Source organism: Bartonella sp. AP9QHHD (assembly GCF_042195625.1).
Lineage (GTDB): Bacteria > Pseudomonadota > Alphaproteobacteria > Rhizobiales > Rhizobiaceae > Bartonella.
On the sequence record NZ_JBHIOP010000086.1, the window covers coordinates 56,571 to 159,186 of the forward strand.

General features: G+C 37.3%; 83 protein-coding genes, 2 tRNA genes and 2 other RNA genes. 36 read left to right on the forward strand and 51 right to left on the reverse strand.

Going from position 1 to position 102,616, the window contains the following annotated elements:
* The first annotated feature begins 62 nt into the window (after positions 1-62).
* From ACFIK4_RS07065 to ACFIK4_RS07085, 5 genes are all read left to right on the forward strand, one after another.
* Positions 63-989: a D-2-hydroxyacid dehydrogenase family protein gene (locus tag ACFIK4_RS07065; RefSeq protein WP_375675595.1), complete on the forward strand. Its 927-nt coding sequence runs from the start codon at positions 63-65 to the stop codon at positions 987-989.
* 231 nt (positions 990-1,220) lie between these two features.
* The gene (locus ACFIK4_RS07070) at positions 1,221-1,649 is read left to right on the forward strand and encodes an MFS transporter (RefSeq protein WP_375646564.1); all 429 of its coding nucleotides are present in this window, start codon (positions 1,221-1,223) and stop codon (positions 1,647-1,649) included.
* 121 nt (positions 1,650-1,770) lie between these two features.
* A complete protein-coding gene (locus ACFIK4_RS07075) occupies positions 1,771-2,247 on the forward strand; it encodes a hypothetical protein (RefSeq protein WP_375675598.1) in 477 nt (158 codons plus the stop codon).
* 375 nt (positions 2,248-2,622) lie between these two features.
* Positions 2,623-2,907, forward strand: a complete 285-nt coding sequence (locus tag ACFIK4_RS07080; protein ID WP_375675600.1) for a hypothetical protein — start codon at positions 2,623-2,625, stop codon at positions 2,905-2,907.
* An 84-nt stretch (positions 2,908-2,991) separates the two neighbouring features.
* Entirely contained in the window at positions 2,992-3,450 is a 459-nt protein-coding gene (locus tag ACFIK4_RS07085; protein ID WP_375675653.1) for a TauD/TfdA family dioxygenase, read from the forward strand.
* A gap of 659 nt (positions 3,451-4,109) precedes the next feature.
* On the opposite strand, the gene ACFIK4_RS07090 is transcribed toward ACFIK4_RS07085, so the two are convergent.
* The 7 genes from ACFIK4_RS07090 to ACFIK4_RS07120 form a co-directional block, all read right to left on the reverse strand.
* Positions 4,110-5,909 carry an acetolactate synthase 3 large subunit gene (locus tag ACFIK4_RS07090; RefSeq protein ID WP_375613385.1) on the reverse strand — a complete coding sequence of 600 codons (1,800 nt, stop codon included), beginning with the start codon at positions 5,907-5,909 and terminating at the stop codon, positions 4,110-4,112.
* A 270-nt stretch (positions 5,910-6,179) separates the two neighbouring features.
* The gene (gene miaA, locus ACFIK4_RS07095; RefSeq protein WP_375671896.1) at positions 6,180-7,052 is read right to left on the reverse strand and encodes a tRNA (adenosine(37)-N6)-dimethylallyltransferase MiaA; all 873 of its coding nucleotides are present in this window, start codon (positions 7,050-7,052) and stop codon (positions 6,180-6,182) included.
* A 705-nt stretch (positions 7,053-7,757) separates the two neighbouring features.
* Entirely contained in the window at positions 7,758-9,281 is a 1,524-nt protein-coding gene (locus ACFIK4_RS07100) for a Do family serine endopeptidase (protein ID WP_375638325.1), read from the reverse strand.
* 151 nt (positions 9,282-9,432) lie between these two features.
* Positions 9,433-10,371, reverse strand: coding sequence for a protease modulator HflC (gene hflC / locus ACFIK4_RS07105; RefSeq protein WP_375638326.1), 939 nt, complete (start codon positions 10,369-10,371; stop codon positions 9,433-9,435).
* A gap of 2 nt (positions 10,372-10,373) precedes the next feature.
* Positions 10,374-11,501, reverse strand: coding sequence for an FtsH protease activity modulator HflK (hflK, locus tag ACFIK4_RS07110; protein ID WP_375613382.1), 1,128 nt, complete (start codon positions 11,499-11,501; stop codon positions 10,374-10,376).
* 119 nt (positions 11,502-11,620) lie between these two features.
* Positions 11,621-12,130 (reverse strand): dihydrofolate reductase, encoded by a 510-nt coding sequence (locus tag ACFIK4_RS07115; protein WP_375628859.1) that lies wholly within the window; start codon positions 12,128-12,130, stop codon positions 11,621-11,623.
* On the reverse strand, positions 12,127-12,921 hold the full coding sequence (locus ACFIK4_RS07120) for a thymidylate synthase (protein WP_273722957.1): 795 nt from the start codon (positions 12,919-12,921) through the stop codon (positions 12,127-12,129). Before ACFIK4_RS07120 ends, ACFIK4_RS07115 begins: the two co-directional genes overlap by 4 nt.
* 213 nt (positions 12,922-13,134) lie before the next feature.
* On the opposite strand from ACFIK4_RS07120, the gene ACFIK4_RS07125 reads away from it, so the two are divergent.
* The 3 genes from ACFIK4_RS07125 (at position 13,135) to ACFIK4_RS07135 (ending at position 18,671) form a co-directional block, all read left to right on the forward strand.
* Positions 13,135-14,442, forward strand: a complete 1,308-nt coding sequence (locus ACFIK4_RS07125) for an MFS family transporter (RefSeq protein WP_375675605.1) — start codon at positions 13,135-13,137, stop codon at positions 14,440-14,442.
* 956 nt (positions 14,443-15,398) lie between these two features.
* Positions 15,399-16,709: an MFS family transporter gene (locus ACFIK4_RS07130; RefSeq protein WP_375668345.1), complete on the forward strand. Its 1,311-nt coding sequence runs from the start codon at positions 15,399-15,401 to the stop codon at positions 16,707-16,709.
* 654 nt (positions 16,710-17,363) lie between these two features.
* Positions 17,364-18,671 carry an MFS transporter gene (locus tag ACFIK4_RS07135; protein WP_375612014.1) on the forward strand — a complete coding sequence of 436 codons (1,308 nt, stop codon included), beginning with the start codon at positions 17,364-17,366 and terminating at the stop codon, positions 18,669-18,671.
* Positions 18,672-18,739: 68 nt separating this feature from the next.
* Here the strand turns inward: ACFIK4_RS07135 and ACFIK4_RS07140 are convergent, their stop codons facing one another.
* Positions 18,740-19,045: a DUF2853 family protein gene (locus ACFIK4_RS07140; protein ID WP_375668344.1), complete on the reverse strand. Its 306-nt coding sequence runs from the start codon at positions 19,043-19,045 to the stop codon at positions 18,740-18,742.
* Between the two features lie 97 nt (positions 19,046-19,142).
* Here ACFIK4_RS07140 and ssrA point away from each other — a divergent pair.
* From ssrA to ACFIK4_RS07165, 5 genes are all read left to right on the forward strand, one after another.
* Positions 19,143-19,499: a transfer-messenger RNA gene (ssrA, locus tag ACFIK4_RS07145) on the forward strand.
* A gap of 179 nt (positions 19,500-19,678) precedes the next feature.
* Positions 19,679-20,230: an SspB family protein gene (locus tag ACFIK4_RS07150; protein ID WP_375612012.1), complete on the forward strand. Its 552-nt coding sequence runs from the start codon at positions 19,679-19,681 to the stop codon at positions 20,228-20,230.
* Positions 20,231-20,238: 8 nt separating this feature from the next.
* Positions 20,239-20,421: a DUF4169 family protein gene (locus ACFIK4_RS07155; protein WP_375612011.1), complete on the forward strand. Its 183-nt coding sequence runs from the start codon at positions 20,239-20,241 to the stop codon at positions 20,419-20,421.
* Between the two features lie 10 nt (positions 20,422-20,431).
* Positions 20,432-20,683: a ribbon-helix-helix domain-containing protein gene (locus tag ACFIK4_RS07160; protein WP_375612010.1), complete on the forward strand. Its 252-nt coding sequence runs from the start codon at positions 20,432-20,434 to the stop codon at positions 20,681-20,683.
* Positions 20,684-20,803: 120 nt separating this feature from the next.
* Positions 20,804-23,143, forward strand: a complete 2,340-nt coding sequence (locus tag ACFIK4_RS07165; protein WP_375675609.1) for an ATP-dependent helicase — start codon at positions 20,804-20,806, stop codon at positions 23,141-23,143.
* Positions 23,144-23,199: 56 nt separating this feature from the next.
* Here ACFIK4_RS07165 and ACFIK4_RS07170 read toward each other — a convergent pair whose 3' ends face one another.
* Entirely contained in the window at positions 23,200-23,829 is a 630-nt protein-coding gene (locus tag ACFIK4_RS07170; protein ID WP_375668342.1) for a DapH/DapD/GlmU-related protein, read from the reverse strand.
* Between the two features lie 136 nt (positions 23,830-23,965).
* Between ACFIK4_RS07170 and ACFIK4_RS07175 the strand changes: the two genes are divergently transcribed.
* The 4 genes from ACFIK4_RS07175 to ACFIK4_RS07190 all read left to right on the forward strand — a co-directional run bounded on the left by ACFIK4_RS07175 (position 23,966) and on the right by ACFIK4_RS07190 (position 28,607).
* Positions 23,966-24,547 carry an SCO family protein gene (locus ACFIK4_RS07175; RefSeq protein ID WP_375628847.1) on the forward strand — a complete coding sequence of 194 codons (582 nt, stop codon included), beginning with the start codon at positions 23,966-23,968 and terminating at the stop codon, positions 24,545-24,547.
* Positions 24,548-24,574: 27 nt separating this feature from the next.
* Positions 24,575-25,444, forward strand: a complete 870-nt coding sequence (locus tag ACFIK4_RS07180) for a 50S ribosomal protein L11 methyltransferase (RefSeq protein WP_375668341.1) — start codon at positions 24,575-24,577, stop codon at positions 25,442-25,444.
* 22 nt (positions 25,445-25,466) lie between these two features.
* Positions 25,467-27,293, forward strand: coding sequence for an aminopeptidase P family protein (locus tag ACFIK4_RS07185; protein WP_375675612.1), 1,827 nt, complete (start codon positions 25,467-25,469; stop codon positions 27,291-27,293).
* Positions 27,294-28,265: 972 nt separating this feature from the next.
* On the forward strand, positions 28,266-28,607 hold the full coding sequence (locus tag ACFIK4_RS07190; protein ID WP_375675614.1) for a hypothetical protein: 342 nt from the start codon (positions 28,266-28,268) through the stop codon (positions 28,605-28,607).
* A 712-nt stretch (positions 28,608-29,319) separates the two neighbouring features.
* On the opposite strand, the gene ligA is transcribed toward ACFIK4_RS07190, so the two are convergent.
* The 24 genes from ligA to ettA form a co-directional block, all read right to left on the reverse strand.
* On the reverse strand, positions 29,320-31,479 hold the full coding sequence (ligA, locus tag ACFIK4_RS07195) for an NAD-dependent DNA ligase LigA (RefSeq protein WP_375638330.1): 2,160 nt from the start codon (positions 31,477-31,479) through the stop codon (positions 29,320-29,322).
* A 111-nt stretch (positions 31,480-31,590) separates the two neighbouring features.
* Positions 31,591-33,252 (reverse strand): DNA repair protein RecN, encoded by a 1,662-nt coding sequence (gene recN / locus ACFIK4_RS07200; RefSeq protein WP_375675617.1) that lies wholly within the window; start codon positions 33,250-33,252, stop codon positions 31,591-31,593.
* A 6-nt stretch (positions 33,253-33,258) separates the two neighbouring features.
* Positions 33,259-34,152, reverse strand: a complete 894-nt coding sequence (locus tag ACFIK4_RS07205; RefSeq protein ID WP_375675619.1) for an outer membrane protein assembly factor BamD — start codon at positions 34,150-34,152, stop codon at positions 33,259-33,261.
* Between the two features lie 158 nt (positions 34,153-34,310).
* Positions 34,311-35,195 carry a UDP-3-O-acyl-N-acetylglucosamine deacetylase gene (gene lpxC, locus ACFIK4_RS07210; protein ID WP_375638332.1) on the reverse strand — a complete coding sequence of 295 codons (885 nt, stop codon included), beginning with the start codon at positions 35,193-35,195 and terminating at the stop codon, positions 34,311-34,313.
* A 215-nt stretch (positions 35,196-35,410) separates the two neighbouring features.
* Positions 35,411-37,183: a cell division protein FtsZ gene (gene ftsZ / locus ACFIK4_RS07215; RefSeq protein ID WP_375675622.1), complete on the reverse strand. Its 1,773-nt coding sequence runs from the start codon at positions 37,181-37,183 to the stop codon at positions 35,411-35,413.
* A gap of 63 nt (positions 37,184-37,246) precedes the next feature.
* A complete protein-coding gene (ftsA, locus tag ACFIK4_RS07220; RefSeq protein WP_375613372.1) occupies positions 37,247-38,548 on the reverse strand; it encodes a cell division protein FtsA in 1,302 nt (433 codons plus the stop codon).
* On the reverse strand, positions 38,545-39,456 hold the full coding sequence (locus ACFIK4_RS07225; protein WP_375675624.1) for a cell division protein FtsQ/DivIB: 912 nt from the start codon (positions 39,454-39,456) through the stop codon (positions 38,545-38,547). The genes ftsA and ACFIK4_RS07225 overlap by 4 nt, the downstream gene beginning before the upstream one ends.
* Entirely contained in the window at positions 39,444-40,364 is a 921-nt protein-coding gene (locus tag ACFIK4_RS07230) for a D-alanine--D-alanine ligase (RefSeq protein WP_375611998.1), read from the reverse strand. Before ACFIK4_RS07230 ends, ACFIK4_RS07225 begins: the two co-directional genes overlap by 13 nt.
* A gap of 237 nt (positions 40,365-40,601) precedes the next feature.
* Positions 40,602-41,579 carry a UDP-N-acetylmuramate dehydrogenase gene (gene murB, locus ACFIK4_RS07235; RefSeq protein WP_375638334.1) on the reverse strand — a complete coding sequence of 326 codons (978 nt, stop codon included), beginning with the start codon at positions 41,577-41,579 and terminating at the stop codon, positions 40,602-40,604.
* A complete protein-coding gene (murC, locus tag ACFIK4_RS07240) occupies positions 41,557-42,984 on the reverse strand; it encodes a UDP-N-acetylmuramate--L-alanine ligase (RefSeq protein WP_375632331.1) in 1,428 nt (475 codons plus the stop codon). The genes murB and murC overlap by 23 nt, the downstream gene beginning before the upstream one ends.
* Positions 42,968-44,104 carry an undecaprenyldiphospho-muramoylpentapeptide beta-N-acetylglucosaminyltransferase gene (gene murG, locus ACFIK4_RS07245; RefSeq protein WP_375638335.1) on the reverse strand — a complete coding sequence of 379 codons (1,137 nt, stop codon included), beginning with the start codon at positions 44,102-44,104 and terminating at the stop codon, positions 42,968-42,970. The genes murC and murG overlap by 17 nt, the downstream gene beginning before the upstream one ends.
* Positions 44,097-45,251 (reverse strand): FtsW/RodA/SpoVE family cell cycle protein, encoded by a 1,155-nt coding sequence (locus tag ACFIK4_RS07250; RefSeq protein WP_375638336.1) that lies wholly within the window; start codon positions 45,249-45,251, stop codon positions 44,097-44,099. Before ACFIK4_RS07250 ends, murG begins: the two co-directional genes overlap by 8 nt.
* A 143-nt stretch (positions 45,252-45,394) precedes the next feature.
* The gene (gene murD / locus ACFIK4_RS07255; protein WP_375613367.1) at positions 45,395-46,789 is read right to left on the reverse strand and encodes a UDP-N-acetylmuramoyl-L-alanine--D-glutamate ligase; all 1,395 of its coding nucleotides are present in this window, start codon (positions 46,787-46,789) and stop codon (positions 45,395-45,397) included.
* 4 nt (positions 46,790-46,793) lie between these two features.
* On the reverse strand, positions 46,794-47,864 hold the full coding sequence (mraY, locus tag ACFIK4_RS07260; protein ID WP_375611992.1) for a phospho-N-acetylmuramoyl-pentapeptide-transferase: 1,071 nt from the start codon (positions 47,862-47,864) through the stop codon (positions 46,794-46,796).
* A 22-nt stretch (positions 47,865-47,886) separates the two neighbouring features.
* Positions 47,887-49,308 carry a UDP-N-acetylmuramoyl-tripeptide--D-alanyl-D-alanine ligase gene (gene murF / locus ACFIK4_RS07265; RefSeq protein ID WP_375675626.1) on the reverse strand — a complete coding sequence of 474 codons (1,422 nt, stop codon included), beginning with the start codon at positions 49,306-49,308 and terminating at the stop codon, positions 47,887-47,889.
* Positions 49,305-50,756 carry a UDP-N-acetylmuramoyl-L-alanyl-D-glutamate--2,6-diaminopimelate ligase gene (locus ACFIK4_RS07270; RefSeq protein ID WP_375611990.1) on the reverse strand — a complete coding sequence of 484 codons (1,452 nt, stop codon included), beginning with the start codon at positions 50,754-50,756 and terminating at the stop codon, positions 49,305-49,307. Before ACFIK4_RS07270 ends, murF begins: the two co-directional genes overlap by 4 nt.
* A gap of 23 nt (positions 50,757-50,779) precedes the next feature.
* Positions 50,780-52,522, reverse strand: coding sequence for a peptidoglycan D,D-transpeptidase FtsI family protein (locus tag ACFIK4_RS07275; RefSeq protein WP_375613364.1), 1,743 nt, complete (start codon positions 52,520-52,522; stop codon positions 50,780-50,782).
* On the reverse strand, positions 52,522-52,926 hold the full coding sequence (locus ACFIK4_RS07280) for a hypothetical protein (protein WP_375638339.1): 405 nt from the start codon (positions 52,924-52,926) through the stop codon (positions 52,522-52,524). The genes ACFIK4_RS07275 and ACFIK4_RS07280 overlap by 1 nt, the downstream gene beginning before the upstream one ends.
* A complete protein-coding gene (gene rsmH / locus ACFIK4_RS07285) occupies positions 52,923-53,921 on the reverse strand; it encodes a 16S rRNA (cytosine(1402)-N(4))-methyltransferase RsmH (protein ID WP_375621372.1) in 999 nt (332 codons plus the stop codon). The genes ACFIK4_RS07280 and rsmH overlap by 4 nt, the downstream gene beginning before the upstream one ends.
* 264 nt (positions 53,922-54,185) lie before the next feature.
* Positions 54,186-54,576, reverse strand: an RNA gene (rnpB, locus tag ACFIK4_RS07290) — RNase P RNA component class A.
* Between the two features lie 83 nt (positions 54,577-54,659).
* On the reverse strand, positions 54,660-55,169 hold the full coding sequence (locus tag ACFIK4_RS07295; protein WP_375613362.1) for a lytic transglycosylase domain-containing protein: 510 nt from the start codon (positions 55,167-55,169) through the stop codon (positions 54,660-54,662).
* Positions 55,170-56,531: 1,362 nt separating this feature from the next.
* Positions 56,532-56,909 (reverse strand): hypothetical protein, encoded by a 378-nt coding sequence (locus ACFIK4_RS07300; RefSeq protein WP_375611985.1) that lies wholly within the window; start codon positions 56,907-56,909, stop codon positions 56,532-56,534.
* Between the two features lie 2,160 nt (positions 56,910-59,069).
* Positions 59,070-60,008: an ArsR/SmtB family transcription factor gene (locus tag ACFIK4_RS07305; protein WP_375675630.1), complete on the reverse strand. Its 939-nt coding sequence runs from the start codon at positions 60,006-60,008 to the stop codon at positions 59,070-59,072.
* 666 nt (positions 60,009-60,674) lie between these two features.
* Positions 60,675-62,324, reverse strand: coding sequence for an energy-dependent translational throttle protein EttA (ettA, locus tag ACFIK4_RS07310; protein ID WP_375611983.1), 1,650 nt, complete (start codon positions 62,322-62,324; stop codon positions 60,675-60,677).
* Positions 62,325-62,484: 160 nt separating this feature from the next.
* Here ettA and ACFIK4_RS07315 point away from each other — a divergent pair, with 160 nt between their 5' ends.
* Together ACFIK4_RS07315 and pncA are read left to right on the forward strand one after the other, a co-directional pair.
* The gene (locus tag ACFIK4_RS07315; RefSeq protein WP_375611982.1) at positions 62,485-63,021 is read left to right on the forward strand and encodes a hypothetical protein; all 537 of its coding nucleotides are present in this window, start codon (positions 62,485-62,487) and stop codon (positions 63,019-63,021) included.
* A 46-nt stretch (positions 63,022-63,067) separates the two neighbouring features.
* The gene (pncA, locus tag ACFIK4_RS07320; protein WP_375628806.1) at positions 63,068-63,676 is read left to right on the forward strand and encodes a bifunctional nicotinamidase/pyrazinamidase; all 609 of its coding nucleotides are present in this window, start codon (positions 63,068-63,070) and stop codon (positions 63,674-63,676) included.
* Positions 63,677-64,147: 471 nt separating this feature from the next.
* Here pncA and ACFIK4_RS07325 read toward each other — a convergent pair whose 3' ends face one another.
* Positions 64,148-65,200: a DUF475 domain-containing protein gene (locus tag ACFIK4_RS07325; RefSeq protein WP_375628804.1), complete on the reverse strand. Its 1,053-nt coding sequence runs from the start codon at positions 65,198-65,200 to the stop codon at positions 64,148-64,150.
* A gap of 358 nt (positions 65,201-65,558) precedes the next feature.
* On the opposite strand from ACFIK4_RS07325, the gene ACFIK4_RS07330 reads away from it, so the two are divergent.
* Positions 65,559-66,098 (forward strand): helix-turn-helix domain-containing protein, encoded by a 540-nt coding sequence (locus ACFIK4_RS07330; protein ID WP_375628802.1) that lies wholly within the window; start codon positions 65,559-65,561, stop codon positions 66,096-66,098.
* A gap of 389 nt (positions 66,099-66,487) precedes the next feature.
* Positions 66,488-66,667 (forward strand): DUF1508 domain-containing protein, encoded by a 180-nt coding sequence (locus ACFIK4_RS07335; protein ID WP_142416545.1) that lies wholly within the window; start codon positions 66,488-66,490, stop codon positions 66,665-66,667.
* Positions 66,668-67,197: 530 nt separating this feature from the next.
* Here the strand turns inward: ACFIK4_RS07335 and ACFIK4_RS07340 are convergent.
* From ACFIK4_RS07340 to ACFIK4_RS07355, 4 genes are all read right to left on the reverse strand, one after another.
* On the reverse strand, positions 67,198-67,368 hold the full coding sequence (locus tag ACFIK4_RS07340) for a hypothetical protein (protein WP_375613355.1): 171 nt from the start codon (positions 67,366-67,368) through the stop codon (positions 67,198-67,200).
* Between the two features lie 52 nt (positions 67,369-67,420).
* A complete protein-coding gene (locus ACFIK4_RS07345) occupies positions 67,421-67,732 on the reverse strand; it encodes a hypothetical protein (protein WP_375613354.1) in 312 nt (103 codons plus the stop codon).
* 306 nt (positions 67,733-68,038) lie between these two features.
* Positions 68,039-68,299, reverse strand: a complete 261-nt coding sequence (locus tag ACFIK4_RS07350) for a hypothetical protein (RefSeq protein ID WP_375675635.1) — start codon at positions 68,297-68,299, stop codon at positions 68,039-68,041.
* Positions 68,300-68,314: 15 nt separating this feature from the next.
* Positions 68,315-68,440: a hypothetical protein gene (locus ACFIK4_RS07355; protein ID WP_375613352.1), complete on the reverse strand. Its 126-nt coding sequence runs from the start codon at positions 68,438-68,440 to the stop codon at positions 68,315-68,317.
* 610 nt (positions 68,441-69,050) lie between these two features.
* Between ACFIK4_RS07355 and ACFIK4_RS07360 the strand changes: the two genes are divergently transcribed.
* On the forward strand, positions 69,051-69,365 hold the full coding sequence (locus ACFIK4_RS07360; protein ID WP_007347852.1) for a helix-turn-helix domain-containing protein: 315 nt from the start codon (positions 69,051-69,053) through the stop codon (positions 69,363-69,365).
* Here the strand turns inward: ACFIK4_RS07360 and ACFIK4_RS07365 are convergent.
* Both ACFIK4_RS07365 and ACFIK4_RS07370 read right to left on the reverse strand, forming a co-directional pair.
* Positions 69,289-69,471 (reverse strand): hypothetical protein, encoded by a 183-nt coding sequence (locus tag ACFIK4_RS07365; RefSeq protein ID WP_375611974.1) that lies wholly within the window; start codon positions 69,469-69,471, stop codon positions 69,289-69,291. The two genes, ACFIK4_RS07360 and ACFIK4_RS07365, sit on opposite strands and share 77 nt — an antisense overlap.
* Before the next feature lie 1,698 nt (positions 69,472-71,169).
* A tRNA-Ile gene (locus ACFIK4_RS07370) sits at positions 71,170-71,246 on the reverse strand.
* 170 nt (positions 71,247-71,416) lie between these two features.
* Between ACFIK4_RS07370 and ACFIK4_RS07375 the strand changes: the two genes are divergently transcribed.
* A complete protein-coding gene (locus tag ACFIK4_RS07375; protein WP_375613351.1) occupies positions 71,417-72,160 on the forward strand; it encodes an SIMPL domain-containing protein in 744 nt (247 codons plus the stop codon).
* A gap of 29 nt (positions 72,161-72,189) precedes the next feature.
* On the opposite strand, the gene ACFIK4_RS07380 is transcribed toward ACFIK4_RS07375, so the two are convergent.
* The 3 genes from ACFIK4_RS07380 to dnaG form a co-directional block, all read right to left on the reverse strand.
* Positions 72,190-72,651, reverse strand: coding sequence for a YcgN family cysteine cluster protein (locus ACFIK4_RS07380; RefSeq protein WP_375628795.1), 462 nt, complete (start codon positions 72,649-72,651; stop codon positions 72,190-72,192).
* 610 nt (positions 72,652-73,261) lie between these two features.
* Positions 73,262-75,277, reverse strand: coding sequence for an RNA polymerase sigma factor RpoD (rpoD, locus tag ACFIK4_RS07385; protein WP_375613401.1), 2,016 nt, complete (start codon positions 75,275-75,277; stop codon positions 73,262-73,264).
* Between the two features lie 391 nt (positions 75,278-75,668).
* Complete coding sequence (gene dnaG / locus ACFIK4_RS07390; protein WP_375613349.1) at positions 75,669-77,606, reverse strand: DNA primase; 1,938 nt, start codon at positions 77,604-77,606, stop codon at positions 75,669-75,671.
* Positions 77,607-77,740: 134 nt separating this feature from the next.
* Between dnaG and ACFIK4_RS07395 the strand changes: the two genes are divergently transcribed.
* The 4 genes from ACFIK4_RS07395 to ubiC all read left to right on the forward strand — a co-directional run bounded on the left by ACFIK4_RS07395 (position 77,741) and on the right by ubiC (position 83,481).
* Positions 77,741-78,958 (forward strand): mechanosensitive ion channel family protein, encoded by a 1,218-nt coding sequence (locus tag ACFIK4_RS07395; protein ID WP_375638344.1) that lies wholly within the window; start codon positions 77,741-77,743, stop codon positions 78,956-78,958.
* 69 nt (positions 78,959-79,027) lie between these two features.
* A complete protein-coding gene (locus tag ACFIK4_RS07400) occupies positions 79,028-80,719 on the forward strand; it encodes a Na/Pi cotransporter family protein (protein WP_375613347.1) in 1,692 nt (563 codons plus the stop codon).
* Positions 80,720-81,573: 854 nt separating this feature from the next.
* A complete protein-coding gene (locus ACFIK4_RS07405) occupies positions 81,574-81,825 on the forward strand; it encodes a GlsB/YeaQ/YmgE family stress response membrane protein (RefSeq protein ID WP_375611967.1) in 252 nt (83 codons plus the stop codon).
* A gap of 1,149 nt (positions 81,826-82,974) precedes the next feature.
* Entirely contained in the window at positions 82,975-83,481 is a 507-nt protein-coding gene (ubiC, locus tag ACFIK4_RS07410; protein ID WP_375611966.1) for a chorismate lyase, read from the forward strand.
* A 678-nt stretch (positions 83,482-84,159) separates the two neighbouring features.
* Here the strand turns inward: ubiC and ACFIK4_RS07415 are convergent.
* Positions 84,160-84,657: a GatB/YqeY domain-containing protein gene (locus ACFIK4_RS07415; RefSeq protein ID WP_375611965.1), complete on the reverse strand. Its 498-nt coding sequence runs from the start codon at positions 84,655-84,657 to the stop codon at positions 84,160-84,162.
* A gap of 213 nt (positions 84,658-84,870) precedes the next feature.
* Here ACFIK4_RS07415 and carA point away from each other — a divergent pair, with 213 nt between their 5' ends.
* A complete protein-coding gene (carA, locus tag ACFIK4_RS07420) occupies positions 84,871-86,067 on the forward strand; it encodes a glutamine-hydrolyzing carbamoyl-phosphate synthase small subunit (protein WP_375628787.1) in 1,197 nt (398 codons plus the stop codon).
* 870 nt (positions 86,068-86,937) lie between these two features.
* Here the strand turns inward: carA and ACFIK4_RS07425 are convergent.
* The gene (locus ACFIK4_RS07425) at positions 86,938-88,158 is read right to left on the reverse strand and encodes an MFS transporter (RefSeq protein ID WP_375628786.1); all 1,221 of its coding nucleotides are present in this window, start codon (positions 88,156-88,158) and stop codon (positions 86,938-86,940) included.
* 758 nt (positions 88,159-88,916) lie between these two features.
* Between ACFIK4_RS07425 and ACFIK4_RS07430 the strand changes: the two genes are divergently transcribed.
* Complete coding sequence (locus tag ACFIK4_RS07430) at positions 88,917-89,756, forward strand: DUF1460 domain-containing protein (protein ID WP_375613345.1); 840 nt, start codon at positions 88,917-88,919, stop codon at positions 89,754-89,756.
* A 1,292-nt stretch (positions 89,757-91,048) separates the two neighbouring features.
* Here ACFIK4_RS07430 and ACFIK4_RS07435 read toward each other — a convergent pair.
* Positions 91,049-91,957, reverse strand: a complete 909-nt coding sequence (locus ACFIK4_RS07435; RefSeq protein ID WP_375628783.1) for a cation diffusion facilitator family transporter — start codon at positions 91,955-91,957, stop codon at positions 91,049-91,051.
* A gap of 765 nt (positions 91,958-92,722) precedes the next feature.
* On the opposite strand from ACFIK4_RS07435, the gene ACFIK4_RS07440 reads away from it, so the two are divergent.
* On the forward strand, positions 92,723-93,532 hold the full coding sequence (locus ACFIK4_RS07440; protein ID WP_375675641.1) for a TrmH family RNA methyltransferase: 810 nt from the start codon (positions 92,723-92,725) through the stop codon (positions 93,530-93,532).
* Between the two features lie 277 nt (positions 93,533-93,809).
* On the opposite strand, the gene mnmA is transcribed toward ACFIK4_RS07440, so the two are convergent.
* On the reverse strand, positions 93,810-95,033 hold the full coding sequence (mnmA, locus tag ACFIK4_RS07445; RefSeq protein WP_375628779.1) for a tRNA 2-thiouridine(34) synthase MnmA: 1,224 nt from the start codon (positions 95,031-95,033) through the stop codon (positions 93,810-93,812).
* 390 nt (positions 95,034-95,423) lie between these two features.
* Between mnmA and ACFIK4_RS07450 the strand changes: the two genes are divergently transcribed.
* Complete coding sequence (locus tag ACFIK4_RS07450) at positions 95,424-95,699, forward strand: DUF1153 domain-containing protein (RefSeq protein ID WP_273790817.1); 276 nt, start codon at positions 95,424-95,426, stop codon at positions 95,697-95,699.
* A 139-nt stretch (positions 95,700-95,838) separates the two neighbouring features.
* On the opposite strand, the gene ACFIK4_RS07455 is transcribed toward ACFIK4_RS07450, so the two are convergent.
* Positions 95,839-96,225, reverse strand: coding sequence for a flagellar export protein FliJ (locus tag ACFIK4_RS07455; protein WP_375606932.1), 387 nt, complete (start codon positions 96,223-96,225; stop codon positions 95,839-95,841).
* Positions 96,226-96,788: 563 nt separating this feature from the next.
* On the opposite strand from ACFIK4_RS07455, the gene ctrA reads away from it, so the two are divergent.
* Positions 96,789-97,490, forward strand: a complete 702-nt coding sequence (ctrA, locus tag ACFIK4_RS07460; protein ID WP_273790819.1) for a response regulator transcription factor CtrA — start codon at positions 96,789-96,791, stop codon at positions 97,488-97,490.
* Positions 97,491-97,713: 223 nt separating this feature from the next.
* Here the strand turns inward: ctrA and chpT are convergent, their stop codons facing one another.
* Positions 97,714-98,352, reverse strand: a complete 639-nt coding sequence (gene chpT, locus ACFIK4_RS07465; protein WP_375675644.1) for a histidine phosphotransferase ChpT — start codon at positions 98,350-98,352, stop codon at positions 97,714-97,716.
* A gap of 214 nt (positions 98,353-98,566) precedes the next feature.
* Here chpT and ACFIK4_RS07470 point away from each other — a divergent pair, with 214 nt between their 5' ends.
* From ACFIK4_RS07470 to ACFIK4_RS07480, 3 genes are read left to right on the forward strand one after another with little or no spacing between them, the layout of a single operon-like run.
* Positions 98,567-99,163: a DUF1134 domain-containing protein gene (locus tag ACFIK4_RS07470; RefSeq protein WP_375613340.1), complete on the forward strand. Its 597-nt coding sequence runs from the start codon at positions 98,567-98,569 to the stop codon at positions 99,161-99,163.
* Positions 99,164-99,190: 27 nt separating this feature from the next.
* Positions 99,191-99,577 (forward strand): hypothetical protein, encoded by a 387-nt coding sequence (locus ACFIK4_RS07475; RefSeq protein ID WP_375628774.1) that lies wholly within the window; start codon positions 99,191-99,193, stop codon positions 99,575-99,577.
* Positions 99,567-99,833 carry a hypothetical protein gene (locus ACFIK4_RS07480; RefSeq protein ID WP_375611955.1) on the forward strand — a complete coding sequence of 89 codons (267 nt, stop codon included), beginning with the start codon at positions 99,567-99,569 and terminating at the stop codon, positions 99,831-99,833. Before ACFIK4_RS07475 ends, ACFIK4_RS07480 begins: the two co-directional genes overlap by 11 nt.
* Before the next feature lie 324 nt (positions 99,834-100,157).
* On the opposite strand, the gene ACFIK4_RS07485 is transcribed toward ACFIK4_RS07480, so the two are convergent.
* Positions 100,158-101,276, reverse strand: a complete 1,119-nt coding sequence (locus tag ACFIK4_RS07485; protein ID WP_375675647.1) for a DegT/DnrJ/EryC1/StrS family aminotransferase — start codon at positions 101,274-101,276, stop codon at positions 100,158-100,160.
* Between the two features lie 49 nt (positions 101,277-101,325).
* Complete coding sequence (locus tag ACFIK4_RS07490; protein WP_375675649.1) at positions 101,326-102,282, reverse strand: Gfo/Idh/MocA family protein; 957 nt, start codon at positions 102,280-102,282, stop codon at positions 101,326-101,328.
* A gap of 164 nt (positions 102,283-102,446) precedes the next feature.
* Here ACFIK4_RS07490 and ACFIK4_RS07495 point away from each other — a divergent pair.
* A tRNA-Met gene (locus ACFIK4_RS07495) sits at positions 102,447-102,523 on the forward strand.
* Positions 102,524-102,616: the final 93 nt, after the last annotated feature.

A 102,616-nucleotide genomic window follows, 5' to 3' on the forward strand; every position in this document is an offset into this window, starting at 1 on the left:
TTGGTTGTTTTAGAAATGAAATAATGAGCTCAAATATTGATGAATGAAACGGAAGGTTTAAATTGAAAATATTAATTCCAGATGACTATCAAAAAGCCACTCTAATATTACAGTCTATTACAAAATTAATGAAATCGCATGAAGTGCTGGTTATAAATAATTTAGCTAAAGAATATGATTTAGAAGATAGGCTCAAAGAGATAGATATTCTGATCTTAATCAGAGAGCGGACTATAGTTGATAGAAATCTTCTCCTGAAACTGCCAAATTTAAAATTAATCTGCCAAACAGGCCCTATAGGTTCACATATTGATATAGAAGCTTGTAGAGACTTAGGAATTGAAATATTAGACGGTGGTGGAGATCCAACTTCTGCTGCTGAATTTGCGTGGCTCTTAATTATGTCTGCGCGTAGAAAACTCTGTAAATCTGTATCTGATATGAAAAAAGGACGATGGCAAACAACATTTGGCAACCAAATGAAAGGGGCTACTCTTGGAATATTCGGGTTTGGCCGTATTGGTAAAATGGTTGCTCAATATGCTCAAGCTTTTGGCATGTCCATTTTGGTTTATGGGAGCGAGCGTTCGACGCAAGAAGCAAAAAATTTAGGTTATCATTTTACGCATTCAAAAGATGAATTTTTTACACGTCCTGACGTTATATCCGTCCATTTACGTTTAAGCGATAAAACCAGAGAAATCATAAAATTAGATGATCTATTGAGCATGAAACCTCATGCTATTTTTGTCAACACAGCGCGTTCAGCTTTGGTTGAAAAAGGGGCGATAGAAAAAATACTAAGTTTGGAAAATTCAATTTACTTTGCACTGGATGTTTATGACAGCGAGCCAGTATATGAGAGCAAATTATTGCAATCAGATAGAGTTCTTTGCACACCGCATCTGGGCTATGTGACTGAAGAAAGCTTTGAGAATTATATTGAAAAAGCTTGCCAAAATATAGCGTCTTTTATAAAGAGCACTTAATGCCGGCTGAGCCAATGTTTGTAAAATTTATCTTATATCGCTAGCGTATCAAATTTGCACTACACATAATAGCTTATTTCCTTAAATGAAGCATATTCCTTAGCTTTCATATTAATACCAATAGTATGGACAGATTTTTATGTAATCAGCATAAAATACCTAATTTATTGTTGCAAGCATTATTAAAAAAGGCTACTTCATTGGAATACACTTTAATTGGAGGGGGGCGGAGTGAGCAATAATAAATTTATAGGAAAAAATTATTATAGATGGATTATATTGCTTGTTGCCACTATCGCTCAAGCATCAGCCTGCTTCTTTGTTCAAGGGATTGGTCCTTTAGCTGAATTTTTTAAGAAGGATTTCTCGCTTAGTGATTCTCAGATAGGTTTACTATCTTCAGCAGCGCAGTTCCTACCTATTATTGGATTACTTGTAGCTGGTGAATTACTAGACAAGTTTAACGAGCACTATATTATTGGAGTTGGCGCGATCGGCGTTTCTGTCGCTCTTTTGTTGGAAGCAATCGCAGATAACTATATTTCCCTTTTGGTTTGTTTGCTAATTGTAGGGGGATTTATAGTTCTGCTCAACTCGGTAGTGCTAAATCCGTTTCTTCATGGTTTCCACAATCGCAACGCGGATTTGCAATGGGAATAAGGCAGGCGGGGCTACCATTAGGTAGAGGGCATTAGCTGGGTATAGTTATTCCTGCGAGTGCCCTTGTCTATGGCATACAAGGTGCGTTTTTGGTCGGTACCATAGTTTCTTTTTTAGGTGGATGTATATTTATTATTTTTATCACTCACCAGCAAAAGTTATCACTATCGTTCCAGAAAGCAAGGCAAGAATTTCGTTCTATGCAAATGTAAGATCTCGTCTTGCAATGTTGGCTGCGCCTCATATGAAGAATATTATTTTTCCAAGCGTTTCACTTGTGATCGTTCAATATGTTTTAACTATTTTTATAACGATCTATTTTTATAGAATTTATCACCTGTCTCTAGATAAAAGTGCTTATTTATTTTTTGTTTCACAGGCTTCTGGTGCCTTAGGAAGAATTATTTTAGCAGCGTGGCGTGATCATTGTAAAAAAGGACAATTTTTTCCTGTCTTGTTTTGCATGATTGCAATCGTTTTTGGATTTTTAATATTAATTTTGGGCATAAGTGGATCCATAATTTATTTAACTATTTTATCTGCTTGGTTAGTTTTTTGGGAATGGAATGGTATGGCCCTTGGGCTGCTTATATTGTAGACTCTTAAGCCGAAAGAAAGCGTTGTGTTTTCTCTGGGTTTAGCAATATCTGTAAATCAAATCGCAATTATTACTACTCCACCATTATTTGGATTAATCCAAGATTTTACAGACACTTATTTACTAACATGGCTGATTTTAATTATTGTTTTTTCACTTTTTTAATAAAAAAGTAGGGAAATATAATTGGGGAAATTATAATGATAAATGGAAAATACTTTTTAGTTGAGCAATGTCGAAAGAGACAAACTTTGAGAGGCTTTAGACCATGTTATTTATGATCCATACGGTGGTATTGAATATTCGGTTAAGCTAAAAAAAATAGCATTTTCGCTGCTACCCCATAGAATATTGACAATTCTTATGAATCAAAAGATGTCTATTACCCCTAGACCATATTTAATCTTTGAAAACCTTCCTATTGATAGACAAATTAATATGTCACCTAATCCTTACAATTTAGATGCGTCTTGTAAAAGTGGCTATATTAGCGAAAATTTAATTATGATGTTTTCTTTATTGATCGGAGAGCCTTATTCAATTAAGTTTGAAGGCGAACATATAGTAAATAACCTAGTTCCTTTAGAGGATAATAAAAAAGATTATACAGGATTAGGATCTGAAGTTGAGTTAGATTTTCATATGAAAATGCTGCACTAAAATTTATAACGGATTTAAATTTATCTCCTAAAGGGGATACTTTTATCTGGTGTTCGCAATGGTGTTGATGGTCCGTTAACGAGAATATCTGATGCACGTCTAGCTTTAAAACTTTTAAGTGAGGAGGATTTGAGGAGCTTAAGGGATAATTTATATATAATTAATGTTCCCTATAGATGGAGAAAAAATGGGGTAACTTCTACAAGTAAAGTGCCCCTCGTTCAAGGGGACGGTGAATTCCCAGATATCAGCGCTGTTTTTTATCCAGGCATGTTAGAGCCACAGTCAAAAAAAGCCAAGGAAGCTTTAGATCATTTTTATGAAGCTATTAAGGCTATATCTTTTGGAATTGATGTACAACCAGGAAGATTATTATACATTGATAATAGAATGGCCCTACACTCTAGAGATAAATTTTTTGGATCATTTGATAGTTATGAAAATCCAATGCGATGGATTCAAAGAGTGTTTGTGTCTGCAGATTTATGGAATCATAGATATATAGAACAAATAAAAGAAAGAATATTTAATTTTCAATGTTAATATCCTGATAATGATATGATGTTGAGTATTATTCTGGTTTATATATTGACGATACATCTCATATGTATAGGCTTCTCCCGCATAATCATACCTGATTATAAGCTATGGTGACCTATTGGTTTTCTATGGCTGCATTTGATTTTTGTTATTTTTTCCCTTCCTTTCAAACCGCTAGGGGGATTTTCCTATCAAGCCCCTGAAAGAGCTATTTGGAGTAATTTCATAATGCAAAACCAAAACATAGTAACAAACTTTTCTATTGTTTTCATAGGCATAATGGCTTGCATGGTTGCACCCTTCAAGCAGTGTGGCTTTTTTTCTTGCACGATGAAATCATTCATATATGAGACAACATAATTAATTTATAACAGATAATTCAATGTATTATCTAAAAAATGCAACGAAATAGCTATTAATGTGAACATATGAATTAAAAAAACAAACATCGCGTACAAATAAATTCAAACATAATTGTGCACACGACTTATAACATTTTTTAGATGAACAAATAATAATACACCCCATGTCTTTAAACAAAGAATGAAAATCATAAAATGAGCTCTAAGGATAATAGAAACTCTCCACAAAGAAGAGACAGAGATGAAGACTCCAAAGACTTCATCATCACCATCCTTCACCATTTTGTTAACATATTCATTTTATACAAGAATCTTTCCCTCGGAAGAAATAGCATTTGCAATAGCTTCTTCGCTTGCCTCATCGGGTAATAACATCTCATTATGAGCACATCCCGATGGGATCATAGGAAAACAGTTTTCTAAATGATAAACACGACAATCAAAAAGAACAGGCTTATCACAGTCAATCATCTGCTGAATTTTATCATCAAGTTCATCGGGTTTTGAACAATGAATTCCCACGGCTCCATAAGCTTGTGCCAATTTCACAAAGTCAGGCATAGATTCCGTATAAGAATGAGAAAGACGATTACCATGCAGCAATTGCTGCCACTGGCGGACCATTCCCATATACTGATTATTTAAAATGAAAATTTTCACCGGTGTGTCATGCTGAATAGCTGTTGCAAGCTCTTGAATATTCATCTGAATGGAGGCATCACCAGAAATACACACAACAAGCGCATCAGGATGCGCTATTTGAACACCTATAGCAGCAGGTAAACCATACCCCATCGTTCCAAGACCACCAGAAGTCATCCAATGTTTTGGTTCATCAAAATGATAATACTGCGCTGCCCACATCTGATGCTGCCCGACATCCGTTGTAATATAAGCATTCGCATCTTTGGTAAAAGCATACAGCCGTTCAAGAGCATATTGCGGCATAATGACATCTTTTTTCTCCGCATATGCCAATGAATTACGAGCCTTCCAACGGTTAATTTGCGTCCACCACGCCTCACGGACTTCACTGTTAAACGCTGGTTGCTGTATCTTTAAGAGTTGCGTCATATCTCCTAAAACACAAGCCACATCACCAATAATTGGAACTTCTGCTTTTACAATTTTATTGATAGAAGAAGGGTCAATATCAATATGAATAATACGCGCATGAGGTGCAAATGCATCAAGGCGCCCGGTGATACGATCATCAAATCGTGCTCCAACAGCTAACATGACATCACAATCATGCATGGCCATATTAGCCTCATAGGTTCCATGCATTCCAAGCATTCCAAGCCAATTTTTACCGGAAGCAGGATAAGCACCAAGTCCCATTAATGTTGAAGTAATCGGAAAATCCCCCAATTGAACCAAATTACGTAAAAGCTGTATAGCTTTCATCCCCGATGAAATAACACCACCACCAGAATAAATAATAGGGCGTTTTGCCTCAACTAAAAGAGAAACGGCAGATTCAATAGCCTTAGTATTCCCTTTCAACGATGGAAAAGAATGTAAAGACTCCTGAACTTGAGGTGCTCTATAAAATCCTGAAGCAAATTGAACATCCTTAGGAATATCAATCAAAACCGGCCCAGGACGACCTGATTGAGCAAGAAAAAAAGCTTCATGAATAATAGCCGCAAGATCATTGACATTTTTAACCAGCCAATTACGCTTCGTACAAGGCTTTGTAATTCCAACTGTATCAGCCTCTTGAAAAGCATTTGTTCCAATCACCGTTGTTGACACCTGCCCAGAAAAACAAATAAGAGGTATCGAATCCATAAGAGCATCTTGCAAAGGTGTAACAGCATTCGTTGCCCCTGGACCAGAAGTCACAAGCATAACCCCTACCTTCCCTGTGCTGCGTGCATAGCCTTCAGCTGCATGCCCTGCGGCTTGTTCATGGCGCACCAAAATATGCTGGAGTGTATCTTGGTGATAAAGAACATCAAAAATAGGCAAAACAGCCCCACCAGGATAACCAAAAATATGTTCAACGCCTTGATCTATAAGAGCTTGAACCACTATTTCAGCGCCCGACATTATTTTTCCATCTGCACTCTCTTGCTTTCTTGGATCATTTCTCATTTTTCCCACTCACCTACTTTATAGGACAATAAAAAAGCCCCTAACGGAGCCCATAAAAAAAGCCCCCAAAGGAGCCCATTACACAACACATACTGTATGATTACCCCCATTATTCCAACGTATAAAATATATAAAAAATTCCTTGTAGAGAGATTTCTAATTCCATTGATACCATTCGTCAATAAAAAATTATATTTTCTAAAAAATTTCTTTTTCACGAATTATCTTTTATCTTTCGATAAGTTTCTTTGCAAAGCTCTAACTCTTTTATCAAAAAGTAAGCATCCATTCTTCATCAAATTGATTACGAAACCATGTCATTTGTCTTTTTGCATATCTCCTCGTTTGTATTTTCACCGCTTCAAGAGCACTCTCAAAGCTTCTATATCCATCCAAATAAGCCATAAACTCAGGTATACCAATAGCCTTCATTGCTGGTAATGAAGGGGAAAGTTTAAGTTTTTTCATAGCCACCACTTCTTCTAAAGCTCCTCTTTCAATCATAGAATCCAAGCGTTTATGAATACGTTCATAAAGCAGAGGACGTGGTGGCATGAGAAGAATTTTTTCGGTCAAATTTGGCGCAATGAGAGGTGTTGTTTTTTGTTTCTGCCACCAACTGAGCGACTTACCGGTTGCATCATAAACTTCCAAAGCACGTACAATACGCTGTCTATCGTGCGAAGAAATTTTTTCAGCAACAACAGCATCAATCTGCAACAACTGGCGATAAAGACTTTCAGGTCCCTCTTTATCAAGCAGCAAACGCCACTTCTGCCGCACAACATCTGGAACATGAGGGATTTCCGAAATCCCCTCTAAAAGAGCACGAAAATAAAGTCCTGTTCCACCAACAAAAATAACTGATCTTAAAGAAAAAGTAGCCAATAGCTTCTCGACATCACACAACCATTGCCCTACTGAATAGTTCAAAGTAGGACTCACATGACCATAAAGATAATGGGGAACAATCGCGGTGTCAGCCTCCCTCGGCCGTGCCGTTAAAATATTTAAAACATCATAAACCTGCATTGAATCAGTATTAATAATGAGAGCATTTTTTTCTTGAGCCATTTGCAAGGCAAGTTCTGACTTCCCACTTGCCGTTGGCCCTGCTATTAATGTAACTGTTCTCTGTGTCATGAATAGCAATTTCTCCCAATCAATAACTTATTGCAACATGCAGACACCCCCAAAGCCTTCCTGTATTTTCTCTCCATTATCATAGAGTAAATACTTCAAACAAAAATACGAACACAAATTCCCCTTAAGACAAAGCCCCTTATGAAACTTATAAAAAAGAAAAAATGGACTTAATAACAACACCAAAGGAATTTCCAAGCATTTTTTGCTATCATAATTCAATAACAAACCACAGCTATAATAATTCTGTCCGTTAAGGCCATTAAAAATATACTCTTTGTCATCATTTATGAAAATAATACTAAGTTTAATCTATACAATCAAATAGCTTTATTTTTTCCTATAAAAATAGCATGCTACGCCGGTTTATAATAAGAGCCTCATAAAGTATCATATCAATACCATTTACTTGCGCATCACAAGCAGAGATAAAAATGGACTTAAGAAAGGTGTACCAATATCTCTTATGCAGCATTTCAAAGTCTAGGCTGTTACAATATTGAGAACTGAAAAATACTATGATGACACCAATTTATACTTTGATATTCAGCATAAAGATATAATAATTTCCAATGGATTTTATATTGCACACCCCATACTCTCTATCGTGAAATGAGCTTGAGAAATATTGGACATCACATGGCTGACTTGCAAAATATCCCACACACTAAGGCTGATAAAAAACAAAAAATAATTTTTTAAGGATCAATCCATTAGGAGCGTTACGAACCGTAACTCTCCATCTGGACGCGCTACAATAAATAGAGCATTTTTGCGTCCAGCTTCACGTAATTTATGAATACGTTTTTTAGCCTCATCAATTGTTGTGATAGAACTCTGATTGATATCAACAATCACTTCACCAACGCGAATACGCTTTTTATCCGCGGCACTATTTTGTGCAACAGATGTCACCACTAGTCCTCGAAGTTTATCTGAAATTGAATAACGATGACGCAAATCCTCTGTCAGTTCAGATAACGTCATTCCCATAAATTGCATTGTCACGTTTTTCGACAGATCTTGATTTTTTTTATCATCAACTTCTTCTGTATCTTCATTTGGATCTGTTTCAATCAAACGTCCAAGCTTAACTTTTACTGTTGCTTCTTGCCCATTGCGTAAAATAGTAACGTCCACCACTTTTCCTTCTGAACTTTCTGCAACTAAACGCGGCAAATCACGTGCATGCTTAATTTTGGAATTACCAAAGGAAAGAATAACATCTCCAGTTTGTAACTGGCTATTATCTACATTATTTTCTTCCGTCTGTTCTATTTTACCAGCCACCAATGCTCCCACAGCATTGTCCAATTTTAAACTTTTTGCAATATCCTCTGTTACCGGCTGAATACGAATAGCCAACCAACCACGCCTTATTTCTCCAAAATCACGCAATTGATTGATAACAGAAAGAGCCATATCCGATGGAATAGCAAATCCAATACCGATAGATCCTCCCGAAGGTGAAACAATTGCTGTATTAATGCCAATGACTTCACCATTTCTATCAAATAACGGCCCACCAGAATTTCCCCGATTAATTGCTGCATCTGTTTGAATAAAATTATCATAGGGACCAGCATTAAGATCACGGTTACGTGCAGAAATAATACCAACCGTCACACTTCCACCAAAACCATAAGGATTACCAATAGCCATAACCCAGTCACCAATACGTGCTTTTTCTGAGTCACCAAAACGCACAGCTTTTAATTTTTTACTTCCTGCATCGACTTGAAGCAACGCCAAATCAGTTTTGCTATCCTTTCCAAGAAGCTTTGCCTTTAGTTTTGTACCATCCGTAAAATTAACTTCAATATCATCAGCATCTACAATAACATGATAATTTGTAACAATAATCCCTTTTTGCGCATCAATCACAAAACCAGAGCCTAAAGAACGCACCTTTTGAAATTGACTATCTTTTTGACCATCCTTGGGTGTAAAAAAATCACTGAAATATTCCTCCAGCAATGAATCTTTTGGGATAACGGGTACCGAGGTGTTTGCATCCTGTTCTGTTCCTTCAACAGTCTGCGCCGTGGAAATATTCACAACTGTTTCCAAAAGCTCAGAAGCTAAATCAGGAATAGAAAGCAATGCCTTGCTTGTCTCGGCTCCCCAAGACAAACTCACTGATCCTGATAGAAACAAAGTCACACAAAAAACAACTCTTGTGATAAAAAACTTTAAAAACGTATTTTTACTCACGATACTTCTATCCATGACATGCCTTTAATCAAAGATGCAAAGAGCCCCACTAAATTTATCTACGTAAAACCAGCACGGCTCGATACTCTCTACCACTTTTACCATAAAAGAAAATGGTCACAGATCATTCTTTTCATGCAAAATCTCGTATCTGCAATCCATTATTTTATCTATTCTCTCCCGATTTTGGATCAGTTTTACTGAGGCCAGTATTCATTGTCGGTAAGAATGCTTTATTTGCCTGCGGCGGATTACGAAAATAGAAAAAGAAATCCTCATTTGGAGAAATCACCATCGGTGTTTTCTCTAAATTCTTGTATTGTTCCATCGCCAACCAAAAATCGTAAAAAGACGGATTAGCCTCCCTCGCATTCAATAGAAGACGAATACTTTCAGCTTGACCTTCACCACGGGTAATTTCAGCATCACGCTTTGCAGCTGCTACAATTTCTTCATATTCACGATTAGCTTCTGCCACAATACGATCTCGCTCCTGCTGACCACGAGCCCGGATATTTTCCGCAGCAGCTTCACGTTCAGCTGCCATTTGCCGATAGACATCTTCTGAAACAGCATCAGTCAAATCGGTTTTACGAATACGCACATCAACAATGGTAATACCCAACGAGCCTGCATCTACAGAAAATTGCTTCTGTACTTCAGCCATCATCGCGCCTCGTTCATCCGATAAGGCTGCTTTAAATTCTCGCTTACCATAAACAGCACGCAAAGCGTCAATAAACCGTGGTGCAAGGTTTTCACGTGCCGCAATTTGTGGACGCCCAGAAGCAATGCGCTGTAAAAACAACTTAGGATCTGTAATACGGTAAATAAAGAACGCATCCACCTCATAATACGCACCACCACGAACCTGTACAGATTGTGTAGGAACATCGTAACGCAATAACCGATTATCAACAATGATCATCTTATCGATAAAGGGCACCTTGAAATAGATTCCAGGATTAGATTCTACCTGAACAATTTGTCCAAAACGCTTAATTGCTACTTGTTGACGAGGATAGACGATAAATACGGACATCCACAAAATCATCAAAACAAACACTATAGCACTAAAAACAAACAAAAAGCGAGATTGCTGCATAATTAATCTCCTCCAGAAATACGAGAATCTAAGAGTAACGCAGGACGCGCTGCTGTTGCCTTTACTTTTTCCGATGACTTGCTACGCAACAATTCATTCAAAGGTAAATAAGGCACCGCTGGAGAATTTGCCTGATCAAGAACCAGCTTATTTGGTGAAGAAAGAATCCGCCCCATCGTCTCCATATAGAGACGGTAGCGAGCAGCTTCTGGTGAAATCGCAGCCTCTCGAGCTATCGCCTGAAAACGTTCAGCACGCCCTGTTGCCTCTTCAACCATTTGTGCCTTTTCACCTTTTGCGATTTCCCGTGTGCGTGAAGCTTCACCATTTGCTAAACCAATTTTCGTAAAACGCACACGATTCCCCTCTTCAATCATTCTTCCACGTTCCTGCTCCGCCTGCTGAACAGAATTAAACGCAGCAGCAACCTTTGTCGGAGGAGCAGCTTCACTGATAGAAACACGGCTTATTTCGACACCAAGTTGATATTTATCCACAGTCAACTGGATAATCTTTCTAACGTCATTAGCAACTTCTTCTTTCTTGTCACGTAAAACATCATCAACCGGCCGCGAACCAATGACCTCACGCATTGCACTCTCAGCAACTTGGCGGACAGTTCCCTCTTGATCATTCACATTGAATAAAAACTGACTAGGGTATGAAATCCGATAATAAACGGAAAAATTAACATTAACGATATTTTGATCACTCGAAAGCATTAAACCATCACTTTGTTGCGCCTGACCGGGCTTCCCACCAATCGCGATTGTTTTTTCCGTTAAAGGTACTTTCATATAGGTCTCAATTGGCCAAAAATGAAAATGCAACCCATCACCAATAATGCCTTCTTTAGGGATGCCAAAGCGCAACTCTACCGCTTGTTCATTTTGCTGAACAATATAAATTGACTGGTATAGCCAAAAAAACACAATAAGCAGAAGGAATAAAACAGAAAAACTGCTTCTCCCGAATTGTTTAAACTGATCCTGCCCTTTGCGCAAAATTTCATTAAGATTAGGACCATTTTCGCCACCAGAACCAAAGAGATTCTTAGCTGGTGTCTTTTTGTCACCACTGTTTTTATCGCCACTCCACGGGCCACCACCATTTTGATTTGTCCAGGGCATTATCACCTCTTTAACTGATTACCACTACTCGAACACCAACCATTTGCTTGATCTTATAGGGTGTCTCTTACCTCATTACAATACAACTGATAAACCCTTTCACTTCATATTACAAAAAATTATTTCCGCTCATAAACAACAAAACGTGTCGGATGACTATCTTTATCCCCTTTTGGAATATCTTGTGTTTGCACAATAGTCCACTTTTCTTTATCAAAAACAGGAAAAAAACTATCACCTTCTATAGAAGCTAAAACTTCTGTAAGGAATATTTTATCAGCCATATGCAACCCTTGTTGAAAAATTTCACCCCCACCAATAATAAAAATTTCCTCTACATCATTTTGAGAAGCAACATTTGTTGCAAGAGAACAAGCTTGCGATAAAGAGTGAGCAACATCAGCCCCTTCAGCACAAAAGGTACAATCACGCGTAATGACGATATTTGTACGCCCTGGTAAAGGTCTCCCAATAGAATCCCAAGTTTTTCTTCCCATAATAATGGGCTTACGCAACGTCAAAGCTTTAAAGCGTTGCAAATCCGTCGATAAATGCCACGGCATGGCACCTTCACGACCGATAACACCATTTTCTGCAACAGCAGCAATTAAACAAATGGAAATCGTCATATTGCTACCGGCGCTTTAATATGGGGTTGTGCTTCATAATTAAGCAACTCAAAATCCTCAAATTGAAAAGAAAAAAGATCTGTTACCGCTGGGTTTATGCGCATACATGGCAAAGCATTTGGTATACGAGACAATTGATATTTTGCCTGTTCAAAATGATTAGAATAAAGATGAGCATCTCCCAGAGTATGAATAAAATCGCCTACTTTAAGACCGCTTACTTGCGCAATCATCATCGTTAGCAATGCGTAGGATGCAATATTGAATGGAACACCTAAGAAAATATCCGCCGAACGCTGATAAAGTTGACAAGATAATTTCCCCTCCGCAATGTAAAATTGAAAAAGACAATGACACGGAGGCAACGCCATTTCCTCTATTAATGCAGGATTCCAAGCTGATACAATCAAGCGACGAGAATCTGGCGTCTCCTTAATCATCGTTAAAAGATTGTTAATTTGATCAATATGGCGTCCATCAGGAGCGGGCCAAGAACGCCACTGATAACCATAAACAGGACCAAGATTTCCCTTTTCATCAGCCCACTCGTCCCAAATTGACACACCATGCTCTTTCAACCAAGCGATATTTGTATCGCCTTTAAGAAACCACAAAAGTTCATAAATAATTGAACGTAAGTGTAGTTTCTTTGTTGTCAACAACGGAAATCCTGCTTGTAAATCAAAACGCATCTGATACCCAAAGATAGATCGCGTTCCAACACCCGTTCGATCTGTCCGATCAATACCCTGATTTAAAACATGAGATAAAAGAGCAAGATATGATTTCATGAGGGTATTATGTCCGATTCTTCTTATTATAGAAAATAAAAACTGTAAAATCCGTACAAACATAATTCAAATCTTTTTCCAAAAACATCTTACACAAGAAATTATCATGATCTAACTAAATTTTTGATGCAAAAGATAAAATACTATAGACAGCTTCTAAAAAAATGACATAAATGAACAAAGATGGATGAACATCAAATAAAGGGATCGACTATGGAAAAACAAGAAGCTTTAAAACCACATGATACAAGAAAACGTATCTGGGCTATCGTGTCCAGTGCATCAGGTAATCTAGTAGAATGGTATGACTTTTATGTTTATTCCTTTACATCTATTTATTTTGCATCACAATTCTTTCCCTCAGATGGCAATGACGTTACGCAACTTTTAAAAGCGGCGGGTGTTTTTGCTATTGGTTTTCTTATGCGCCCAATCGGCGGATGGCTTTTTGGCTTCATTGCCGATCGTTACGGACGCAAACGCTCAATGCTTATCTCTGTTTTTATGATGTGTGGTGGTTCGTTCTTAATCGCCCTACTTCCTACCTATGAAACCATTGGAATAGCAGCAGGAATTCTTTTACTTTTACTCAGAATGCTTCAGGGGCTTTCTGTCGGTGGTGAATATGGTACAACAGCAACTTATATGAGCGAAATCGCCCTCAAAAATCGCCGCGGATTTTTTAGCTCTTTCCAATATACCACACTGATTGGTGGTCAACTTCTAGCCAGTCTCGTTATATTCATTTTAGCGCTTTATCTCACCGAAGATCAGCTAAAAGCGTGGGGCTGGCGTATTCCATTTGCCATTGGTGGATGCGGTGCAATTGTTGCGATTTATCTACGCCGCACACTCCATGAGACAACGACCAAAGAAAGTCGTTCTAGTGCACAAGCTGGTAGTATTAGGGGACTTCTGAGCAACCACCGAAAAGCTTTCTTTCTGGTTATTGGCTTTACAGCTGGAGGATCGCTCACATTCTACACCTATACGACTTACATGCAGAAATATCTGATCACAACCACTGGCTTTGATAAACATACAGCCACAACAATCATGACAGCTGCTCTCTTTGTTTTCATGTTACTCCAACCCCTCTTTGGTGCTCTTGCAGATAAAATTGGAACAAGAACTTCACTCCTTATTTGGAGTGTCTTATCTATTATCTTTACCATTCCTGGACTTAATATGATTGGTAGTACTGATAGTACATGGATTGCTTTATCAGTCATTACTGGAATGCTCTGCATTATGAGCTTTTATACATCTATCTCTGGCATTGTAAAATCAGAAATGTTTCCTGCTTCAGTACGAGCAATAGGAGTTGGGCTCTCTTATGCTATTGCCAACGCACTGTTTGGCGGTTCTGCTGAATATGTCGCACTTGGATTAAAAGATCTTGGATATGAATCTGTCTTCTATTTTTATATAACCGGCATGATGATTATTGCATTCATTGCTGTTCTCTTAATGCCAGATGCTCGCAAAAAAGGGTATTTACAAGGAGACGATATTCATTAACCTTTAATGTTAACAAACAAGGATTTTAACAAAAAAGCCCAGAGTACTGGGCTTTTTTTTATATTCTTTCCGATAGAAGTTTAAAGCTCACAATTTTTTATCCCTTCAAACACTCTAAAGAAGCAATGTTCCCTCCTGCACACGCCGCTTATAAAAATAAATGGCTTCATATTATTATGTAATAAATACTTCTTTAGCTGAATTTAATTCACTGAAGATAAAAAACGTTTGATTTATTTTAATATTCCCATGCCCACTCAAAATCGAAGAAAAGTGATTATCTTTCAAGATAATTTTATCAATAATAAAGATTACACTCATGATTTTGTTTAATACGTTCTTAATAGTACCCCCTCATGCAAAACAAATCCTTTCATGAAAAATAGAAAATACCATTATATTATGAATTCGCACACTTTTTTGAGAAACATTTCTCAATGCACCCAACTCCATTTCACAACGGCACCCGTGAATGACATAACGTAAAAGCCCCGTAAAGTATAAACATGGGCATCACTCTCTTTACACTTAATAAAAGTGCAAGCCGCTATCATTATACTATTGAGGAACTCTTAATATTGTACTCCCCCTTAACACTTAAGATCATTCCTAAAAATTATTTTAACTGATACACCAACCTCGCATGAAATAGTCAATAACATCATTTTACGAAACAACATCCAGCATATAAACTAAAGAGTATCATATCTTCATAAACACTCTGCATATGCAAATAATTCACAATCAAACAAAAAATAATATTTCCTTAAGGATAGTAAAAAGCGTATGATTTACGCAATGTAACAACACCATGAGCCCAAAACACCACTGATAGCTCTAGAAAAAATCTTTATGTTTCCCTAAAAAATTATCATGATACAATGGCGTTTTTATAATGCACATCGTAAATAGCTTTAAAAAGAAGAAAAGTTATAAATCTAAAAGGGGAATACTTCATGAATAATCAAACAACTTTAGATCCACATGATACAAGGAAACGTATTTTTGCTATCATATCCAGCGCATCAGGAAATCTGGTAGAATGGTACGACTTTTATGCTTACTCCTTTGCATCGGTTTATTTTGCATCACAATTTTTTCCTGAAGATGAAGATATTGTTACACAACTGTTAAAAACGGCAGGAATCTTTTTTATTGGCTTTCTTATGCGTCCAATTGGAGCATGGCTCTTTGGATACATTGCGGATCGTTATGGACGTAAACGCTCAATGCTTATTTCTGTTTTTATGATGTGTGGTGGCTCTTTTCTCATTGCCATACTTCCCACTTATAAAACCTTGGGAATAACAGCAGCATTTCTTCTCCTTTTAGTCCGTATGTTTCAAGGGCTTTCCGTTGGCGGTGAATATGGTACAGCAGCAACGTATATGAGTGAAGTTGCGCCCAAAAATCGTCGTGGTCTCTTTGCTTCTTTTCAATATGCAACAACGATCTCAGGTCAACTTCTGGCAAGTTTTATAATATTTATTTTAGCCATTTACCTTAACGAGGATCAGTTAAAAGCATGGGGATGGCGTATTCCCTTTGTCATTGGTGGCTTTGGAGCAATCGTTGCAATTTATCTGCGTAGCTTGCTTCATGAAACAACAACCCTCAAAAGCCGCTCTGAACAACACGCTGGTAGTCTTAAAGAACTTTTTCGTAATCATAAAAAAGCTTTCTTTTTGGTTGTTGGCTTTACAGCTGGTGGATCTCTCACATTTTATACATACACCACTTATATGCAAAAATATCTGATCACAACCACTGGTTTTGATAAACAAACCGCAACAACGATAATGACTGCCGCCCTCTTTGTTTTTGTGCTACTCCAACCCCTTTTTGGTTCCCTAGCCGATAAAATTGGAGCAAGAGCTTCACTCATTAGTTGGGGGGCATTATCCATTATCTGCACCATTCCTGTACTTAAAATGATCGGTAATGCCCATAATCCATGGACAGCACTCTTAATTATTATTGGAATACTCTGTGTTATGAGTTTTTATACGTCCATTGCTGGTATCATAAAAGCAGAATTGTTCCCTGCTTCAATCCGAGCAATTGGTGTTGGATTTGCTTTTGCCATTGGCAACGCACTCTTTGGCGGTTCTGCTGAATATGTAGCGCTTGGATTAAAAAATATGGGATACGAATCTGTTTTCTTTTTTTACATCGTTGGTATGATGGTCATTGCACTCATCTCTATTCTTCTTATGCCCGATATAGATAAAGGAGGATATCTCGATAAAGACGATAAACTTCATTAAACTTATTTTCTGGATAAAAAAAGCCCACGAAATTGGGCTTTTTTTGATCTCCTCTCCACCCTAGTAAAGAACGAAAAGCCCGCCCCGCATTCATCTTACAAACAACTCAGTTTCTTTTAAATTGTCTATAGTTACTGCCCTCTTTATGTAATTTACTTGATAAGATTCTATGGGCAGCCCTACCCTAAATATTTATCACGATATCTAAAAAACACCTCATACGGAAAACCTTATCTGAGACTTACCTCACCCTCCTAAATGATGATGTGTTATGATACAATAAGATAATTAAGGACACAAAATCCCCTTTTACATTAACTTAAGCTTTATGAAATGTCTTCAGTTTTTGGGCTTTCTGCTCATAAAGACCATCTCTTCTATAATCTTCCGGTATGATGCCAATATTGCATTCTTCTCATCAAGTTTAAAGGTATCTTGATCTACTTTTCAATGTTCTCTCCCTTTAAATGCAATGTGATAACTTTTTATTCTACAACACAAGTAAAAATCTTAAAACGAATGACAACATAACTCTAATAAATCATCTTAAAGAGTTTCCCTAAGAAATTGTTATAATACCATTGAATTTTTCTGGAAATCATAAACAATTATGTTTAGAAAATATGAACTATAAATCCAAAAGGGGAACAATTCATGAAAAATGAAACAACTTCAGCATCACAGGATGCAAGAAAACGTGTTTTTGCTATTATAGCAAGCGCATCAGGAAATCTCGTAGAATGGTATGATTTTTACGTGTACTCATTTGCATCAATTTATTTTGCATCACAATTCTTTCCCTCCGATGGTGATACGATTACGCCACTGTTAAAAACCGCAGGTGTGTTTTTTATTGGCTTTCTTATGCGCCCTATTGGAGCTTGGTTTTTAGGGTTTGTCGCCGATCGTTATGGACGTAAACGCTCGATGCTTATATCCATTTTTATGATGTGTGGTGGCTCTTTTTTCATCGCCATACTTCCCACCTATGAAACCTTAGGAGTAACATCAGCAATCCTTTTACTTTTAGCTCGGATGATGCAAGGACTTTCAGCAGGTGGTGAATATGGTACAGCAGCCACTTATATGAGCGAAGTTGCCCTCAAAAAACATCGTGGGCTTTTTGCTTCTTTCCAATCAGCCACCCTTATTACAGGTCAACTTCTTGCCAGCTTCATTATATTTATTCTAGCATCTTATCTCTCTGAAGATCAGTTAAAAGCATGGGGATGGCGCATTCCTTTTGTGATTGGTGGTTTCGGGGCAGTGATTGCGATTTATCTGCGTCGTTCTCTCCACGAAACAACCACGAAAGAAAGCCGCTCTCACAAACACTCTGGCAGTCTTAAGGAACTTCTCACCAAGCATACAAAAGCCGTTGTCGTAATTGCATGCTTTGCATCAGGAGGATCACTCACATTTTACACCTTTACGACTTATATGCAAAAATATCTGATCACAACCACCGGCTTTGATAAACATACCGCAACAACGATTATGACAGCTGTACTATTTATTTTCATCCTATTCCAACCCATAGCTGGTATCATAGCCGATAAAATTGGAACAAAAACTTTACTTATCATTTGGAGTATACTCTCTGTCATCTTTACATTTCCTGGACTCTGGATAATCGGTAATACGCATAGTATATGGGTTGCCTTTTCCGTCATTATTGGCTTGCTCTTCATTATGAGCATGTATACATCCATCTCTGGTGTCGTCAAATCAGCAATGTTTCCCTCTTCAATACGCGCATTAGGCGTTAGCATCTCTCATGCCATTGGCAACGCCTTATTTGGTGGTTCTGCTGAATACGTTGCGCTTGGATTAAAAAAGTACGGTCATGAATCACTCTTTTATTTTTATATAACCGTCGTGATGATCATGGCATTCATTGCTCTTCTCTTTGTCCCGAGTATGCGTAAAGGAGGCTACCTCCAAGAGGATGAAAAACATTAACCCTTTTTATCAACGAAAAAGCCCAAGAAATTGGGCTTTTTTTATCATTATCACAAATTTAATATTGTTTAAATTTTATGAAGTGCATTAAGTTGCTTAGCAACTAGATAATAAAAAGTCAGTCGACTTTTTCTACGCTCTCCAGACATCATCTCAGCCACTTTTGAAACAGCCGTTTTAGCACTCTTCTCATCAGCTTCTAAAACATCTTGAACCCATTTTTCAACACGTTCTAACTCTTTTGGATCCGATGTAGCAACAAGCGCTGCATCCTGCTTTTTCATCACCAAAGCTAAACGATGGCTAAGTCGTTCTACTGCTGCTTCATCGGGATTTGAATCATATAGTTTAATATCTGCTAAATTATTTGTCATTTTGCATCATCTCCTCTCCAAAAATGAGCGGTCTATACTTTATAGCCGCCTCATATAGCTCCATAAATAATTAGAGGATTAAAAATATTAACAACCCCCCCTTTTCCTAAGACTGTTCTTCATCTATATTTAGAGGGCTGGTTTACCAGCTATGGTAATAAATGGACGGTGAAATAAACCTATTGGACCCGGGGGCGGTACCCGGCGCCTCCACCAAAATATAAAAAATCAAAATTATATTTTGGTGGGGGCGAAATAGGATCGACAAGGGTGTAAAGATCGCTCTTTTACTCGGCATTGTACCACCGTTATCGGGCTAAATGAGTAGTTGCAAATGACAACTATGCGGAAGCACGTCTCGCCGCTTAAGGTGGTGTGAATGTTTCAATTTAAGTCTTAAACCGTCGCAGGTTTAAGCGGGGTTCGGAGGCACCTGGCAACAGAAGCCTTCACTTTTTTAAATGTTGTTGATTGATCTTTCAGACATTATCAGACATTATTTACCATAGAGTTTCGTATTTATTCGATTTATTGAGGTGCATCGTAGAAAAAATCTGCTAATTTAAAATATATTCTGTCACACAATATCAATACGCCCCATTCTGCTACGTGAAATAAAAGGAATAAACTTCGATGGTTAAAGATCAAATCCGTTACGATATTCTCGTTCAGGATGCGCTTCGTGGAGTTATCCGTAAAGTTTTATCGGAAGTTGCCAAAGCAGGTCTTCCGGGAAATCATCATTTTTTTATAACTTTTTTGACAAATGCCCCAGGCGTTAAAATTTCTCCTCGGCTAAAAAATCGCTATCCCGAGCAAATGACAATCGTCTTACAACATCAATTTAGAGATCTCAGTGTTTCAGAAACAGCTTTCGAAGTAACCCTCTCTTTCAGGGAAATAACCGAAAAGCTCGTGATTCCTTTTACTTCCATTCAGGTCTTTTATGATCCTGTAGCAGCATTTGAAGCAGCATTTGATCTGCCCTCAAATCTGACCTCTGGAGAAAGTGAAAATTCAGAAAATACCTCAACTACGCCTATTACCTTATCAAACAAACAAAAAAAAGAAAATACGCTTACAAAAGAACAAAATCTCAGTACAAATAAAGAACCTTCAAATAACGATGCAAAACAAAATCAAAGTGCTGATGTTGTCTCTTTAGATTCCTTTCGGAAAAAATAATTTTTCTCATGACTGAATTGATTAATCTTCGCCAATTTCGAAAACAAAAAAAACGTACAGAAAAATCTCTTTGTGCTGAGCAAAATCGTTATCGTTTTGGACGAACAAAAACTGAAAAAAATTTTGAGCAGCAAAAATCTTTAAAAATGCAAAAATTTCTTGATCAAAATCGTTTGCGAAACGACGAATAAAGGTGGAAAAATGCACGAAAATAATTCTATCGATTGGTCAAAAGTCATTCCACGAAAGATATCTGTTCGCGTTGATGGACACGCAACAAGCGTCTCTTTAGAACCACCATTTTTAGATATTCTAAAAGATATAGCCCGCAAAAAAGGACAATCTTTAGCCTTTATTATTACCGATATTGATAGCAAAAGACCACAACAAGTAAATCTTTCGGCTTCGTTACGCGTTTATGCCCTTCAAAGCGTTCTCACCCAAAGCCTTTAATGTTTGTGCTTATTTTTTTACGTTCTCTTTCTGTCTGTTCAACTGAAACTGTTGTGACTTTTTAAGAGAAGTTTTTTTAATCTAGAACTTCAATAAAAAAAAGACTACAAAAGAGAGATAATGAGTAATTTTTCTGATCATACCATACCTTTCTTTGAAGAAGATTCCCCTCCAGACCATGATAAGAAGAGCTCTGGTTTTTTCTCCCATACTCTAAAAGAACAAAAATCATATAACACAGACTATTTAGAACAACTCAATCCAGAACAGCAACAAGCTGTTATGAATACTGAGGGACCTCTTTTAGTTCTTGCAGGTGCTGGTACAGGAAAAACACGCGTTTTAACAACCCGTATTTCTCACATTTTACGCTCTGGACTTGCCTCTCCTCAGCAAATACTTGCTGTCACTTTCACCAACAAAGCAGCACGTGAAATGAAAATACGTATTGGTGAACTTATTGGAGAAGTTGTTGAAGGTATGCCTTGGCTTGGAACCTTTCATTCCACTGGAGCTAAAATTTTACGCCGTCACGCAGAGCTTGTTGATTTAAAAAGAAACTTTACAATTCTCGATAGCGATGATGTTCTTCGACTTTTAAAACAACTTATTCAAGCTGAAGGATTAGACGATAAGCGTTGGCCCGCACGAAACCTTGCCATGATGATTGATTCTTGGAAAAATCAAGGACTCTCACCAACACATATCTCAAAAAGTGATGCTCATTCCTTTGGTAATGGCATGGGACGTGAACTTTATCACAGTTATCAAAATCGATTAAAAGATCTTAATGCTTGTGATTTTGGTGACCTTCTACTTCATTCTATCTCTATCTTCCAACATAATCCAGATATCCTTCGCGAATATCATTCTCAATTTCGTTATATTCTCGTCGATGAATATCAGGATACAAATACAGCACAATATCTTTGGCTTCGCCTTTTGGCCCAACATCCTCAAGGTCAACATGTTAATCTTTGTTGTGTTGGCGATGATGATCAATCCATTTATGGATGGCGTGGTGCAAAAGTCGAAAACATATTACGTTTTGAAAAAGATTTTCCTTCTGCTAAAATTATTCGTCTAGAACGCAATTATCGCTCAACATCTCATATTCTCAAAACCGCCTCCCATCTCATTGCGCATAATGAAGAAAGACTGGGAAAAGTCCTTTTTTCTGCTCAAATAAAGAGCGAGGAAGAAAAGGTAAAAATTCATTCAGCATGGGATTCGGCAGAAGAAGCACGAGCAATTGGAGAAGAAATCGAACGCGCACAACAAACCGGTCATGCATTAAATCATATGGCTATATTGGTACGCGCATCATTTCAAATGCGTGAATTTGAAGATCGCTTTGTAACGCTTGGCCTTAATTATCGCGTTATTGGTGGTCCTCGTTTTTATGAGCGGATGGAAATACGTGATGCCATGGCTTATTTACGCGTTGTTGTCCAACCCACTGATGATTTAGCTTTTGAGCGTGTTATTAATACACCGAAACGCGGCATAGGAGATGCAACCCTGCGCATTCTTTATGAGAGTGCACGTGCACGTGCTGTTCCTCTCTTTTCTGCTGCCGCTGACATCATTGAAACAGATGAATTAAAGCCTAAGGCACGCAGTGCGTTACGAAGCCTCATTGAAAACTTCCGCCGCTGGCAAAATATGCTTCAAGACACTCCTCATAGAGAACTTGCCGAGATCGTCCTTGATGATTCTGGTTATACAACCATGTGGTTAGAAGATCGTTCACCAGAGGCTCCTACAAGACTAGAAAATCTTAAAGAAATGATTCGTTCCATGGAACAATTTGAAAATCTTCAAAGTTTTTTGGAACATGTTGCACTCGTTATGGAAACGGAAAATAATGAAAATATGGATGCAGTCAACATCATGACACTTCATTCAGCCAAAGGGCTTGAATTTGAAACAATTTTTCTTCCAGGTTGGGAAGAAGGACTCTTTCCCCACCAGCGCTCATTAGATGAAGGTGGACGTTCAGGATTAGAAGAAGAACGGCGTCTTGCTTACGTAGGTCTAACAAGAGCAAAAAAACATTTGCATATATGGTTTGTATCGAATCGAAGAATTCATGGACTTTGGCAACCTGCTCTTCCCTCCCGTTTTCTAGATGAATTACCAGCAGAACATATAGAAGTTGTAGAAATGGAAACATCCTATGGTGGTTATGGAAAATCTTCCTTTCAATATCACGATTCTTTTTATAATGACTATGCAACACCAAGACAAAAGCGTGCACAAAAAAACAAGAATATTGAAGGAAAAATTATCACGCAATCAATCTCTCATACACCATCAGATTTTTCTGTCAATGATCGGATTTTTCACATAAAATTTGGTTATGGTCATATTACAGCAATAGACGATCATAAATTGACAATAATGTTCGAAAAAGCCGGAGAAAAGCGTGTACTAGACAATTTTGTAAACAAAGCTTAATTACAAGTAAACCACGATCAGTTTTTTCAAGAAACCACTTTGTTTTATTCTGACTATCATTTCCATTTGCGAACAAAGGCTTCAATGGGCAAATTTTGCATATCAGGCAATGCGTCGTGAATTTTATTAAGTGGCCAATCCCACCAAGCCATATCTAAAAGGCATTCTATCACATGATTGGGAAAACGCATCCGCAATCGCTTAGCAGGCACCCCAACGACAATCGTATAAGGCATAACATCTTTCGTTATAACAGCGTTCGCGCCAATGATAGCGCCATGACCAATTGTCACCCCAGGCATAATAACCGCACCATGTCCAATCCACACATCATGCCCAATAATAACACGTTTTGCACAACGCCTTTCACGAAAACCACTATCTAATGCCATATAACGAAAATATTCGTTTGGACGATAGGTTATTTTATGCGTTGAAACGCGCTCCATAGGATGCTCCAACGCATTCATCCGTACATGAGATGCAATAGAACAAAAACGCCCAATATCGCTATAAATAGCCTCACTATTACGCTCTAAATAAGAAAAATCTCCAACGGTTACATCCCGTAAAATCACCCGCTCATTAATTTCCACATAGCGCCCTAATTTACAACCATGCAGCCGCGCTGTCGTATGGATACGAGGTTCACTTTCATGAAATCGAAGATCTTTCTCAATATTCATACATCTTTCACCAATGTTTTATCAATAGATATGGAAAGACATACCAATCAAGCCAATAAAATCAACCATGAAACAAACATTGCAAAACAAACCTGCCGATGTTACAATTTCTCGATCTATCTAAGAGAGTCAAACTATGAAAAATGTAATACGCATCTTGGGGCTGACAATCATATTTCTTGCAGGTGTTTTTATTTATGATACGCTGACAAATAAGCCTTTAGGTGATAACTTTACGCTCACTGATTCTAATGGAAAAAATATTACTGAGGCTGATGTTCGAAGCAAGCCTTCAATAATTTTTTTCGGCTTCACTATGTGTCCTGAAAGCTGCCCTACCACACTGATGAATCTTGATCGATGGCTTACAGCCCTTGGGCCTGAAGCTGATAAATTAGGTATATGGTTTGTGACTGTTGATCCTGAACGTGACACACCAAAAGTACTCCATGATTATCTCAGTAATTTTAACAATAAAATTGTTGGCATTAGTGGAGATCCTGATAAAGTTCATAAAATGGTCAATTCTTTCAACATCGTTGCTGAAAAAGTCCCTGAAACAGATGGAAACTATACATATAACCATACAGCAGCAATTTTTTTACTCAAAAAAGGTGGAAAATTAGCTGGCGTTATTCGTTATGACACGAAAGAAAGCGATAGCGAATTAAAAGATGAAATCGCCATTGAACGGTTAAAAAAACTCATCTTAAACTAAAAAAAGCCGATCAAAAGAAAGAACAGCATGTCGCAACAAATTCGCCTCTATTATACTGCTTCTAAAAATGAAGCAGAACGGTTCTATACCCTTATAGAAACAGCCTTTGACGAAGAAGGTTATCCTCTTGCTCTTACAGAGATAGATGAACAAAATGCTGTATATGAGCTTTCTCTATATGTCGATCAAGACAATCAAGAGAACGCATTAAAACATTTTGCAAGCGTTCTCTCTATAGATTTTGATAAAATTAATATGGAAGTTTTACCCAACATTGATTGGGTACAAAAAAGCCTAGAAGGACTAAAACCTGTGCAAGCCGGTCCTTTTTTCCTTCATGGAAGTCACAACCGAAACGCCATTCCAGCAAATGTTCTCCCTATTGAAATTGAAGCTAATCAAGCTTTTGGCACCGGACATCATGGAACAACAGCCGGTTGTTTAGAAATGATTGCCAAAGTCATGAAACACGAAAATCCCCAAAATGCCCTTGATCTTGGTACTGGGAGCGGTGTACTAGCCATTGGCATAGCAATGCTCAAACCAATTACTGTGCTTGCATCCGATATTGACCCAATTGCTATTCAAGTTGCACAACACAATATCGAATTCAATGGTGTCAATGAATATGTTACAGCTATTACAGCAACAGGTTTTGCCCATGATGCAATTGCATCACGAGCTCCTTTTGATCTCATTGTTGCCAATATCCTTGCTAATCCGCTTATTGAACTTGTGCAAGAAGTGGTAACGGCACTTCAAAAAGGGGGATCACTTATACTCTCTGGAATTCTTGAAGAACAACATGCCCATGTTTTGGAGACTTATATAAAACAAGGACTGAAGCATATCGAAACATACCACCGGCAAGGATGGGTTACGATACACCTGAAATAAAATAAAAGAAAAGGACGTCGTTATGTATCAATCTTTTGAGGCGACAACAAATCCTGCTTATGCAGCAGAACGCATTTCTTGCCTTCGTAAAGAACTCGATCACCTTGGACTCGATGGTTTTCTTGTTCCGCGGTGCGATGAACACCAAGGAGAGTATGTCCCTCCTCATGCTCAACGCCTTAGCTGGTTAACCGGCTTTACTGGATCAGCTGGGATTGCACTGATTTTAAAAAACAAAGCCATCATATTTACAGATGGGCGATATAAGCTCCAAGTTCGCCAACAAACTGATCCTGATATTTTTAATTATGAAGATCTCATAACTTGTCCTCCCTCACAATGGCTTGAAAAAAATGGTCAAAAACTTTCTATTGGCTTTGATCCATGGCTCCACACGATTGCTGCCACCGATGCATTAAAAAACGCATTAGAAATGAAAGCAGGTGGAAAACTTGTAGAAGTTCAACATAATCCCATTGATCTGCTCTGGCATGATCAACCAAAATTACCACAATCTGCCTTATCAATTCACCCTCTCAAATATGCTGGGTGCGATACAGATGAAAAACTCGCTTTGATTTACAAAGATATACAGCAAACTCATGCAAATGCTTTTATTTTTACAGACCCCTCTTCCATTGCATGGACATTCAATATACGGGGCAATGATGTTTCCAACACGCCTTTTTCCCTTTGTTTTGCTCTCATTCCACTTAACAAAACACCAGCTTTATTCATTGACAGCAAAAAACTTGGTGTAGAACAGAAACAATATCTAGAACGTTATGCAAAATTATATGAACCAGAACAGCTTATTCCCAAGATCAAAGAGTATGTTCAAAAAGGGACAGTGTTTGCCTTAGATCCACAGCTAACATGCGAAAAATTACGAACTGTTATTGAAGAAAAAAATAGCTTTTTTATCACACTTACCGATCCTGCTGCTCTACCACGTGCCATTAAAAATGACACAGAACTCAATGGCGCACGCAAAGCGCATCTACGCGATGGTGTTGCCCTAACCCGTTTTTTTTCTTGGTTAGATAAACAAATACCAGGGTCAATAAGTGAAATTTCTGCTGCTCAAAAATTAGAAGAATTTCGCATAAATACAGCAAAAGAAATGGGAGAAAAACTTGAAGATCTTTCTTTTGATACAATCTCCGCAACAGGAGAAAATGGTGCCATTATTCATTATCGTGTAACAACGCAAACAAATAAACAACTCAAAGCCGGTGAACTTTACCTCGTTGATTCAGGTGGACAATATCGTGATGGCACGACTGATGTCACACGTACAGTAGCAATTGGGAATATTGGAGAAGAAGAAAAACGCTGTTTCACTCTTGTTCTCAAGGGCATGATTACTCTTTCAACTGCTTGCTTTCCCAAAAGAACCCGTGGACAAGACCTTGATGCTCTTGCACGCATTGCATTGTGGAAAGCTGGTTTTGATTATGCCCATGGCACCGGTCATGGTGTTGGATCTTATCTTTCTGTCCATGAAGGACCGCAAAATATTTCTCGTAAAGGGTGCCAAGAACTCATCTCCGGTATGATTCTTTCAAACGAGCCAGGCTATTACCGCGAAAGCGCTTTTGGTATCCGTCTTGAAAATTTGATGATTGTGAAGCCAGCACAAAAAATTGATGGTGGAGATATAGAAATGCTCTCGTTCGAAACACTTACACATTGCCCCATTGATCGACGGTTAATCCTTCCAGAGCTTTTGACACAAGAAGAACGACAATGGCTCAATGATTACCATGCGCGCGTTTATCAGATGAATGCACCTTACTTAAATGAAGAAGATAAAAAATGGGCAAAAGAAGCAACAATGCCCCTTTAAATGAAGCAACCTATAACTTTTACCCTTTCTACAAAACACTACACCCTTCTCTTTTAAAGAGAGAAGTGCGAATTTACCATCAGCAAACACAAAAAATATTTCTACAAGATACTTCAAGTTTTTTGCTGGTACGGTAAACGCTAACCTCGGTGAAGCAAGATGAGATACACCTATACGCGGTAATACTTATCTTGGCGATCTCCATCTAGACACTCTCATATCCCTAGTTTCTTTATATGGAAACTTTCGTTATATTTTGTAACCCTCCGCATCGTATTTCTAAAACACCTATTATAACCAGCTTATTACGCTGTTTGGATTCAAAAATTCTGCATATTTATTCGAATAAATTTTACCTTTTTGTTTGCTTCACAATGATAATTTATATTATTTTAATTCTTGAATCATTTACAATAGCTGTAATTCATTATAATACATATTGCTACAATGAAATAGAATCTGCCATGAAATAAAATTAAGTATTTAGAATTAAAAGAAGGAGCATGATGATAACATCAGCGTTAAGATTTTTTATTTATTTGCATAGTTAACAATACAATATTATTTTCTAGACTATTACTTACTGTTGAAAAAACGTTATCCACAATATAGATAGTTTCCAACTGCACAGTATAAAAACAACATATATGGAGGCATGTGTTTTTACCTGAATGTGTTATTCAGCTAAAAATTAACGACAATAACAGAGGATATAAAAACTAGATAACACAAAAACAGTCACGTAAATAAAGAAGATTCAAACTCTCTACAGAATTTTACAAATGCTCTGAAAAATACACAATAAAACGTGTGTCTTATAGCTTGTTAGTTAACAAAATCTTAAGCACAGATCTTAGTAATCTATATCCTTTCCTTATCCAGTATTTTAGAAATAAAGTGACTATCTTAATGCGTATAATTTTATTTTATTCCGTAATATTATTATTTGGATACTATATTGGGCCTTCTGTATTGAAGGAAATTACTAAATTTAAGCGAGTTCCTATTGCTTTATTTTCTGAAAATCAAGTCATTACTCAAAATCAGTACGATAAATTATACGAAGAGTACGTAAAGACACAATATCCTGATAATATATACGAAGAGCGCCTAGAAATTGCAAAAAAATATCTGGATAATAAGAGTTATGGTGTATATCATGTTCTAAGCCCTGGGATGATAGTACTAATTCCTGAAAATATAAATCTTATCCATGCGAAAGTTGTTTGGTGTGCATGCCTTGTGGACTTATTACAGGGAGAGTACAATAAAAAATTTCCAGCATTATCCCTCCCTACCTACCTACATACATAAGCTACATTCTCAATATAATTGGAAAGAAAACGATTTCATTTGGGCAAAAAATTTAGTCATGAACTCGACAGATCCAATGTTTAGATACGCAGGAATGGTATTTAATTCTGAAATATTCTCAATCCAAATACTAGCTCTAATAAACGAAATTTCCTATGCTGAGAAATTTGAGAGAGATGAAGGAAGTCAGGAAAAAAATTATGCTGCTAGACGCATTAGCGAATATCCGAAATTTTGTAATGAAATTGGACAAGTGTACCATCTAATAATGCCTGATAAGTATAGGTACCAGTAATCTTTTATAAATTCAACATAATAAACAACTCGCATTTATATCCCTTATTCATTTATAGCGGAATGTTTTATTATATTTTGTAATCTTCCGCGTTACATTTCTATTACGTCATTATAATCGGTTTATTACGGCATTTTGGATTAAACTCTACATATTTGTTCAAAAATTTTACCTTTCTTCACAGTAATAATTTATATCTTTTACTAATAATAACCTTGCATATTCTTCATCATAATAGTTTAAGTTTAATATTTAAGCTCAGCGTTAATCATTTTTAATAACTTAATAAATATCAAAATATATTGGCATTCTATGTTTACAAAAAATAGCCCCTTTATCTCCTTTTTGATTCCAGCTCCCCCAAATGTAAGAGAGATAACCACACAAACAGCATACGCATCTTCTAGAAAACATCCTCTAAACATTATGTTTCTCAATCAGCTGTAGCCAAGCCTCTTCATCGATAACCTCAACACCTAATTCTTCAGCTTTAGCCAATTTGGAGCCCGCTCCAGGTCCTGCAACAAGAAGATCTGTTTTTTTAGAAAGTGAACCAGATGTTTTAGCCCCTAATCGCTCTGCCAATGCTTTTGCTTCATCGCGTGACATATGCGCCAAAGTTCCTGTAAAAACAATGATCTTCTCCGCTATTGGTGAAGAATCTGCTATGATAGGCTCCTCATCAAGAGGAGTTACTTCTTCAAGCAAAACAGATAAAATCTCACGGTTATGCGCTTCTCTATAAAAATCAACAATTGCGCCCCCTACCTGTGGTCCAATTCCTTCAATATTGGTAAGTTCCATCCAAGCCTCATTTCCTTCTTCATTTTCCTTATCACATGGCATAAATGCTTCCATAGCCGCAGTTTCAAAAGCTGTATAATTTTTATAAGCACGTGCAAGGCGGCGTGCATTCACTTCGCCAACATGACGAATCCCCAATGCAAACAAAAAACGGCTCAAAGGAATTTCTCGGCGCGCATTAATAGCATCATACAGTTTCCGAACTGAAACAATACCAAAACCTTCCATATTTTCCAAACGTATCAAAGACTTTTCTTGGCGCCGTTGTAAAGTAAAAATATCGGCTGGTGTATGAATACAAAGCGCCTCATCTTGAGCATAGAAAAAAAACTCTACCTGTTTTTTACCCAAGCCTTCAATATCAAAAGCATTGCGTGAAACAAAATGACGAATACGTTCAATTGCTTGTGCAGGACAAATAAGCCCCCCTGTACAGCGACGCACGGCTTCTCCCACTTCACGAACAGCATGACTCCCACAAGCTGGACACAAATGAGGAAAAATAAAAACAGCAGCATCTTTCGGGCGTTTTTCAATGATAACATCAATAACTTGAGGGATCACATCACCAGCACGTTGTACAATCACGCTATCACCTACACGGATATCACGTCCTTCACGAATGGGCTCTCCTTTATGACCAATTCCCTTAATATAATCCTCATTATGCAAACTAGCATTGGTCACCACCACTCCACCAACAGTAATAGGCGTAAGACGTGCAACAGGTGTCAAAGCTCCCGTGCGACCAACTTGAATGTCAATATCTTCCAAAAGCGCTATCGCTTTTTCTGCTGGAAATTTATGGGCGATAGCCCAACGCGGCGAACGAGAAACAAACCCCAAGCGCTTTTGGAGCATCAAATCATTAACCTTATAAACAATGCCATCAATATCATAGCTTAAAGAATGACGGCATTCTTCGATATCGTGATAATAGCAAATAATATCTTCTACTGTCTTAAAGACTTTTGTTAATGGATTGATAACAAAGCCATACTCTTTTAGCTTTTTCATCATCTCCATTTGACTTTCTGCCAATATTTCACTCACCTCACCACAAGCATAAGCAAAAAATTGAAGTTTTCTGCTAGCGGTTATCCGTGAATCAAGCTGACGGAGAGAACCAGCCGCCGCATTTCGAGGATTGGCAAAGGTTAACTTGCCCTTCTCTTGTTGGCTGATATTTAGTGCTTGGAAATCTTCCCGCCCCATATAAACTTCACCACGCACCTCAATGATATCAGGAAAATCACCTTGCAAAACTTGTGGAATATCAGCAATTGTTCGGGCATTTGCCGTCACATTTTCACCGACAGTTCCATCCCCACGCGTTGCCGCACGCACAAGCTGCCCCTTTTCGTAGCGCAAAGACAAAGATAAACCATCAATTTTTGGCTCCGCTGTTATTTCCAACACTTGTGTTTCTGGAAGCCGTAAAAAACGACGAATACGCTCAACAAATTCAGTAACATCTTCAGAGCTAAACGCATTATCAAGTGAAAGCATAGGCTGTGCATGAACAGATTTTTCAAATTTTTCAGAAATTGGTGCTCCAATTTTATGTGAAGGAGAATCAATACGTATAAGCTCTGGAAAAAGAGCTTCAATTTCTGCATTACGACGACGTAAAGCATCATATTCTGCATCAGAAATTTCAGGCTGATCATCACGATTATAAAGCACATCATGACGTGCAATCTCTTTTGCCAACCACTCTAATTCACGTTCTGCTTCAACAGCTGTGAGATTTTTATATGCATCTTTGTTCATAAAATCTATTCCAAATTACAAGCGCTGCCACAAGGGCCTCCCACGCCTCCTCATCAAGTGAATCTCAATAAATATAAGCTTTCTAGTATTTTTATCGCTGACTAATTACCTTTATGCGAGAAGCTTTTGAGCCGCTGCACGCGCTTCTTCAGTAATCTGTTCTCCAGCCAACATACGGGCAATTTCTTCTGCACGCTCATGTTCTTTCATTTTATGAATCGCAGTAACAAAGCGTCCTTTATCATGACTCTCAATTTTTGAAATAAGAAAATGACCATGCGCTTTCGATGCAACCTGTGGAGCATGCGTAATAGCGAAAACTTGGACATGTTCTGATAAGCGTTGCAACCGTTGCCCAATAGCCGCTGCAACAGCCCCCCCAACGCCTGTATCAATTTCATCAAAAATCAGCGTCGGTGCTGATCCTCGATCAGATAAAACAACTTTTAATGCCAGCAAAAAACGAGATAATTCACCGCCAGAAGCCACACTAAGCATCGGCCCAGCACGTGTTCCAGGATTTGTCCGCACCCAATATTCAATACGATCACATCCCTCTGCACTCCGCTTTTCCATATCACTTTGCATTTCAACAATAAATTCAGCCCTCTCTAACTTCAATGCCGGCAACTCAGCCATAACACTTTCAGATAAATGCCTTGCTGTCTCCCGACGCTTTATTGTTAAGGCTTGCGCCAATGTATCATAATTTTTCTTTGCCTGCTCTGCCTCATCTTCAAAACGTGTCAATATGGTCTGAGCCTCTTCAAAATCAGCCAGTTCAGCATCCATTTTATCGCGTAACTGAACCAATTCATCCGCAGAAACTTGATATTTACGAGCAAAACCCCGAAGAGCAAAAAGACGTTCTTCTATCCGTTCCAATTCATCAGGTTCAAAGTCCAATGCTCGTATTGCCACCTCAATACCTTCTTGTGCTGTTGCAAGTGCATGCAATGCCTCATCAATAGATTTCACCACTGGTGCAATAAGTTCTTGCGCCTCAGGAATTTTCCGCTCCAAACGCCTCACCAAATTGGAAAGCACTGGGATTGGTGATTTTTGACCCGTTAAAAGATCATCCGCTTCTTTTATATCCGTTGCTATTTTTTCTAATTTAAGCATATCTGCACGGCGAAGAGAAAGAGCATCTTCTTCACCAACTTGAAAATCAAGCTTTTCAAGCTCTTCTACACACGCACGAAGATAATCAACCTCACGTACAGCGCTCTCTACTTTAAGACGCTGCTGTTGCAAACGCTCCTCACATTCACGCCATGTGTGATAACACTGGCGTAAATTTTCCACTTCATTCTCAAGTCCACCAAAGGCATCTAATAATTGGCGATGTGTAGCAACATCAACAAGTGCACGATCATCATGTTGTCCATGGATTTCAACCAGCAAACGGCCAACACTTCGCATCAATGCAACACTAGACACCTGATCATTGATAAAGACACGGCTACGTCCATCACTTGATTGTACCCGCCGTAAAATAATATCACCCTCGTCATCAAGACCATTCTCACGAATAAGTTGACGTGCAGGATGTGAAACAGACACATCAAAAACAGCCGTAACCTGCCCGCGGTCAGCACCATGACGCACAAGCGAAGCATCACCCCGCCCCCCTAAAGCAAGTGATAAAGCATCAAGGAGAATAGACTTCCCCGCACCCGTTTCTCCAGTTAAAACCGTCAACCCCGCTGTAAAATGAATATCGAGCGTTTCGATCAAAACAATATTATGAATCGAAAGCTGTACCAACATAGAGAATCAACGTACCCTCTTCTTGTCACCACCTAAAGCATTTGAGATCCAAGAAGATTTATGCTCATGTGGTGATATTTTATTCTTCTGCAAGAGATTATAAGAAAATTTATACCACTCACTTTTGGGATAATTACGTCCTAAAATAGCTGCTGCTGTTTGCGCTTCCGCCGTTAAGCCGAGAGCTAAATTAACTTCCGTTAAGCGGAAAAGTGCTTCTTCAATTTGATTTGTATCAGAATACTCTTCAACTACGGTACGAAACCGTCTACTTGCCGCAAGGTAGCGCCGCCCCTCTTCATAATAACGGCCGATCTGCATTTCTTTACCAGCCAGCTGTTCGCGCCCAAAACGGATTTTATCCTTAGCATCCTTGACATACTCAGAATTAGGATAGCGCTCTATAAGAAGCTGCATAGCAGCAATAGCGCGTTTCGTATCACGTTGATCACGCGTAACATCGGGAATCCGACGGAAAGAAGAAAGACCAATAATATAGTACGCATAAGCCGAGTCAGTTGACCCTGGATAAAGCGTAATATAGCGTTGAGCCATACTAATTGAATCATCATACTTTCCGAGTCGATAATTAGTAAAAGCACCCATGACCAAAGATTTACGCCCCCAGTCTGTATAAGCGTACTGTTTTTCAATCTTCAAAAACTTCTTCGATGCATCCCCAAGCCGCCCACTTTCAAGGCTAGCAAGCGCCTGATTATAGAGAACATCTGGTGGCTCTATTTTCAAAACATAAGCAGATGGATCAAGGGTATTTTTCTCTTTAAAGAGACATCCCGCTAACATACAGGTGCTTCCTAAAAGTACCACCCCCAATATCTTGCGTACAATGTTAGATTTTCTATATGTCATATTTCCAATGCACACATGAGATTTTTTCATAGTTTTTCCGGCCTCCAGAGAATATCACCTTGTAGCAAAAACAATTTATCAAAGGTTTTATACCATATCACTTTAAAATCCACATAACCAATTTAACAGTTTAGGTCAATCATCCCCTTAAAAATCAAATAAACGATAAAAAAATCTTGCCAATTTTTTTACTTTTTCTCTAAAAAGCTTTTTTCATAATATGATTCGTCTGCCAAAACAGCCTTCACCAATTGCGCATTAATTCTATGCCCACTACAATAAGAACGAAATAATCCAATAAAAGGTGCCCCAAGCAAAGCAGTATCACCAATCGCATCAAGCATCTTGTGCCGAACACATTCATTCTCCCAATAAGGACCATCGGGATTTAAAATTTTATCATTAAGGTCGATAACAAGAGAATTTTCCAAAGAAGCGCCTCTCGCCTTTCCAGAAAGCCTTAATTCTTCCACGTCTTTGATAAAACCAAAAGTGCGCGCACGTGACAAATCATCCCTAAACCCTCGTGTGGTAAGATCAAAACTGAAATGTTGCTTACCAATAGCAGAAGAAGGAAAAGAGATCGTTATATCAAAACGACGTCCATCGAATGGCAAAAGCTCTGCAACACCATGAGCTCCTTCAACCCGCACCGGCTTTTTTATAATGAAATAAGAACGCAACGCATTTTGCTGTACAATACCAACATCTTCAAAAGCTTGGCAATATAGCCACGCTGAACCATCCAAAATAGGAATCTCATTATGTGACACTTCAATAACAAGATTATCCAAATTATAAGCAGCAATTGCCGCCATCAAATGTTCAATTGTTTCAACCCTTACATCTCCATCTCCAAGTACTGTTGATAATTCAGTTTCTCCTGTTTGCGATGCATGGGCTTGAAATATTTTCTCTGTTCCGTCTAATCCACAACGCTTAAAAACAATACCACACCCAACATCCGCTGGACAAACCTTTACCACTGACAAACAGCCACTATGAACGCCAATCCCCTTAAATGTTACTGCTTTTTTAAGAGTAGACTGATATTTTGGTACTAAATTCATCATATCATTTTATTAAATTGCTTGTACATCTTTTAACAAAATTTATAAAACTATAAAAAATATTCATAGTAAATAATACAAAAAAACCGCTTATTGTAAGCGGTTTTTTTTAAAACAAAGTATTTTATCCAAAATACAGTAATATATTTTACTGTATAATTTTTGTCTGATCATTAAAGAAATAATAAAATTTCTTACTTTACCTCATTTTTCATCAATTAATTTGCCTGACGACGTAAAAATGCTGGTATTTCCAACTGATCTTCTTCACTTATAAAAGTACACTGATCTTGTGGTACCTGAGGATGCAGCTCACCAGAACGACGTGGAACATAAACAGAAGCATCTTGAGAAAGCGCCTGAGAGTTTTTATTGTAAACATGAGACTCTTTCTGCTGAGACGATCTAACAGCAGGCTCCAGCCTCGCTTCTGGCTCAGCTTCTTCACGATGTGTCAAGCTCTGTTTCAAACGCTGCCAAAGATTACGAGGACCCTGATCCGTCACAAATGTTCTTTGGCTTTGTCCATGCGCAACAGGAGGAAAATCCTTTAACTCAGGCATACGCATTGGAGCGCGCGCTTGCATTTGTTGCATTTGTTTTGGTTGCACTGGCTTTTCTTTTTGCTTCACAAGCCCTGTCATCTCATCAAGAACATGCGCTGTTGCCTCCATACTCACAGGAGCCGTCATCGCCTGTTGAGAACCACGGCTTACTTGCATACGAGGCACATTTGATCTCTGTTCCTGAACAGCATTTGAACCATACGCAACAGCATTCGTTGCACTTCGTGTCGTCATTGCTTCTGCAGGTTGTGCAAAAATTTGACTTTTGGGACGGAACTGTTCTCCGGTTGATTTACCCTTCTCTATTTCAAGTGATTCGATCACTTCTACCATTGACTCAGAACGCAGAGGCGATGATTGAACATGAAAAGAACTATGTGACGTTCCAGGATCGCTCTTGCGTATTGAAGAAGCAGGCCTTTGAATCTGAGGATGAGAGGACTGAACCACATCACTAACTTCACGATCAATACCGGTGGCAACCACAGAAACACGAATAACACCTTCCAATGACTCATCATCAATAGCGCCAAAGATCACATTCGCATCAGCATCTACTTCTTCACGAATACGATTAGCAGCTTCATCAACCTCAAAGAGAGTCATATCACGACCACCCGTAATAGAAATCAATAAACCACGCGCCCCACGCATAGAGGTATCATCCAACAATGGATTTGCAATAGCAGCTTCAGCCGCAGCCAAAGCACGCCCATCACCAGATGCCTCACCCGTTCCCATCATGGCTCGACCCATTTCGTGCATAACAGAACGAACATCAGCAAAATCAAGGTTAATCAAACCCTCTTTAATCATCAAATCCGTAATGGAAGCAACACCAGAATAAAGCACTTGGTCAGCCATAGCAAAAGCATCAGCAAACGTTGTCTTATCATTTGCAATACGGAAAAGATTTTGATTGGGAATAACAATCAATGTATCGACAGACTTTTGTAATTCTTCAATACCAGCCTCTGCCGTTTTCATACGACGTGCGCCTTCAAACTGAAACGGCTTTGTCACAACACCAACAGTCAAAATACCTTTTTCACGCGCTGCGCGAGCAACAACGGGAGCAGCCCCTGTTCCAGTTCCTCCCCCCATACCAGCAGTAATGAAAACCATATGAGAGTCTGCAAGATGATCAATAATTTCATCAATACATTCCTCCGCCGCCGCTTGTCCAACTTCAGGCAAAGCCCCAGCACCCAAACCTTCTGTCACAGCTGCCCCAAGTTGGATAACACGTTCAGCCTTTGACATAGCCAAAGCCTGTGCATCCGTATTTGCAACAACAAAGTCAACTCCCTGAAGACCAGCATTTATCATATTATTCACGGCATTCCCGCCACCACCTCCAACACCAAAAACGGTAATGCGTGGCTTCAATTCCGCGATATCTGGCCGATGCAGATTAATCGTCATTTTCTTTTCCTTCTCATAAGACACCGCAAGCCAAAGCGATGAAATTTATCCAACTAGACTTAACTAAAAACTCTCACGCAACCACTGACCAACACGCTGAAAATATCCACGCGTGCCCATCGATAAATGATTTCCTGCCGCCTGCATTGTTTTTTCTTCAAAACCCACCAATTGCGGATAAATTAACAACCCAACAGCAGATGTAAACGCCGCCCCTTTTGCAAGAGAAGGAAGCCTCGAAATACCTAAAGGCCGCCCGATACGAACATTTCTTCCTAATATAGTACGTGCCATTTCTGGCAATCCTGTTAACTGGCTTGCTCCCCCAGTCAAAATAACACGTTTACCAATGATGTGACCAAAACCAGAACGATTTAAACAATCACGGACCATTTCTAAAATTTCTTCAACACGCGCACGAATGATACGCCCAAGAACCGCGCGAGGATATTGAGTTTCACGCTGTTCACTCCCAATTTCTGCTACATTAATCATTTGCCGCTCATCAGCACTTGTTAAAAGTGCTGAACCATAAACAACTTTTAAACGTTCCGCCTCTGTTAAAGACATAGAAAATCCGCGCGCAACATCAAGAGTGACATGATGCCCCCCAACAGCAAGAGCATCTGCATGAATAAATTTCCCCTCAAAAAACACTGAAAATGTTGTTGTTCCACCACCAAAATCAATACATGCAGCCCCTAAACGCGCCTCATCATTCATCAAGACAGCAAGACCACTTGCAAAGGGAGTAGCAACCATTGCTTCAACACTCAAATGTGCACGATTAATACAAGTTTCCAAATTACGCAAAGAGGCTGTTTCTGCTGTTACCACATGCACGTCGACACCAAATGTTTCCCCTGCCATGCCAATAGGATCAAAAATTCCTTTATCTCCATCCAATACATAAGAAACTGGAACTGAGTGCATAACATGACGTTCAGCATCAAAGGCTTTACGCGAAACATCTGAAAAGGCCATACGCATATCACGCTTGGTGACTTCACGACCATTCAAATGAACCTTTCCATTAATCAAAGCACTTTGTAATCGACTTGAGGAAAAATTCACAATCACTGAATCCACCACCAAACCCGCCATTTTTTCTGCCGCATCAACAGCCAATCTTATTGATTGTTCTGCTGCAAACATATCCATGACAACACCGGATTTAATACCACGTGAACGCTGCACTCCAAAGCCTAGAATTTCCGTAGAATGTGTACGACCATGTAAATAGTGTGCATGCTTCAAAGGACGCAAACAAGCAATAAGACAAACAATCTTACTTGAACCGACATCAAGTACCGTTAAAAAACGTGTTTTACGCCCCTTCAAATGATGTGATCTGAGTAGCATCATAGGCTTCCTGCCTTTCGCGCTTTTAAAATACGTTCTTCTTCTGCTACAGTAGTATGATAACGCTCCAACGTTTCATCTGATAAAGAAACAGTAATTCGATCAGCAAGACGTAAATCAACACTGAGAATATCGCGAGATAAAAGATCTTGCATTGTACCGGACGAAGAAAGAGAAGAAAGCCTTTCAAGAGCACCATTTTCAGGCAACATAACGCGCATTCCATTATTCAAAACAAGATCCCAACGTCGATCACCTACCCGCACAAAAGCACGAATACGATCATATACTTCCGGATAGACTGACAGCGCTTGAATAAACACTTTAGCAGCATTTTGTGCACCCTGCCCAACCACAAGAGGTAAATCCCGAACAATTTCTCCTTTAAAAGGCACAATGACACGACCTGTATTATCAACAATATCCATTATGCCATCATGTTGCCAAATGGCATAGGGTTCACGCTCCACGATGGAAATGCGCATTCTATTGGGATAAATTTTCTGAACATTAGCCGATTGCACCCAAGCCTGTTTTTCCAACAGAGAACGCGCTCTTTCAACATCAAAAGTGAATATAGAAGGCGCAACATCAAGTTTTAAAATTTTAAAAATATCCTGCTTTGCCAAGCGCTTATTACCGCTTATATCGACATGAGTGACCACAAAACTACTATCCAATATGATCGTATTTACGACCACAGCCATCTGACCACTTGATGAAAGTCCATAAAAAGCCGTAACAAAGAAAAACCACACAACAGCAAAAGAGCCAAAATGGCGTGGAATATGAATATTGACAAAAACAAACTCAAACATAAACCGAAGAAAACGACGATAAAGACGTGGCAAAGCCGGCACTGAAAGCACCTCCATCGGAACATTTGTTTTATTAACATTCAACGCATACATGATGCGTCCTCCACCATCCATTGAACAATATCGCCGTAAGTACGGCCGCTCGCTTTTGCAATATCAGGAAGAAGAGACGTCGAGGTCATACCTGGTTGCGTATTAATTTCAAGCCAAACCAATTCTCCCGTTTTTTCATCAAAACGAAAATCAGAACGGCTAACACCTCGACACCCTATCGCCTGATGGGCTGCTAAAGACATTCTTTGCACACTTTGGTAAATATTTAGTGAAAGTTGTGCAGGACAAATGTGAAGAGAACCACCCGTTTTATATTTTGAGTCATAATCGTAGAATGGAAAGTGTTTATCGGGAAGAATTTCACACACATCCAGCACTTCGTTCCCCAAAACAGCACAAGTCAATTCACGACCAGGAATATATTTTTCAATCATCACCTCATCGGCATACCCCCACTCAGCTCCCCCAATATTATGCGGCGGTGCAGCTTCATTTCCTTGAACAATGACAACACCAAAACTTGATCCTTCACACACAGGTTTAATTACATAAGGAGGCTCCATGGGATGCGTTCGGCCCAAAGCAAAGCGGCTCATGATACGAGAAGGAGCAACACAAACCCCAACATTTGCAACGATAATTTTTGCACGTCCCTTATCCATTGCCAAAGCAGATGCCATCACGCCAGAATGAGTATAAGGAATTTTTAAATATTCAAGAATCCCCTGAATCCGGCCATCTTCACCAAATGGACCATGCAATGCATTGAAGGCAATATCGGGCTGCAACTGTTCAAGAACAGAAGCAATATGAGCATCAACATCCACGCGGCTCACGCGATACCCCTGCACCTCTAAAACATCAGCACACGCCGCCCCTGAAGATAAACTTATAGACCGTTCAGAAGAAAAACCTCCCATTAACACAGCTATATGTTTATCTTTCATAATAAATCACCCTCTTTCGCATACTATATGTAGTCTATATAGAATACATCAGCACTACATACAGGAAAAACAAAGTTTATCCTTGCGAATCAATAACCTAGCATTTTGCATAATGAATCAGACTCAAAAGCCGGATGCAAGAGATTCTTTGTTAATTTATTGATTCTTAATAGAAATTTTTTATTATCTCTTTGAAATGACTCAATTTTTTATTTTCACTTTTTAGTGAACAATAAATCAATGAAATGGATCAAAAGGAGAAACACTTCGACCACGCTCAAATTGACCAATACGCTCTATTTCCCATTGTAAAAGGTGGGCTGAATTTGCAAAAACACGCGCACGCACTGTTTCTCCCAATACTTCAAGATCATATCCTGTTGCTTGCCCTGTATTAATCATAAAATTACAGTGCATTTCACTCATTTGAGCGCCACCAATCCGTAAACCACGACACCCTGCTTCATCAATCACGCGCCACGCAGATCCATTCTCAGGATTTTTGAAAGTTGATCCCCCTGTCTTTTCACGAATAGGTTGCACAGTTTCTCTGTGGAGGGCAACTTCATCCATAGCAGCACGAATATCATCTTTATTGCCGAGTTTTCCTTCTAATAAAGCAGCCGTAAAAATAAAATCTTTAGGAATATCACAATGGCGATAGGAATAATGCATATCTTCCACACTCAAGATATGACGTTGCCCTTTACGATCCAGCGCATAGACCTCGACAACACGCGCTGCGGTTTCAACACCATTCGCACCTGCGTTCATTTTGAGAGCTCCTCCAAGACCTCCAGGAATACCATGATAAAAATGAAAACCTGCAATCTCAGCTTCTAAAGCGGCAGCAGCTAAATGTTTATCCGCCGTACCAGCACCAACTAAAAAGCCTTTTGGAGAAACTTGCTTCACTTGCCCAAATTTTTTTGGCGAAAGACGAATCACAACACCAGGAACCCCCCCATCACGCACCAGAAGATTAGAACCAATACCGACAATTGTTACAGGAACAAATTCAGGCAAATTTTGAAGAAAGAGAGCCAAATCTTCTTCATCGACAGGCTGATAAAAAAGCTCTGCCAACCCGCCCGTGCGAAACCACGTTACCTTACGCATCTCAACATTAGGTGTAAGCTTTCCTCTCACGCCACCTAACAGTGGTTGCAATTGCGCCAATAGCGCCTCACCATCAATGTGCTGAAAATTTATCATGACCATCCAATACCGCTAACTGATGAGGCAAAGCACAAGCCCATTGTGTGATATTGCCAGCACCAAGAAAAACAACATAATCCTCTGCCTGAGCAAATTTTGAGACAAGAGACACAACATCTTCCAAACCATGTATCAAGCGCACATCACGATGACCCGCCATTTTAATATGCTCTACCAATTCTTGAGAACCAAATCCTACAATAGGCTCTTCACCAGCCGCATAAACGGGCGTAATCAACACTGTATCTGCATCATTAAAACAAGCAGCAAAATCATCAAATAAATGATACAAACGCGAATACCGATGGGGTTGTGCAATCGCAATAACACGCCCTTTTGCACTCTCACGTGCAGCACGCAAAACAGCCTTTATTTCAACAGGATGATGTCCATAATCATCAAATATTTCAATGCCACGCCAACTTCCTGTTCGCGTAAAACGCCGTTTTACTCCGCCAAATTCTGCTAAGCCCCTTTTTATAGCTTCATTTGAAATGCCAAGTTCATGCGCAATAGCAATCGCCGCCGTTGCATTGGCAACATTATGCTGCCCTGCCATGGGCAAAAGCAAATTTTTCAACTCAATCTTTCTTCCTGTTTTGCGTGAGCGAACAAGAACATCAAAATGCGTTTTTTGACCATCCATCGAAAGATTAAGAAAACGAACATCCGCTTGTGGATTTGCACCATAAGTGATCACCCAACGATCATCAATACGGCCCGCCAATGACTGAACCTCTGGATGATCAAGACACAAAACAGCAAAACCATAAAAAGGAACATTTTCTACGAATTGCCGAAAAGCCTCACGCACAGCATCAAAACTTCCATAATGATCCAAATGCTCAGCGTCAATATTAGTAATAACAGCAATATCAGCAGGCAGCTTTAAAAATGTACCATCACTTTCATCAGCTTCAACAATCATCCAATCGCCATCTCCCGTACGAGAATTCGTACCATAAGCATTAATAATACCGCCATTAATCACCACTGGATCAAAATGACCAGCATCAAGAAGGGCTGCGACCATTGATGTGGTTGTTGTTTTACCATGTGTACCACCCACTGCAATTGCACGCCGAAATCGCATCAGCTCCGCCAGCATTTCTGCACGTCTGACAAGCGGCAAATGTCTTTCCTTTGCAGCAATATACTCAGGATTTGTTTTTTTAACGGCAGTAGAAAAAACAACAACCTCTGCATTCCCTAAGTTTTCAGCACAATGACCTATATGAACGTTAATTCCTTTTTTCCGCAAACGTTCAACATTTGCACTTTCAACTTGATCTGACCCTTGAACTTTATAGCCAAGATTATAAAAAACCTCCGCAATTCCACTCATACCGATCCCCCCGATTCCGATAAAATGGATAACGCCTATATCAAGTGGCATTTTCATTAAAAAGCTCCTCTTTTATATCTGACAACAATCGCCCTGCAGTTAAGGATTCAGCCATATCAGCAAGGCGACGGGTTGCATGAGGTTGTCCAACTTTTTTTGCAGCAAGCGCTTGTTTTTCCAATAAATGGGGCGCACAACAAGCGTGCATTAAAAGAGAAGAAAGCTTTTGTGCATTTAAATCTTTTTCTGATATAATTTGTGCTCCCCCCACACGAGCAAGCAAAGCTGCATTGGCAGCCTGATCATGATCTAAAGCATGGGGATAGGGAACAAGCAGAGCAGGTCTACCAATCACCGCTATCTCACAAACGGACGAAGCCCCAGCGCGCGACAAAATAAAATGAGCATGTGCCATACGTTCAGCCATATCATCAAAGAAAGGAGCAACTTCTGCTTGTACCCCCATATCACGATAGATTTTGATCAACCTTCCTGCTTCACCGCGGACTTGCTGTACAATTCGTAAACGTTTACGGTTCTTATCATCAAATAAAGCAATAGCTTCTGGAACAATATGTGAAAAAGCAGAAGCCCCTTGACTACCTCCAAAAATCAAAAAATTAAATGGCTTTTCTCCCTCTGAAGAATGATAAGGAATTTTGGCCGCCTTCAACACAGCCTCACGGACAGGATTCCCCGTCAAAAGTATTTTATGAGCATAAGCGCCATTTGGCGACAACAAACCACCAGCGATTGCACGCACAAAAATTGCCAACACCCGATTGGCACGCCCCATAACAGCATTTTGTTCATGAATAAATGTCACACGCCTCGTTAAAGCCGCAATAAAAAGAGGAGGAAAGCTCGGATACCCCCCAAATCCTCCAACAAGAACAGGACGTAATTTATAAAACAACGCCAACGATTGCCCCATACCCCTTAGCAAAGACCAAAACGTCTTTATCAGAGCAAAAGGATGGCGTCGTGTAAATGTTGCCGATGAAACGATATGAATATGCTCTTCATCAAAACACCGAACAAAAGGGCGTGCTCTTTCATCTGTTATTAAATGAACATCATATCCACGCTGCCTTAATTCAACAGAAAGGGCTTCAGCAGGAAAAAGATGTCCACCTGTACCACCAGCCACCAAAATAATAACTTTTTTATCATTCATAAGGGGTATCCAAGACAGAAGAGGAAGAAAAAGCTGAAAGGCGCGCTTCTGGCCAACGACGTGTTAAACTAAGCAAAATGCCCATTGAAAACGCAATCGCCACCATCGAAGAACCACCATAAGAAATAAAAGGCAATGTCATACCTTTTGGAGGAATTAAGTGAAGATTAACGGCCATATTAATAGCTGATTGAAAGCCAATCATCATTGCTATGCCAGTAATACCAAGACGTATAAAGGAATCACGTGTATTCATGGCTATATACAATGAACGCATAACGATAAAGCCAAACAGCATCATAATTAATAAACAAAGAATAATACCATATTCTTCAGCAGCAACGGAAAATACAAAATCTGTATGGCTATCAGGAATGATACGTTTTACTGTGCCCTCCCCAGGACCTTGCCCAAACCAACCACCATTCAAAATAGCCTCACGTCCCACATCCACTTGAAACGTATCCCCTTCACCTGTCAAAAAACCATTGATCCGCTCGCGCACATGATGCAGAAAAAGATAAGCTAAAATAATTCCTACAACGCCTAAAATGAGAAAGAGAAAAATAATAGTAAGAGGGACACCAGCAATAAAAAACAGCCCCCCCCATGTTGCACTTATTAAAACTGTTTGTCCAATATCAGGCTGCAAAACCAGAAGCACACAACAAATGGCATAAAGTAGAATCGCTAACGTATAACCCAGAATGCCCCTCTTGCGTATCTGTTCCGAAAAAAGCCAAGCGGACATAACCACAAAAGCTGGCTTCATAAACTCTGAAGCCTGTACAGAAAAACCAAATAGTAGAATCCACCTCCGTGCTCCCTTTAATTCTGGACCCCAAAATAAGGTTGCAACCATAAGAGCAAGCGTTACAATGAGCAAAAGAGCACATAAACGACGAATATTAGAAAGCGAAAAAAAGGAAATGGTAACCATCGTAAAAAATGCTGAAATGCTAAAAATGATATGCCACCGAACAAAATAAAAACTATCAGCAATTCCGATTTTTTTTGCAATAATAGGGCTGGCAGCAAAAGACAGCATAATGCCAATTCCCATTAAAATTAAACAAGCTGCAAAGATAGAGCGATCAATCGTCCACCACCAATTAGCAATTGGATCTCTATCTGCACGCGTCACCATGGTATCCACCTTATCCATTTTATAAATTATCTCAAAGTAATATGGTTCCCCAGCCTGTTTAACAAACACTTTAAAAACTAAATTACACAAAAAAAGATTCTGGAGTCTTAACGCAAAAATATTTTTTTATAACTGATGCTTTTTTATTGTAACTGCATCACAAAAGAGACAAATGCTTCGCCTCGCATTTCATAATTTTTAAATTGGTCATAACTTGCACAAGCAGGTGACAAAAGAACCGTCACCTCTTTTTCCTTACAACCCATTGCGTCAACAGCTGCTTCACGCACCGCATTTTTCAAAGTTAAGCTCATAGAAAAGGGAAAAGCAGATCCAATAGTGCGAGCAAATTCTTCCGCCGCGCTCCCAATCAAATAAGCTTTACGAATTTTAGGAAAAAATTCTCTAAGAGACTCTATCCCTCCCTTTTTTGCCTGTCCTCCAACAATCCAAAAAATATCATTAAAGGTGGAAAGCGCAGGAGCTGTTGCATCTGCATTAGTAGCCTTGCTGTCATTGATAAACAAAACCGCCCCCATTTTACGCACCTGCTGCATACGATGATCCAACCCTTTATAACTTGCCAAATGCTTGTTCACAGAAGGATCGGTTATTTTTAAAGCCTGCAATGTTGCTAATGCCATAAGGGCATTTTGCGCATTATGACTCCCACGTAACCCCGCCATAGGAGCAAGATCTGCAAGCATATGACTCTGTCCTTGACGAACAGAAAAGAGCTTGGTCCCATCTGCATAAAAACCATTTTCAACAAAATGATCCTTGGAAATTGCCTCAATTTGCTTCCCATCATGAAGTAACTGTTGATATAAAACCCGACAAGCTGCATCATCAACTGAAATGAAAGCCTGAGAAGCCTGAGCAATCAGATGCCTTTTGGTTTGCACATAACAGGCAAAACTCCCATGTCGATCAATATGATCAGGTGTTAAATTCAATAAAAGTCCAATGGTCGGCTGAAGAGAGGGAGTAAGATCAATTTGAAATGATGAACATTCAATCACATAGATACGTTTTTTAACAAATGGCTTAAGCGTCAATATTGCTTTTCCGATATTTCCCCCCATCTGCACATCATAGCCCATTTTTTCCAACAAATGCGCAAGTAAAGCCGTTGTGGTTGACTTGCCATTCGTCCCCGTAATCGCAATGAAAGGAACATCTTGGTCACACAAACCATAATGTTGTAAAAAATGCTGGCGCGCACGAACAAATAATTCAATATCACCGATAATTTCTATATTTTTTTTTCGTGCTTTTTCAACAATCCAATGGGGCTGAGGATAACTTAAAGGAACTCCAGGAGCTACAATCAATGCAACAAATTCTGACCAATCTTCATAACGGAGATCTCGTGTTGGAATATTGTGCCGAAAAGCCATTTGCACGCTTGAAGAACTATCATCCCACGCCACCACTTCTGCGCCACCGCACATCAATGCTTGTGCCGTTGCTAGTCCAGACTGTCCCAATCCAAACAGAGCAACTTTTTGACCTTTATAACACGTAACAGAAATCACATTCTCACCGCAATTTAAGTGTTGAAAGACCTATGAGAGCGAGAACAATCGAAATAATCCAAAAGCGTATCACGACTTGGCTTTCAGTCCAGCCTTTTTTCTCAAAATGATGATGTATCGGTGCCATAAGAAACACGCGTTTTCTTGTTAATTTGAAATAACCAACCTGAATAACGACTGAAAAAGCTTCCACAACAAAAAGCCCACCAATAAGAACCAAAACAATTTCGTGTTTCGTAGCAACAGCAACAGTCCCTAAGAGTCCTCCAAGAGCCAATGAACCAGTATCTCCCATAAAAATAGCTGCAGGTGGTGCATTAAACCATAAAAAACCAAGCCCTGCCCCAACAACAGCTCCCAATAAAACAGCCAATTCACCTGTTCCCGATACATAATGGATTTGGAGATAATCAGCAAAATTCATATTACCAGAAAGATAAGCAATCAGAGCAAAAGATAAAGCTGCAACCATCACAGGAACAATAGCAAGCCCATCGAGTCCATCCGTTAAATTAACCGCATTACCCGTCGCAACAATGACGAAAGCAGAAAAAGGAATAAAAAACCAGCCCAAATTGATAAGATAATCTTTTAAAAAAGGCAAAGCTAATCCAGATGAGCCAATTTTCAAGATGGCAAAAGCCGCAATTGCCGCAACAAAAAACTCCAAGCTTAATCGTGCTTTCCCAGAAAATCCTTTGTCTGTTTGTTTTGTGACCTTAAGATAATCGTCATAAAATCCAATTCCCCCAAAAGAAAGCATAACCAATAGCGATACCCAAAAATAAATATTCGATAAATTACCCCATAAAAATGCCGATACCACAATGCCGATTAAAATCATCAATCCACCCATTGTAGGTGTTCCAGCCTTTTTAAAATGTGTTTGAGGACCATCAGCACGAATCGGTTGCCCCTTACCCTGCCGCAATTTAAGAGAAGCAATGATGCTAGGTCCAAACAAAAAGACGATAAGCCCCGAAGTAAGCATAGCCGCTATCGTGCGAAAAGTAATATAACGAAATACATTCACACCTGGAAGCCAATCACTAAACGAAGAAAAAAATAGCATCATGGAATAAAAAAACCTCTTAAAACTATGAAGAAACCGCTTTATAGCGATCAAGCAATGCAGTCACAATATTTGATGAACAAAGGCTATTGGATGATTTAACCATAAGCAGATCCCCAGAAGAAATTTCTGCTAAAAGAAGCGATAAAATTTTCTCAATATTTTCAGCATAATGAACCTTAACACCAGCAGACAAATCACTGACTAAAGATTTCATCGCCTCACCAAATAGAAAAACCGGATTAGCACCAGAAAGACGTATTGGTTTTATTAAATCACGATGAAGCTTTTCACTATACTCCCCTAACTCTAGCATATCTCCTAAAATAGCAATTCGCCGCCCCCCTTTCCCTACAGGCCCTGTAGCAAGAAGCTCAAGTGCAGCACGCATAGAAGCAGGATTTGCATTATAGCTTTCATCAATGAGATAAAATTCACCCCCATTTGATAAAGACAGTCGATAACGAACACCTCGCCCCTTTTGAGAAGAAAAATGGCGAAAAGAAAGCAAAACAGGCTCTAGCTCAACCCCCATAGCATCACAAGCAGCAATAACCCCTAAACTATTTTGCACAATATGGCGCCCAGGAGCACCAATTTGGACCTCCCTATCCCGCCCCCCCATACGCACAATCATAGAAGAACTATCGGTTAGAAGACGTATATCATGCGCTTGATAATCAGCATCTTTAGTCTCACCAAAGCTTAAGATCTTTTTTACACCGCATTTCTTTGCTTTTTGAACGAGATAAGAAAAAAAATCACTATCCGCATTTAAAATGGCAATGCCTTCCTCATCCAATCCTTCAAAAATTTCAGCTTTTGCCTTTGCTATTTCTTCAAGATCCTTGAAAAAACCCATATGTCCTGCACAAATATGCGTAATGAGAGCAACATGCGGACAAACCAGTTTGACCAGAGGGCGAATTTCATCTCTGTGATTCATGCCAATTTCAAAGATACCATAATCACTCTCCACAGGCATCCGCGCTAAAGTGAGTGGAACCCCCCAGCAATTGTTTAAAGAAGCGAGATTCGCATGAACATTCCCAGCCGTTGCAAGTGCTTGTTTCAAAGCTTCTTTTGTCGTTGTTTTTCCCACTGATCCTGTTATCGCGATAATCTTAGCTCTTGAACGTTTGCGTGCAGCTTGTGCAAGTTGTTCTAAGGCTTGCAAAACATCAGGAACGACAATGAGTGGAGCCGATATCTTTTTCATATCCCTCAAACGGTGTTCCGCAACGATAAGAACGCCTGCACCTCGTTCATAAGCTTGCGCAGCAAAATCATGACCATCAAGATGATGCCCCTTAATGCAGAAAAAAACATCCCCTTCCGCAAGAGTACGGCTATCAATGGAAACCCCAGAAAAAGTTTCTGGCATGCTTCCCATTACAACACCATTAATTGCAGCAACAAGTGCTTGCTTATCCCATAAAGCTGTCATTTCTTTCGGTCCTCTAAAGCTTCTATCGCTTTCAGACGATCTGAAAAAGGATAAGTTGTCTGCCCTATAATTTGGCCATCCTCATGACCTTTTCCAGCAATGATTAATGTGTCACCAACTTTCAAAAGCTCCACCGCGTAAGAAATAGCCTCACCACGATCTGCTATTTCTATTGCTGTTGGCACCGCCTGTAAAATATCCTTGCGTATTTTTTCTGGCATTTCTGTGCGAGGATTATCATCCGTTACAATAACAATGTCCGCTTTATCCGCCGCAATTTTTCCCATCAAAGGTCTTTTTCCTTGATCACGATCTCCTCCACAACCAAAAACAACGATCAAGCGCCCTTGCGTAAAGGGACGAACAGAAAGCAAAACCTGCTCCAAAGCTTCTGGTTTATGGGCATAATCAATGTAAACAAGCGCATTATTTTCTGTCTTTCCCACAAACTCTAACCGCCCAGGTGCTCCCTGCAAAGTTTCAAGCGCAGAAAAAACCTTACGAGGTGAAACGCCCGTTGCAATTGCTAACCCCGCTGCCATAAGCGCATTGGCGACCTGAAAATCTCCAGCTAAAGGCAAATCAAATGTATAAATATTGTTTTCCACACGACACTCAATACACTGTTTTGAGCGTTGATGTTCGACACGATTAATCGTGATAAATTGCCCCTTACGACCAATTGTCAAGACACGGCGGCGCGCTTGTGTAACAACATCAATAACCTTTTGTGAATAAACATCATCAGCAAAAATCAAAGCAGGAGCAGATACAGGCAAAAGTGTATCAAACAACCTCATTTTAGCCCGCAAATAATCCTCTACCCCCGTGTGATAATCCATGTGATCTCGCCCTAAATTGGTAAAGGCACCAGCCGTTAAACGGACTCCATCAAGTCGTCCTTGGTCAAGCCCATGCGAAGAAGCTTCAAGAGCTGCATGAGTCACACCTTCATGAGAAATTTCATAAAGAAGACGGTGCAAGACGACCGGATCAGGTGTTGTGAGAGAACCATAAACATTCCGTTTAGGAGAAACAACACCAACCGTTCCTATACTCGCAGCACAAAATCCAGCATAAGTCCAAATTTGCCGAAGAAAAGAGACAACAGATGTTTTACCACTTGTACCAGTCACAGCAACGACCGTTTCAGGCTGAGAACCGTAAAAACGTGCAGCTGCCAACGCTAAACTATGACGAACATTAGAAACACGTAAAATGGGAACAGATAAATCCTCAAGAACAGCATGATAATCTGTAACGATTGCTCGTGCGCCACGCTTTATCGCATCATCTATATAGTGCCTTCCATCACTTTTTTTTCCTTGAACAGCGACAAAAACATAGCCTGGCAAAACTTGCCGAGAATCCACACTTATTCCTGTTATTTCTATTGAAGAAAGACTTTCATCTTCAACACATTCTGTAAAAACTGTTCCCAACAACATGATAACGCACCTTTATATTCATTTTACCGTTGTTTAACGAAACTTGAATTGCTCTTTTTACTTAAAAGAGGCTCATATTCTTTTTTAAAATCGGGTTTTACACCAAGAAAACTAGCTGTGCGACGAACAATATTAGCAAGCATTGGTCCAGCATTCATTCCCGCTGTTGCTGAACGCTGTCCCTCCTCTGGCTTTGGTTCATCGATAATTGTTAAAACAACATAAGCAGGATCTTCAATAGGAAAAGCAGCAAGAAAACTATTGAAATTTTTTGTTTTAGAATATTTTCCATTTTCAACTTTTTCAGCTGTTCCTGTCTTACCACCTACACGATAGCCTTCTACTTTTGCATTACGTCCAGAACCAATATCACTATTTAATTGATAAAGGTAACGCATATTTTGACTTGTTTTAGCCTGCAAAACCCGTTTTGCATGGTGCAGAGTTTGTTCTTTTGTCCGTTTTAAAAATGTCGGAGCAATTAACCAACCACCATTCATTAAAGCAGCAGCCCCAACAGCTGTTTGCAAGGGTGTTGTTGCCATACCATGCCCAAAAGAAATCGTCATAGAATGTATATCCTTCCAATGATGTGGCACAATAGGGTGGGCAACTTCAGGCAACTCTGTTGTGAGACGATCCAGTAATCCAAGTTTTTGTAAAAAACCACGATGTTTATCAATCCCTATCGCCAATGCCTCTTTAGCAGAACCAATATTAGAAGAATAAATAAAAACCTCCCATAACGTTAAGGGTCGATTTTTTCCATGAAAATCATGAATAGTATACCCACTACTTGCTTTTATTGGCTTTGAAGCATCAATAATACTGTTTAAATGAAAAATATTGGAATCAAGTGCCATGGCGGTCGTAAAACTTTTAATAATTGATCCCATTTCAAAAGCTCCTGCCGTCATCCGATTGAGACGATCACTTTTTAAAGCTTCGATAGGATTTCCAGGATCAAAATCTGGTAGTGATGCCAAAGCCAAAACTTCCCCCGTATGTATATTTAAAATAACAGCTCCTGCAGCAATTGCCTTATAACGCTTCATAGCCTGAATAAGTTCATCATGAACAATTGCCTGAACACGCACATCAATCGAAAGCTGAACTTGTTTTAACGATTCTTCCATGGCAAGACCAGCGGCACGCAAAGCACTCAACCCCGCATCATCAATATATTTTTCCATACCTGCAATGCCCTGATTATCAACATTCACCATACCGAGAATATGGGAAGTTACAGGTCCATCAGGATAAAAACGACGAATTTCAGTCCGAAAACCAATTCCTGGTATACCAAGAGCCATAATTTGCGTCTTCTGCATTGGTGTTAACCCCCGCTGTATCCAAGAAAAACTAGATTTTCTTTTTAAACGCTTATAGGTTTCCTGCCAATTAAGATCAGGCAAAACTGTTGAGAGCAATTCAATTGTTTCATCCACATCAATAATACGTCGTGGCTCAGCAAAAAGTGAATAAGTTTTAATATCTGTTGCCAATAAACGACCATTACGATCAACGATATCAGGCCGTGCCATCAATTGAAGAACTCCAGGCCCTTTTGCTTCTTCAATCTGTCCACCTTCCAACCCATAAGAAATAAGGCAAGCCCCCATGATGCCATATAAAATTAAAAAGCAGAACAACGAAAAAAGCAAACGTGGACGACTAGAATAGGGACGACGAACAGAAACATTATGATTATTCAACGAATTCTTTAAGCGCTTTTTCTTCTGTGAGAATAAAAAAGTCGATTTCATTACTGCGCGCCTTTTTGGACAACACTATTGATCTGAGAAACCCGATTATTTGTCAAAATATCTTGATTATCTTCCAAGATATTTTGTTTAATCACTTCTTCAATTTGATCATGTACCCGTACCGGAATGTCTTTAAACTCCACGATTTGACGCGGCTGTATAACCTCTAACCCAAGTTCTTTCTGATAACGTTTCGCAAGTTTTTGCATGCGTGAAGGCCTTATCATCACAGCCCACTCAGCATGAAGCAAACTTACCGTATTTTTTGCTGCAGCAATTTCATGCTCAAGATGAAGAACTTCGTTCATTCGCTTTTGAACATCATATTTTACCTTATAAGTAAGTCCTGCCATACAAATCATAATCAACACTAAAATCATATCAAATGTACGAAAAACTGTCATTTTTTGCTGCCTTCAAAACTGGCAATCTCTGCTAAACCAAATAATTTCATATCTGCTGCAAGAGCCTCTGCTTCAGTCCGTACACCAATACGCAACCTCGCAGAACGTGAACGAGGATTTTTCTGTAACTCCTCTTTAGTTGCCGTGATCCCACCTCGAAACAAAGGAAAAAATGTCGCTGGAGCAGCCTTTATTTCTGGCAGATAGCGTGATCTCATACATTCTCCAGAACGAGCCGAAAAAAATCTTTTGACCATACGATCTTCAAGAGAATGAAAACTGACAACCCCCAAACGGCCTCCAGCTTTTAAAACGCGTTCAGCAGCAAATAAACCACATGCCAATTCACCAATTTCATCATTAACATAGATACGAAGAGCCTGAAATACACGTGTTGCCGGATGAATACGATCTCCCAGCTTACGTCCTATCAACGTTTCGATAGCATACGCCAAATCACCTGTACGCAAAAAAGGCTGCACAACACGACGCTTTTCAATCATCCGTGCAATTCGCCCCGCATAACGCTCTTCCCCTAATATCTTAAAAATACGTGCCAAATCCCTTGCTTTTAAATGATTGATAACATCGCTGGCTGTAAAACCAGTCTGAGCCATTCGCATATCCAATGGACCATCTTTTTGAAAAGAAAAACCTCTTTCTGCTTCATCAAGCTGCATTGAAGAGACACCAATATCCAAAATAACTGCATCCACCTTCTCTTCAACGACACGATCAAGCTGTGAAAACGCCATATGGACCAAACGAAGGCGTGGAAAAAATTCTTCAACAAGCGATTGTCCTGCACTGATAGCATGAGGATCACGATCAAGAGCAATCACCTGTGCTCCTGCCTTTAATAAAGCGCGCGTATACCCACCAGCACCAAAGGTGCCATCAATCACTTTTGCTCCAACCAATGGCATAAGCCCAGCCAAAACTGGCTGTAACAACACTGGAATATGGCGTTCAGCTCTTTGATCCTGCTTTATCAAAATAATCCGTCTTGAAGTTATGCTGTCTTAAATCAACAGCTCTCTCATGGCAACTGATCTTAGAATAACCTGACCTTCAACTTTCACATTAATCACAATGAACGAAAAAACTAAAGTTATCCCAAAACAGATCCTAACGCATTATACTTAAAGAAATGTTATAATTTTTTTAAACACCCTTTGCTCAAGTGTCCATTTCAAACACATAGACTCCATAAAAGACCATATATAATTGATCTTATAAAATATCGCCTATCATCATGAAATATCAGTCGGCCTATAAGCCGGGTTCTGTAGAGTAAAGCTTACACTTTACATGGCAACCATTCATCTGGGACGGATGTTACCATCCGCCTCGTGCAACCTACCCGAATGACTCGCCCGGAAATCGGCTGCAAATTAAATTTTGCACGTCATTTCTATTTGGTCTTGCTCCCGGTGGGGTTTACCTTGCCACATTCATTACTGAATGCGCGGTGGGCTCTTACTCCACCCTTTCACCCTTACCTATAAAAATAGGCGGTTTACTTTCTGTGGCACTTTCCCTAGGGTCACCCCTGCCGGGTGTTACCCGGCACCGTCTTTCCATGGAGCCCGGACTTTCCTCACCTGCCGTATTTCAGTATCAGACAAGCGCGGCTGCCCAGCCGACTGACATACTGATTTATAAAACATTTTCTGCTCCGTGAAAATAGCATCTTAAAATATTTTATGACAAACCTCTCTCAACAGATGTTTTTATTTTAATGAAGCCAGATAAGTCTTTACTTTTGCGCAATATTTCGCTGAAATGGAATTCATTTTTTTTGCAGCATGACCTGCGTTATATTTAAGGATTGTACCACACGTACTTCCACCACTGAGTTTATAGGCCCTTGCCAAATAACGCATACCATATTCAAGATTGGTCGCAGGATCGTACAAATCCTGTACAGAACCACTAAAGCCCAACCCTCGTGCCGTAGAGGGTTTAATTTGCATCAAACCTATTTCGCCAGCAGCCCCCTTTATACCTGCCTTATAATTACTTTCAACTTTTACAACAGCATGTGCTAAATTAACGGGAACATTATATTTATTCGCAAGTTTCTGAATAAGAAACTCATAAGGACGAGCAGAAATCTTAGAAGCAACAATCACTGAGGTTTCTCCTGATTCCGCAACATTTAAGACACTATGAGTCCAACTTATATCAAATACAAAAAATACAGCACATGCTGTATTTAACAAGATTTTCAAAAATTGCATTTTCTTTCTCTTCACTCAAACATTCTCAAATTCTAGCCGCAAGTAATTTGCAAATGTATTATACAAAAAAGAAAGCAAAAGAACGTCTTTAAAAAGGAAATAGTAAGACAATTTCAAGCTAAAATTATGAAATAAAAGAATATATCTTTATGCACAAGTCTCAGATTTCTCTATATCATAAAATAAAAAAATAAAAAGACTATAATCAATCTTATAGCGTATCAAATAAAATGATATAATCTATAACTTGCGGCTATCTCTGTTGTATCAATCAATTTTTATATTAAAAAATAGCATCTGAACTAGATGTAATATTTTTTACATAAGATTATTAATTTTTTTATTGAGATCAATCCCTCAAAGAAAGAGAGACAAGAGCATCTTTTTACCGAAGATGCTCGATATCAAAAAAGGTTCACAAAAAATATAAACCGTTATCAACGCTTCTCTCTGATTAATAAACACCCACTGCACTCTTTATGTCCGATAAAACCTCAAAAAATCACAAAACAAATCCCCCCATCATTGCGCATAAAAAATTCATAAATATACTAAAACCATCATACTCTTTACCAATTCAAAATATTGGAACAGACTTTTAGCTCTCAAGATGTCTCAAAGAAGCTTTTTAATTCCTTTTTAAAAGAGTTTTTATCCACACAAGCCTCTACTTGTGGTATACAAGAAACTGATTTTAATTTTTTCACCATGGATAAATTTAAAATGAGAGGATTTTACAATTCTTAAGATTCTCATTCAATATAAAATGATAAATTATCATTATAAAACAATATACTAAAAAATTTATATCCGTTTTTATCCCTACAACAAAGCTTAACAATTACTTGTGTCTATTTTTTTTGAAAAATGTTAGAAAACTCAATACCCCCAAAGCCTTTTTAAATAAAAATAGACCTCTCATCTTCATTCAAATATTTTCTCTTTGTCACAGACTATCATCTTATCAGTCTTGCACCTCATTTTCAGAAATCACACAAGTGGATAAATATCCTAAAATCCGTAGAACAAAAAAAGCTTAAATCCTTTAAAAAATTTTATTTTCTCATATCAAATAAAAAAATAACCGGCATATAAAATGCAGTTAACGTGTTTTATTATAGTCAATACTGCTTTTGTCATTGTAGCGATTGATAATGCAATTAACTTGGACCAATACCCTTGATAGACTTTCTATCACTCCTGTAATGATTGCAACATTACCCTTATACTCCAATTGCTTACCTTTTGAGAGATAAATTCTGTTAATACCTTACAAATTGATCATCTCCTCGCACTTTTCAAAATTTCAAGAGAAGCTCTTTCTCCTTAAAATAAAACCCAAAAGCGCGATTAAAAAAATAGCTAAAAATAAGCATTAGCAACGGAAGGACGAGAAATCGCTTTCGAGAGAGCCATAGCAACAGTTTCACCAGATTTTTGAGCCTGCTCACGACTCTGACCACTTTTAGAAGCAAGCGCAATTACATCACGACGCAGCTGCGCAATAAACAACTCTTGCTGTTGAGGGGTCATTTTAGAAAGATGCTTGATAATATCTGGAAAAGATACGGATAATCTCTCTAATAACTCCTCCTCTGTTACATCAAGCTGCTGAGAAGAAAAAGAAGAGCGACCGGGAAAAAACTGATAAACAACACCACTTCGAGAAGCAAAAAAGACAGCGCCAAAAATAAAAAATACGAATAAAATAAAAATAATACGATGCGAAAAAGATCCCATTATCTCTTACCTAAAGACCACAGAATACAAACATAGATTCCTTTTATGATTCCCCTTATAGCATTCAACAATGCCTCAATAAAGAAAAATCAAATTATTAAAAATGAATACGCTAACACTATCCGCCCAATAAGACTCGCCCCTCTATGTATTTAGGTACTATAGGCGAAACAATAACAAATTTTACACCTCCCCCTAATAACACCTTACATTTCCTAAAATAATTACAAAAAGCCTGACTGAGGATTTCCTCAGTCAGGCCAGACAATCTAGGGGATCCACGCGGGGGGGGGGGAGGAGGTTCCCCGATTGTCCTCTTACATCAACCACTAAGATAGCTGATGCAATATTTTTGCTATGGAATAAAATTCTTTAAACAACAAGAAATTCTTATCATCTTCTACGCAAAAAAACATAAAAGAATTATAAATTATTTAAAAATGTTTAAATTTAGGCAAAAAAAGTTCAAAATGACCCAATTTGAAGCAATTTTATTTCAAGAAGCATCAATTAGAATCTACGATCATTATAACTTTTAAATAGTTTCTTTCATAACTCTGATGATCATATTAAAAAACAGTAATTTCTACGTATCCACCCTATAAAAATCAAACTACGTAAAAGTAGAATCACTTTTCCAACAGCAATCACCACAAAAAGAAAAACGTAGATTTTTAAAATCTTACACAAATAACCGTAAAAAATGGAAAATATCTTCTTGCAAGAAAGCTATGAATTATTTAAATTAAAACAATAAATTAGAGAAAATAAAATCTTATCTACCTTTATAAAAAATTTCTGTAAATGATCATTAAAATATTGTTACATCCCTCATGTAACAATCAATGAGAAACTTAAACAGCTTAATCTTATGAGAAAATGAGAACTCTGAAGATATTTGTTTCGAATCACGCCCCATCGTCATTCCAAATAACGATAGACCATTTTACAATAACCAACAGTCTCTAACGCATTTTAACATAACAAACCGAAATCAATGCAGACATTTTCTCTTAATCTCTATCATTTAAATGATCCCGTAAAATAATACACACAGTAGTTTCTATGCTCAAAAATTTTTATAATCTGTTCTTCTAACGTAAACAATTCATTGATTTACAATCATAACTCATCATTTTACAATTTACATGAGAAACCTCAAGAACGTAAGATTCCCTTATTTTCAATCTTCGTCTATTGAATTAATGAATAGCCATACTATCGCACATCACAAACAAGAAGAAGCATATGGATAAAAAACATAAAACGATGATGCCGGCTTACAACTTTTACTTAAACTAAAGACGATGGTGCCCTCTCAATTTTACGCTATACCCACGGACTGCGTCATAAGATGAGCGGCAAACATAAAAAGAAAGAAAATACTTTTGGCAAAAACAATGAACTTATTTAATAACCTTCATAACTTCTCATGATAAAGAGATACGAAACTTTAGTGTAATATCACACTTTTCTTTCTTACTTTCAGCCACAGACTATCCCTAGATCATCGCCGATCTTATTTTTATGAATATAATGCATTGTCTTACCCTTTTACTTTTTCGTCTTTTTAGAGCATCTTTTTGCACCCCTCACTAAAAGTTCCAACGTACTCCTTATCTAAAAACCTGTTTTAAAGAGATATTTTAAGATCTATTGGGCACCACCATCTTTGACATTTATGAAGGTATGAGCCTTCACTATGATTATATTGTGCGGCATTATATCATATTGCAGCCGCCCTCACATTTAGAAGATGTATTTTCTTTTACAAACGGTATCATTAAGATAAATACCTTCTTTTGTAGCAGACAAACAGACTCTTTCGGATTCTGAAACAGGAAATTTGAAATGAAACAACATTCCTGTATTTAAACCTCTTATTGAGTCTAAAAAAATCAATGATCTTTTAAAATCAATATATTGGCTAATAACATAAATATGATATCAAGAACACCTTAAATAATGATCCTCATAGGCTTAACTCTATAGAAGGTGCTTCATTATACAGCCTACACGCCGCTATAAAACACCAATACTTCCATATAAAAACATAATACAAATGTAAAAAACAATAGCTCATCAATGATTGAATAAAGTTTTATCTCTACGCTATTCCTTGAGAAAAATCAGAGTATAAAGCACGTTAACAAACGCGATTTATGTAAAATCTACTTGTTTATCTTTGATATCGTCAACCAATAAACGCGGATCATGAGCAAGCCAAAGCGTAGCAATCCCCTCCTCACTGTTTTCATTTTGTATAGGAGTAAGACAAACCGTTTGTTCTAGAACAAGTCCCGCATTTTTAAGCCATTGTTCTATTTGTAAAGCCGAAAATCCAAAACGCATATGCACTTGATCAGAATATGAAGACTCAATTTCATGATAACCAAAATCCACAATCAATAAACGGCCATGAGGACGCAAAACACTTGATATCTCATGAAGGAATATTTCAGGATTTTCAAGAAAATGTAAAACCCAATGAAGAATAACTAAATCAAAAGTTGTATCTCCAACAGACAAGTGAAAAACACTGCTATCAAGCACAACTTGAACCGCATGCGTATAAAGATTAGAAAACAATTTTAAGATAGAGTCTCCACCTCTTCCAATATTCAGCATCGTCTGAAATGGTTTATCGCCAATGATTTCAAGTAAAGAGTTTTCTACACCATGATCTGCCATATAGGATGACCGTAATACATCCCGTTGCAACGCATTTTTTAAGAAATGCTTCTTCCTCGTTTTTTGACGCTGCTTTTTAACATCCTTCAAACGTTTTAAATCATGCGCTAACAACACATCATTCTTTGGCAAAGCCGAAAGAATACCCATCACAATGTCTTTACCCCAAAAATCATGACAAAGCTTAAAATAAAGGCTATCCCCCTTCTGATAACGCTCAATCAATCGTGCTTCGTACAATAAACGTAAATATCGTGATATACACGCTTGCGACTGATCAAGAATAAAAATAAAATCAGGAATTGTTAAATCTTCATGATGTAAGAGCCTAAGAACACGTAAATGGCTTACTTCTGCGACCGCTTTCAGCAGCACAATCATTGCATCTAAACTTGCACTTTTTTTCATAATTATCCCCTAAACATTCCTATAAACATTTGTTTATAGGAAAAAAAGTCAAGCATACAACGCATATTCTCATCTATTTTGTTCTCTCTATTTTATCATACTATGAAAAAAATAGGCTAATGTAAAAAACGAACAGATCTTATCTCCCTGCTTCTCGTTATAATGAGAATACATTGATTTATAATAATAATTCATTTTTAACTTGAATAAAAAACCGGAATACCGTAGATTTTCCTCATTTCAAATCTATTCATGATAAATCAATCCAAATCATTCTCTTAAAGCTCATAAACGGAGGGGATAGATGGATAAAAATACCTTTTATGCCCACCTCAAAACAAGAACTGCATACTATTGAGAAAAAATAACATGATAATGCCAGCTTGCATTTTTATTAAGTAAAGATGATAATGCTCGATGACCAAGGCATTTGTAGAAGTAATACTATACGCTTCATCCCCTCCTTTTCATTGCAGTTTTACAAAAAATAACCGGTTATATATCATGAGTAAAATAACCCTATTTAGGTCATAATTTCATAAAGTGTCTCTTACTCTTTTCAATGAATAAAAACTCCCACAGAGTACACACACACTTTATTTATGAAATAACAAACGCAATAAAATACACTATTATTCTAACAAAGTTGCGATAAGATAAAAAATTCTAGCGTGTAAGAGGTTTATAATTTGCATGCTTAGGATTAAGAGATTCCGCCCCAAGACGACGAACTTTATCAGCCTCATATTCAGCAAAATTACCTTCAAACCATTCTACATGACCATCACCTTCAAAGGCTAAAATATGTGTTGCCAATCGATCAAGAAACATACGATCATGCGATATGATAACTGCACAACCAGCGAAATTTTCCAATGCATCTTCCAATGCACCCAATGTTTCAGTATCAAGATCATTTGTCGGTTCATCAAGAAGAAGCACATTCCCCCCCTCTTTTAGAAGTTTCGCCAAATGTACGCGATTGCGCTGCCCTCCTGATAAATTTGCCACCTTCTGCTGCTGATCTGCCCCCTTGAAATTAAATGCCCCGCAATAAGCGCGGCTATTCATCTCATATTTGCCTAATTTAATAATGTCATTTCCACCAGAAATTTCCTCCCAAACAGTTTTATCCCCCACCAAGGAATCACGACTCTGATCCACATAACTCATGTGAACTGTTTCACCGATACGTATCTGACCTGAATCGGGCTTTTCCTGTCCCGTCAACATTTTAAACAAGGTCGACTTTCCCATACCATTGGCCCCAATAACGCCTACAATGCCACCAGCAGGAAGTTTAAAAGAAAGAGAATCAATCAATACACGTTCACCATAAGCTTTAGAGAGATTATCAACCTCAATAACAACTTGTCCTAATCTTTCTCCAATAGGAATAATGATTTGCGCCTCTCCAGGACGGCGCTCACGTGCTGATTGAACCAACTCATCATAAGCCTTAATCCGAGCTTTTGACTTTGCTTGTCGCCCTTTTGGACTAGAAGCAATCCATTCTTGCTCACGTGATAAAGCACGTTGACGCGCTGCCTCTTCACGGCCTTCCTGAGCCAAACGCTTGGCTTTAGCCCCCAAATAAGCAGAATAGTTCCCCTCATAAGGAATACCTCTACCGCGATCTAATTCTAAAATCCAACCCGTTACATTGTCGAGAAAATAACGATCATGGGTTATCAAAAGCACAGCCCCAGGATATTCACGTAGATGCCTCTCAAGCCAAGCCGTCGTTTCAGCATCTAAATGGTTTGTCGGTTCATCCAAAAGTAATAAATCAGGTTTTGACAAAAGCAATTTACAAAGTGCAACACGCCGCTTCTCACCACCCGAAAGTTTTGTTACATCCCCATCGGCTGGCGGACAGCCAAGAGCAGCCATAGCCATTTCCACTTGACTTTCTAAATCCCAAAGATTCTGACTGTCAATAATGTCCTGAAGCTGTGCGCTTTCATCAGCCGTTTCCTCGCTATAATTCATCATCAATTCGTTATAACGCTCAAGAACTTCCTGTTTATCTGCAACACCTTCCATCACATTACCACGTACATCTTTGCTCGCATCAAGCAAAGGTTCTTGTGGTAGATAACCACAGCGTGCTCCTTCAGAAATCCATGCTTCTCCGGTATATTCCTTATCTAGCCCAGCCATAATACGTAAAATAGTTGACTTCCCTGCACCATTCGGCCCTAAAATACCGATCTTCGCATCTGGATAAAAAGACAAATGAATATTTTCTAGAACTTTTTTATTGCCGTAAGACTTGTTAAGCCCAGCCATATGATAGATAAATTGACGTGCCATAAATTTCTCTTTATATTATGCGATATTAAAGATTAGGATTTTGAAAAAACTGCTTTTGCTTTTTGAAACTGTACAGTAAATAGCACTTACGTCGTATCAAAAGCTTTCGCTTTATATTGGTACATTTTTTCTAATCTCACAAGCCCCAGTATGGTCCTGAATGCAAAAAAACATCCCCCTAAAGAGCAAAAAGCAAATCTTTTTAGCTGTACCTGAAACCTGTTATCAAACATTGCCTCTCTTTTCCATACCAGATATAACATTGTATTTTTATCGTATTAAACCGACTTATCAATGTAATATGATACCACAAAGAAAAGCAATTCTCTATGCGCCTTCTTTTCTCGCTTTATGGGCTTTATATTACGCAGTAAAAAATCCTTCTCTTTTTTCATCGATTTTTTGCTACGGAAAGCAATGGACTTCACCCCTTGCCTTGATATGGCTTAAATTACGTTTACAAAACGACCGCCGCCTTATGGGATCTGACGTCCCAAGCCCAATGATCATGAAAGCTTTGCATCAACACGTAGCAACAAATGACTACAGCGCACTTCCCATTGGTACGTGGTTACAATTCGTAAAAAACTATAAAACCAATTGTAAAAACTTATCCATCCCCCTCTTTTGGCTTGATAATTATAAAAATAATATCAATATCCAGCACATCATTTCAAAACTTCAAGACGACATATAGCTTTTTAAAAATACGATAAAAGCTCATCTCGTATAGGAATATATTTATGGAAAAAAAAGCCTTAATCGTCATTGATGTTCAAAATGACTTCTTACTAGGTGGAGCACTTGCCGTACCTCAAGGTGATGCTATTTTACCCGCCGTCAATAATCTCATAAATCATTTTGACCACGTTATCTTAACCCAAGACTGGCATCCCAAAAACCATTGCAGCTTTGCTTCCTGTTATCCTGAAAAAAAGCCCTATGATACAGTCATTCTTGACTATGGTCCTCAAATACTTTGGCCTGATCATTGCATACGAGGAACACAAGGAGCAGAATTCCATCCATCTCTTAGAGTAGAAAAGGCACAACTTATCCTTAGAAAAGGCTATAATCAAAAAATGGATAGCTATTCTGCTTTTCTTGAAAATGATCAAAAAACACCAACAGGTTTACATGTTTATCTCAAAGAACATGGTTTTACCAAGCTCATTATGTGTGGCTTAGCAACTGATTTTTGTGTCGGATTCTCTGCTCTTCACGCCATACAATACGGTTTTAAAGTCAGTGTTTCATTAAATGCTTGTGCTGGTATTGATGTAAACGGATCACTAAACACTATGCTTAAAACTATGAACGAAGCAGGGATAGAACTGTTAATGCTCTCCTAAAATATTCTTTTCTCATCTACCATTATAACATTCTGATTTATAATGAATAAATTTTTTTACCTATTTAAGTAAGGAACGAAAATATCGTAAAATTCTCTCATTTCAACCCTATTTCAACACCATTCTCTTAAAACATCACAAATAGGATTGATGTATGAATAAAAATCTTGCAAAAAAAACAGCCAAAAGGCTTCTTATGAATCATTAAATGCAAGAGCAGTTATGATACTGAAAGCTGGTAAAAAGTATAGCGTAAACTTGCACCTTATATTGAAGTCAAAAAGCCTCTATACGTCAAAAGTTATCCAAAAGATTATACATTATTTCCCTCATGGAGGGGAAATCGTGCAATGATCTCCTCTTTAAAACAAAAACATCAATAAGCAATAACATGGCATTTTTTGCACAAAAGACCTCTTTCTATTCAAAGATATGCGATAAACAAAAGTGTGAAAAAGGAAGAAATCTCCATTACTTAGATACAACATGTTTATCTAATTGACGATGCTTAAAACGAATCGAAGAATATAATGCCATTCCAATAATACAGACTCCCACAAGTCCTGTTAAAACTTCAGGAACCGATATAATCGTTTGCAGATACATAATCACTGCAAGAACTAGAATTGCATAAAAAGCACCATGCTCTAAATAACGATAATGCAATAATGTTCCTGATTCAACCAACATAATTGTCATAGAACGAACGTAAAATGCTCCGATACCAAGACCTATCGCAATAATAAAAAGGTTGTGTGAAAAGGCAAAAGCACCAACCACGCCATCGAAAGAAAAACTAGCATCAAGAACTTCTAAATAAAGAAACGCCCCTACTCCCCCGTGAGCTACTGTTGTTAAAGTCTTTTGAGGAGTATCCAAGAGATGACCGACAACTTCAACACCGATAAAGGTCAAAAGTCCATAAAGTGCTGCTAATAAAAAAGTTATTTTATTTTCTGCGTCAATCTGAGCTGAAACAAATAAGATCAAAATCAAAACAATTGCAATATCAATTCCAACAAGCGCCCCAAACTTTTGAGCAGATCTCTCTATAACATTAAGCCAATGCACTTCTTTTTCAGAATCAAAAAAATATTTTAAGCCAACCATCATAAGGAAAGTTCCTCCAAAAGCAGCAATCCCCATATGCGCATCGGTTAAAACTTCAGCATATCGATGTGGTTCCCATATCGCTAATTTGACTGCCGCAATTGGATTAATCCCAACAGCAACGACAACCACCAATAATGGAAAAACAATTCTCATCCCAAATACAGCTATCAAAATACCCCATATAAGAAAACGACGACGCCACAATGGACTCATTCTACTAAGAACACGCGCATTGATAATAGAATTATCAAAAGATAAAGAAATTTCCAAAATTCCTAAAACAAAGCAAATAAAAAAATATTTAAGAAAACCAGTAATACTTTCCGTTTCAAACCAACCAATAACCCCTCCTAAAAAGACACCAATAATCGTGAAAAAAAAAGCAAACCCAAAATAGCGTAATAGGGACATGATCATTCCTCAAAGTTTATTTTCTACTTCATCTAAGCACACCCAGTACCAATCCAAAGTTTGCATCTCTTTAAAGTTGCATCTATTAATGCAGAGGTGTATAGAATATATATGGTAAAGTTACATGAAAATTCTCTCAAAAAAAGCAAGAGACAAATGTAGCAACAAGGAATTTTGTTTTGAAGTGAATATCAATTGTCAATACAATAAGTGCAAGATTGCTTTCTATCTACACAAATAAAAAAATAACAAGAAATTAAAGCTATAATATTGACATTATATCATAGAATATTAATACATAGTGTGCTTTTATTATTTAATGATTTATACCATGATGATTTACCGAGGGAGATAATTCGTGGCACGTCCTGAAACTGAATCAAAAACCATATTTGGAAAACGTTTACGTTATGTACGTCTTGCTTTAGGCGATCCATCGCGTGAAACCTTAGCTAAAAGTTTTAGCATGACAAAAAATTCCATTGCTTTTTATGAGCGTGGAGAGAGAGAACCCAATCTTAGTGTCTTACAAACATACCGCACGTTATATGGTGTCAATATTAATTGGCTTTTAACTGGACAAGGAAAAATGTTTGACACCGAATATACAAAAGGTGATTTTGACTGGAATTATTTTATTAAAAAAATCGAGGGACTGGAAGAAACACTTGCCGATAGTGATCGTAACGAAAAACTAAATCAAGAAAAAATCGACAGTTCTTATGAAAAATTGCAGCAATATTTGTCAAGACAAGGTTTATCAAATGGTTTTAACTCTAAAACTACAACCTCTCTTATCGATATGAAAGCTAAAATGGCCAATTCTTATACCCTTAGCTTATTCATTGATTTACTCATTCGAAGCGTATCCCAAAAAGAGGTTATAGCTAATCAATAAACGTCTATTTCAAAAGAAAAAGCAAGAAATGATTAAACACCAGTATGGAAAGAAGTATTTTTTTACTTTATCCGTGCTGGTGAAGTTTTATATAATTTATAAACTTTATTTCTGTAACGACAGAAAAATATTTGCGTTGTAAATGAAAGTATAGTGTCTTTAAATTAAAAAAAATAATTTTATAGTATAAAATTCTCATTCATATCTTATTGACAATAAATTTTTTCTTGTTAAAAGAATAATAGCTCTCATAGAAATTATTTTTTAAGGTCAGAAAATTTAAGGGGAATATATTGACGACTTCCTAGAGAGACATACATTAATGTTTACAAGCGGATTAGTTAAATATTTATCCTGAAAATTATCAGCTATTTTATGAGGTGGGAAGCATGTATTTTGAGGTGTTTCAAGGAGTTCACAATCAATGGTACTGGCGTTTAATCTCAGGAGATGCACAAAAAATTGCTTTTTCTAGTAAAGGTTATCCAACAAAACAAGATATCCTAATCAATATTGAGCAAATAAAAGAAATTACACATAAGGCTCTTATTAGAGAACTACAGTCCTAACGTTCTTTACCATTAAAACAAGCGTTTATTTTGTATAATGGTATGGTAGTTACTTTTGTGATAAATGAAAAGTGATTGATTTGCCCTCAATGAGAGGAGGTTTTTGTATTATTTCTGACACTCACAAAGAACATTCATATTCTTACAGATTATATGTTTATTTTCAATCATACTCAAATCTCTATAGCCTTTATCAAAAAGAAAATCTCTTAAGTTTTGTATTTTTCATAAAAAATAAACGCACATGAAGAGAAGATAAATCATCAATGAGAAATATATTTACTCTAAAAGATATTAATATCTTTTACGTTCATATTCCTCTTCTGTATCTGATAATCATAACTGACTTACCCATTTCATCTTCATAAAAAGCAAATATCTCTTTCTTTCTATTATCATGCAATTTTTTATACCTATTAGCTGAAACTATCGTAGCATTTATACCTTACATCTAAAAAGAACGTGCAAAACTGTTTCCAGCAATAATATAAAATTGCTGGATTGTATAGACGCGCTTTTTAATAACTAGCCTACCTATAAACTGGTTTATCATCATAAACTCTTATTTTATGATCAACGACGCTCTGTCTTATAACCTTAAATGTTGTCATAAAATCAGAGTAAACTTGAATATTCTCTTCCAATACAATCTCTCCATCAGCACCATAATTGGCTTCATTAAAGTTTATCTCTCTCGTCATTCCAATCTTCCTAACACATTTCTAAACCCTTTAATGCAAAATATGAATACAATCACTCTTTATCATCTTCAGATTTAAGCATTTTTTTATATTTCTTTTCATTTTTTTCATATTGCTTAATTTGTTTTTTCAGTTTTTCAATTGCTTGGTCGCGTCTTTTAATCACCATACTTTGCTCTCTAATAGCCCTATCTCGTTCTTCAGTCATCTTCATAGAATCTCTTAAAAACTCATGCTTTATTCTTCTAGATTCCTCTTTTAAAATTTTCACTTGACTGCGATAATATAAAGAAAATCGAAATATAACCCCGCTGCACAACAAAACAACAATCATTGCTCCCAATAAAATTTCGTTTACACTCATTTGGATCTCCCTTAATTGTCGCTCAAGTGATGATCTTGACCAATTTGTTTCATCCTCAATCAAAAAAAGAATGCAATAAATTGCATGTTCCAAGTGTGAACAATCACTCTCGGCGTTCTTATTTTCTCCATTAAAGCATTGATAAATGACGCAAACAAATCTCTGAAAGCGGCTAAATCTACACTCACACCAATTATTTGCGACACATTTATTGACACAAAATACAAAAAATAAGGAACGTCAAATAAAACTAACGACGCAATCCAATCATACAAGCCTTGCCCAAATCGTTCCTATCTTCCTTTTTTACGCCATGTGGAATGCGGCTATATATGAAAGTTTTTCATTATTACAAAAATCTTCAGTGTCACAAAGCACAGCATTTCTGTAAAATTTTGCCTTCCCACAAATCTTTACATCACCACAAACTAAAGCATCATTATAAACTCGAGCCTTTCTAAAATCACGAGTATCACCACAAAATTCAATACATTGAGCATTCAAAACTTGATCAAAAAAGACCGCATTAGCATTAGCATAAACATATGCATCTCCACTCATATTCAAATAACGGTAAAGTTCTTATTTTTCATAAACATGCGAACTCTTACGAACAACTAAACAACCATATGTTAATGCATTGTTATCAATAACAATATCATTATAAACACAGACTTCATTATAAACCGCAGCATCATAAAAACACATTCATCCCCATAAGGGCATTGATCGAATGTACAATTCTACCAAACAACCACCTTTGTGGATCAGATTACCTTCCTGTTTAATAAAATATCCAAGATCACTTTTTTGATATTTCCCATTTTTTTACGCATATATACGATATACCATCTGATAGTGATCTAATTTATTACAATAAAGAAGAAATCAGTATTCTTTATCTATGCAATTTACATTTTTTCTACAGCCATTATCCTATCTCTTAAGGCTCTAAAGCTTCGTTATATTCACACACTACCTCAACGCAGAATTTTTTTTTACAAATTCTGATGTTGGGGTATATCTTGATTTATAATGCTGCTACGTATACTATCATAGTGAAATCTCATAAACATACGAGTGTGTATCGCCCTTTCTGGTATACACATTTACTTTTTCACAACCGTGGAACTAAGCAACCATTTTTATTGATTCGAATCTGAAAGTGTATGGGGACATTTTGTTATTAGTTAAAAACAACTCTATATGCTTCCTTAGCGAAGAGCTACACATGGATATTTTCACGCTCCTTGTATCATATATTCTGGATTCGCAACGCAATATTAACGCTATAGCGTAAATATGTAAAGGTCTAAAAATGACAAAGACTGAAAAAGATTGGTTCCAACGCTTAGTTGAATTGATAAAAAGTGACGGACGAACAATGATTGAAATAAGCAGAGCTGCAGGCTGTGGACAAAATTACGTCCAACAAATGATAAATGGAGGCAAGAGACCTTCTGTAGATAAACTCATGGCTATTTTGAATACACTGGGAAATGCTAGTGCCATATATGTAATAACTGGTTTCAACATCTCCGATGAAGACTTAAAACTCATAACTTTGATTTCGTCTGGAGATAAAAAGAAGATTGAAGCCTTAAATGTTCTGTTGAATGAGCAGAATCTGTAGCATTTTCTACTTTATCCAATATCGCTTGCTTTTGAGACGTCGATAAAGACTCCCATTTCACAATAATATCAGATAAAGTTGTTTCAAATTTTTTATCATTCTTCATAGTCATACTCCATGTAGTCACACTATATAACGCTAAAGCGTTTAAAATATATCTCATACCTTAGAAAAAAATATTTGCAATAGGCAGTATGGAAGCAATTGTGTACAAACTTATTTTACAAAATCAGATGAAGTTCTATTAGTCATGTACCATGGTGAAACAGAAAGCATCACACGATCCAGACCTTCTTATGAAAATTGGTATAATCTATCAAAAACGCGAATAATGTTACGCAGATCTTGCGATTCGGACCAATAAAAACTAATGTGAAAATATCCCTGAAGACACTCCTGAACTCTATATAAGAGAACACGAAAAAGCTTTTTTGAAAAAAATACATCACAATTTATTCTACATAGCACCATCTATGTTTTTTTAACAATATTGCAAAGCGAGAATATAACAATGTTATAGGAATAAATTCTTATAAACAGAGCCACACTACCTAAAACTCTGTAACACATTTACAGGTAACCTCCCCTCTAAACGCACCTTGTAAATACTAATATAAGTCTCTATCATAAGCAAAAATGATACTATCAAAAAAATAAAACGAATCACCACGCACAATCTTTGTACGTAAATTTTATACAGATTCACAACAAGAGAGAAATTCCCTTATGCAAATGAAGAATTATATTTTAAAAGTATGGCTTTGAAGAAGAAGTATACTTTTCCAAAAAAACACCCTCCCTGCCAATAATTTTTCATAAGAGAAAAAACTCATAATAAAGATAAAACTCTCTATACGATCAATACGAGAAAAATGTTATCAATACAAAAAAGTGCTAGGGTTACCGCAATATTGCCAATTCCTTATCAGAGTAAAATCAAAAAAGACATCTGCTCTTCAATAATAATTCGGATCACATGAAAACTCTATAATTTAAACATTAAGCAAAAAATACACAAAAACAGAAAATGGCATTTTAACAAATTTTCCAATATCATAGAAAACATTTCTTATAGAATAATAAAATGCTTATTACAATAGAATCTGGATGATGCAAAGCGATAGAAACAATCACTCAATTGACTTTTCAAAGAACAATTAATAAAATTCTTTTCAAAAAACACGCCACCGTCACTATGAACAATATTTCTCAAGATATTAAATAGAATTCCTTTCTTGGGAAAAAGAAAATATCAACAAATGTTATCATCGTTGCCCCCATGATACATATGAATGCCCATAGATCACATTCTCTTATACACTAACCTTTCATCACAATGATGCTATTCGAACGTCTAAAAGACATTAACATCACTTAGAAAAAAGCAAATTTACACTAAATGTTTTTTGAGCCATTTGTTCTGAACAGGTACAATCTTTAAAATTGGTTTTATTGAGGTCTATTTATTTGCAGAACAAGTATAAATAAACTTATCCAATGAAGCTTTTAGCCTTCTATTTTATGAAGAACACCATATAGAAAAAGTACAAAACAGTATATGAATTAAGAAAGTAAATAGCGACCCATATCAGTTAATCCAAATGCTAAAAGGTTGCAAATGAGAGAACTTCTTTGATGAGACTAAGAAAACATACCATCATATTAAAGCGACTGAGAGAAAAAACTGCAACAAACAACGACCAAAAGCTTCTAAAACAAACAGGAAAATAAATAAAAAACGAAAAAGGTAGAATCTCAAAACTTTTATATAAGCGATCCATTTTTCTATTGTACATTTCCCTATTGGTGGGCCCGGAGGGACTCGAACCCCCAACCAAGCGGTTATGAGCCGCTGGCTCTAACCAATTGAGCTACAGGCCCTAAATAGGTTGTTTCTCTCTAAACTAAAATGCCCTATGATACAAGAGCTGACAAAGATTATAACCTATCTTTTTCTCTTTTCTATTGGTTTTTTTTTCAGTGCTCTAATTTCTTTACAAAAACTCTTAAAAATGAGAGAATAATTAACTGACAAATATAAAGGTATAGATATGATAGAAAAGAAAATTCAACCACTGAAGAGTTCTCTGGTTAAAACAGTTATATTAGCATTTACACTCTTAGCCACATCGTTGACTGTACGTGCTTATGCTGAAGAAAATAAAATGAAAAATGCAACGATTACAGTGACAGCAATCGGAGAAAGTCAAGCAGCACCGGATATGGCCATTATTAATCTAGCCGTTGTTACCTATGACAAAACTGCCCAAAAGGCATTAGCTTCCAATAATCAATCCATCAATGATATTATAAACGCTTTTAAAAACAATGGCATCCAAGCAAATGATTTGCAAACATCAGGCTTATCCATTTATCAGTCAACCTCTGATAAACACCACGAAAAAAAGAATAATGAAAAACTCTATCATGTTTCAAATTCTTTAACCGTGCGCATTCGTGATCTTACCAATGCTGGTAAAATCTTTGATCAAGCGATGACACTAGGTGTTAATTCAGTTAACGGCATTACTTTTACCAACGCAGATACAAAGCCATTTTATCAAGAAGCACGTAAAAAAGCCATTACTGAAGCCATTGAAAAAGCGCAAACGATAGCGCAAGCAGCCGATTTAAAATTAGGAAAAATTATTGAAATCAATGAAAAGGATGATTACTATCACCCAACACCACGTCTCATGAGTAGAGCAGCAGATGTAAGCTACGCAAATACAAATTTTGCAGGTGGTGAATTAAATTATAACGTGAGCGTCACTGTAGTCTTTGCGATCGATTAAGTCACAAACAAGTTGTATAAAAAATCACATTACTGGCCTTCACGTAGAAGACCAGTAATGTGATAAAGATAATCTTCCTCAGATAATAATTCGTCTTCGTAAATCTCTATTTGTCCGCGTGCAGAAATATGCGCTGTATGTACCGTCTGACAATCCCCTGATACCAATGGATGCCACCAATGAAGATCTTTTCCCTCATAAATTAATCTATAAGCACAACTTTCTGGGAGCCAACGCGCTGTTTTAACTGTCGTAATGTCTAGCGATATACAATCTGGTACAATTGATTTACGATGAGCATAATCTCGACACCTGCAGGTTTCCCCATCTAAAAGACGACAAGCAATACTGGTTGCATAAAGGTCACCCGTATCATCGTCCTCAACTTTATGGAGACAACAACAGCCACAGCCATCACAAAGGCTCTCCCACTCAGAAATGGAAATCTCTTCTAATTTTTTTACTTTCCAAAAGGGAAGTTCTCCACTCATAAACTCAGACACACCTTTTTTAATTAAGACGATCTATAAAAAATGAAACGTTTAATTTCTATAATTTTATCTATTTCTGTCTCTTAAAAAGATTCAACTCAATGTATACTTTAAACCATGTTCTTAAAAGCTATCTGAATAAAAAGAGAATATTCAAAAATAGCGCATATAAATGAACATAACCTATTGAAACATCTCTTTGTAAACTTAACGAAGAATAAAATGCGTCACCTAAAATGATAGAAAAATTCCGCAAAGAACATACATTTTTCATCAAAAAGTCCGTATGTTGCAATATAAGTTTACTCCTAATAGATCTCATTTCTTAAAAACGAGCCGCGCTATACGCAAGGTAATGTTTTTATCGTTCATTTCTTGAAAGCCCCCTACTCTCTACTCCATAACCACCCTTTGCCCTATATCTATTCTTTTGAGAAAGAGAAGTATAAAGCCCCAAAGCTAAGAAAAACATTAAACATCGAAAACTTTCTAGATTGTTCAAATTTTTCCTATGTTTTTCTCAAAAAAGTATCCAAGTACAACATGAAGCACCTCCCCCCTTCATTAGGAAGAAAGAGGGAGTTATTAAAATGCACACGAATTCTTTTATTTAAGAATCGAGAAAACTGCGCAATTTTCGTGAACGGCTAGGATGTTTTAATTTACGAAGTGCCTTTGCTTCAATCTGACGAATACGCTCTCTTGTAACTGAGAACTGCTGTCCCACTTCTTCCAATGTGTGATCGGTATTCATCCCTATTCCAAAACGCATCCGCAAAACACGTTCTTCTCGTGGTGTTAATGAAGCAAGAACGCGTGTTGTCGTATCTCGCAGATTAGCTTGGATAGCTGCATCAATTGGTAATAACGCATTCCTATCCTCAATAAAATCACCCAAATGGGAATCATCTTCATCACCAACAGGCGTTTCGAGAGAAATAGGTTCTTTTGCAATTTTAAGAACTTTTCGTACTTTTTCTAACGGCATAGAAAGCTTGCTAGATAATTCTTCTGGTGTTGGTTCTCGTCCAATTTCATGGAGAATCTGACGCGAGGTACGAACGATTTTATTAATTGTTTCAATCATATGAACAGGAATACGAATTGTACGTGCCTGATCAGCAATTGAACGTGTAATAGCTTGACGAATCCACCATGTTGCATAAGTTGAAAATTTGTAGCCGCGCCGATATTCAAACTTATCCACAGCCTTCATCAAACCAATATTGCCCTCTTGAATAAGATCAAGAAACTGCAAACCACGATTGGTGTATTTTTTTGCAATTGAAATGACAAGACGCAAATTAGATTCTACCATCTCTTTTTTCGCAATTGTTGATTCGCGTTCACCTTTCTGCACCTGCATAACAATCCGACGAAATTCACCAATCGAAATAGCCGTTTCTTGCGCAAGATTTTGTATTTCACTTCGCAGTTTTTGGATTTCTTTTGCTTCACGCACCGAAAACTCTTTCCAACCAGGTGTAGGCAAAGCAGAAATATAATTCATCCAATCCGCGTCCAATTCACGCCCTTGGTATTCTTTTAAAAAGTCCTCATGGCCAATGCCATAGCTATTGGCAATCCGTTTCAGCTTACCTTCATTATGAATCAATCTCTTATTAATGTCATAAAGCTGTTCAACCAAAGCTTCGATACGATTTTGGTTTAAAGAAAGGGATTTTACTGCTTGAATCAACTCACCCTTTAATTGAATATATTTCTTCTTCTGAGAAGATGTAAGAGCCCCCTCTTTACGCTCTGCCAAACTGCTTTCAACATGCTGATCTTGTAATTTTCGTAATTTCACATAGGTTTGAGCAATAAAATCCAATGTTTCCATAACTTGAGGACAAAGTTCATTTTCCATTGCAGCAAGCGATAAGTTAACATCGTCCTCGTCCTCTTCATCATCGTCTTCAATGTTTCTCTCTCCTGCGCTCTCCCCCATATTACGTATACCAGAAGACATTTTTTCTTCTACTGTCTTATCAACTTCACTTCGCTCAATAACAGGAGCCTGCTTTGCTTCTGGACCAGCATAAGTCGTTTCAAGATCAATAATTTCACGAAGAAGAATACGCTGCTCTTTTAACTCGTCACGCCAGATAATAAGAGCCTGAAAAGTCAAAGGACTCTCACAAAGTCCTGCAATCATTGTCTCACGCCCTGCTTCAATACGCTTAGCAATGGCAATTTCGCCTTCCCGCGAAAGAAGCTCAACAGCTCCCATCTCACGCAAATACATACGCACCGGATCATCCGTACGATCTGTTACTTCGCGTTTATTCGTTGTCGTTGCAATTGCGTGGCTAGAGGCTTCTACTAAATCACCCCCCTCTACCGTAACTTCTTCTTCATAATTTTCAGACTCGACTTCATCCTCATCATCCACAACATTAACCCCCATCTCAGAGAACATCGCCAAGATATCTTCAATTTGTTCGGATGTAACCTCGTCAGAAGGAAGAACAGCATTGAGTTCATCCATTGTTACGTAACCATTTTTTTTGGCAAGTTTAATCATTTTCTTGATGGCATCATCAGAAAAATCAAGAAGAGGACTATCCAAACTCGCTTGGTTTGTTACTTCTGCATTATCTTTCTGTTTAACCTTTGTTGCCATACCATAACTCCACTCGATCACTTCATAGTTTCCATGTAACCATAGTTTCCATGTGACCAGTTTTTTTTGTTCTCACTAAAATCTACCAATAGTTACTCATATATACTTCCTGTTAAGAGATTACCATTGGAAAGAATACATTTTGTATACGCCCTGACATCCAGACAAGCTTGACATCCAGACAAAAACGCGGGAAAACTCCAGAAGTTTCCCCGACACCTCTCAGCCCTTCTGAGATAATCTCTGCACCCTATCGTAAGAACCAATTTCCCGCTTTTCCTAAAATTTACCCGCTTTTCCTAAAATTTAATTGTCATCTTTATAAAAATGTCACTCCACATAAACTTCCTCATCTAAAATTTAAGTGACTGATTCGCATTAAAAAAGCGAATCATTTTATCGTATCTTGTGTATTCCCGTCTATTTTTTCATCCAACCAACTTCCAAATCCTTCAATTAACGCTTCTGTTGCCTGCATCTGCTCCAGCTCATTTTTTACCTCACGAAGCAGATCAAAAACCTCACTCTTAGGATTTTCTACAAGTTGCTCTTCAATATCCTGTAACCTCTTATGTAGGTGGTGTTCTTGAAGATGCAAGTAGACAGCTTGTTTTAATATAGCACGCGCATCTTCTATAGGGGCTCCACCAGGAATAATACGCATACCAATATTTTGCACAAGATGTTTCATACGCTCTAACAGAGCCTTTTGCCCTCTTTTTTCTAAGAACGCAACCATCGTCTCTTTATCATGAAGCTGTTGGTCCCCAAGAATTTCCAACATAGCTTGATGAAAAATTATCAATTGAGTATTTTTTAATTCTAACTCAGAAAGAATTTCAAAATTTTCATACCACAACTCAGGATAGTAAGCTAAAGTAAGTAAAATCACTGCTTCACGCAAAGGGATAGATTGCGAAGAATTTCGTACTATTTCAGAATTTGCTAACAGAGAAAAGGTTTGATCTTTAAAGGTCCTATTTGGTGAAGATTGACCATATCGCCCTTCCCCCCTTTTTTTCGAAAAAGAGGGACGAAAAAAATCAAAAAGGCGTTTTTTTACATCTTGCAAATAATAACGACGGACATCTTCATCCTTAATCGTAAAAATTTGTTGTTTTAGTTGTTTTTCTAGCGCTGCTCGTGCCTCTGGAATTTCAAAATGCTTTCCATAGGTAGCACGCCACCATAAAAGCTCACTCAAAGGAATAGCTTTTTGCAAAAAAGAAGAAAAAAGCTGTGCTCCACCAGCACAAACAATTTCATCAGGATCTTTCCCTTGTGGCAACAAAACAAAGCGTACACAAACCCCAGCCTTTAAAAGAGGCAACACACGATCAGCAACACGAAAAGCAGCTTTTAAACCAGCATCATCACCATCAAAACACAAAATAGGCTCCTTCCCCATCTGCCATAAAAGCTCAATTTGCGCTTCCGTTAATGCTGTCCCTAAGGGCGCTACAACTCCTTCAAAACCAGCTTTAGTCAATGCAATGACATCCATATACCCCTCAACAACAAGGAGTGAATGAATTTTTTCATCGCCAACAAAGCGACTATTTTTGCGAGCTGCTGCCGCGTTATAAAGTATATTTCCTTTATGAAACAGCACTGTTTCAGGGCTATTGAGATATTTTGCTCGTGTCTCTTTCTCTAATGCACGCCCTCCGAAAGCCACCACACGTCCGCGCAAATCTTCGATAGGAAACATAATGCGATTTCTAAATCGGTCATAAGAATCTGCGCTCTCCTCATGCACTGAGAGAAGCCCACATTCTTCCATTTGCTTTATTGAAATGCCCCGTGCACTCAAAGCTTCTTTCAAAGCTGTACGCCTTACCGGTGCAAAACCAATGCGGAAACGCTCTACAAGCTCTGGTGTAACACCACGTGCATCCAGATAACGACGTGCTTGCGTACCTTCTTTATCGCGTAAATTATATTGAAAAAAATCTGTAGCAATTTTCATCACATCATAAAGGTCAGCTTTTTCCAGTTGACGTTTATGACTTTGTGAATCCAAAATAGGGAGTTTTATTCCCGCAAAATCAGCCAAACGCTCTACACTTTCTGAAAAGTGCAATCCATCAAGCTCACACAAAAAGGTAAAAATATCTCCACTTACACCACAACCAAAACAATAATAGCGCCCTTTATGATCATCACAATGAAAACTTGGCGTTTTTTCACCATGAAATGGACAACAACACCAAAAGTCTCCCCGTGAAGGCTTACTTTTTCGAGGATCAAAATCCACCCGTTGCCCAATCACTGTTGAAATTGGGAGTCTCGTACGCAATTCATTAAGGAAATCGGGCGGAAAACGCATTATCTCTCACAGAGTTTGAAAATTCTTTTTTGCATATTTAACGACTTTAGAGCATAATTCCAATACTTCCTCTTAAGCAGTTGTAAAATTTTAAACCCTCAACTGCATATATTTTTAGAAATGGAGAATAAAAAGTGATCGAATTTATTGCTCAATATCCGTGGTTAGAGGCTATTTCTTGGCTTGTTATTCTTACTATAGCTGCCCTTTTAGTGAACTTTCTAGGACGAAAATTACTTATTCACGGAGCAAAAAAACTCTCTTCTTTTCTCCCCAAAAATACAACGATCGATATTAATAATGCTATTCAATACATAGCGGATATCATTTCAGCTTTTATTCTTTCAATTGGTGTTAATTTTATCTCAACATTGCCCGATGCATTTAGCACTGTCATCAGTAATGTTGCCAACGCCTTCATTATCTTCTTTGTCGTCCTGACAATTTCTTCCTGTCTCAATGTCATTAACATCCTTTACGAACAACGACCAACAGCACGACTAAAACCAATAAAAGGTTATATTCAAATTGCTAAAATTGCACTTTTTGCTGTTGCAACAATTTTAATGGTCGCTACATTGATTGACCGTTCCCCTCTTATTCTCTTCTCCGGTCTTGGTGCAATGGCCGCGGTTCTCATGTTAATTTTTCAAGATACGCTTCTTTCTCTCGTTGCCGGTATTCAAATTTCATCCACTGATATGGTTCGTGTTGGGGATTGGATTGAAATCCCCAATCTCGGTGCCGATGGTGATGTTATTGAAATTGCCTTGCATACTGTTAAAGTTCAAAATTTCGACAACACCATCACCTCAGTTCCTATCCGTAAACTTGTGACCGACCCTTTTAAAAATTGGCGTGGAATGCAAGAATCGGGTGGCAGACGCATCAAACGCTCCCTTTTTATTGATCAATCAAGTATCCATTTTCTCACAAAAGAAGAACAAAAATATCTTTCCCGATTTAATTTATTAGAAAGTTATTTCACGCAAAAAGTAGAAGAAATCGAACAATGGAACGCTCAATTAGATAAAAATCATGATGTCTTAGCCAATACGCGCCGTTTAACCAACATTGGAACTTTTCGTGCTTATGTTTTTGCTTATCTACAACAGCATCTAAACATCAACCCTAATATGACCCTCATGGCACGGCAATTACCTCCTACAGAAAATGGTTTACCCTTAGAAATCTATTGCTTTACGAACACCACCGTTTGGATCGACTATGAACAAATTCAAGGCGATATCTTTGATCACCTTTATTCCATTCTGCCCTGTTTCGGTCTAAAGGTTTTTCAAAATCCAAGCGGTTATGATTTTAATCAAGTATTAAAAGCAAAAGTGAAATAAAAACAATAAACTTCAATTTATTAATTTGAGGCAACCACATTCACAACAACAAAGAAAGAATAAAGTATCATGAATGGTTCATTGGTACTCCTTCATCTTGCCGGCGCTATTTCTTTACTTCTCTGGGCCACACGCATGGTGCGCACAGGAGTTGAACGCGCCTATGGTGACAGACTTAAATATAAAATGTGCCACGTCGTTTCAAAACCATTGTTTGCCGTAAGTTTTGGGCTTTTTACAGCAATGATTTTACAAAGCTCTACAGCAATAACACTCCTCGTTGGCTCTTTCGTTGAATCTGGTTTTGTCTCTGGAGTAGCAGGACTTATGGCTGTACGTGGAGGAGAATTAGGATCAGCAATCGTTGTAAAAATTCTCACCTATGACCTCACTCTTGTTGTACCCTTGTGTCTTTTAATTGGCACTTGTATCTTCATGACAACAGAAAAACGTGAATGGCGTCAAATAGGACGTATTGTCATCGGTATTGGTCTTTTGATTTTATCTTTAGAGATGATAAGTACCGCGACAGAACCTTTACGTGAAAGCGAAATTTTGCCTAGCATCATTCGTTATCTTTCAACCGATCCTATTTCCACTTTTTTGTTGGCTGCTGGCTTAACCTACCTCTTACATTCATCCATTGCAGGAATCATTTTGCTGGTCAATTTTGCCAACTACGATCTTATCCATACGCAACTCTGTGTTGTCATGGTTCTTGGTGTCAACTTTGGCTCTTCTCTTATAGCACCACTTTTAACGCGCAACGCCTCTCCTAATACCCGCCTCGTTCCCTTAGGAAATTTACTCATGCGTGGGGCAGGGTCAATCCTTATACTTATCTTATTTCTCTCCTTTCACCCTCCCATCACATGGCTTGGCAATAACGCCCCTACTCAAGTAATCAACGCCCATATCATTTTTAATGTTTTCATTCTCCTTGCTGGAATACCGCTTTCAAAATGGGTTTTAAAATTAACCACTCAGATCGTGAATATAAGTGCAAAAAAAATGCAAGCCGACAAAACGCTCAATTTATCCGATCAAACAGCTCTTGATGACAGTGTTCTTGATCGCCCAACTCTCGCCCTCTCGAATGTCATGCGTGAAGTCATTCATATTTGTGATCTTGTAGACATCATGCTAGAAAAAATTATGGGACTTTATGAAAAGCCTGATCCCAATATTATTCGTGAACTCAACCAACTCAACACCATATTGGACAAAAAACATATCGCCATCAAACTTTATCTTGCACGATTAGCGGGACAAAAATTATCTGACGAAGAAGCTCTTCAAACGCAAGAACTTCTAGGTGCCTGTATAAAATTAGACCAAGCAGGCGATATCATTATTCATAATATGTTGATGCTGGTTAAAAAGAAACAACAAAAAGGTTTACAGTTCAGCAGCGAGGGCTGGAGTGACCTCCTTCGTTTCCACGCCATTGTACTAGCCAACGCGCATATAGCATTTAACGTTCTCGTCTCACGTGATACACACACTGCACACCTATTGGTACAAAAAAAAGATCAACTACGAAACTTAGAAAAAGAGATGAGTTTAAAACATTTTAAACGTCTGCGTGAAGGGGATCTCAAAAATGTAGAATCATCCAGTCTTCATCTCGACACTGTGCGCGACCTCAAACAAATCAACTCTCTTTTGACCTCAATGATCTACCCCATTTTAGAAGAACAGGGACTTCTTCAAAGTTCTCGTCTACGCAACCCTGCTGAAGAACAAACAGAAAAAACTTAAACCTTTCAAATAACTTGAATAAAACACACATCACATCGATTATTCAATTTTGAATATGGTCAAGATATTGATTTAATCAAAATATCTTATTATTCGACAATTTAAATGAGCTTTCTGCATCGTAAGTTTCTTTCATTTAAAATCTATACATGATGAATTGCTCAAAGTCATCTGCTTGCACATTACAAACAAAGCAGCATGTAGAATAGAACTCTTGAAGAAAGACGTAAAAATGCCTAACCATCTCAAAGCCAAGACTGTTAAACACATAAAGAGTAGGTCAAGAGTATGATAGTTCCAACCTAAACCCGCCTTGTAAAAAGGGAACCGCTTCACAGTAGCAGCGAAACAGAAATACTCTATAAGAAATACAAAACCCCACAAAAATGCAATATTTATATCAAGATTGGTAGAGGTTCAACCTATACAGCCATGCTATAACGTATCAACGAAACAGTTTTCATTTCAAACATCATTGATATCAATTGGCAAGCTCCAAACTTTTAAATATCCATTTTACTTATTGCTTTAATCACAATTGTTTTTAATGTAAGAGAGAGATTTAAAAAGCTTATAAATACACTTTATGAGTTCTTAGAACATTTCTACTAATATTTTCTTCTTTTATTCATATTTATCAATTAATTAATTTATTTATAAATTAAAATATGTTGTATATTTATACTTATTAAGTATTATTATGATATAAATGTGAATATTATTTTTATATAAAGGAAAGTAATAAGTAAAATATCTAAAAGAAATATCCTTTCCACTGGTTAAAAAAGGAATAAACCTTGATTTTTACAAAGTTTACTCTAGTTACAATTTAAATTCAGGCAAAGGAGGGTATCATGGAAAATGCAAACATCGGTTGGATTGCTGCTATTATTATCGGCGGGATTGCAGGTTGGGCAGCACAGTATATTATGAAAAGCCAAACAGGAATATTGTTAAATATTATCTTAGGAATTATTGGCGCTGCGCTAGCAAGCTTTCTTTTTAGTCTTTTAGGTGTAAGTTTTGCTGGTTGGCTTGGCTATCTTATTTCAGGTTTTATAGGAGCCTGTATTCTTATATGGATAGGACAAAAAATTCGATCATAGAGTATTTATTTTTTACACCTTTTGGAATTCAATACAAAACTAGGAAACAACTAGCAGAGTTTGAAATATTTTCTTGTAACTTGGTGTTACCAATTTTGATATGATGGTGAGATGCTTAAGCTGCGATTTTAGGCATACACCATCACCGTATTATAAAACGAAATGCAGTAAAGAACTTTATAACGCACCATTTCATACCTATATAAACTTACGCATATCAGGAGAGATATGTTGCGTTATTTTAACGAAATACGAACTGATTTATGTACCACGTGCGCAAATCCAGCATATCTCACTGTAATAACAATTCATAAGGTTACAAAAATCACTAACGATGATTAAAAATTCTACCGTATAATGCTTAACACCTATACACTCTATCAACAATACCCTTTTTACCGAAAAACTCGAAGCGCTCTTTTACATTCTTAAGAAATAAAGAGAGACGGCAAGAATAAAATGATAAATATTTTTTCTAATCTATGAAATAAAATAGTATCTAAAATAAATATGAAAATTAAATTATAATGTGTTTTTTTAAATTTATTTTTAATAATAAAAATATATAAGTAAAAATTAATAATATTAATGCAAATTTATTATAAAATTAATACACATTATGTGATGTAATATTTCAAAATTTTAATAATATAATATATTTTGCAAAAATATATGCATTACTATAAACTTCTTGATTATAAAGAATACGATCTCCTTTACATCTCAATTCAAAAGATTTGAATATCTCTTCTCTTTCTAAAGTATAAAATAAAGTTTTGTTCCTCTTAAAATTTCCTCTTTATATCATCTTGCATAGATGAATTTTTAGCTCTTCTTTATATGCGTTACAAACGAATTTTAAAGCACGAAACATTTTTCCCATTGCTCTCATGCGATAAAGAAATTTCCGTAATGCATTGTGAAAGCGCCTTGAACAAAACATAATACTTTATTTTGCTTTTTTAAATGAAAATAATCCTATAATATATACTTCCTGCATATCTTCTTTTAAAGACCTTTGCTTTCGATTTTCCCTTTGATATCTTCCTGTTAAAATCTTGCTGCTTTTATACTCCTTGTATTACAATAGAGCTATCTATTTAACCCAACATAACATATGGAATAAGACTTTAGCTGTGGAGTAAAACGATGTCTGATCTTGAAGATTCCATCTTACCACCTCTAAAGTGGTTCTCTGATCAAAATCCTCCAATACCAGAAAATGTTCGCGATTGGCTCATGGAATCGGGCTCAATGACGCTTCGATTAAAGAAATATTGTACCTGCCTCCAAGTTCAACCACAACGCGAATGTTTTATTACGCGAGATAAATTAACAGAAGAAGCAGAGCATCTCCCCGAAAATGCGCGTTATTGGCTACGCGAAGTCATATTAATGGGAGATAATAAACCTTGGCTCCTTGGACGCACTGTAATTCCACAAGAAACCCTCCTACACAATCAAGCCTTGATGCATTTGGGAACTGTACCTCTAGGACATTATTTATTTAACAATGACAAATTAACCCGCGATTACATTCATATTGGTCAACAAGGTGCGCTATGGGCACGCCGTTCCCGTTTGCGGTTAACGGGTAAGCCATTGTTGCTAACTGAACTATTTTTAACAGATTCACCACTGTATCCCCACAAATAGAGGTTACTCATTTTATTCTGCATAACTTATAGATTTCATATAGCTTATAAGGGATTTAATCAGAGAAAAGAATTTCAAAATTATCTCAAGAACACATTAAAAACAAAGATTTCTTTTCAAAATATCCTTTTATTTCATCAACTCAGCTTAAAAAATCTCTTCCCTAGAAAAAACGTTCTAAAATTCTGATTTTCTTATCATTAAAACCAGCACTTGAATTAAAAAGATACACACCATATTGATAAAACCATCTATATTTAAATTTCTTGCTGAATAATCACTACTCTAAAATACGGTAACTCTTTATCAAACAAATGCTTTGAAACAGCAAAAAAGACAATAATACACTCCCCAAAATTGGAAATCTGTATCAATTAGCTTAATCATTCTGTTTTAAAATTTTTAACAGTGCTGACAATAGATCTTTTTAAAAAAGTAAAAACTCTATAATCTTTTTGTTTTTTAATGGTCTAACAGCTTTGAAGAACAGAAAAATATAATACTTAAAAGAATGTTTATTGCTCTATAAGAGCCAAAAAAATTTCGTTGATATCAAAAAAATATTTTTTTGATAATAGTATGTATATAAAAAATAAATGATATTTATCAACATCCTACTGACTTACAAAGGCGACGCACAATAAAAAATATTTTCCAATCCCCTTGAATTAACAAGATCTATTGCAATTTTTGACGAAGACTATTGCACACTTTAGAAAAATTCATTTGCCCCGCATACCGTTCCTTAAGCCATGCCATCACCTTACCGATATCGCGTAATTTTTCTGCCTTTGTTTGTGCCAAAGCTTCACAAAGAACCTGTTCTACTTCCATCTCCTTAAGTTGATAGGGAAGAAATTCACGAATAACTTCTATTTCTGCTTGTCCTCTCTCTGCCAATTCCAAGCAACCAGACTCTTTATAGGCTCGCATCAATTCTTCACGCTGTTGAAGCATTTTAGTGAAAACAGACTGTATCTGCTGATCATCCACTTCTAGCTTCCCTTCATCATAATAAAGAATATCACGATCCCTAACTGCAGCATTCATTAAACGAAGTGTAGCAAGACGCGCACTATCTTGCGCTTTCAAAGCAGCCCTAAGAGCCCCATCAATCTGGTTACGCAACATAAATTTATCCAATTTTTGTTCAAGAAGAAGATGCCTTTTAACCAATCTTTATCCATCTTGCAATGGAGAATAAAAAATAATTAAGGACTCGATCTTCGAAAAGCTAAAACAAGACTTTACCTCTTCATGGAATGTACTTATACTGCCTACTTCAAGCGAAACGTTACCAGAATAATATACACAGCATCTGCTAAAGGTATGATTTTTGTGTAAAGTTGATCATTATACCTTTCAGAGAATAAATTGTGGATACATACTATGATACAAGCGACTTCACCCAGCCACCCTTGGAGTATCAAAAAACCGACAGCCCTCTTAGTCTTAGCAGATGGAACCGTTATTGAAGGCAAAGGAGCAGGTGCTACAGGTATAGCTGAAGCTGAAGTGTGTTTTAACACCGCCATCACAGGCTATGAAGAAATCCTCACAGACCCGTCATACACACAACAAATCGTTAATTTTACTTTTCCTCATATAGGAAATGTAGGGGCAAATAGCGAAGATATTGAAGATCTCTCTCCTCTCAATTGTCATGGTGCTGTTGGCGCTATTTTCAAAGCAGACATTACACATCCCTCAAATTATCGATCCAATGAAAATCTTCATCAATGGCTTAAAACGCGTAAAATTATTGCACTTTGTGGTATTGATACACGTGCACTCACAATTCTTATTCGTGAAAAAGGTGCACAAAATGCTGTCATTGCACACGATGCTAATGGAAACTTTGATATTCCTTCTTTAAAGAAACGTGCGCAAAAATGGCAAGGTCTCGTCAATCTTGACCTTACGAAAGACGTGACATCTCAATCATCAATGCAATGGAATGAAAAACCATGGAGTTGGAATAAAGGATACGGTACAAACAATGTGCACAATCTTCATATCATTGCAATTGACTACGGTATTAAACGTAATATTCTTCGCCTTATGGCAACACAAAAAGCACGCATTACTGTTGTGCCTGCTCACACAACTGCAAAAGAAATTCTGGCAATAAACCCTGATGGCGTTTTTCTTTCTAATGGACCAGGAGACCCCGCAGCTACGGCTCAATATGCCATTCCAACAATCAAAACATTAATTGATCATAATTTACCAATTTTTGGAATATGTCTTGGTCATCAACTTCTCGCTCTTACGGTTGGTGCAAAGACCGTGAAAATGCACCAAGGACATCATGGTGCCAACCACCCAGTTAAAGACCTTAACACTGGAAAAGTTGAGATTGTATCGATGAATCACGGTTTTGCCGTAGATTCTTCCTCTTTACCACAACATGTTCAAGAAACACATATTTCTCTCTTTGATGGTTCAAACTGTGGTATTCGAATCATTGGAAAACCTGTTTTTTCTGTTCAATATCACCCCGAAGCTTCTCCTGGACCACAAGATAGCCACTACCTCTTTCAGCATTTTAGTGATCTCATTATGAATTATAAAAAAATATCTTAAAATAAAAAGCCTCACCTTTTAACTTCTCTCCTTTAAATTATATCATCTTCCTACGCACAATTATATTATTTTTATACCTACAACTTATTGAATAAATATTCTTATTGATCATTCTAAAACTAAAAAGAGCGCTCTGAATAGCTTAAATTTTTCTCATTCCTCTCCTCTTAAGGTCGTATCCATCAAAATCATTGGTTTCTCCCCCCAAGCAAGATAAGTGGGTCGATAAAAACCATTTTTAAAAAGAGTAAAGTGCCTAATATTCAAATAAGCATTTGATTCACAATACAATTTTAAGCATTCTATTGTGCATGAGAAACATAATCCCTCCTAAAGAATAAAAAAATTAAAGTGTGAGACAGTGCAACAAATCTCTACTTTTTAAAAGATATTGCCGTAGATGGTTTTGAAAACTGTAAAGTCGAATAAAAAAGTAATCGCAAAACAGAAAACATCTTTTCAATTTTACAACGTTATATTCTTCCAAAATGAGGTTGTCTTTCGATTCCAGAAATGATGCCAACAAATATAAGCAATATTTTACTTCCAATTTGCCATATAAAATTTGGAATTGTTCATACAATACTGATACATCTAACTCAGATACGTTTTAATCTTTTTTTTTCAATATGCTGCTACATTAGCACTGGATATTAATTTGCAAGCAATAGAAAAAATACGGTCTCCCCTATACAAACAATATCACAAAATAAAAAAATTATTTTCACTAAATGAGAAGGATATATCGATATTCTATACAACACTTTGTGAAACAAATATCACAAAAAACTTTCTGCCTATAAAATGATACATTTTGTTTATCTTGTGCATTCTCTAGCAAAATAGTACGTACCAGCCCCTCTCAACAAATTAACGTACCCGCAAGACAAAAATAACTGTCGCAACAACAAGAAGAAAAAAGCCTCCAACAAAAGGAGCACCAGAAAAATAAAACAGTGCATTTTTATCTGTAAAACATTCAAAAAGAAACACATAAAAAACAGAACCAAATGTTAAACTCAACGAAATAACAGATGTCATCGCTCCTTGCAGTTCTCCTTGTACATTTGTCGGTACCTGCGCTGAAGCAATAGCACGTATAGGTGCATGAACAAGATACTCAAGCATAGTACACACACAAACCATATAAACCATCCACCCCTGCGTCGCAAATGTATAACCCAGCATAGCAACAGAGGCAAACAAAAGCCCTACTATAACAATATGCCAATCACTCCATCGTTTAGAAAAATAAGGCAAAATGAGAGCGACTACAATAAATTGGCCTATCCCAAAAACACTATAGGAGAGTCCAATAGAAAAAGAACTCCAATCATAGCGTTCTTTTGCAATGAAAGCCCAAATGCTTAACCATACAGATTCCGCAAACCAATAAAGAAAAAAGACCAATAACACCCAAAGAACCATCGGGTATTGTTTCAGATGCCAAAAAGCACCTAAGGGATTTGCCCGCTTAATATCAAAAAAGCGCCTATTCCATAAAGAAAGGGTTTCTGGAAGCATAACCCAAGAAAAAATAAAATTAATGAGTGAAAAACCAACAGCAAAATAAAACGGAATACGCGGACCAAACTGACCTAAAAAACCACCAATAAACGATCCTAAAATAAACCCCAATGCGGATGCAATGCCTAACAAACCAAAATTGCGTGTACGGGTTTTATCATCAGATATATCCGCAAGATAAGCTGTACAAGTTGCAAAACTAGCGCCACTTATCCCTGACAAAAGACGCCCGATAAATAACATAGAATAGCTCCATGCTATAGCACATATGAGATTATCAAGAGCAAAGCAAATAATAGAGAGAAGCAAAATAGGACGACGACCATAACGATCAGAGAGATTGCCAATAACAGGAGCAAACAAAAACTGCATCACTGAATAAGCTGCAAGTAATTTTCCTCTTTCTACAAAAGATGTACTGACCTCTTTTCCAGTTAATTGAGAAAAATATTCAGGCAAAACAGGACAAATGATCGCAATACAAAGAATATCTAACAATAAAGTGATGAACACTAAAACGAGCCCACGCTGAACAAATTTCGGATTGAGCATTTGGTCTGGCATAACATACACACTATTTTACGCATACAATGACTCCCCCGCTCTCTTTTAACTCCCGTTTCCTTTTAAAAGTATTCTATACCGTATACTTTTCACATACAAAATAATAACAAAGTAAAAATTTAAGTAAGAGTCAAGATAAAACTATAAAATTACGTTTTAATTGGTATATATTTAATTGCTATCTCATTGTCAAAGAATAAAAATTTTTTTGCATTATACGAACAAAATATTTGTGCGACAAACTCATGAACAAAATTTCATGAAACACAAAGTATTTCCAATAGTTTTAGAGACATTATGATGAATTTTATCAGACATCGTTTCCCCCTCTCATCCCACCGTTTTCAGGAATCTCAATTCCATCAGATACGTTAGATATACTATAGTAATTGAAACCTTTTAAAAGATAAGCTCTTAAAAAATTTTCTTACCCTCAGAATATGCTATAAGGTTAAAGCAGCATTACCAGAATAGCTTAACAACGTAAAAAGCTCATCATATTTTTAAAAGTATTTATTTGACAATAATTTTGATTAAAAAATAAGTATATTATAGAGAAAGTTCTTTAATTCTATAATCTTAGAAAATATTCATATCGCTTGCAATTTGTGGAACCTTATTTTATCTTTATATTCATTGATACTCTTAATGATTGTATGCTACCATTAAATCTAACGATGATCATGATAAGCATTTAAAAAAATAGCACTTTTAGAAATAGTTCGTCATGAATTTTTAATTCAAAAATGGTGTATAAAATGCGAAAAATATCCCTATTAATTCTCATATTAATGTTGGTAACAGGATGTGATGTTCAGGATTCTGATTCACAAGAGAGTATTTTAGAAAATAAAATAAAAACACAACAAACAACCAACGTAAACCTAGATCCCTATACTCTAAATAAATTAAATACTCTTCTCAAAAAACGTTCAGAAACAAATTATCAGGAAAAAGGGGCACTAATTGACTTTCTTTCTGAAGCTTTTTTAGGGACACCTTACCAAGCAAATATGTTACATGGCTCAGAAAATACACCAGAAAAACTGATTATTGACTTTAGAGGCTTAGATTGCTTCACTTATCTGGATTATGTTGAAGCATTGCGCAAATCAACATCCCAAACAGAATTCATAAATAACGTCATAAAAACACGTTATATTAACGGTAATGTTCATTTTTTAAATCGGAAACATTTTTTTACAGATTGGGCTTATAGAGAATATAAACTCGCCACTGATATTACCGCTGAAATAAGTCCCCATGCGGTAAAAATAGAAAAATATCTCAACAAAAAAGCTGATGGTGAAAGCTATCTACCTGGGTTGCCAGTTGTGAAACGCACGATAACGTATATTCCAAGTAACTTTATTAATGAGGAGGTTATAGGTCGTTTACAGTCTGGTGATTTCATTGGTATTTATACGAAACTTGCTGGATTGGATGTAACACATGTGGGCTTCTTTATCATGACAGATAAAGGGCCAATGTTAAGAAATGCTTCTTCACGAAAAGAAAACGAAAAAGTCGTTGATTCTCCTTTTATGAATTATGTTGAAAAAACACCAGGAATCATTGTTTTAAGAGCTCTTGAATAACATCATAGCGATATGAAATATCTTCTCTATTCTTAAAATATATACTGTCGTTATTCAGGTAAACATCTAACTTCGTTCAAGCTATACGGATACAATATATTTGTTTACAGTTTTAAGAGAAAAAAGTCGTTTTGATCTAACTTTGTTTATAGGTATGACAAAATCATTTTTGGAGAAATCACGGATTTGTAATCACTTTTACTGGTTGAAAGATTAAAGACAGAAAAGACTCTATTATAGTATCACGCTTTCCTTTCATATTCTCAACCAAGAGTTATCTTTAGATTACCGCTAATCTGATCTTTACGAATATAACGCAAAAAACACAAACGAACGTTTGTAAAAATAAGTAAAAGTAAAGCCAGATATGTTTGGTGTTGTTTCATAAAGTATTTTATAAAAATTCAATCTACCTCTCTAATTTATTGCATATAAATTTTTGACTGTATAGCATTGTTTTCCTTATAAAGTCTTTGCTTTTTGTTATTGTCTATCAATTAAAATAGCTCTAATGTAGAAGCATATTTATGATTAGGATGCACCAATACTGTACGAGTCCTTGTAAAATTTTGATGCCAGATTGGAATGAAAATATGAAAGCATCAATTAAAACCAGTTTCTATCTTTAGCATCATTCTTTAGTTCAGCTTTGCGATTTTCTACAGCAACGACAATAATATCCTTCAAAGAGTAGAGACATGAGCATTATTTTTTTTCATTCTTTAATGAGTCCCCATCCTTCATGCAATAAAGAACACTCTAAACAGAATCCATTGTATCGATAAAACAATACATTTATTAGCAACAATAATGATGATTAATCTATGATCACAAACTTTAAAACCCTATTCATAACTTTTATATAAAATTTATAATTAAATCTCATTAAACTTATTACGAAGGCTTCACTCCTCTTCGCCCTAAGAGACGAAACATCTACTCCTGAAAGTCTGTAAACAATCCGTTCTCTTAAGTGGATTTAAGCTGCTAACCATTTCATGAGATTCACTTACAAAAGAATACAGCGGTAAGTCCTATTTTGAATATTTACTCCATACTCTAAAAACACTTAATAGATCAATTTTATATGCCTTATCTCACCACACCTTAAATGACAGTGTTTTAACGAAATAGAATAAATCTTGCCTTAAATACTCTGTTTAACCTTGTATACTTGATTGATGCAAAAATAAAATGAACAAAAGAGCATCATCGTATTTTCGAAAGGTATGAATCGCTCCATCATAAAAAAACAGCCCTTATAACATAACAGACAATTTGAAAAAATCTTTTTATATAAAAGGGATCACCGTTGTACCAGGAGGCAATTTTGCCTCATCTTCAGGCTCGACATGAATAGAAATACGCACATTATCAAATTCTTTTTGAAGAACAGCTTCGATTTTATCACAAATTTTATGTGCTTCTCCTACCTGCATTATAGCAGGCACAACCAAATGAAACTCTATAAAAGTAACCCTCCCAGCAACACGCGTCCGTAAATCATGGACCTCAAGCGCACCCGATGCATTTGCAGAAATCAGCTCCCGAATCCGCATGCTTTCATTCAATTCAACGCCAACATCCATTAATCCCTGAACAGCACTTCTAATCACCTTCCAGCCCTGTAAGAGAATATTAACGGCAACGATTATCGCTAAAATTGGATCTAAAGCTCCCCATCCTCCGACAAAACCAGCAATCAAACCAATTAAAATTGCAAGCGACGTAAAAACATCAGTTATAAAATGTACTCCATCAGCTTTAAGAGCCGGTGAGCGATGGAGTTTTCCCTGCCCAATAAGAACCATTCCCCACATACAGTTTATGACAGTTGCAATAAGATGAATAGCAAGCCATATTCCAGGCTTCTGCAACAATTTAACGGTAGAAAGAGCTATCCATGCTTCTCTTAAAATAACAATTGCCGCAATAATAATGAGTACCCCTTCAAGAATTGCGGAAAAATATTCCGCTTTATGATGCCCAAAGGGATGATCATGATCTGCTGGCTTCATACTCACTTTAACAGCCCACCATGCTGCTAATGACGCAAGAATATTAACGATTGATTCCAATGCATCAGAATAAAGTGCAACCGAACCTGTGATGTGATATGCCCAATATTTCAAAGCAAAAACAATACACGCAATAAAAATAGAGTATAAAGTTAAGCTTTGTATATTGATTTTTACATCCATGAACCTCATCCTTTTCTTCACGAAATAGGGAATTAATATTTTCAACCATATCATGATACTTTTGGCATAACGACGATCTTTCCTCAATATTACAGAAGCTTCATCATACAATAAACGCCTCAGCTCACCATTATTATCGTAAAAACTGCTCAGTTACACGAACAGCACCAATAAATAAAGAAGAGAGAAAATAATAGAAAGAAGAGTTTTCCCAAGAGCAATCAAACACATAACCTTCATTATTAATCGTTTTCTGAATAACTTAAAGCCATCTCACTTCTCATAAACGAAAAACTTGTTTTTGCTCAAATCTATCATGATCATGCATTATTTTTCAGTCTTATGATGTGCATTATAACCCATCTATAAGCCATCTTTGCACCTTAGAAAAAATATCTTAGCACTCTACGGTAATCTTACAGGTCAATAGGATTTTAAAATATGATTTACTAAAAAATTTAGATATAAAAAGAAGAACAATGATTACCCTCAAAAAAAAGAATCTGGGCATTGGGGACCCAGATTCTTTTCCCTTAGAAATTAAGGGCATACAGAACTTGGGAAATAGCGGGGACCCAAGACACTGCACCCGATACAAGAAAAATATATGATTCCGTATCAGTATTTTTACATTATACCTATGGTTGTATATTGTCAACATAAATTCTACCATAAGTTTTAAGAAATATTTTTTTATCTCTTCTTTTTAAATAAAACAAATTCTAACATCTGGAAATCATAAGAAAAAAGCACTAAAAATCTCGCATGCATTTGAATATCATAACAATCAATGAAACAGATGATCCACGCCTAAAAGCCTATCATAATATCCGTGAAAAAGATCTTGTTGGACGGCAACATCAATTTATTGCTGAAGGCAAAGTAACATTGTCCGCATTACTACATTCGAAAGAGTTTTCTGCCATCTCACTGCTCATCGTAGCAAACCGTCTCTCTGGACTTCTACCGCTTTTAGAAAAAACACAGCCTCTATGTCCCATTTATTGCGTTCCACAAAAAGTTATGGATAATATCACCGGCTTCCATGTTCATCGTGGTGTTCTGGGTATTGGTAAACGCAAAATACTGCCACCCTTACAAAGTTTTTTACAATATCTTCCAGAAAAAGCTTTGATTCTTGTTTTATGTGGTATCTCGAATCACGATAATATGGGATCAATTTTTCGTAATGCAGCAGCCTTTGCCAGTAATGGCATTATTGTCGACAAAACCTCATGCGATCCACTTTATCGCAAATCAATAAGAGTTTCTGCCGGCGCTGCTTTAAAAGTACCCTATACGCAAAACGCTGATATAGATGACATTATAGCTGCTCTAAACGATGAAAACTTTCATCTTTATGCACTCTCCCCTTCTGCCTCACACACTCTCAAACAAGCCAACAAAAGCAAAAGAATAGCACTTATTTTTGGAACAGAAGGCGATGGCTTACCACTCCACATACTAAAACAATCAAACACCTTACGTATTCCCATGACTGACGGTTTTGACAGCCTTAATGTTGCCACAGCCTCAGGTATTGCACTTGCTCATTTTACCAACTTTGACCACTAAAGATGATAACACTTCAAGTTATAGAACATACCTAATGTTGTATGTTATCTACCAGTCTTCAATAATATTGCCGTTCCCTAGCCTTTGAAAGCATTGATAAAAAACATTTTTACATTTTTTTCATCACTTTTCACACCCTAACCCCACTTATGACGTGCAGAAAATATAATGTTGATGGATTCAATTATAAAACAAACTTTCAATGAGAAAATCTTCCGGAAGTCTCTCATTCAAGTTTAAGGTTAAAAGATATCATTATAAATCAATTTACTATGCTTTATAAAGCTGTTGTTTTTAGTTCTGAGGAAACAGAATCTTTTGTTTCGAGATTACATAAAACGCGCTTCAACATCATTTCAGTATCGGCTGCACGTTCTGAATGTGTTACAAATCCTCCCCCAAGAATACGCGCCTCATGACCATTTCCATCATAAAGAACGCAAGCTTGCCCTGGTGCCACACCATTTTCACATTCCAATAAATCAACGGAAAAAATACCTTCTTTATAATGTAAGCGCGCAAGGTGAGGAGGACGCGTTGAACGCACCTTTACAGCCACCTCAATACCTTGAGAAGGGAAATTATCTAACGACTCATCACCAAGCCAATTCACATCACGTAAAAAAAGCTTATGCGTTTCTAACATTTCACGCGGTCCAACAATAACACGTGCATTTTCCACATCGAGATAAACCACATAAAGCGCTTCACCCGTTGATACCCCAATACCACGACGTTGACCAACCGTATAATTAACAATTCCCGAATGTTTACCTAAAATCTTTCCATCAATATGGACAATAACGCCAGGATTAGCTGCTTCTGGACGCAGTTTTGCGATAACATCTGAATATTTTCCTTGTGGAACAAAACAAATATCCTGACTATCATGCTTATTGGCAACCACAAAGCCCATTTCTGCTGCCATTTCACGAACGCGGGCTTTTGGAAGGTCACCAAGTGGAAAACGCAAATAATCAATCTGTTCTTGTGTCGTTGCAAAGAGAAAATAACTCTGATCACGATCATTATCGAGAGGACGAAAGAGTGCTCGATGCGCTCCGTGGGAACGCGAACGAATATAATGTCCCGTAGCCAAAGCATCTGCTCCCAATTCGCGTGCCGTTGTTAATAAATCAGCAAACTTAACCGTTTGATTACATGCAATACATGGTACTGGGGTCTCTCCATGAGCATAACTTTCTGCAAAAGGATCAATAACAGCTTCGCGAAAGCGCTTTTCATAATCAAGAACATAATGCGGTATTCCTAGTGTTTCTGCAACGCGGCGTGCATCCTCAATATCTTGTCCTGCGCAACACGCCCCCACCCGATGCGTTGCTTCCCCATGATCATAAAGCTGCAACGTAATGCCAATAACATTATACCCTTCCTTTTTCAAAAGACCTGCAACAACCGATGAATCAACCCCCCCCGACATTGCAACAACAATGCGAGAATCCTCAGGTTGTCCTGGTAAATCAAGACTGTTTAAAAACATGTATTCATTCTCTATTTAATGCTCTGTTTAATGGCTAGCCATATGTTGACATTCTGATGCACGCTCTTTAGCACTTTTACACGATTGATTGCCTTTATATTATTTTTTTATCCTTTCCACAACCATAGGCATTACTTTCTTAAAAGCTGCTGCAAACAAAAAAAGAATGATAGAAATAAGGCATAATGGTAATCGTTTAGGAGAAAACCTTTTTTCTCTTTTGAAAAATCCGGTAAAATATTGCAAGAATCTCTTCTACACACTTCAACTTGAGCTTCTTTTTACATACCCAATCACTTTATTAATTTTTTCTTTCAGCGCTTTTAGCTCTTTTTTAAATTTCATGCTCTATAAACGAATCAAGTCCTTGACTAAAGGTAGAGGATACGAATGAGCAACTTGATAAAAACACAAATGAAATATGTTATTGGGCCAGATGGAAGTCCGCTTACAATTGCCGACCTACCGCCGCAAACAACACGGCGCTGGGTGATTCGTCGCAAAGCTGAAGTTGTTGCGGCTGTCAGAGGTGGATTGTTAAGTCTTGACGAAGCGTGCCACCGTTATACTTTGACCGTAGAAGAATTTCTTTCATGGCAAAGTTTAATCGATGAACACGGTTTAGCGGGATTACGAACGACCAAGATTCAACACTACAGGCATTAAGTTGCCATTGATTAATAACATAAAGCAATCTATAAAACAGCCAAACTTGATAAAAGTTTGGCTGTTTTATACTATATCCAAAAGATAAACCTGAAAGAATGGATTTTTCAATAATTGCTTTTATCATCCAGCCATTAAATTAGCCAACCATTGAATTAGATTGAATCAAAATATCCTTATCATCCGCAGCAATCTTCTTTTCTCGTGCTTCCAAAAGCTGTGCACGTTGCAGCTCTGTATTAGCTTCATGGAGAGCAATTTCAGCATTTGTTTTTTGAAGTTCTAAATCACGAATTGAATTGATCAGATTATCACGTCTTTGCCGCGCTGCACGCGCAAAAGCAGAATAAGCAAAATGGTGAACATCATTGTTTCCAGATTTACGTTCTTCATGAGTAATCTGTGCTTCCAACTCTAACACCATTCGTTCAAATTCTGCGATCATCATCTCAAGCTGTGCAATTTCACGGCGCTTTCCACGCACTTGAAACATCCTCAATCGCACCATATTTTCTCGTGGCTTCATACTCACTACTCCTTGATTGCGCCAACTCAAAACTCGCATTCACACCCAATAAATATCTTTTAGTTATATATCTATCCGACAAAAACAGTCTATTAACTTGAAATTATAATAATTTTTGCCTTGCATTAAAGCATCTGAAAATACAATCTGCTTTAAAGAGCAATAACTATTTCTTTAACTTTTCCCCCATTATAAACTGAAGAGGTTTAAAGCTCAGTAAATAAACACTGAAATTGTAAAAAAGTAATTTATAAAGCTCTTTTACAAATTTTTTTAAGTTAAAGTTTATAGAAAAAGCCCTCCTTTTTTATTATGTTAAAAAATATAGGATTTTTCTAAAATAATTTTGTAGCCTCTTTCAAAAATAAAAATATTTTGTTAACCACTATCATGGATAGTGGGGAATTTAGTAGTGATTGTTACGCGTACTACTGAAATGTTCATAAACGCTTTGTTATAAGTGTTTGATTTAATGAATTGTTTTTATAACAGTGGTTTTGCTAACTGATATAAAATAGAAATGCTCCTTATGATTCGTGAAGGAGCAAAGTGAGGGATCTAAAATGCGCGTATTATTAATTGAAGATGATAGAGCAGTTACTCAAAGCATTGAGTTGATGTTAAAGTCGGCTAACTTTAATGTTTATATCACTGATCTGGGTGAAGAAGGTATCGATTTAGGAAAACTCTATGATTATGATATCATTTTGCTTGATCTGAATTTGCCTGACATGTCAGGGTATGATGTCTTGCGGACTCTAAGGTTGGCAAAAATAAAAACTCCTGTCCTAATCCTTTCTGGTATGAATGCCATTGAAGACAAGGTTCGTGGTTTTGGCTTTGGAGCAGACGACTATATGACGAAGCCTTTTCATAAGGATGAGCTCATTGCACGTATCCATGCAGTTGTTCGTCGTTCAAAAGGACATGCACAATCGGTTATTGTTACCGGAGATCTCACCGTTAACCTTGACACAAAAACTGTCGAAGTTGCAGGGCGCCCTGTTCACTTAACCGGTAAAGAATACCAAATGTTAGAGCTTCTCTCTTTACGCAAAGGTACCACCCTTACCAAGGAAATGTTTCTCAATCATCTCTATGGTGGAATGGATGAACCAGAACTAAAGATTATCGATGTTTTTATTTGTAAATTGCGGAAAAAATTGGAAGCAGTCTCTTCCAGTGTAAATTACATTGATACAGTTTGGGGACGTGGTTATGTATTACGTGATCCAGTTGAAGAGAACGTACGAAAAACCGCTTAAGCAGTGAACATGCACATTGTAAAATCTCGGAGTGTAGCGGGCCGAGATTTTTTCCCGAGATCTTTTCTCTGTTAAAAGTAGAGAACTCGCACACTAAAAATCTCATATAGAAAGCGCTTAAAGCTTAAGAAGTAACCACACCCAATTTACACATATAACCTTATCGCTCATAAGTTCAATCGAAGCCACTTTTCCCAACACAGCTTAAGCGCTTCTCTCTTATTCAAAGCTTTTTTACACTTTCTAAAACAATACAACCATCACTTTCATCAATATTTATTTTCATCTCTGTCATCTGAGCAAGTAACATTGTGTAATAAAATTGGATGACATGTGCATCAACAAGCTCTTCTTGAACTTCTCCACGGAATAACGCAAGAAAATGAGGGGGTATACGGAGAGTTCTACCGAAAACCTCAAATCGAAAAGAACGTTTATTTTCTTCTTGCAAAATCATAACAACAATTTCACCACCACGAGAAACTGTTGCGTTTGCAATCAATAATAAATTAAGCAAAAGTTTAACTTCATCTTTTTCTAACAATAAAGAAGAAGCTTGCCATTTTAAAGTTGCTTTTTCTTCTTTCATATATTGTTGAGCAACCTGCTCTGCAGTCCGTGTATCTATTTGTCCTCCACTTGCACCAGCAAAACCAAAAGCCAATCGCGCAAATTGTAGACGTGCAGCAGCACTCGCAACGGATAAACGCACCAATTGTAAAGCATCTTCTTCAGCTCCTCCTTCATCATAAAGCTCCATTGCATTTTGAATAGCCCCCACAGGTGAAATCAAATCATGGCAAATACGACTACAAAGCAAAGCAGCAAGATCCATAGGCTTCAAAGAAATATCTAACGTCATAATGATTGAAAACTCCTAGATTCAAAAAAACAAACTTTATTTTAAAGAAAAACTCTTAACATCTGATGCATAATAGGAAACATTAACAATCATGCTAAAAAATTCAGAAATAAATTCAAGAATTTAAATAACCTTATATCTTATTTTTTATTTGAATAGAATGAAAATTCTAATATTATCTTTTTGTTTATCACTAATAAAAGGAGAAAACTCCATGGCTCTCTCTCTGCTCAAATACTGGTACAAAAATATTATATCTTTAATCTTCCTTTTATTCATCACCATAAACACTACACAAGCTCGACTAAAACCAATAGAGCAAAACGAACCTCATTATTCACTCCAAGAAATTATTGATTCTGGTCATATTTTTTTTGGAAAAACAGCCAGTGGTCTGGCTGTTGCAATTCAAAATATTTTTTCAAAATACGGTTATCCCAATGCCTATATTTTAGGAGAAGAAGCTTCTGGTGCCTTTTTTGCTGGATTAACCTATGGCGAAGGAATGGTTTTTACCAAAAGCTATGGTCAACATAAAGTTTTTTGGCAAGGTCCCTCAGTAGGATGGGATTTTGGCGGCCAAGGCTCCCGTTTAATGATCTTAGTTTACAATCTTAATGGCATAAATAATTTATGGAGACGCTATGGTGGTATTTCAGGTTCGGCCTATTTAATTGCAGGTGTTGGTTTTCATGTCCTAAAATACCACAATACCTTGTTAATCCCAATACGTACAGGAGTCGGCGCACGCCTTGGTATCAATATAGGATATTTAAAATTAACACATAGACCGACATGGAATCCGTTTTAAACGGTTTCTTATTTGAAAAGGGGTATTATGCTTATTCAATCATTTCTTTTTTTTATACTTGGAGTTGCTTTCACTTCCTGGTTACTGGTGCTTTTATCTCCTTTTATTTGGCGTAAAGCCGTTCATTTTGCGTATAAAGATGTTTGTGCGAAAATGCCATTATCACTCGCGGAAATAGAAGCAAATCACGATTTTCTTCGTGCACAACATGCTGTAGAATTAGCAAACAACCAACAAAAGTACGAATTTTTGCAAAAAAAATATGTCCAACAAAAAATACAACTGAGCCAAGTAACAGAACAATTTTATCGGCTATGCCTCCCCACAAAAGATACTCTCACCAAAGAAGCGATAGCAATCAAACAAAATATCGCCACACTATACACTTCCAAAGGAAAGACAAATGATGCGTGAAAAAGTCGCACACTATCAGCAACGCTTACAAAAAATCCAAACTCATGAGCTGGACACGACCGCCAACCACCAATTGCTAGAAGAACTCCGAGAAGAAACAAAAGAACTTGCAGCAACATTGGCAGCTCAAATAGCGCTACAAGAGGGGAATACATCACCCATCAACACATTGATTCAAAAATCCAAAAGCAAAAATGACCTAGCATCACGTATTCGCCAAAAAATAACTTTTCTCTCCAAAAGCCCTGTTAAATAAGTTATCTTTTAAAACACCTTAAATGAAGAGTAAAATCAACAAAGGTTCATTGTAACTTTCATAACCCAAATCCTTTTTACTAAACGTGACTTTTTTGCTAAGCTAAAGGACAAAGTTTCTTAGCCCATACCGTTCTGTTAAAAAATATCTTCTTGTCTAGAAGCTTCACTTTCTAATCATATCACCGCTCTAAAGGACAACATTTCATAGGTCCTAGAAAGGAAATAATACCAAAACATTGGCCACACACTCTAACAAAAAATACCTTCTAAGATGGATCACCAATAAAGCTTTGACCATAATTTTAAGGATAAAAACACGCTCTCAAGAGTGATAAAAATCTCTTATTTTTTTGATAATCATATCCTGATCCGTTTGTGTCAAGTAAGGATGCATTGGTAAACTTAAAACACACTCTCCTAAAGACTCTGAAACAGAAAGGGAATCTTTTACATAAGGGAAGTGTTTATAAGCTGGCTGTTGATGTAAAGGAGTTTTATAATAAATCATTGTAGGGATAGAATTTTTTTGTAAAAAATCTTTTAATTTATCCCGTTCTTTTACCTTAATCGTATATTGTGCATAAGCAGAACGAATATTTTCTCCTATTTCTGGAACTGTAACAATATCTCTTAAGCCATTGGAATAGCGTTGAGCAATTTCTACACGCTTTTCCATTTCATCTTCAAAAATCGCAAACTTTTCTAGTAAAATTGCAGCCTGAATGCTATCTAGGCGCGAATTCATACCAATACGTACATTGTCATATTGCGTTTCACCTTTACCATGAAACAAAATAGAGCGTAAAAGTTCTGCAAAATGATCATCATTGGTCATCATAGCGCCTCCATCACCATAACATCCTAATGGTTTTGCAGGATAAAAACTTGTAGCAGCCACATCACCAAAAGCACCACACATAGTATTATCGCTTCTCCCCCCCATAGATTGAGCAGCATCTTCAATTACAAAAAGATTTTCCTTTGCTGCTACTTGAGCAATTTGCACATAGTCAGCAGGCAGCCCAAACAAATCAACAGCAATAAGAGCTTTTGGCTTTAGACGTCCTTCTTTTTTTACCATTTCAATTGCATGAGAAAGTTTTTCAACATCAATATTGAATGTATCAGGTAAAACATCAACAAAAACAGGTTTAGCCCCCACCAAAGCAACCACTTCAGCCGTTGCAGAAAACGTAAAACTAGGACAAAAAACAGCATCCCCTGGACCAATATTTTTAGCCATAAGAGGCATCTTCAAAGCATCTGTTCCATTAGCACATGCAATCACATGTTTAACGCCAAGATATTCTGCCAACTTCTCTTCAAATTCCGTTACTTTTGGCCCCAAAATATACTTACCACTAGCGACTACATGCGCAATTGCAGAATTAATTTTATCTTCAATACGCGCACGCTGCGCCCCAAGGTCGATGAATTGCATATTAACTCCATTGATCATCACAAGAATGCAAAAGCGCTACCTATCTCTTTTATCTATCATAATTGATATCAGCAGCTGTTAAAATCCGTAAAACCGCAATAGCATCATCACCATTTGTACGAGGTGATTGACGCGTTTCAATACAATGAAGGAAATGCCGTAATTCGCAAGTAAGCGGCAAATCTTCACAAACATCAATGTAATTCAGCTCATCCATGCTAAAAGCCCACTCTTGATTTTCTTTCCAAACGGCAAAATGGTGCATTGCCAATTTACGACTCCACGGTTCCATATCATCAAAAACGAGTATAGCCTTTGTTCCAACAACAATTAAACGCCTCTCACGATAAGAACTCAAGCGTGAAGTAAAAAGATGACTACGCACACCATTTGGAAAAGTCATATGAATATGAGAAAAATCAGAAATCTGATCAACGACAGCAGCCCCCTCACCGCGAATTTCGGAAGGTTCACATCCTGTCAACGCCAAAATCATTGAAAGATCATGAGGGGCAAGATCCCATAAAGCATCACTGTGTGTGTGAAATTTTCCAAAGCCTAATCTATGAGAATAAATATATCGCACATCTCCCACATCTCCGTTTTTCACCAATTCACACATTTTTTCAAAAGCTGGATGAAAACGCAAAATATGGCCCACCATAAAAACTCGCTCATAGGCCTCAGCCTCCTGAACTTGGCGTTTAGCATCAGAAACATTCAAGGCTATTGGTTTTTCCACCAAAACATCTTTACCATTTTTAACAGCACGGAGCACATTTTGCGTATGCAATTGTGGCGGCAACGCTAATACCAGCGCATCAATATCTCGATGAGTAAAAAGATCATCTGGTGTAACAACCTCTACACCATACAGTGTTGCAAAACTAGCAGCACGATCATTATCAATATCAGAAACTGCTGCTAAAGCCCCGAGAGAGTGGAGTGTCCGTATATGATTTTCACCCCAATGACCGCATCCTAAAACCGCTACACGTGGCACCATTTTCATGCCTTACCTTACTTTATCATATGAAAATTACACTTTTACATATCGAGGATAAAATAGAATGACAAGAGAAAAGCTTAAAAACGATGCTTGACATCTTACTATTCTACCCCTTATATCCGCAAAAGATGTAATTATTGACAATTATGATTGCTTATTTTGGCGGAGTAGCTCAGTAGGTTAGAGCAGAGGAATCATAATCCTTGTGTCGGGGGTTCAAATCCCTCCTCCGCTACCATTACTTTTTTATTGTGTGTAGCTTGCCAGCAGGTTTTGTGTATGTAGCTTGCCAGCGGGTTTTGTATATTTTGACACTAGGTTTTGTACCAAT

Excerpts from the sequence above, each read along its gene's own strand:
- ACFIK4_RS07375 (WP_375613351.1), top strand. The coding sequence starts at position 71,417 with ATGATAGAAAAGAAAATTCAACCACTGAAGAGTTCTCTGGTTAAAACA.
- miaA (WP_375671896.1), bottom strand. The coding sequence starts at position 7,052 with ATGACACAGAGAACAGTTACATTAATAGCAGGGCCAACGGCAAGTGGG.
- dnaG (WP_375613349.1), bottom strand. The coding sequence starts at position 77,606 with ATGCGTTTTCCGCCCGATTTCCTTAATGAATTGCGTACGAGACTCCCA.
- ubiC (WP_375611966.1), top strand. The coding sequence starts at position 82,975 with ATGTCTGATCTTGAAGATTCCATCTTACCACCTCTAAAGTGGTTCTCT.
- mraY (WP_375611992.1), bottom strand. The coding sequence starts at position 47,864 with ATGATGCTATTTTTTTCTTCGTTTAGTGATTGGCTTCCAGGTGTGAAT.
- ACFIK4_RS07180 (WP_375668341.1), top strand. The coding sequence starts at position 24,575 with ATGTCGCAACAAATTCGCCTCTATTATACTGCTTCTAAAAATGAAGCA.
- ACFIK4_RS07270 (WP_375611990.1), bottom strand. The coding sequence starts at position 50,756 with ATGTTGTTGGGAACAGTTTTTACAGAATGTGTTGAAGATGAAAGTCTT.
- carA (WP_375628787.1), top strand. The coding sequence starts at position 84,871 with ATGATACAAGCGACTTCACCCAGCCACCCTTGGAGTATCAAAAAACCG.
- ACFIK4_RS07100 (WP_375638325.1), bottom strand. The coding sequence starts at position 9,281 with ATGGATAGAAGTATCGTGAGTAAAAATACGTTTTTAAAGTTTTTTATC.
- ACFIK4_RS07405 (WP_375611967.1), top strand. The coding sequence starts at position 81,574 with ATGGAAAATGCAAACATCGGTTGGATTGCTGCTATTATTATCGGCGGG.
- ACFIK4_RS07475 (WP_375628774.1), top strand. The coding sequence starts at position 99,191 with ATGCTTATTCAATCATTTCTTTTTTTTATACTTGGAGTTGCTTTCACT.
- ACFIK4_RS07400 (WP_375613347.1), top strand. The coding sequence starts at position 79,028 with ATGAATGGTTCATTGGTACTCCTTCATCTTGCCGGCGCTATTTCTTTA.
- murB (WP_375638334.1), bottom strand. The coding sequence starts at position 41,579 with ATGATAAATTTTCAGCACATTGATGGTGAGGCGCTATTGGCGCAATTG.
- chpT (WP_375675644.1), bottom strand. The coding sequence starts at position 98,352 with ATGACGTTAGATATTTCTTTGAAGCCTATGGATCTTGCTGCTTTGCTT.
- ACFIK4_RS07230 (WP_375611998.1), bottom strand. The coding sequence starts at position 40,364 with ATGAAAGATAAACATATAGCTGTGTTAATGGGAGGTTTTTCTTCTGAA.
- ACFIK4_RS07295 (WP_375613362.1), bottom strand. The coding sequence starts at position 55,169 with ATGCAATTTTTGAAAATCTTGTTAAATACAGCATGTGCTGTATTTTTT.
- ACFIK4_RS07300 (WP_375611985.1), bottom strand. The coding sequence starts at position 56,909 with ATGGGATCTTTTTCGCATCGTATTATTTTTATTTTATTCGTATTTTTT.
- pncA (WP_375628806.1), top strand. The coding sequence starts at position 63,068 with ATGGAAAAAAAAGCCTTAATCGTCATTGATGTTCAAAATGACTTCTTA.
- ACFIK4_RS07360 (WP_007347852.1), top strand. The coding sequence starts at position 69,051 with ATGACAAAGACTGAAAAAGATTGGTTCCAACGCTTAGTTGAATTGATA.
- murG (WP_375638335.1), bottom strand. The coding sequence starts at position 44,104 with ATGAATGATAAAAAAGTTATTATTTTGGTGGCTGGTGGTACAGGTGGA.
- ftsA (WP_375613372.1), bottom strand. The coding sequence starts at position 38,548 with ATGATGCTACTCAGATCACATCATTTGAAGGGGCGTAAAACACGTTTT.
- ACFIK4_RS07485 (WP_375675647.1), bottom strand. The coding sequence starts at position 101,276 with ATGCAATTCATCGACCTTGGGGCGCAGCGTGCGCGTATTGAAGATAAA.
- ACFIK4_RS07080 (WP_375675600.1), top strand. The coding sequence starts at position 2,623 with ATGTCTATTACCCCTAGACCATATTTAATCTTTGAAAACCTTCCTATT.
- murF (WP_375675626.1), bottom strand. The coding sequence starts at position 49,308 with ATGACAGCTTTATGGGATAAGCAAGCACTTGTTGCTGCAATTAATGGT.
- ACFIK4_RS07165 (WP_375675609.1), top strand. The coding sequence starts at position 20,804 with ATGAGTAATTTTTCTGATCATACCATACCTTTCTTTGAAGAAGATTCC.
- ACFIK4_RS07075 (WP_375675598.1), top strand. The coding sequence starts at position 1,771 with ATGTATATTTATTATTTTTATCACTCACCAGCAAAAGTTATCACTATC.
- ACFIK4_RS07120 (WP_273722957.1), bottom strand. The coding sequence starts at position 12,921 with ATGAAATCATATCTTGCTCTTTTATCTCATGTTTTAAATCAGGGTATT.
- ACFIK4_RS07325 (WP_375628804.1), bottom strand. The coding sequence starts at position 65,200 with ATGTCCCTATTACGCTATTTTGGGTTTGCTTTTTTTTTCACGATTATT.
- ACFIK4_RS07480 (WP_375611955.1), top strand. The coding sequence starts at position 99,567 with ATGATGCGTGAAAAAGTCGCACACTATCAGCAACGCTTACAAAAAATC.
- ACFIK4_RS07490 (WP_375675649.1), bottom strand. The coding sequence starts at position 102,282 with ATGGTGCCACGTGTAGCGGTTTTAGGATGCGGTCATTGGGGTGAAAAT.
- ACFIK4_RS07140 (WP_375668344.1), bottom strand. The coding sequence starts at position 19,045 with ATGACAAATAATTTAGCAGATATTAAACTATATGATTCAAATCCCGAT.
- ACFIK4_RS07275 (WP_375613364.1), bottom strand. The coding sequence starts at position 52,522 with ATGAAATCGACTTTTTTATTCTCACAGAAGAAAAAGCGCTTAAAGAAT.
- ACFIK4_RS07315 (WP_375611982.1), top strand. The coding sequence starts at position 62,485 with ATGCAAAAAAACATCCCCCTAAAGAGCAAAAAGCAAATCTTTTTAGCT.
- ettA (WP_375611983.1), bottom strand. The coding sequence starts at position 62,324 with ATGGCACGTCAATTTATCTATCATATGGCTGGGCTTAACAAGTCTTAC.
- ctrA (WP_273790819.1), top strand. The coding sequence starts at position 96,789 with ATGCGCGTATTATTAATTGAAGATGATAGAGCAGTTACTCAAAGCATT.
- ACFIK4_RS07130 (WP_375668345.1), top strand. The coding sequence starts at position 15,399 with ATGAATAATCAAACAACTTTAGATCCACATGATACAAGGAAACGTATT.
- ACFIK4_RS07365 (WP_375611974.1), bottom strand. The coding sequence starts at position 69,471 with ATGAAGAATGATAAAAAATTTGAAACAACTTTATCTGATATTATTGTG.
- murC (WP_375632331.1), bottom strand. The coding sequence starts at position 42,984 with ATGAAAATGCCACTTGATATAGGCGTTATCCATTTTATCGGAATCGGG.
- ACFIK4_RS07185 (WP_375675612.1), top strand. The coding sequence starts at position 25,467 with ATGTATCAATCTTTTGAGGCGACAACAAATCCTGCTTATGCAGCAGAA.
- ACFIK4_RS07430 (WP_375613345.1), top strand. The coding sequence starts at position 88,917 with ATGCGAAAAATATCCCTATTAATTCTCATATTAATGTTGGTAACAGGA.
- ACFIK4_RS07340 (WP_375613355.1), bottom strand. The coding sequence starts at position 67,368 with ATGACGAGAGAGATAAACTTTAATGAAGCCAATTATGGTGCTGATGGA.
- hflK (WP_375613382.1), bottom strand. The coding sequence starts at position 11,501 with ATGCCCTGGACAAATCAAAATGGTGGTGGCCCGTGGAGTGGCGATAAA.
- ACFIK4_RS07090 (WP_375613385.1), bottom strand. The coding sequence starts at position 5,909 with ATGAGAAATGATCCAAGAAAGCAAGAGAGTGCAGATGGAAAAATAATG.
- ACFIK4_RS07435 (WP_375628783.1), bottom strand. The coding sequence starts at position 91,957 with ATGGATGTAAAAATCAATATACAAAGCTTAACTTTATACTCTATTTTT.
- ACFIK4_RS07305 (WP_375675630.1), bottom strand. The coding sequence starts at position 60,008 with ATGAAAAAAAGTGCAAGTTTAGATGCAATGATTGTGCTGCTGAAAGCG.
- rpoD (WP_375613401.1), bottom strand. The coding sequence starts at position 75,277 with ATGGCAACAAAGGTTAAACAGAAAGATAATGCAGAAGTAACAAACCAA.
- ftsZ (WP_375675622.1), bottom strand. The coding sequence starts at position 37,183 with ATGACGATTAATCTGCATCGGCCAGATATCGCGGAATTGAAGCCACGC.
- ACFIK4_RS07155 (WP_375612011.1), top strand. The coding sequence starts at position 20,239 with ATGACTGAATTGATTAATCTTCGCCAATTTCGAAAACAAAAAAAACGT.
- ACFIK4_RS07160 (WP_375612010.1), top strand. The coding sequence starts at position 20,432 with ATGCACGAAAATAATTCTATCGATTGGTCAAAAGTCATTCCACGAAAG.
- ACFIK4_RS07115 (WP_375628859.1), bottom strand. The coding sequence starts at position 12,130 with ATGACGATTTCCATTTGTTTAATTGCTGCTGTTGCAGAAAATGGTGTT.
- ACFIK4_RS07425 (WP_375628786.1), bottom strand. The coding sequence starts at position 88,158 with ATGCCAGACCAAATGCTCAATCCGAAATTTGTTCAGCGTGGGCTCGTT.
- ACFIK4_RS07170 (WP_375668342.1), bottom strand. The coding sequence starts at position 23,829 with ATGAATATTGAGAAAGATCTTCGATTTCATGAAAGTGAACCTCGTATC.
- ACFIK4_RS07225 (WP_375675624.1), bottom strand. The coding sequence starts at position 39,456 with ATGTATGCGTTGAATGTTAATAAAACAAATGTTCCGATGGAGGTGCTT.
- ACFIK4_RS07470 (WP_375613340.1), top strand. The coding sequence starts at position 98,567 with ATGGCTCTCTCTCTGCTCAAATACTGGTACAAAAATATTATATCTTTA.
- ACFIK4_RS07440 (WP_375675641.1), top strand. The coding sequence starts at position 92,723 with ATGCATTTGAATATCATAACAATCAATGAAACAGATGATCCACGCCTA.
- ACFIK4_RS07380 (WP_375628795.1), bottom strand. The coding sequence starts at position 72,651 with ATGAGTGGAGAACTTCCCTTTTGGAAAGTAAAAAAATTAGAAGAGATT.
- ACFIK4_RS07205 (WP_375675619.1), bottom strand. The coding sequence starts at position 34,152 with ATGAAAAAATCTCATGTGTGCATTGGAAATATGACATATAGAAAATCT.
- ACFIK4_RS07175 (WP_375628847.1), top strand. The coding sequence starts at position 23,966 with ATGAAAAATGTAATACGCATCTTGGGGCTGACAATCATATTTCTTGCA.
- hflC (WP_375638326.1), bottom strand. The coding sequence starts at position 10,371 with ATGCAGCAATCTCGCTTTTTGTTTGTTTTTAGTGCTATAGTGTTTGTT.
- ACFIK4_RS07125 (WP_375675605.1), top strand. The coding sequence starts at position 13,135 with ATGGAAAAACAAGAAGCTTTAAAACCACATGATACAAGAAAACGTATC.
- lpxC (WP_375638332.1), bottom strand. The coding sequence starts at position 35,195 with ATGATGAATTTAGTACCAAAATATCAGTCTACTCTTAAAAAAGCAGTA.
- ligA (WP_375638330.1), bottom strand. The coding sequence starts at position 31,479 with ATGAACAAAGATGCATATAAAAATCTCACAGCTGTTGAAGCAGAACGT.
- ACFIK4_RS07450 (WP_273790817.1), top strand. The coding sequence starts at position 95,424 with ATGAGCAACTTGATAAAAACACAAATGAAATATGTTATTGGGCCAGAT.
- mnmA (WP_375628779.1), bottom strand. The coding sequence starts at position 95,033 with ATGTTTTTAAACAGTCTTGATTTACCAGGACAACCTGAGGATTCTCGC.
- ACFIK4_RS07280 (WP_375638339.1), bottom strand. The coding sequence starts at position 52,926 with ATGACAGTTTTTCGTACATTTGATATGATTTTAGTGTTGATTATGATT.
- ACFIK4_RS07250 (WP_375638336.1), bottom strand. The coding sequence starts at position 45,251 with ATGGTGACGCGTGCAGATAGAGATCCAATTGCTAATTGGTGGTGGACG.
- ACFIK4_RS07135 (WP_375612014.1), top strand. The coding sequence starts at position 17,364 with ATGAAAAATGAAACAACTTCAGCATCACAGGATGCAAGAAAACGTGTT.
- ACFIK4_RS07345 (WP_375613354.1), bottom strand. The coding sequence starts at position 67,732 with ATGAGTGTAAACGAAATTTTATTGGGAGCAATGATTGTTGTTTTGTTG.
- ACFIK4_RS07335 (WP_142416545.1), top strand. The coding sequence starts at position 66,488 with ATGTATTTTGAGGTGTTTCAAGGAGTTCACAATCAATGGTACTGGCGT.
- ACFIK4_RS07355 (WP_375613352.1), bottom strand. The coding sequence starts at position 68,440 with ATGTGTTTTTATGATGCTGCGGTTTATAATGAAGTCTGTGTTTATAAT.
- ACFIK4_RS07150 (WP_375612012.1), top strand. The coding sequence starts at position 19,679 with ATGGTTAAAGATCAAATCCGTTACGATATTCTCGTTCAGGATGCGCTT.
- ACFIK4_RS07455 (WP_375606932.1), bottom strand. The coding sequence starts at position 96,225 with ATGAAGCCACGAGAAAATATGGTGCGATTGAGGATGTTTCAAGTGCGT.
- recN (WP_375675617.1), bottom strand. The coding sequence starts at position 33,252 with ATGTTGGTACAGCTTTCGATTCATAATATTGTTTTGATCGAAACGCTC.